The organism is Streptomyces corallincola, assembly GCF_019104725.1.
GTDB classification, from domain to species: Bacteria; Actinomycetota; Actinomycetes; order Streptomycetales; family Streptomycetaceae; genus Streptomyces; species Streptomyces corallincola.
Window position 1 is genome coordinate 1 of record NZ_JAHRXF010000002.1, and the last position, 114923, is coordinate 114923.

Below are 114923 nucleotides of genomic sequence, written 5' to 3' on the forward strand. Positions count from 1 at the left end.
CCCCCCCTCCCCCCCCCCCCCCCCGCCCCCCCGCCCGCCCCCCCCCCCCCCCCCCCCCGCCACGACACTCCGCCCCCAGCCCCCCGCCCCCAGCACTTCGCACGGCCGCCGCGACGCCCCTCCCGCACCCCGAGCTACGCCCGCCCCCGCACCCCCTGCACCGCCAGCACCACCAGCCCCAGGGCCAGCCACACCGCGCCCACCACCTGGGCCGCGCCCGACGCCTCCGTGATGACCGCCACCGTGATCGCGGCGCCGACCACCGGCACCGCCACATGCCGCCACCAGACCGGTGGGCCGCCCAGGCGGCGCAGGGCGAAGTAGCCGACCACACTGGCGTGCAGGAGGGTGAAGGCGGTCAGGGCGCCGATGTTGACCACCGAGACCAGCTGGTCGAGGCCGTCGCCACGGGTCGCGGCCCACCAGGCGGCGGCCAGGGTGATCACCGCCGAGCAGAGCAGCGCGACACGCGGAACGCCGGAGTCCGTACGGGAGAGCGCGCGCGGCAGCCGACCCTCGCGGCTCATGGCGAACAGCAGCCGACCGGCCGCCGCCTGCCCGGCCAGCGCCGCGAACGCCGCGCCGACCGCCTTGCTCGCGGCCACCAGATCATGCAGCCAGGTCCCCACCGAGGCGTCCACCGCGTCGTAGAACGCCGACCCCTGGAGGGCGGGATCGGCGGCCAGCCGCGCCGAGGACGTCGGCTCCAGCAGCGCGACCAGATACGTCTGCGCGACGAACAGCACACCGGCCAGCAGCAGACACGCCAGCAGCCCGCGCGCCACCCGCGCCGACCCGCCGGTGACCTCCTCCGCGAAGGACGCGATGGCGTCGAACCCCAGGTACGACAGCACGGCCACCGACACCGCGCCCACCACCGCCGACACCGTGAACGCCTGGCTGCCGTCCCCGGTGAACGGTGTCAGCAGCCCCCGCTGGGCGCCGTCGCGCACCAGTACCACCAGCGCCGACACCACGAACACCAGCAGCACCGCGATCTCCAGCGCCAGCACCAGGAACCCCGCCCGCGCGGCGACACGTACGCCCCACACGTTCAGCGCGGTCGTGAGCAGCACCGCGAGCGCCGTCCACACCCAGCGTGACACCGAGGGGACCAGGGCGTTCATGGCGATACCGGAGAACAGATAGGCGACCGCCGGGATCAGCACGTAGTCCAGCGCCGCCATCCAGCCCGCCACGAACCCCGCGCCCCGGCCGAGGCCCGCGCGCGCGTACGCGAACACCGACCCGGCCTGCGGGACGACCCGCACCATCTGCGCGTAGCTGTACGCGGTGAAGCCCATCGCCACGGTGGCGACGACGTACACCAGCGCCACCGCGCCGTGCGATCGCGCGTCGAGTGTGCCGAAGACACCCACCGGGGCCATCGGCGCGATGAACAGCAGCCCGTAGACCACGACGTCCCTCAGGCCGATGCTGCGGCGCAGCCCCTGCCCGGTGTCGGTGGCGGGCGCGGTCGTACCGGTCTCGGACATGAGATCCAGTTTTCCCCGCGACGGGCGGGACACGCGATCTCAGACCCCCCGAACGCGGCCTTACGATGGGTTCCATGACCGCTTCGACTGGCCGCCGTGTCCTGCTCGCCGCCCCCCGTGGCTACTGCGCCGGTGTGGACCGCGCCGTGATCGCCGTCGAGAAGGCCCTCGAACAGTACGGCGCCCCGATCTACGTCCGGCACGAGATCGTCCACAACAAGTACGTGGTGCAGACCCTGGAGAAGAAGGGCGCGATCTTCGTCGAACGCACCGAGGAGGTGCCGGAGGGGAACATCGTGATGTTCTCCGCGCACGGCGTCGCCCCGGTCGTCCACGAGGAGGCCGCGCGCGGGCGGCTCGCCACCATCGACGCCACCTGCCCCCTGGTCACCAAGGTCCACAAGGAAGCCGTCCGCTACGCCAACGACGACTACGACATCCTGCTGATCGGCCACGAGGGCCACGAGGAGGTCATCGGCACCTCCGGCGAGGCCCCCGAGCACATCCAGCTCGTGGACGGCCCCGAGGACGTCGCCAAGATCGAGGTCCGCGACCCGGAGAAGGTCGTCTGGCTCTCCCAGACCACGCTCTCCGTGGACGAGACGATGGAGACCGTGGACGCCCTGAAGACCAAGTTCCCCGGCCTGATCTCCCCGCCCAGCGACGACATCTGCTACGCCACGCAGAACCGTCAGCTCGCCGTGAAGCAGATGGGCGCCGAGGCGGAACTGGTGATCGTCGTCGGCTCCCGCAACTCCTCCAACTCCAAGCGCCTGGTCGAGGTCGCCAAGCTGGCCGGTTCCCGCGCGGCGTACCTGGTGGACTTCGCCGCCGAGATCGACGAGTCCTGGCTCGACGGTGTCACCACGGTCGGCGTCACCTCCGGAGCCTCCGTGCCCGAGGTGCTGGTCGAGGAGGTCCTGGAGTGGCTCTCCGTGCGCGGCTACGGCGACGTGGAACTCGTCAAGGCCGCCGAGGAGTCCATCATCTTCTCCCTCCCCAAGGAACTGCGCCGCGACCTGCGCGACGAGGCGGCGGCCCTGATGGCGGCACGCGGCGGGTCGGGCGCGGGGGAGTAGGGCGCGCGGCGGGCGCGGCGGCGGAGTGGCTTCGGCCGCGAAGCGGCTGCGGTGGCCGAGTGGCCGCGGTGGTGGAGTGGGTACGGCGGCGGAGCGCGTACGGCGGCGGAGCGGGGTGCGGCGGCGGAGTGGGGTAGTGCGGCGGAGCGTGCGCCGGGTGTGCTGGTCGTACTGGCTGATCCGGGGGTCTGCCGGGGGTGCGCGTGGGGGGTGCGCCGTAGCGGGTATCCGGGGGACGGCGCCGTAGTGGGGCGGGTTACTCCGTCGTAACGTGGTGTCATGCAGATCTTCGGCGTGGACATCGGCGGGTCAGGGATCAAGGGTGCCCCTGTGGACCTGGAGAAGGGCGACCTGGCCCAAGAGCGCTTCAAGGTGCTCACCCCGCACCCGGCGACCCCGGACGGCGTGGCCGAGGGGGTCAGGGAGGTCGTCGAGCACTTCGGCTGGACCGGCCCGGTCGGCCTCACCTTCCCCGGAGTGGTCACCGGCGGCGCCACGATCCGTACGGCGGCCAATGTGGACAAGAGCTGGATCGACACCGACGCCCGCGTCCTCTTCGGCGGTCGCCTCGGCGGTCTTCCGGTGACCGTCGTCAACGACGCGGACGCGGCGGGTGTCGCGGAGATGCGGTTCGGCGCGGGCAAGGACCGGCGCGGCACGGTCATCCTGCTCACCTTCGGCACCGGCATCGGCAGCGCCCTCTTCGTGGACGGCACCCTCGTCCCCAACACCGAGCTGGGCCACCTGGAGCTGGACGGCCACGACGCGGAGAAGCGCGCCTCCAGCAAGGCCAAGGAGGACAAGGATCTGACCTGGGACCACTGGGCCCGACGCGTCCAGAAGTACCTGGCCCACGTCGAGATGCTGTTCTCCCCCGACCTCTTCGTCATCGGCGGCGGAGTCAGCCGCAAGGCCGACAAGTTCCTGCACTTCATCGAGGGCATCAAGGCGGAGATCGTCCCCGCCGAGCTGCAGAACAACGCGGGGATCGTGGGGGCGGCGATGCACGCGGCGGAGGGGGAGCGGGCGTAGGGGTGGCCGGGGGGAAAGCCCCCGGCACACGACGAACGACGATCGCGGCACCGGTGGGCGGCACCGGCACCGGCACCCGCTGCGCGGCGGGGGCGGCTGGGGCGGCTGGGGGTCAGGCGCGGCGCCGCCGGGTGGCCCGTACGAGCAGCACGCGCCGTACGAGCACGATCACCCCGGCGACGAGCGTCCCGCCGTACAGCCACCCGGCCTGGGTGGCGAGGCCGGTGACGAGGCCCATCAGCCGCCCGAGGACCCCGCCGCTGCCGTCGGCGACGGGCAGCAGACCGACGGCGAAGGCGATGGGGACCACCACCGGCGCGGTGAGGAGGTCGCCGCCGCGCACCCAGAGCGCGGTCAGCACGCACACCGGCAGGAAGAGGACGCCGTAGAGGGTGAGGGAGCCGCCGAACAGCAGGTGGTCCAGGTAGCCGAGCAGGAACATGAGGGCGGCGCAGAAGAGTCCGCCGCCGAGCGCGGTGAGCCGCAGACCCGCCGCGGGACCGGAGGTGGCCGGACGACCGTCACGGGCGGGATGGGACTCCGCGTCAGCGCCCGGTGCGCGCCGGTTGTCGCCCACGGGCCGACGTGCCTGCGGCGGCAGCGGAGCGAGAGGCGCGCCACGTCGCCTGCCGTCGTTGGGGGGTCGCGTTCTGTGCTGCTCCATTGGACCAACTTAGGTCTGTTTATGTGTCGAATCGCCCGTCTGACACGCCGGTGCGGGCAGCTCGCCCGGAGGTTCGACGCTCCCGCCGGGGGGTCTTCGGGGACGCCGTAGACTGGTGGATCGGCCGGTGCCCCTGGCCCCTGGCAGCCTCTGGCCCTCCTCATCTACGGGAAGTCGCAACGTGTCGCTCACGATCGGAATCGTCGGCCTGCCCAATGTCGGCAAATCGACCCTGTTCAACGCCCTGACCAAGAACGACGTGCTCGCGGCCAACTACCCGTTCGCCACGATCGAGCCGAACGTCGGCGTGGTCGGCGTCCCCGACGGCAGGCTGGCGAAGCTGGCGTCGGTGTTCAAGTCGGAGCGGATCATTCCGGCCACGGTCGATTTCGTGGACATCGCGGGTATCGTGCGCGGCGCCTCCGAGGGCGAGGGCCTGGGCAACAAGTTCCTGGCGAACATCCGGGAGTCGGACGCCATCTGCCAGGTGATCCGTGCCTTCCAGGACGAGAACGTCGTGCACGTGGACGGCAAGGTCTCGCCGAAGGACGACATCGAGACGATCAACACCGAGCTGATCCTGGCCGATCTGCAGACCATCGAGAAGGTGCTGCCGAGGCTCCAGAAGGAGTCCCGGATCAAGAAGGACATCGCCCCCAAGGTGAAGGCGGTCGAGGAGGCGAAGGAGATCCTGGAGCGGGGCGACACCCTGTCCTCCCAGGGCATCCTCCAGGGCACCGAGCGCAGCGAACTCCTGCACGACCTGCACCTCCTCACCACCAAGCCGTTCCTCTACGTCTTCAACGTGGACGAGGACGAGCTGACCGACGAGGACTTCAAGAACCAGCAGCGCGCGCTGGTCGCCCCGGCCGAGGCGATCTTCCTCAACGCCAAGCTGGAGGCCGACCTCGCCGAGCTGGACGAGGAGGACGCCCTCGAACTCCTCGAATCTGTCGGCGCCGAGGAGCCCGGCCTCGCCACCCTCGCCCGCGTCGGCTTCAACACCCTCGGCCTCCAGACCTACCTCACCGCCGGTCCCAAGGAATCCCGAGCCTGGACCATCAAGAAGGGCGCCACCGCCCCCGAAGCCGCCGGAGTCATCCACACCGACTTCCAGAAGGGCTTCATCAAGGCGGAGGTCATCTCCTTCCCCGACCTCATGGAAACGGGCTCGGTCCCCGAGGCCCGAGCCAAGGGCAAGGCCCGCATGGAGGGCAAGGAGTACGTGATGCAGGACGGGGATGTGGTGGAGTTCAGGTTCAATGTGTAGCGGGTGACGTGACACCGCGTCGCTGATCTGGCAAACGTGCAGCTCGGATGGGGTCCGACTCTTCAGAGTCGGGCCCTATATTCTTTCCTGTGCTGGGATAACTGATCCCTCGTCACCTGTGGTCATCCCTGGTCATCCGTACCGTGCTGGGATCGTGCTGGGCTGAGGTGGGGGTGCCCGTGCTGGGATTTGTGTGAGCGGGGCGCTGACCGAGCTGTGATGGTAGTGCGGACGTGGCGCTTTTCCTACTCGTTTGACACAATCGAGGGCATGGCTGAGGCGACGTACAGCATCGGGGAAGGGCCAGCGACCCGGGTCAGCTTGTCGCTGCCGGAGGGGACTGCGGAGGCGATCCGGGCTCGGGTGGGTAAGCGGGAGTTCTCCGCGTTCATTACCGAGGCGGTCGAGCGTGAGCTGCGCGGGCAGGTCCTAGACGAGTACCTGGCGGACTACGAGAACCGCAAGGGGCCGGTCTCCGAGCCGGCTCGTCAGCGGGCGCGGCAGGTCTTCGACGAGGTGTTCGCCGAGGAGGCCGAATGGCCCGCCGCAGGCTGAGTCACGAGGGGACGCTGGTCCTCGACAGCGAGGGATTCTCGAAGCTGCTCGCCGACGACGAGCAGGTGGTGGCCCTGATCGCTGAGGCGCGCTCGCGGGGCATGGAGGTCGTGATCAGTGCGCTCACCATTATCGAAGCCGTCCACGCCCGTACGAATAAGTCCCGGCTGAACTGGGTGCTTTCCGGGCTGCGGGTCGTATCGGTCGGTGACGAGGAGGCGAGGGCTGCCTCGAAGTTGCTGATGAACGCCGGTTTGCATGGGCACAAGTACGCGATCGATGCGGCGGTCGCCGAGGCCGCGCTGCGACAGCATCGCCCTGTGGTCATGCTGACTTCCGACATTGACGACATGGCCAAGCTGTGCGGCGAGCGGGTCCGGCTCGTTGCGGTGTGATTCCCCTTGGTCCGGCTCAGTAGGAACGGGGTCCGTAGGGGCTCCAGCGACCGAGGAATGGCTTGAGGCCGTCGTCGCTGGATTTCGGCGGCGTGGGCAGTTTCGGCGCTGAGGCCGATTCAGTGGGGTTGGAAGTGTGCATCCGCGAACGCGAGCCACGCCTCGACCTCAGTCTGCTCCTGCCCGGGCGGAAGGGATTCGGCATGGACGCCTACCGCTGCGACGTATTCAGTCAGGCGGCTGGCCTGGTACCCGGTGTCTGCCTGTTCTCCGAGGTGTTTGACGCGGTAGGCGTGGGCGTAAGCAGCGTGGGCTCGCAGGTAGGGGTGCGCTCAAGATGAAGCGGATTGGGCCAGGCTCCGGGGACGCTGCACGTGGTGAGCGGGCCCGGGTGGCTATGCAGCCGTGTCCAGCATGGTCTTCTGGGTCGGCTCGATGCCGATGCCGATGACCTCCACGGTCACTCCGCGCGCGGCGAGGGCCTTCGCGGTCTGGGCCAGAGTGACGGCGGAGAACGGGAAGAGCGAGTCCGGGGTGAGGTCGGCGCCGTCCTTCAGGAGGATCGTGAAGACGATGCGGCGTGGGGTGAAGTTGCCGGGGATGCTGCGGCTTGCGTCGCTGTTGACGTGTACGGAGCGCGCGAACTCCGCGCGGACGTCGGCGCTCTCGAAGAGGAGTTCGACGGAGACACGCGCCTGGTTGTACAGGTGGCTCAGCGGGCCCGAGGCGTGGGCGGGCTTCACGAAGACGAGCGTGTCATCGTCGGTGAACAGGTCGCAGATCTCTACCTTGTTGCTCGTCCGAAAGGGGTTGCGCACGTTCTTCTTGTCCATGCAGACCCAGCCCGGACGGGCCTTGGCGGCGAGCTCGTTGTAGTCGCCCTCGTCCATGGGACGCATCACGGGGATGCCCTTCTTGTTGAGCTTCTCGACGAGCGGCCAGCGAGGGAGATCGACGGAGGACGAGTTGGTGAACAGCGGGGCTACGGTCTCGTTGACGTCGCGCAGGTAGCCGGCCCCCAGCTCGTACCATTCGCCGTCGAGCAGGCAGAACGTACGGGAGTCGAGGGAGAAGGTCGCCTCGATCCACTTCACGGCGGATTCCGTGGACAACGCTTCCAGGGAGCTGACACGCGGGGCGAGCGGGGTCCGCGCGGTGAGCTTGTCGCGGAACAGTTCGACGGTGCCCTGTCGGAGTGCCTTGACGCGTTCGCCCGCCTTGATCACGCGGGCGCGCTCCAAGACGTAGTCGAGGCTGAACTCGTCCCTGAGGAGGGGTGAGCAGGGTCCGATCTTGATGGCGCATGCGGTGGACCGGGACAGGTCGGTGCTCTGGGAGAAGGGGACGGCAGTGAGGATCCTGCCGTCCACGGGACGGCCGAGGGTGGCGTCCAGTTCAGTGTCGAGGAGGGAGCGGTCCTTGACCGCGGTGATGTGCTCGACAAAGGCGAGGTCGGGGTGGGGAGCGACATGTTCGCAGATCGATGCGATGGCGCGGATGTCCTTGATCAGCGTGGTGGGGGTGCTGCCCAACTTGATACGGAGACCGATGCCGCCCTCTGCGGTTATCGGGCGCGAGCGCTGTGCTGCTCTGAGAGGTTCAGTGCGATGGCGCGAGCCTGATGCGGCGCTCGTAGAAGTTCCGCAGACTTCAGGCATGTGCGGGCGCTTCCGGGTAGCGTTGGCGATCTTCGGTCTTCTTGTACTTTGTCGCGCATCCCGTGCTGGGATGGTGCTGGGATGAGCCCGCATTTCCGCAGACCGCAGCCTTGTGGTGGAGTTTCGATTCAACGTCTGATCGTCTCCGAGTCGCGGGCCAGGCGGCTTCGTCAAACGTGCGGTTCAGAAGGGGCCGGCTCCTGGGGGAGCCGGCCCCTTTGGTGTCATCGTGCCGGTTGTCGTGAACGGGGGCTGATCGGTGGACGGTTGGAGCAGTGGCTCGGAGGCGGGCGCGCTGGGGATTCCGGGCGGTGGCGAACACCTCGCGGCCGTCGGCAGGGGCTGCCCGCGTTGAGAACTCGTCCGCCTTCTTCGAGGGCTGCCGGGCCGGTCCCGGTCAACTCGTCGTTAGTGGTCCCGGTGTGGGGTGGGTTGGGTGATCGTTTGGAGGGTTGGCGGCTTCTATAGCGGGGAGAAAGTGCCTGCGTAAAGCCCCCGGTGGGCGCATGTCATCACATCGAGTGATTCTCTGGCCTTTGCTTGCATTGGACAACCTACGGTTGCCAGGCTGTAGCTGTCTGTACAAGCTGATGGGAGCGGCCAGTGACGTTCGGTGAGCAGCCGGCCTACCTGCGGGTTGCGGGTGATCTCCGCAAGAAGATCGTTGACGGCTCGCTACCGCCCCACACCCGCCTCCCCTCGCAGGCCCGTATCCGCGAGGAGTACGGCGTCTCGGACACCGTCGCGCTGGAGGCCCGCAAGGTGCTGATGGCGGAGGGGCTGGTGGAGGGGCGCTCCGGTTCGGGGACGTACGTCCGTGAGCAGCCGGTGCCCCGGCGGCTGGCCCGCTCGGGGTACCGGCCGTCCGGCGGGGCCACGCCGTTCCGGCAGGAGCAGTCCGACGTCTCCGCGCGCGGCACCTGGGAGTCCAGCAGCGAGCAGGACAAGGCGTGCGGCTCCGTCGCCGAGCGGCTCGACGTCCAGCCCGGCGACCGGGTCATGCGTACCCGCTACCTCTTCCGCGAGGCGGGCGAGCCCATGATGCTCTCCACCTCCTGGGAACCCCTCGCCGTCACCGGCCGCACCCCCGTCATGCTCCCCGAGGAGGGCCCGCTCGGCGGCATGGGCGTCGTCGAGCGCATGCGCGCCATCGACGTCATCGTGGACAACGTGGTCGAGGAGGTCGGCGCCCGCCCCGGCCTCGCCGAGGAACTGGTCGTCCTCGGCGGTGTCCCCGGCCATGTCGTCATCGTCATCCAGCGCACGTACTACGCCTCCGGGCGCCCCGTGGAGACCGCCGACGTCGTCATCCCCGCCGACCGGTACCGGGTCGCCTATCACCTGCCGGTCAGGTAGCCCCCTCCGCGCGATAGCCGGCCCCGCTGCCCCTCCACTCCAGGAGTGGTCCCGCCCCCCACCTCCGGAACGACCCCGCCGCACTCCTTCAGAAACAGCCCCGCCCCCCCCACATCCCTCGTGCCCCTCCCGCGCTGCCCCCGCCCCCGGCGTACGCCCGCTGCCCGGCCGCCGTATTCCGGCCGTCTTCGCTGGTGGCCCGGCGGGGGATTTCCGCTGCCCGTGTCCGCCCGTACCGGCGCGGGAGACGGCGCGTCGGGCGTCGTGCGCCCCCTGCGTTCTGGCTGGTTGCGTACCTCTTTGTGAAAAGCCGTGTTCGCAGCGTGAAGGTAGGGCGTACGCTCGGGCATATGCGGATTGAGGTTTCCTCAAGCGGGGCTCGGCGGGGGCCCGGGACGAGAAGCGGGTGGGGAGAGTGCGGGAGGGGACGGTGGGGACGGTGAGCGGTGAGAGCACGGCGGCCCGGCCCTGGAGCGTCATACGGCAGGACGACAACGGCAACCGCTATCACGTGGGTCGGTACGCGACCCGCTCCGAGGCGGAGAAGGTCGTGAGCAGTCTCGACGGCAGTGGGCACCGGCAGATCTACTGGGTGGAACAGGTCGGCCAGAACCCCGACGGCACCCGGAACTGACGGGTCGGCAGCGGCGCGGCCACCCCCGGCGGGTGGTCCGCCGCTGCCCTGCCCTGCCCTGTCGTGGGGCACCTAGACTCGCCGTATGACCGAACGGATCGTGGTGGTGGGCGCCGCCCTGCTCGACGGCGGCCGACTGCTCGCCGCGCGGCGCAGCGCGCCCCCGGAACTGGCCGGGCGCTGGGAACTCCCCGGCGGCAAGGTCGAGGACGGCGAGTCCCCCGAGCGTGCCCTGGAGCGCGAACTCCGCGAGGAACTGGGCATCGACGCCGAGACGGCCGTACGCGTGCCGGGGGAGTGGCCGCTGCGCGACCCCTACGTCCTGCATGTCTGGACGGCCCGGCTGCGCCCCGGCTCCGCCGCGCCCCGCACCCTTCAGGACCACGACGAGCTGCGCTGGCTCACCCCCGGACAACTCTGGGACGTGCCCTGGCTGGACCAGGACGTCCCGGCCGTCCGCGAGGTCGCCGCCCTCCTCGGCACCCCCGCGAGCTGACGCCCGGCCCGGCGCGCCCACGGCCCCGATCCGCCCCGCCCCGACTCCCCGATTCCCCCCGCCCCACCCCCGTTTCCCCCGGCTCGCACGGCGCGGTCGGCCCCGCCCCGTGTACGCCGTTCGTGCCACAGTGCGCCAAACCGTGCGGTACTGGCACGGGAATCCAGGGTATGTCCCCATTAACCCCATGAAATCGGACATGGGTGTGGGGTCACCGGCCTGGGAAGTGATCGGCGTGATCGACACCGAAGGCGACTGCGTCGAGTGGAGTTTTCCGGCCGAGCCGGGCGCAGTCCGGACCGCGCGCGGCGCCGTGCGGGTACAACTGCGCGGCTGGCAGCTCGACGCGCTCGCCGACATCGCCGCGCTGCTGGTCAGCGAGCTGGTGACCAACTCCCTGCGGCACGCCAGCGGTCCCATCGGGGTCCGGCTGCTGCGGCCCGGCGGCACCGGCGCCACCCTCCGCGTCGAGGTCTCCGACCCGCTCCCCGACCCGCCCCGCGCCCGCGTCGCCCACCCCGAGGACGAGAACGGGCGCGGCATCCAGCTCCTCGCCGGTTCCGCCAGCCGCTGGGGCACGCTGCCCGCCGAGAGCGGCAAGACGGTGTGGTTCGAACTGGCGTTGCCCGGATGAGGCAGCCCACCCACACCCACTGAGGCGCCCGGCCCCTACGGTGCGGAGGGCGGGCGCGCGCCGAAGTCCTCCGCCACCCCAGGCCCCCGCCCCCAAGCCCTGCCCAAAGCCCCGGCCCCCAAGCAGCCCCGCCGCGCCCCCAAGCCCCCGCCCGCCCCCAAGCCCGCACCCGTGCCGCCCCAACACCCCGCCAACCCCCGGCCCGCACACGCACCGCCCCCACCGCGCCCGCGTGAGGAGAGTGTGCGGTTCCCGCGTGCCCGTGTGCGCCGGTGCGACGGTTTCTGTGTTCCCCGCGCGCGTCGGGCGCCCCGAGTGCGCCCCGCGCGAGGGTGATCTGACAGGGTCTCCGCAGGCAGGGGATTCGGGGGCGTGTTCCCTGGTTAGAAGACTGGCAGTGTGTGTCGCGGCCCGGCCGGGATCGAGCCTGGACCGAGCTGTGATCGTGAACACCGTGTCGTGCGGCGCCGTAGTGCTGGATACTGCGGGCAGCCGCCCCCGGTGACCGGTACCGGACGCGGTGAGCTGGAGGGGACGGTTCGCGTGAGCGAGATACCAGCGAAGGCCACGGAGTCCGAGGACCCGTCGGACGGCGCGGGTGACCAGGCCGTGGCGGCTGCCGCGGCACCCGGTGACGCCCTGTGGCAGAGCAGCCCGCCCGGCTCGATCTACGACTACATCAAGGCGGCGTCCTTCTCCATCGGCGCCGACGGCCTGGTCGAGCAGTGGAGCCTGCGCGCCGAGCAACTCCTCGGCATCCCCGCCGGACGCGCCCTCGGCATGGACCCCATCGAGGCGTTCATCGACCCCGACCTGCACGCGCAGGGCCAGCGCAAGATGGCCGAGATCCTCGACGGCCGGGAGTGGACCGGTGTCGTCCCCTTCCGCTCGCCCGACGGCCCGGACGGCACGCGCGGCGAGGAGGGGCTCGCCGAGGTCTACGTCATGCCGACCCGCACCGCCGACGGCGAACGCGCCGCGGTCTGCATCGTCGTGGACGTGCGCACGCTGCGCAGCATCGAGACCGATCTCGCCGCCTCGCAGGCGATATTCGGCCAATCCCCGTTCGGTTTCCTGCTGATGGACTCCGCGCTGAGGGTCCGCCGGGTCAACGCCCGCTTCGCCTCCGTCTTCGGCGGCACCCCGGACGACCACCGGGGCCGGGGCGTCCACGACTATCTGCCGCGCGCCGAGGCCGATCGCCTCTCGGCCACGCTGCGCCGGGTGCTGAAGACCGGTGAGTCCATCACCGACATGCACGTCACCGGGTTCGTGCCCGGCGCCCAGGACCGGCGGCACTGGTCCATCAACCTCTACCGTGTGCACAGCGGCAGCGGCCGGCCCATTGGCGTCGCCTGGCTCGGCACCGACATCACCGCCCGCCGCGCCGCCGCCCGCGAGGCCGCCGCCGCCCGCCGCAACCTCGCCCTGCTCAACGAGGCCGGAGCCCGCATCGGCAACTCCCTCGACCTGGAGACCACCGCCCGCGAACTCCTCGACGTCGTCGTCCCCGGCTTCTGCGACCTCGCCACCGTCGATCTCTACCAGGCGCTCCTCGCCGGGGACGAGACCCCGCCCGGCCTGGCCGACGGCAGCGCCGGACTCCGCCGGGTCGCCTTCGCCAGCGCCGTCTCCGACGCGCCGTTCAGCGGCACCGGCCCGCCCGTCGCGGTCGGCGCCGTCCACCACTTCCCGTTCAACTCGCCCGGCGCCGGAGCACTGCGCACCGCGCGCCCGCGCCATGTGCCCGCCGAGGACGGCGGTCTGGTGCAGTCCACGCTGGTCGTGCCGATGGTGGCGCACGACACCGTCGTCGGACTCGCCCAGTTCGCCCGGACCAAGGGCAGCGAACCGTTCGGGGACCGCGACCGGGACCTCGCCGTCGAACTCGCGGCCCGCGCCGCCGTCTGCATCGACAACGCCCGCCTCTACCGGCGCGAGCACGAACGCGCCCTGATACTGCAACGGTCCCTGCTCCCGCCCGGCGACCCCGAGGCGTCCGGCCTCGACATCGCCTGCCGCTACCTCCCCGGAAACGCGGCCACCGAAGTCGGCGGCGACTGGTTCGACGTCATCGAACTCCCCGGCCACCGCACCGCGTTGGTCGTCGGCGACGTCATGGGACGTGGACTGCGGGCCGCCGTGGCGATGGGCGAACTCCGCACCGCCGTACGCACCCTGGCGCTGCTCGACCTCGAACCCGCCGAAGTGCTCTCCGCGTTGGACGAGATCGCGCGGGGACTCGGCACCCCCGGCGGGGTCCAGCAGGCCACCCGCACCGCCCGCCAGCCCCGTGACGCCGACCTCTCCGAGGTCTACCTCGCCACCTGCGTGTACGCCGTCTACGACTCGGTCACCCGCCGGTGCACCTTCGCCAACGCCGGTCATCTCCCGCCGGTGCTGGTCGAGCCCGGCGAGTCCGCGCTGATGCTCGACGTGCCGCCCGGCATGCCGCTCGGGGTCGGCGGCGAGCCGTTCGAGGAGGTCGAGGTCGAACTCCCCGAGGGCGCGCTGCTCGCCCTCTACACCGACGGCCTCGTCGAATCCCGCGACCACCCCCTCGACGAGGGCCTCCAGGCGCTCGTCGGTGCCCTCGCCGACCCCGCCCAGCCGCTGGAGGACGTCTGCGACCACGTCCTCAGCACCCTCGACACCCACCACGGCGAGGACGACATCGCCCTGCTCATGGCCCGGGTGCAGGGGCTGCCCGCCGACTCCGTCGGGGACTGGACGCTGCCCCGCGAACCCCGCAGCGTCGGCCGGGCCCGCGAGTACGCCCGCACCCGGCTGCTCGCCTGGGACCTCGAACCCCTGGTGGACACCACCGAGTTGCTCGTCAGCGAACTCGTCACCAACGCGCTGCGCTACGGCGAGGGCGAGATACGGCTCCGGCTCCTGCTGGACCGCACCCTGGTCTGCGAGGTCTGGGACGCCGGACTGGTCCAGCCCCGGCGCCGCCGCGCCCGCGACACCGACGAGGGCGGACGCGGGCTCCAACTCGTCGGGCTGCTCAGCGCGGCCTGGGGCTCACGCCGCACCCCGCGCGGGAAGACGGTCTGGTTCGAACTGCCCCTGCCCGGCGGGGAGACGGGACTGACCGACCCGGCCGAGGCGCTGCTCAGCCTCTTCTGAGACCGGGTCCCCGCGTCCGCCGACCGGCCCCGCTCAGCGGGCGCGGCGGCGGGCGCGGGTCTCCGGGCCGCCGAAGCAGGCCGGGGGACCGGCGTCCGGCTCCTCGGCGAGCAGCACACCGCCCAGCACCGCGCCCGCCAGACCGCCCGCCGCGCGCTGGTGTGCCGCGGTGTCCGGGGCGCTGTGCGCCAGTACGTCCCGCTCGGCCAGCTCGCGCGCCTCACCGGCCAGCGTGTCCGCGTCCACGAAATTCTCCGAATCCAGGGCGCGTTGGGCTGCCGACAGCCGGGCCCGCGCCCGCGCCCCGGTCACTCCCCGGTGCACGCCCACGAAGTCGTCGGCCGCCGCGACCGCCGTACCCGCCACCAGCCGCGCCGCCGCCCGCAGCGCGCCCGGCAGCCCCGTCTCCAGGTCCTCCACCGCCCGTACGATCCACCGCAGCGCGTCCAGCGGGTCGTACGGACCCGAGGTCAGTCCGGTGCGTACGGCGGCCAGTGCCGCGTCGGCGCGGGCCAGGCGGGCGGCCAGGTCGGCGGAGGCGACGGCGGCGGGGGCGCGGCCCGCGCGGACGCCGCCGAGGTGGCTCTCGGCGGCGGTCAGGGCCGGTGGTACAAGGGCGGCGGCCTCCCGGAGCGCGGCGGCCAAGCGCTCCACGGCCCCGATCAGCACCTCCGCCTGTACGACGGCACCCTCCGCCGCGCGGAGTTGGCGGGCCGCGTCGTACGGCTCGCCCCGATCCGCCCGCTGATGCGACTCGTTGAGGCGGGCGGTGGCGAACACCAGTCTGTCCTTGGCCTGTTCGACGTACCCCGCGATGCCGGTGACGGCCGAGGGGGTGTGGAGTCGGCGCAGTTCCGCGGTGGTGGCCGAGGCGGCGGCCGTGCGGGGGGTCAGGGCCCGGAAACGGGACTCCGCGCGGGCGAGGGGGCGGGCCGGGGCCTCCTCCAGTGCGCGCAGGCGGTCCAGGGGGTCCGCCCGGGCGTCCAGCAGACGGCCCGCTTCCGCGCAGCGGCCCAGAACGCCGGTCTGCGCGTGGCGGCGGGTGTTCGTGTCCGTCGCCCCGGACTCCTCGTAGCGGCGCCAGATGGCCGCCGCCGCGGAGAACTCCGTATGGGCCCGGCGGAGGGCGTCCGTGAAGGGGGCCAGGGTGTCCGGGGCCAACTGGGTTGCAGCGAAAGAGAGTTCTTCTTCGCTGGTGCGTATGCAGTCGTCCGTCCGGACCAGCGCGGCTCTCGTCTGGCGTTCGCTCTCCAGGGGGGTCGGGGTGGGTGGGGCCGGGGAGACGAGGGCGGGGGTGGTGCGGGTGCCTGCCCTGCGAGTGCGGCGGCGGTGGGTGTACGCGGCGAAGCCGAGGGCGGTGGCGGCGACCAGGAGGGGGAGGAGGTCCGCCGTCCGGTCCGGTTCGGGCGCGGTGGTGGTCGTGTGGTGCGGGTGGGGGGTGGAGATGGCCGGAGCGGGGGGCGGGGGAGTCAGGAGGGGGAGGGTCAGCCAGGTGAGGCCCATGACGGCGCCGGTCGCGGCGTGGGCCGTGCGTACGCGTATGTCTTTCCGGCGGGCTCGGGGCTTCACATTTGGGAGGGTATGGGGAGGTGTGGGTTGCCGCGAGCGGTCCCCTGCCGGTCGAGTGCGGGTCCGTTGCGACCGTTCGCTCGGTTCCCCGCGCCGCCAACCTCCGCGCCCGGCCCTGCTTGATCGGCGCCCCGCGCTGCCCTGCTCGCGCGGTTCCCCGCGCGCCCGGAACCCGTACCCCCCGGTGGCGGATCGTTCCGCCGCACGGGTGGGGTTTGGGGCGGGACGCGTCGTGTCTGACACGTGGGGCGGGATGGGTCCTCTTCAGTGGGCGGATAGATCTGATCAGCTCCATATACCGCCAAAAGTGATCTTGTCGCCCGCGGCTACCCGGAGGTACCAGAGATGTCCCACGACGGCGTCGGCCTGCGCGCTGTGATGCGCTCGGTCGCCTTCCTCACCGCTGGCGTTCTCGCGGTGCCCCTTCTCAGCGGCTGCGGCGCGGACGAGAAGCCCAGCCGCCCGCTGGCCGCGCAGGACATCGACCTGGTGAGCCGGGACAAGGTCGCCGAGGGCGGCACACTGAAGTGGGCGGTGGACGCCGTACCGGAGACGCTGAACGTCTACCAGGCGGACGCCGACGAGGGCACCACCCGGGTCGCGCAGGCCGTACTGCCGTCGATGTTCCGGCTCGACACGAACGGCCGCCCGGTGGCGAACCCCGCCTACCTGGAGTCCGCGAAGGTCATCGGCACCGAACCGCGCCAGGTCGTGCTGTACAAGCTGAACCAGCAGGCCGTCTGGAGCGACGGACGCGAGATCGGCGCCGCCGACTTCGTCGCCCAGTGGCGGGCCCTGTCCGGCAAGGACAGCGCGTACTGGACCGCCCGCAACGCCGGGTACGACCGCATCGAGAAGATCGAGCGGGGCGCGAACGACCTGGAGGTGCGGGTCACGTTCTCGCGGCCGTACGCCGACTGGAAGTCGCTGTTCTCCCCGCTGTACCCGAAGGACGTCATGGGCACCCCGGACGCCTTCAACGACGGCGCCCGCCGCAAGCTGGCCGTCACCGCCGGGCCGTTCAAGCTGGACAAGGTGGACACGGCCGCCAAGGACGTCGTCCTCACCCGCAACCCGCGCTGGTGGGGCGAGCCCGCCAAGCTGAGCGAGATCGTGCTGCACTCGGTGGGCCGCGACAAGCGGGCCGCCGCCCTCGCGGACGGCACCGTGGACCTCGCGGACATCGACCCCGCCGAGGCCGAGCGGATCAGGCTCGCGGCCACCGGCGACAGCGGCACCCCGTTCCAGGGGTCCGGCAAGACCTCGGTGAAGAAGCTGCGCGCCTGGGCGCTGGAGCACGGCTTCCCGGAGAAGAAGGTGAAGGTCGGCGAGAAGAAGCTGAACCGGGCCGTCACCCAGTACCTCGACCAGCAGGAGAAGCTCCAGGGCTTCGAGGTCCGCAAGTCGCTGGAGCCCGCGTACACCCAGCTCGCCCTGAACGGTTCCGACGGGGTGCTCGCGGACGAGCGGGTCCGCCGGGCCGTGGCCCGCGCGCTGGACCGCGAGGAGCTGGCCAAGCTCGTCCTCACCCCGCTCGGCCTGCCCGCCGTACCGGTCGGCAGCCACCTCGCGCTCTCCGGGCAGGACGCGTACACCGACAACAGCGGGGCCCTCGGCGCGCAGGACACCAAGGAGGCGCAGGCGCTGCTGACCGACGCCGGGTGGGTGGCCGGGGGGCCGGTGAAGGAGCAGAAGAAGGGCGAGAAGGCCGCCGGGCCGGAGCACGGCAAGGACGGTGACGAGGACGCGTCCGACGGCGGCAAGGAAGGCGAGTACATCGTCGGCGAGGACGACAAGAACGGCCACGACCACGCGCCCGGCGACGAGGGCGGCAAGCACCTCGCGCAGGACGGCGGCCGACAGTACTCCGGCGGCGCCCCCGGCGCGTACGCCCCGAAGGGCACCGCCGCCCCGGCGGGCGCGGTCGCGGGGCCGCTCGCCAAGAACGGCAAGGCGCTGGCGCTGCGCTTCGTGCTCCCCTCCGGGCCGGGCTCCGAGACGCTGAACACGGTCGCCCTGCGGATCTCCGCGATGCTGGAGAAGGTCGGCATCTCCACCACGGTCACCAAGGTGTCCGACGCCAGCTACTTCAAGGACCACATCGCCTCCGGCGACTTCGACCTCGCGCTGTACTCCTGGCCGGGGTCCGCCTTCCCCGCCACCGACGCCCGGCCGATCTACGCCAAGCCGGTCGCCGCCGCCGACGGTTCCGTCAACGTCGAGCAGAACTTCACCCGCGTCGGCACCGACCAGGTCGATCAGCTCTTCGACCAGGCCGGGACCACGCTGGACGAGGGCGCGGCCCGCGAGCTGATCCGCAAGGCCGACTCCCGTATCTGGGCCACCGCCGGTTCCATCCCGCTCTACCAGCGTCCCCAGCTGGTCGGCACGCGGAAGAACCTGGTCAACGCGGGTGCCTTCGGGTTCCAGACGCCCGTCTTCGAGGACATGGGCTTCTTGCGCAAGGGCGCGAGCGTCGCCCCGAGCCCGTCGAAGAGCTGACCGCCGGACGGCCGGGAGGACCCCGGCCGTCCGCCGCCGCCCGTGGCCCCGGGGAGGCTCGTCCCCCCGGGGCCACGTAACATGGGGTGAGGCCGTGGCATGTCAAGCCCGGCAGGGCCCCCGCGTCACATCGGACGTACGCGATTGGCCTTCCTCAACACCGGGAGTACGCCGCACTATGGCCACGCGCCACGACATCCGAAACGTCGCCATCGTCGCCCACGTCGATCACGGCAAGACCACCATCGTTGACGGCATGCTGAAGCAGGCCGGGGCGTTCGCCGCCCACCAGCTCGACTCCGTCGATGACCGGGTGATGGACTCCAACGACCTGGAGCGTGAGAAGGGCATCACGATCCTCGCCAAGAACACGGCGGTCAAGTACCACCCGAAGGACGGCGGGGACCCGATCACGATCAACATCATCGACACCCCCGGCCACGCCGACTTCGGCGGTGAGGTCGAGCGCGGTCTGTCGATGGTGGACGGCGTCGTCCTGCTCGTGGACGCCTCCGAGGGACCGCTGCCGCAGACCCGCTTCGTGCTCCGCAAGGCGCTCCAGCAGCGGCTGCCCGTCATCCTCTGCATCAACAAGACGGACCGCCCCGACTCCCGGATCGACGAGGTCGTCAACGAGACGTACGACCTCTTCCTCGACCTGGACGCGGACGAGGAGCAGATCGAGTTCCCGATCGTCTACGCCTGCGGCCGGGACGGCGTCGCCTCGCTGACCAAGCCCGCCGACGGCACGGTCCCGACGGACTCCACCAGCCTGGAGCCGTTCTTCTCCACGATCCTGGAGCACATCCCGGCCCCCGTCTACGACGAGGCCGCCCCGCTCCAGGCGCACGTCACCAACCTGGACGCCGACAACTTCCTCGGCCGTATCGCGCTGCTCCGTGTCGAGCAGGGCGAGCTGCGCAAGGGCCAGACGGTCGCCTGGATCAAGCGCGACGGCTCGATCGCCAACGTGCGCATCACCGAGCTGATGATGACCGAGGCGCTGACCCGCAAGCCCGCCGAGAAGGCCGGTCCGGGTGACATCTGCGCGGTCGCCGGTATCCCGGAGATCATGATCGGCGAGACGCTGGCCGACCCGGAGAACCCGGTCGCGCTGCCGCTGATCACGGTGGACGAGCCCGCGATCTCGATGGTCATCGGCACCAACACCTCCCCGCTGGTCGGCCGGGGTGCCACCGGCAAGGGCGCGGACGCCAAGGCCGTCGTCAAGGACCGCAAGGTGACCGCCCGTCAGGTCAAGGACCGCCTCGACCGCGAGCTGGTCGGCAACGTCTCGCTGCGCGTCCTGGACACCGAGCGTCCCGACGCCTGGGAGGTGCAGGGCCGCGGTGAGCTGGCGCTGGCCATCCTGGTCGAGCAGATGCGCCGCGAGGGCTTCGAGCTGACCATCGGCAAGCCGCAGGTCGTCACCCGTGAGGTGGACGGCAAGGTGCACGAGCCCGTCGAGCGCATGACGATCGACGTGCCCGAGGAGCACATGGGCGCCGTCACCCAGCTCATGGGCGTCCGCAAGGGCCGCATGGACAACATGTCCAACCACGGCTCCGGCTGGGTGCGCATGGAGTTCGTGGTGCCCTCGCGCGGTCTCATCGGCTTCCGTACCGAGTTCCTGACGCAGACCCGCGGCACCGGCATCGGCCACTCCATCCACGAGGGCCACGAGCCGTGGTTCGGCACGCTCCAGACCCGTAACAACGGCTCCCTGGTCGCCGACCGCTCCGGCGCCGTCACCGCGTTCGCCATGACGAACCTCCAGGAGCGCGGCGTGCTGTTCACCGACCCCGGCACCGAGGTGTACGAGGGCATGATCGTCGGCGAGAACTCCCGCTCCGACGACATGGACGTCAACATCACCAAGGAGAAGAAGCTCACCAACATGCGCTCCTCCTCCGCCGACTCCTTCGAGGCGATCGTCCCGCCGCGCAAGCTGTCGCTGGAGCAGTCCCTGGAGTTCTGCCGCGACGACGAGTGCGTCGAGGTGACCCCGGAGGCCGTCCGCATCCGCAAGGTGAACCTGGACGGCCGCGAGCGCGCCCGTGCGGCCAGCCGGGCGAAGAACGGCTGACACGGCCTGCCGTGGCCTGACGGCAGCGGGCCGGGCACTCCCTGACGGAGTGCCCGGCCCGTTCGCTGCCCCGCGTCCGTGACACCCGGAGTCCCGTATGTCCCCGCCGTGAGCGGAGGTTTCCGCTCGGGGACCGAGGGATGACCCTACGATGCGCCGCCGGACCCCCATGCCGGCGTGGCCGCCACTACTGTGCCGTTCGACCCGTGCCCGTCCGTCCCGACGGGGCGGCGGTGCCCGGCGGGCATGGCGAAGCGCCCCCGTATGGCAGGCACTGTAATCGCAAGTGGTTAATCAAACTCCCGTGTCCGGAATACGGACGGCTCACGCCGATAGATGTGTAACAAGTCCGTTTCGGAGGGATCTTTCTGCAAACCCTTTGTCCGGATTTCGGGACATCTGCGCGACAGGTGTGATCGAACCGAGACCTATGGGGTGTGGTTCCACGCTTCGCTCATGGCAGATAGTTAGGCGCGTAGAGCTCGGACGAACGGGTCATCCGCCGGCGGATGGTTCCCGACTCACGAGCGCGGGGGCACTCGACTCTTTCCGGCACCGGTGACGGTGCCATGTCCTGTGCTCCTCCATGCGGTGAACCATTGGACTCATGAGGAGGAACCCATGCGCGGTGCGAAGAGCGCCAAGTGGGTCGCGATAGCCGGGGTTGTGGCGCTGGCAGCTACCGCCTGTGGTGGGAACAGCTCGTCGGGCAATGACGGCAAGGCGAAGGCCGTTGACCCCAGCGGGGTCTTCAGCTACCAGAGCAACGAGCCCCAGCACCCGATCCAGCCGGCCAACGTGATGGAGACCGGTGGTGGCCGTATCACCGACGCCCTCTTCAGTGGTCTGGCCGACTACAACCCCAAGTCGGGCAAGCTCGAGAACCTGGTCGCCCAGTCCATCGAGCAGAACGGTCCCAGCGACTACACGATCAAGGTGAAGAAGGGCTGGACGTTCCACAACGGCGAGCCGGTCACCGCGCACTCCTTCGTCGATGCCTGGAACTGGGGCGCCGACACCAAGAACGCGCAGCAGAACGCGTCCTGGTTCTCCGACATCCAGGGCTACAGCGACGTTCACCCGGACAAGGGTTCGCCCAAGACCGACAAGATGTCCGGTCTCACGACCCCGGACGACTACACCATCAAGGTGAAGCTCGCCAACCCGGCGCCGTACTGGACCTACAAGCTGGGTTACAGCGCGTTCTACCCGCTGCCCAAGGCCTTCTACTCCGACCCGAAGAAGTACGGTCAGGAGCCCGTCGGCAACGGCCCGTACGAGTTCGTGAAGTGGAACCACAACAAGGACTTCCTCACGAAGACGTACGCCAAGTACGCGGGGCCGAAGCCGAAGAACGGCGGCATCGACTTCAAGTTCTACACGACGTCCGAGGCGGCCTACCAGGACGCGGTCTCGAACAACCTGGACGTGCTCGACCAGGTCGCTCCGACCGACATGGCCAAGTACCACCAGGACCTCGGCAAGCGCGCGGTGGACGCCCCGCAGAACGCGATCCAGACCATCGCGGTCGCCGAGTACGCCCCGGCCATCAAGAACGTGAAGGACCACGCGAAGTTCATCGAGGGCCTCTCGATGGCCATCGACCGTGCCACCATCACCAAGACGGTGCTCGCCGGTTCCCGTACCCCGGCCACCGGCTTCGTGCCGCCGGCCGTGGACGGTTACAAGGCCAACGCCTGTGGCGAAGCCTGCTCGTACAACCCGGCCAAGGCCAAGCAGCTCGTGCAGGAGGCCGACGGCGCCAACGCGTCGATCTCGATCCTCTACAACGCCGACGGTGGCCACAAGGAATGGGTGACGGCCGTCTGCGCCAACATCACCCAGAACACCGGCGTCAAGTGCGACGGGGACGCGAAGGCCGACTTCAAGACGGCCCTCGATGTCCGTACCAAGAAGAAGGTCCAGAGCCTCTACCGCTCCGGCTGGGTGCAGGACTACCCGCTGAACGCCAACTTCCTGAAGGACCTGTACGGTTCCACGGCGGCGGGCAACGAGGGCGGCTACTCCAACAAGGACTTCGACAAGCTCGCTGCCAAGGCTGACAAGGCGGCCACGCTGGAAGAGTCGGTGAAGCTGTACCAGGAGGCCGAGGCCGCCCTGTACAAGGACATGCCGGCGATCCCGCTCTGGTACTACAAGACGAACGCGGGTTACTCCGAGAACGTCACGAACGTCAGCTACGACACCTTCGGCAAGCCGGTCTTCACCGACGTCGAGGTCTACAAGAAGTAACAGGCCGCAACGGTCGTTTCACCGAGGCGCCCGCGGGAGACCCGCGGGCGCCCACCGTTCAAGAACCCGCTGGCCGGACCGACCACCCCCCACGCAGGAAGCGCGGCAGGGCCGGCCATCGCAGCGGCTGAAAATGGAGGCTCGATGGGGCGCTACGTCGCGCGGCGACTGCTCCAGATGATCCCGGTGTTCATCGGGACCACTCTGCTCATCTTTCTGATGGTGTATTCCCTGCCCGGAGACCCTGTCCGGGCGCTGTGGGGCGACCGCCCCGTCGATCCCGTGGCCCTGAACCAGCTCCGGCACGAGTACTGGTTCGACCGGCCTGTGCTGCTGCAGTACTGGCACTACATCAGCAACGTCTTCACGGGGAACTTCGGGACGAGCTTCGTGACGGGACGCAAGGTCACGGACGTGATCGGCGAATCCTTCCCCGTCACCCTCCGGCTCGCGCTGGTCGCCTTCGCCATCGAGATCGTGATCGGTCTGGCTCTGGGCCTCCTCTCCGGCCTCAACCGCGGCAAGATCGCGGACAAGTTCGTGCTGGGGCTCACGCTCCTGCTGATCTCCGTCCCGGTCTTCGTCCTCGGCTACATCTTCCAGACGGTCTTCGGCAACCAGCTCGGCTGGGTGACGCCGACCGTCCAGGACTCCAACGACATCAGTCAGCTGATCCTGCCGGGCGTCGTACTCGGATCGCTGTCCTTCGCGTACGTGGCGCGTCTCAGCCGCACCTCCATCGCCGAGAACATGCGCGCCGACTACATCCGCACCGCTGTGGCGAAGGGCCTGCCGCGTCGCCGTGTCATCGGGGTCCACCTGCTGCGCAACTCGCTGATCCCCGTGGTCACCTTCCTCGGCACCGACCTGGGCGCGCTCATGGGCGGCGCCATCGTCACCGAGGGCATCTTCAACGTGCATGGCATCGGCAACGAGCTCTACCGGTCGATCAACCAGTCCGACAACGCGACGGTGGTCGGCATCGTGACCGTGCTCGTGATCATCTATCTGGTCACCAGCCTCGTCGTCGATCTCCTGTACGCCGCCCTGGACCCGAGGATCCGCTATGTCTGAGGCACTCACCACTGAAACCGCGCTGGAGGACAAAGTCGCCACCGAGGCGGCCCCCAACCCCTCCCAGGACAGGCCCCGCAGCCTCTGGTCCGACGCCTGGCGCGACCTGAGGCGCAACCCCGTCTTCGTGGTGTCGGGCCTCCTCATCCTGCTGTTGCTGGTGATCGCGGCCGTCCCCAGCCTGTTCACCTCCGTGGACCCGAAGTTCGCCGACCTGGCGCACCACTACCTGAAGCCGCCCAACTACAGCCACATAGGCCAGGCCGACTGGTTCGGCTATGACGGCCAAGGCCGCAGCGTCTACTCGCGCGTCCTCTACGGCGCTCGTGCGTCGATCATCGTCGGCGTGTGCACCACGTTCGGTGTGGCCGTGCTCGGTGCCCTGGTCGGCATGTTCGCCGGCTACTACGGCGGCTGGCTCGACTCGCTTCTCTCCCGTCTCACCGACGTGTTCTTCGGTGTGCCACTGCTTCTCGGCGCGATCGTCATCCTGAACGCCTTCACCCACCGCACCGTGTGGTCCGTGGTCGTGGCGATGGTGCTCCTGGGCTGGACGCAGATCGCCCGCGTGATGCGCGGCTCAGTGATCACCGTCAAGCAGCAGGACTTCGTCCAGGCGGCCCGCGCCCTCGGCGCCGGCACCGGGCGCATCCTGTTCCGGCACATCCTGCCGAACGCCGTCGCCCCGGTGATCGTCGTCTCCACCATCGCTCTCGGCGGCTACATCGCCACCGAGGCGACGCTCTCCTACCTCGGTATCGGTCTTCCGCCGAGTGCCGTGTCCTGGGGCAATGACATCTCGTCCGGCCAGACGGTCATCCGTACCGCGCCGCACGTGCTGTTCTTCCCCAGTGCCATGCTGAGCATCACCGTGCTCGCTTTCATCATGCTCGGCGACGCGGTTCGCGACGCCCTCGACCCGAAGCTGCGCTGAGGGAGGCGTACGTGACGATCATCGAAGACACCAGTCCCGCTCCCGCGGGCGCCGACTCCTTCTCGGGGCCGTTGCTCGATGTGCGTGACCTGCACGTGGAGTTCCGTACGCGCGATGGCGTCGTGCGGGCTGTGAACGGCGTGAACTACGACGTCAGCGCCGGTGAGACGCTCGCCGTGCTCGGTGAGTCCGGGTCCGGCAAGTCCGTGACCGCGCAGGCGATCATGGGCATCCTGGACATGCCCCCGGCGGTCATCCCGCAGGGCGAGATCCGGTTCCGGGGCCAGGACATGCTGAAGATGTCCGCCGACGAGCGCCGCCGTATCCGCGGTAGCCGTATCGCCATGATCTTCCAGGACGCGCTCAGCTCGCTGAACCCGGTGCTCTCCGTGGGCTACCAGCTCGGCGAGATGTTCCGGGTCCACAAGGGCATGTCGAAGAAGGAGGCCAAGGCCAAGTCCATCGAGCTGATGGACCGGGTGAAGATCCCGGCGGCCGCGGCCCGCGTCAACGACTACCCGCACCAGTTCTCCGGCGGTATGCGCCAGCGCATCATGATCGCGATGGCGCTCGCCCTGGAGCCGGACCTGATCATCGCCGACGAGCCGACCACGGCGCTCGACGTCACGGTGCAGGCCCAGGTCATGGATCTGCTCGCGGAGTTGCAGCGCGAGTACAACATGGGTCTCATCCTGATCACCCATGACCTCGGTGTCGTCGCCGACGTCGCGGACAAGATCGCCGTGATGTACGCGGGCCGGATCGTGGAGCAGGCCCCCGTGCACGAGCTGTACAAGCGGCCCGCGCACCCGTACACGCGTGGTCTGCTGGACTCGATCCCCCGCCTGGACCAGAAGGGCCAGGAGCTGTACGCGATCAAGGGTCTGCCGCCCAACCTGCTGCGCATCCCGACCGGTTGCGCGTTCAACCCGCGCTGTCCCAAGGCGCAGGACATCTGCACCCAGCAGGTCCCCGACCTGCTGTCGGTCACCGAGCGCGACGGCGGCGAACTGCCCGGCCGTTCCTCGGCGTGCCACTTCTGGAAGGAGACGCTTCATGGCTGAGCTCAGCAAGAACGACGAGCCGCAGGTCGCCACCCCGAACGTCTCCGATGTGGAGATCGTGGACGCCCACAGCGACGAGGAGGCCGTACGGGCCATCGAGGCGCCGGTGGAGCGCGGTGAGCCGATCCTTCAGGTCCGCGGCCTGAAGAAGCACTTCCCGCTCACCCAGGGCATCCTGTTCAAGAAGCAGATCGGCGCGGTCAAGGCCGTGGACGGCATCTCCTTCGACCTGTACCAGGGCGAGACCCTGGGCATCGTGGGCGAGTCCGGCTGCGGCAAGTCCACCGTCGCCAAGCTGCTGATGAACCTGGAGCGGGCGACCGCCGGAGAGATCTTCTACAAGGGTCAGGACATCACCAAGCTGTCCGGGCGGGCCCTGAAGGCGGTCCGCCGGAACATCCAGATGGTGTTCCAGGACCCGTACACCTCGCTGAACCCGCGTATGACGGTCGGTGACATCATCGGGGAGCCCTTCGACATCCACTCGGAGGTGGCGCCCAAGGGCGACCGCCGCCGCAGGGTGCAGGAGCTGCTCGACGTCGTCGGTCTGAACCCGGAGTACATCAACCGGTATCCGCACCAGTTCTCCGGCGGCCAGCGTCAGCGCATCGGCATCGCGCGCGGCCTCGCGCTCAACCCCGAGATCATCATCTGCGACGAGCCGGTCTCCGCGCTCGACGTGTCGGTCCAGGCGCAGGTCATCAACCTGATGGAGCGTCTGCAGAACGAGTTCAACCTGTCGTACCTGTTCATCGCGCACGACCTCTCGATCGTCCGGCACATCTCGGACCGGGTCGGCGTGATGTACCTCGGTGCGATGGCCGAGATCGGCACGGACGAGCAGATCTACGACCACCCGACGCACCCCTACACCCAGGCGCTGCTGTCGGCGGTCCCCGTCCCGGACCCGGAGGCCCGCGAGCACCGCGACCGCATCATCCTCACCGGTGACGTGCCCTCCCCGGCCAACCCGCCCTCGGGCTGCCGCTTCCGCACCCGGTGCTGGAAGGCGCAGGACAAGTGCGCCCAGGAGATCCCGCTGCTGGCCGTTCCCGAGCGGTTCAAGGGCGAGGACACCCCGGCCGCGCACGAGTCGGCCTGCCACTTCGCGGAGGAGAGGGACGTCGTTCACGCGGCGTGACCCTCCGAGGTGACACGGAAGGGGCCCGGTACCTGATCCCAGGTGCCGGGCCCCTTTCACGCCTCCGTACGCCCGCGCCTCAGGACGGCACGCGTGTGCCCGCCCAGTGGCACGCCACCTGGGCCGCGGTGCCGCCGTCCAGCCGGGCCGGGTCATCCGTGCGGCAGCGGTCGGCGACGCCCGCGTCCTCGGCCACGCCGCTCGCCAGCACCGGGCAGCGCAGCCGGAACCGGCAGCCGGACGGGATGCGGGACGGGTCCGGGGGCTCGCCGGCCAGCACCACCGGCTCACCGGGTGCGTCGGGCAGCACCGACAGCAGGGCCCGGGTGTAGGGGTGCCGGGGCGAGGTGAGGATCTCCTCCACCGGACCGGTCTCCACGATCCGCCCGAGGTACATCACCGCGACGCGGTCGGCGATGTTCCAGGCCAGCCCCAGGTCGTGTGTCACGACCAGGCAGGCGAGCCCCAGTTCGGTGCGCAGCCGGAGCAGGAGCGCCAGGATCTCGCCGCGCACCGAGGCGTCCAGCGAGGCCACCGGCTCGTCCGCGACGAGGAGTTCGGGTTCCAGGACGAGTGCCCCGGCGATCACCACACGCTGGCGCTGCCCGCCGGACAGTTCGTGCGGATAGCGCAGGAAGAACCGCTCCGGTGGGCGCAGACCCGCGCGGGACAGCGCACCGGCGACCGCGGCGCGTTCGTCACCGGCGTACCCGTGGATGCGCAGCCCCTCCGCCACCGCGTCGTACACGGTGTGCCGGGGGTTGAGGGACCCACTGGGGTCCTGGAGGACGAGCTGGGCGCGGCGGCGGTAGGCCCTGAGCGCCTTCGAGGAGTAGTCCAGGGGCTCGCCGTCGAACAGGACGCGGCCCCGGGTGGGGCGGACCAGACCGAGCAGGGAGCGCGCCAGGGTGGTCTTGCCGCAGCCCGACTCGCCGACCAGGGCGACGATCTCGCCGGGCCGGACATCGAGTTCGACGCCGTCCACGGCCCGTGCGACGGGCGCGCCGCGCCGGCCGGGGAACGTGACGTGCAGATCCTCCGCGCCGAGCAGCGGTCCTGGTGTCGTCGTCATGCCGTGCTCCTCGTCTCCGCGCTGCCGGCCGTCGGGCCGGGCAGCGGCGCGGGCACGTGCAGGCAGGCTGCCCGCCGTCCCGGTACGACCTCGCGCAGGGCCTGGTCCTCGGTGGCGCAGGCGTCCACGGCGACCGGGCAGCGCGGCTGGAAGGCGCAGCCCGGGGGCAGCGCGAAGGGGTCGGGCGGGTCGCCGGGCAGCCCGCGCGGCGCGAACCGGGACGCGGGGTCCCCGATGTGCGGGAACGCCAGCGACAGCGCTTCGGCGTAGGGATGGCGGGCGTCCTCGTGGACGGTGCGGGCCGGGCCCTCCTCGACCACGCGGCCCGCGTACATCACCGCGAGCCGGTCGCAGGTGTCGGCGAGTACGCCCAGGTCGTGGCTGATCATCAGGAGCGCCACGTTCTGTTCGCCGACGAGCCGTTCGATCAGGCGCAGGATCTGGGCCTGGATCATCACGTCCAGGGCGGTGGTCGGTTCGTCCGCCACGACGAGCTGCGGGTCGCAGGCCAGCGCCATAGCGATCATCACGCGCTGCCGCTGCCCTCCGGAGAGCTCGTGCGGGTACGCCGCCGCCCGCGCGGCGGGCAGTCCGACCTGCTCCAGCAGTTCGGCGGCGCGGCGGCGGGCGGCGCCCGGGGTGGCGCGGCCGTGCAGCAGGACGGGTTCCGCGATCTGCTCACCGACCCGGTGCACCGGGTTGAGCGAGTGCATGGCGCCCTGGAAGACGATGGAGGCGCCCGCCCAGCGCACGGCCCGCACCCGGCCCCAGCGCATGGTCAGCACGTCCTCGCCGTCGAGCAGGATCTCGCCGCCCACCTTCGTGCCGGGCGGAAGCAGCCGCAGCAGCGCGAGGGCGAGGGTGGACTTGCCGCAGCCGGACTCACCGGCGATGCCCAGCTTCTGCCCGGCCGCCACCGACAGGTCCACGCCCCGTACGGCCTGTGCGCCGCCCGGATAGGTGACGGTCAGGTTCCGGATGTCGAGGAGGTTCAACGGTTCGCTCCCAGCCGGGGGTTGAGCACGGACTCGACAGCCCGCCCGCACAGGGTGAAAGCCAGGGCGACCAGCGCGATGGCGATGCCCGGTGGCAGCAGGTACCACCAGTCGCCCGCGCTGACGGCGCCCGCCTCCCGTGCGTCCTGGAGCAGCCCGCCCCAGGAGACGACCGTCGGGTCACCGAGGCCGAGGAAGGCGAGGGTGGCCTCGGACAGGATCGAGGAGGAGACCATCAGGGTGGTCTGCGCCAGCACCAGCGGCATGACGTTGGGCAGCACGTGCCGGGTCATCACGTGCCAGTGGCCGCCGCCCAGCGCGGTGGCCCGCTCGATGTAGGGGCGGGACTCCACGGCCAGTGTCTGGGCCCGCACCAGCCGGGCGGTGGTGGGCCAGGAGGTGACGCCGATGGCGAGGACGACCGTGCCCAGCGAGCGGGACATCACGGTGGCCAGCGCGATGGCGAGGACCAGCGTCGGCATGACGAGGAACCAGTCGGTCACCCGCATCACCACGGTCGCGTACGTCCCCTTGAAGTGTCCGGCGGTGATGCCGACGACGGCGCCGATGGCGACCGAGAGCACCGCGGCGAGCAGGCCGACCAGCAGGGAGACCCGGGAGCCCCAGACCAGGAGCCCCAGCAGGTCGCGGCCGAACCGGTCGGTGCCGAGCGGGAAGTGGCCGCTCGGCGCCTCCAGCGGGGCGCCCGGGGCGTCGGTCACCCCGGACACGCCGGAGCCGGCGGTCAGCGGCGCGGTCAGCGCGAGGAGGGCGAAGAGGACCAGCGCGGCCAGTCCGACGAGACCGGCGCGGTGCGTGCGGTACTGCTGCCAGAACCGGGCCGCCGAGCGGCGGCGGCGCTGCCGGGCCAGGGCGCGGGGTCCGGGACCCGGGCCGGTTCCGGGGGCGAGGGCTTCAGCGCTCATCGGCCCACCCGGGGGTCGAGCAGCGGATAGACCAGATCGGCCAGTGTGTTCATGATGATCACCGCAGAGGCGAAGAAGAGGAACAGGCCTTGTACGAGCGGCAGGTCGGGGACGCTCAGCGCCTGGTAGAAGAGGCCGCCGAGACCGGGCCAGGAGAACACCGTCTCCACCAGGATCACACCGGCCACCGTGCGGCCGAGGTTGACGAAGACCAGGGTGACGGTCGGCAGCAGCGCGTTGGGTACCGCGTGCCTGCGGCGGACCTGATCGTCCCGCATGCCCTTGGCACGGGCGGTGACGAGGTAGTCGCTGCCCATCTCGTCCAGCAGCGCGGAGCGGGTGACCAGCAGGGTCTGCCCGTACTCCACGGCGACGAGGGTGATCACCGGCAGCACCAGATGGTGGGCGACGTCCAGTACATGCGCGAAACCGCCGCCCTCGCCGGACTCCATGCCACCGGTGGGGAAGAGGCCGGGGATCGGGCCGAGGCCGACCGCGAACACGATGATGAGCAGCAGGCCGAGCCAGAAGGACGGCAGCGAGTACAGGGTCAGCGCCAGGCCGGTGTTGACCCGGTCGCCGAGCCTGCCGTGCCGCCAGGCCGAGCGGGTGCCCAGGTACATGCCGAGCGCGGTGTAGAGGACGAACGCGGTGCCGGTCAGCAGCAGGGTGTTGGGCAGTGCCTCGGTGATCTTGTCCAGCACCGGGACGTGGAACTGGTACGAGGTTCCCAGGTCGCCGGTGAGTGCCTTGCCGCAGTAGTCGGTGAACTGCTGCCACAGTGGCAGGTCGAGGCCGAACTCCCGGCGGTATGCGGCGAGTTGCTGGGCGGAGACCTGGCGGCCTCCGGTCATGGTCTTGACCGGGTCGCCCGGGATCAGACGGAACAGGAAGAAGCCGGTGACCAGGACCGCGAACAGCGAGACCAGGGCGCCGCCGAGCTTGCCGGCGCCGTAGCGGAGGTAGCCGGTCCAGGTGCCCGGGCCACGGCGGCGGGCCTCGGGGCCGGTGAGCGGCCCCGGGACCTCCGCCTCGGGCATGGCGGTGTCAGCGGACAAGACGGACCGCCTTCGGGTGCGTGGGACGGAGCGGCATGGGCTACTCGCGGTCGTCGGCCGTGGCGCCGCGGCGCCGGGCGATCAGGAGTCCCGCACCGGCGGCCACCACCACGGCGGCGGCGATGCCGATGACGAGGCCGGTGGAGGAGGAGCCGCCGGAGGAGGGGCCGGACGCGGTGGGCACCGCCGACCACCAGCTCCAGTAGCCGTCCTGGCCGTAGATGTTGCCGGCCGCCTTCGGCATGGTCTCGATGGACTTGATCTGGTCCGTGCGGTACGCCTCGACCGCGTTCGGGTACGCCATGACATTCATGTACCCGAGGTCGTACAGCCGCGACTCGGTCTGCTTGACGAGATCGGCCCGACGGGTGGGGTCGTACTCCGCCAGCTGCTTCGCGTAGAGGTCGTCGTACGTCTTGTCGCAGATGAAGTTGTCGGTGGCGCCGGTGTCCTTGGGGGTGGCGGGGAGTGCGCCGCAGGTGTGGATGGAGAGGACGAAGTCGGGGTCGGGGTTGACCGACCAGCCGTCGAAGGCGAGGTCGTACTTCCCGGCGAGCCAGGGGTCGGTGACGTTGTCCAGGCAGTCCAGCGTCATGCCGATGCCGAGCTTGCCCCACCACTCCTTGAGGTACTGCCCGACCGCCTTGTCGTTGGGGTCGGTGGCGTGGCACAGCACGCGGTAGTTCAGCGGCTTGCCGTCCTTGCCGACGCGCCTGCCGTCACTGTTCTTCTTGTACCCCGCCTGGTCGAGCAGCTGTCCGGCCTTCGTGGGGTCGTAGCCGAGCGCCTGGCTGCCGTCCGGCTTCCAGAAGTACGTGGAGAAGCGCGGCGGGATGTAGCCCTGGCCCTCGACGGCGTGGCCCTGGAAGACCTTGTCCACGATGGCCTTCCGGTCCACCGCGAGGAACAGCGCGTGCCGGACCCGCTCGTCCAGCAGGGAGGGGGCGCCGTCGCCGAACTTCTGCCCGTTCTTCGCGCGGGCGCCGGGGTTGGTGGCGATGGCGTAGAAGCGGCGGCCCGGTGCGTCGTTCACCCGGATGTTCTTGTCACCCTTGAGGGAGGCGGCCTGGGCGGGGGTGAGCGAGGGGGAGCCGGCGACGAACGAGACCTCGCCCTTGCGCAGTGCGGCGACGGCCGCGTCCTGGTCCTTGTAGTACTTGAAGACCAGCTGGTCGAACTTGGGGGCGCCGCGCCAGAAGCTCTTGTTGGCCTTGAGCCGCACATAGCTGTCGGGCTTGTAGTCGGTGAGAGTGAAGGGGCCGTCGCCGACGACCGGGAAGGTGCTGTTGTTGTTGAACTTGGAGAAGTCCTTGACGTTCTTCCAGATGTGCTCGGGCACGATCGGCACGTCCAGGGCCGTCATCGTGGCCTGAGGCTTCTTCAGCTTGATGACGAGCCGGGTGGGGGAGGGCGCCGAGACCTCGCGGAAGTTACTGACGAAGCTGCCGTTGGCGGTGGCCGCGCCCTGGTCGGTCATCATCTTGTCGAAGGTCCAGGCCGCGTCGTTCGCGGTGACCTTCTGCCCGTCGGACCACGTGGCGTCCGAGCGGATCGTGTAAGTCCAGGTCAGCTTGTCGGCGGAGGGCTTCCAGGAGGTGGCGAGACCGGGCACCGGGTGCGCGTCGCCGGGGTCGTAGTCCGTCAGGTACTCGTAGGTGAGCCGCAGGATGCTGGTGCTGACCAGGCGGACGGCGAGGAAGGGGCTGAGCGAGTCCACGCTCTGCGCCACGGCGACCGTGAGGGTCCTGCCCGCGGGGGCCGCCTCGGCGCGGGCCGGTGCCGGGCCGAGCGGACCGGCGAGCCCCGCGCCGAGCGCCAGCACCGCCGCGGCGGAGGCGAGACGTCGGATCGGGGACGAGGGGCCGGGCGTGCGCAACGCCTCCGTGCCGTCGTGCTCTTGGGTGCTCATCACTCGTGCCCTCACGTCATCGCTCGCACGGCAACCGCCTGCCGGACTGCCTGTCGGACTGCCCGGGGAGGGCCGGAAGTATGCGGGCCGGCCGGGTTGATGAGCCTGTCTATCAGCGCTGATCTGCACGCGTCAACGACTCCGATAGGGGGCTTGGCCTGCGGAAACGCCGTTTCTGACGGTCCGCACAGGGACATTGGTCCAGTCCGGTGAAGCCTCGCAGGTGAGAGGCTGACGCCGCGTCGAGGGGGCTGCCGACCCGGCCGCCCTCGGCGCGCGTCCCCGTCCGCACCGGCCGCCGGGCATCCCGGCCGACCGGAGGGGTGCGGCTGAACGGGTGGGCGGGGAGCGGCTGGTGGGCGCCCTGGATGTGCGGATTGTGCGTTATATGTCAATACTCGGCTGCAAGGTGCGTCGTGGTCACGGCGTACGGCACGCTCAGGAGGAGGCAGCGCATGCGTGGAATCACGTGCGCCCGTTGGGTCGCCGTAGCGGCGGCCGTGGTGCTCGGGGCGACCGGCTGCGGGGGCGGGGGGAACGGCGGCGGGGGCGGCGGCGGTGCCGTGCTGACCGCTTCCTGGGGCGATCCGCAGAACCCGCTGGAGCCTGCCAACACCAATGAGGTGCAGGGCGGCAAAGTGCTCGACATGATCTTCCGGGGGCTGAAGAAGTACAACCCGAAGACCGCCGCCGCCGAGAACATGCTCGCGCAGAGCATCGACAGCGACGACTCGCAGAACTTCACGATCAAGGTCAAGAGCGGCTGGACCTTCTCCAACGGGGAGAAGATCACCGCCGCGTCCTTCGTGGACGCCTGGAACTACGGCGCGAGCCTGAAGAACAACCAGAAGAACGCGTACTTCTTCGGGTACATCGACGGCTACGACAAGGTGCACCCCGACAGCGGGGCGCAGACCGCGGAGACGCTGTCCGGGCTGAAGGTCGTGGACGACCTGACCTTCACCGTGCGGCTGAACCAGAAGTTCTCCGGTTTCCCCGACACCCTCGGCTACGCGGCCTTCGCCCCGCTGCCCCGCTCCTTCTTCACCGACCACGCCGCCTGGCTGAAGAAGCCGGTCGGCAACGGGCCGTACACCATCGAGTCGTACACGCGCGGCGCGCAGATGTACCTCAAGAAGTGGGACGGCTACCCCGGTGCCGACAAGGCGCGCAACGGCGGGGTGACGCTCACCGTCTACACCGACAACAACACCGCGTACACCGACCTGCTGGCCGGCAACCTCGACCTCGTGGACGACATCCCCGCCGCCCAGCTCAAGAACGTCAAGAGCGACCTGGGGAACCGTTACATCAACACGCCCGCCGGGATCATCCAGACCATCGCGTTCCCCTTCTACGACAAGGCGTGGAACCAGCCCGGCTCGGAGAAGGTCCGCACGGGTCTGTCGAAGGCGATCAACCGCAAGCAGATCACCGAGACGATCTTCCTCGGCACCCGCACCCCCGCCACCGACTGGACCTCGCCCGTCCTCGGCACCGCGGGCGGCTACAAGGCCGGGCTGTGCGGCACGGCCTGCGACTACGACCCCGCGCAGGCGAAGAAGCTGATCGAGGAGGGCGGTGGCATCCCCGGCGGCCAGGTGAAGATCACGTACAACGCGGACACCGGCTCGCACAAGGAGTGGGTGGACGCCGTCTGCAACTCCATCAACAACGCCCTCGACAACGACAAGGCGTGCGTCGGCAACCCCGTCGGCACCTTCGCCGACTTCCGCAACCAGATCGGCCAGGAGAAGCTGACCGGCCCCTTCCGCGCGGGCTGGCAGATGGACTACCCGCTCATCCAGGACTTCCTCCAGCCGCTCTACTACACGGGCGCGTCCTCCAACGACGGCAAGTGGTCCAACAAGGAGTTCGACACCCTGGTCAACCGGGCCAACGCCGAGGGCGACCCGGCCAAGGCCAACGCCCTCTTCCAGCAGGCCGAGGGCGTACTGCGCGACAACATGGCGGCCATCCCGCTCTGGTACCAGAACGGCAGCGCCGGGTACTCCCAGCGGCTGTCCGACGTCGAGCTGAACCCGTTCAGCGTGCCCGTCTACAACGAGATCAAGGTCAGTGGCTGATGGGCCGGTACATCGTCCGGCGTCTGCTCCAGATGATCCCCGTGTTCATCGGGGCCACCCTGCTGATCTTCCTCATGGTCAACGTCATGGGCGACCCCGTCGCCGGGCTCTGCGGCGACCGCGCCTGCGACCCGGCGACCGCCGCCCAGCTCAAGCGCGAGTTCGGCCTCGACATGCCGGTCTGGCAGCAGTACGTCACCTACATGGGCAACCTGTTCACCGGTGACTTCGGCACCGCGTTCAACGGGGAGCCCGTCATCGACCTGATGGCCTCGGCGTTCCCGGTCACCATCCGGCTGACCGTCGTCGCCATCCTCTTCGAGATCGTCGTCGGCATCACGCTCGGCGTGCTCACCGGCACCCGGCGCGGCAAGCCCGTGGACACCGTGGTGCTGGTGCTCACCCTGATCGTCATCTCGGTGCCCGTGTTCGTCACCGGTCTGGTGCTGCAACTGCTCTTCGGGGTCGAGTGGCACTGGGTCGAGCCGTCGGTCTCCGCCGAGGCGAACTTCGGGGAGCTGATCCTGCCCGGCCTGGTCCTCGCCTCCGTCTCACTGGCGTACGTCACCCGGCTCACCCGGACCTCCATCGCGGAGAACCGCCGCTCCGACTACGTCCGCACCGCAGTCGCCAAGGGCCTGCCCCGGCGCCGGGTCGTCACCCGGCACCTGCTGCGCAACTCCCTGATCCCCGTCGTCACCTTCATCGGCACCGACATCGGCGCGCTGATGGGCGGCGCCATCGTCACCGAGCGGATCTTCAACATCCACGGCGTCGGCTACCAGCTCTACCAGGGCATCGTGCGGCAGAACACCCAGACCGTGGTCGGCTTCGTGACCGTCCTCGTGCTGGTCTTCCTGGTCGCCAACCTCATCGTCGATCTTCTCTACGCCGTACTCGACCCGAGGATCCGCTATGCCTGAGCAGCCCTACGAGCCCGACCGCGTGATCGCCGGTACCGGCGCGGGCGGCGCGATGGACCTCGCGGCCGGTGAGGCGGAGACCCTGGAGAAGACACCCGGCGGACCGCTCGGCACCGGCCCGCAGGGCAAGCCGCGCTCGCTGTGGTCCGACGCCTGGCGGGACCTCCGGCGCAACCCCGTCTTCATCGTCTCCGCGCTGGTCATCCTCTTCCTGGTCTTCATCTCCCTGTGGCCCTCGGCCATCGCCTCCGGCTCCCCGCTCGCGTGCGACCTCGCCAAGTCCCAGGACGGCGCGGGCCCCGGTGCCCCCTTCGGCTACGACGGACAGGGCTGCAACGTCTACACCCGGACCGTGTACGGCGCCCGCACCTCCGTCACCGTCGGCGTCCTCGCCACCCTCGGGGTCTCGATCCTCGGCTCGGTGCTCGGCGGACTCGCCGGGTTCTTCGGCGGCCTCGGGGACTCGCTGCTGTCCCGGCTCACCGACATCTTCTTCGCCATCCCGGTGGTGCTGGGCGGTCTGGTGCTGCTCTCCGTGGTCACCAGCAACACCGTCTGGCCGGTCATCGGGTTCATGGTGCTGCTCGGCTGGCCGCAGATCTCCCGCATCGCGCGCGGTTCCGTCATCACCGCCCGGCAGAACGACTACGTCCAGGCCGCCCGCGCCCTCGGCGCCTCCAACTCCCGGATGCTGCTGCGGCACATCGCGCCCAACGCCGTCGCGCCCGTCATCGTCGTGGCGACCATCGCGCTCGGCACCTACATCGCGCTGGAGGCGACCCTGTCCTACCTCGGCGTCGGCCTGAAACCCCCGAGCGTCTCCTGGGGCATCGACATCTCCGCCGCCTCCCCGTACATCCGCAACGCCCCGCACGCCCTGCTGTGGCCCTCCGGAGCGCTCGCCGTCACGGTCCTGGCGTTCATCATGCTCGGCGACGCGGTGCGCGACGCCCTCGACCCGAAGCTGAGGTGACCGCGCCCATGCTGCTCGACGTACGCGACCTGCACGTGGAGTTCCGCACCCGGGACGGTGTCGCCCGCGCCGTCAACGGGGTGTCGTACTCCGTGGACGCGGGGGAGACCCTCGCCGTGCTGGGCGAGTCCGGGTCCGGCAAGTCGGTGACCGCGCAGGCGGTGATGGGCATCCTGGACTCCCCGCCCGGCCGGATCACCGGCGGGGAGATCCTCTTCCAGGGGCAGGACCTGCTGACCCTGAAGGAGGAGGAGCGCCGCAAGGTGCGGGGCGCGCGGATGGCGATGATCTTCCAGGACGCGCTGTCCGCCCTCAACCCCGTGCTCTCGGTGGGCGACCAGCTCGGCGAGATGTTCGAGGTGCACCGGGGCATGTCCCGCAAGGACGCCCGCGCCAGGGCGGTCGAGCTGATGGACCGGGTGCGCATCCCCGGCGCCGCCCAGCGGGTGCGGGACTACCCCCACCAGTTCTCCGGCGGTATGCGCCAGCGCATCATGATCGCGATGGCGCTGGCCCTGGAGCCCGCGCTGATCATCGCGGACGAGCCCACCACCGCCCTCGACGTCACCGTGCAGGCCCAGGTCATGGACCTGCTCGCGGAGTTGCAGCGCGAGTACCGGATGGGCCTCATCCTCATCACCCACGACCTCGGTGTGGTCGCGGACGTGGCCGACCGGATCGCCGTGATGTACGCGGGCCGCATCGTCGAGACCGCCCCCGTGCACGACATCTACAAGGCTCCCGCCCACCCCTACACCCGCGGCCTGCTCGACTCCATCCCGCGCCTGGACCAGAAGGGCCAGGAGCTGTACGCCATCAAGGGCCTGCCGCCCAACCTGATGCACATCCCGGCCGGCTGCGCCTTCCACCCCCGCTGCCCGATGGCCCGCGACGAGTGCCGTACCGACGAACCCCCGCTGCACGAGGTCTCGGCCGAGCGCGGCAGCGCCTGCCACTTCTGGAGGGAGTGCCTCGATGAGCGCACCCGCTGAACCCGTTCTGGAGGTGGACGGCCTCGTCAAGCACTACCCGCTGACGCGGGGCGTCCTCTTCAAGAAGCAGATCGGCGCCGTGAAGGCGGTGGACGGCGTGGACTTCACCCTCGGCCGGGGCGAGACCCTCGGCATCGTGGGCGAGTCCGGCTGCGGCAAGTCCACCGTCGCCAAGCTGCTCTGCAACCTGGAGCGCCCCACGGCCGGTGCGATCCGCTACAAGGGCGAGGACATCACCAAGCTGTCCGGCCGTGCCCTGAAGGCCGTCCGCCGCAACATCCAGATGGTCTTCCAGGACCCGTACACCTCGCTGAACCCGCGCATGACGGTCGGGGACATCATCGGGGAGCCGTACGAGATCCACCCCGAGGCCGCGCCCAAGGGCGACCGGCGCCGCCGGGTGCAGGAGCTGCTGGACGTCGTGGGGCTCAACCCGGAGTACGTCAACCGCTATCCGCACCAGTTCTCCGGCGGGCAGCGCCAGCGCATCGGCATCGCGCGGGGGCTCGCGCTGCGCCCCGAGGTGATCGTCGCCGACGAACCCGTCTCCGCGCTGGACGTGTCGGTGCAGGCCCAGGTGATCAACCTGCTGGACCGGCTCCAGAGCGAGTTCGAGCTGTCGTACGTGTTCATCGCGCACGACCTGTCCATCGTGCGGCACATCTCCGACCGGGTCGGGGTGATGTACCTCGGGCGGATCGTGGAGATCGGCCGGGACGCCGAGATCTACGACCACCCCACGCACCCCTACACCCAGGCGCTGCTGTCGGCGGTGCCGGTCCCGGACCCGGAGGCGCGTGAGCACCGGGAGCGGATCATCCTCAGCGGGGACGTGCCCTCGCCCACCGACATCCCCTCCGGGTGCCGGTTCCGCACCCGGTGCTGGAAGGCACGGGAGCGGTGCGCGCTGGAGGTGCCGCAGCTGGCGGTCCCGGCGGAGTTCCGGCTCGCCACCGGCCCGGCCGCGCACGACTCGGCGTGTCTGTTCGCGGAGGAGAAGCAGGTGGTCCCGGTGGACGGCGCCGGGCCCGAGGCTCCCTGACGCGGGTCCCGCCGGGGCGGGTGTGACGGCAACGGGCCGGGACGACATGACGCGTCCCGGCCCGTTCACGGCACCCGCACGGCCGTACGCCGTCCAGGGTGGCGGGCGTACATCTCACCGTCGCTTCCGCGGAGTTGCCCCCGTGTTAACGAGCGGCGGTGCCCGGCCCGGACCCGGTCGGGCCCAGCGAGCGGCGCAGGAAGTCGAGCTGGAAGAGGAGCAGGTTCTCCGCGACCTCCTCCTGCGGGGTCATGTGGGTCACCCCGGACAGCGGCAGCACCTCGTGCGGGCGGCCCGCGGCCAGCAGCGCCGAGGACAGCCGCAGGGAGTGCGCGACCACCACGTTGTCGTCCGCGAGGCCGTGGACGATCATCATCGGGCGGTGCGGCTCCGCCGGGTCCACCAGACCGGCGTCGTCCACCAGGGAGTTGCGCCGGTACACCTCGGGCGCCTCGTCCGGGTGCCCGAGATAGCGCTCCTGGTAATGGGTGTCGTAGAGGCGCAGGTCGGTCACCGGGGCGCCGACGACCGCCGCGTGGAAGACGTCCGGGCGGCGCAGCACGGCCAGCGCGGCGAGGTAGCCGCCGAAGGACCAGCCGCGGATCGCGACCCGGCCGAGGTCGAGCGGGAAGTCGGCGGCGAGCGCGTGCAGCGCGTCCACCTGGTCGGTGAGGACCACCTCCGCGAGGTCGTCGCGGACGGCCTTCTCCCAGGCGGGGGAGCGGCCCGGGGTGCCCCGGCCGTCCGCGACGACCACGGCGAATCCCTGGTCCGCGAACCACTGCGAGGTCAGATGGGCGTGGTGGGCGGCGACCACACGCTGGCCGTGCGGGCCGCCGTAGGGGTCGAGCAGCACCGGCAGCGGGGTCGTTCCGTCGTAGTCCCGTGGCATGAGCACGGCGCACGGAATCCTGCGTGCGCCCCCCTCGGTCAAGGTCACGCGGGGTGCGAAGCCGGGCACTTCGGCATATGACGGAACCTCGGCTGTCTGTTTTCCGTCCCGCAGGACCTGGACACGGGTGCCCGGAGTGTCCAGCGTCGCCGACAGCAGGACGGTCACCCCGCCGCCGCGCACCGCCGTGTGCACGCCGGGTTCTCCGGAGACGCGGGCCACGCCGAGTTCGTTCACCCGGTACACATGGATCTCGCCGGTCTCCGGGTGCTCCGCCTCCGCACCCGCCGACGCCGTCACCAGCACGTCGTCGGCCGTGACGTCGAGTACCGAACGGATGTGCAACTGGCCGCCGGTGAGCGGGCGTTCACCCACCGCGAGCACCCGTGCGCCGCCCTCGTCCGCGATCCGGACCAGCTGTCCCGAGGGGCTCCAGCACGGCACCCCACCGAAAAGATCAAGCCAAATCGGATCTTCCTCCGCGTGCACCATCCGGGTGGCCCCCGACTCCGGGTCCACCGCCAGATACACCTGGCCGCGCTGGTCCCGGCCCTGCACCAGCAGCAGCGGCGCGCCCGAGGACGACCAGTGCACCCGCGCCAGATATGGGTGCCGCGCCCGGTCCCACACGACCTCCGTGCGCCCCCCGTCCAGGCCCAGCACGAACAGCCGCACCTCCGCGTTCGCGGTGCCCGCCGCCGGGTATCCGACCCGGTTGGGCTCCCGGCCGGGGTGCGCCGGGTCCGCGATCCACCAGCGCCGCACGGGGGAGTCGTCCACCCGTGCCACCAGCAGCCGGTCCGACTCCGGGGACCACCAGAAACCCCGGGTCCGCTGCATCTCCTCGGCGGCGACGAACTCCGCCAGGCCGTACGTCACGGTGCCCTCCGGCGCCGCCGGAGCCTCGGGCCCGGCCAGCTCGCGGTCGGTGCCCTCCGCGACGTCCACGACCCTGAGCGCGCCCCGCGCGACGTACGCCACGTGCCGTCCGTCGGGCGCCGGGCGCGGGTCGATCACCGGGCCGGACACCGCGAGTCCGCGTACCGTCCCGGCCGCCAGGTCCGCCGTGAACAGGCGCCCGGACAGGGCGAACGCGGCCGTGGCGCAGGCCGCGTCGGTCGCGTACCCGACGATCCCGGCGCCGCCCTCGCGGCTGCGTTCCCGGCGCGCCCGCTCCTCCGGTGACAGCTCCTCACCGGCCCCGCCGAGCAGCGCGCGGGCGTCCGCGACCAGGCGTTCGGAGCCGTCGGCGGGGTCCAGCGTCCACAGCGAGCCCGCCGGGTCGCTCCCGGAGGAGGACCGCAGGAACACCACCCGCGCCCCGTCCGGGGCGACGGTGAAGGCGCGCGGGGCGCCACGGGTGAAGCGCTGGGTGCGGGCGTGCTTGCGCGGGAAGGAGTCCGCCGGTCCGGCGGACTCCTCGGGCTCGGTCGTCGTCGCGGGCTCGGCGTTCTCTGCCTGGGGCGTCATACCCCGACCATATTGGCCATGCGCCCCCTTGTGCGGCCGTGCGCCGAGCGATGCGCGAGCACGGATAGTTATGATCACTGTCGCTGTGTGGGTATGAACCCGCTGGCGCCCGCTTGGAACTGCCGCCCGGTCCCGGCCGGGTCACAACCCCCACAGTCCGACCCCCCGCGTCCCTGGGATCTTTGGAGGTGAACCGCCGTGGCACTCTCGATTTCGGCGGTGGTGCTGCTGGCGATCGTCGTCTTCTTGCTGATCAAGAAGTCGGGTCTGAAGGGGGGCCACGCGGCGATCTGCATGCTGCTGGGCTTCTATCTGGCCTCCTCGACCGTGGCCCCGACGATCAGCCAGTTCACGTCCAACGTCGCGAGCATGATCGGCAACCTCAAGTTCTGACCGGCCCCGCGGACTCGTAGGGTGGGCCCATGACGGAACTGCCCGACCGGCGTCTGCTCCTGGTGCACGCGCACCCGGACGACGAGTCGATCAACAACGGCGCGAGCATGGCCAGGTACGCGGCCGAGGGCGTGCACGTGACCCTGGTCACCTGCACGCTCGGTGAGCGCGGCGAGGTCATCCCGCCCGGTCTGCGGCACCTCACCGGCGCCGCGCTCGGCGCGCACCGGCGGGAGGAACTGGCGGCGGCGACGCGGGAGCTGGGCGTCACCGATGTCCGGCTGCTCGGCGGGCCCGGCCGCTACGGCGACTCCGGGATGATGGACACCGCGGACAACGACGACCCCGGCTGCTTCTGGCGGGCCGACCTCGACGAGGCCGCGGGCGCCCTCGCCGCCGTCGTCCTCGACGTACGCCCCCAGGTCCTCGTCACCTACGACGACCACGGCGGCTACGGACACCCCGACCACATCCAGGCCCACCGCGTCGCCATGCGCGCCGTCGAACTCGCGGACGCGCGCGGGCACCGGATCGAGAAGGTCTACTGGAACCGCATGCCCCGCTCGGTCGCGGAGGCCGCCTTCGCCCGGCTGCGCGAGGAGCTGCCCGGCCTGCCGTTCGCCCGGAGCGCCGAGGTGGCCGACGTACCCGGAGTGGTGCCGGACGAGCGGATCACCACCGTCGTGGACGGCAGCGCCTTCGCGGGCGCGAAGGCCGCCGCGATGCGTGCCCACGCCACCCAGATCGAGGTGGCCGGACCGTACTTCGCCCTCTCCAACGATCTCGCCCAGCCGCTGTTCACCAGCGAGCACTACGAACTCGTCCGCGGGCGCGCGCTGCCGGGCGAGACCGACCTGTTCGCGGGTGTGACCGGCACGGCAGCCGCCGGGGCCGCCTCCGGTACCGCCGGTGACACCGCCGCCGAGGAGGGCGCATGAGCACCACCGGTTCCGGGCTCGCCCAGCCGCTCGGCCGCCCCACCCCCGGCCGCGCCGCCGCCCACGTCGGCCTGTTCCTGCTCGGCGGGGTCGTCGCGCTCGCCGGGACCCTGGTCCAGGGCGCCTGGTTCCCCGGCGGGCTGCTGCTCGCCCTCGCCGGTGCCGCCGGGCTGTTCCTCGCCGGGGCGTACGCGCTCGGCGGCCGGGCCGGTGCGGTCGCGCCGGTCGCCGGATGGATCGTCACCGTGGTGCTGCTGACCACCAGTCGGCCCGAGGGAGACTTCCTGTTCGGCGCGGGCGCGGGCTCGTACGCCTTCCTGCTGGGCGGCATGGCCGTGGCTGTGATCTGCGCCACCCTCGGTCCGGGGCGGCGGTCACCGGCTCGGGGTGCCTGACAGGTCGCCCGACTTGGGAAGTGACGTACCACTTCGCCGTACCGCACGCGTGGGAGTCCCGTGTGGGTTTCCCAGATGGTCAGGGATACCGGCCGGACGCGGCCAGTATGGTGGTGCGCGCCGCCGAGCTTGCCCGCTGAGGACGTGACGGGCGGCGGAGCCAATCGGGAGAACCTGCCTTGAGTCGTGAAACTGACACTCCGTCCTCCGGGCCCAACGGGACCGGCGGACCCGCGTATCCCTCCGGGACACCGCCGTACGGCACCCCGCTGGCCTCCGGTGCCGGAGCGGGCACCGGGCGTCCGGACGGGCCGCCCGAGGAGCGCAAGACCGAGACCACGCTGACGACCCGCGTGCGGATCAACATCCCCGGGTCCCGGCCCATCCCGCCCGTCGTGGTGCGCACCACCGTCGCGGACGGCGAGGGCGCCGCCGACGACGCCCCCGCCGAGCAGCGGCAGGCGCCGGACGCCCCGGCCGCGCCCGCCCCCGAGCCGGTCCCGGCCGAGCCCGCGGCACCGGCCGGGGAGAAGACCAGCGACTGGTTCGCCCCGCGCAAGCCCCAGTCCGCCAAGGGCGGTCCGGGCGGCGGCGGCACCAACGGCGCCGGAATTCCCACCGCTCCGGCGGCGGGCGCCGCTCCCGCCGGTGCGCACGGCACCAACGGCGCGGGACTGCCCGGCGGCTCCACCGGTGCCCCCGCACCCGGCTCCCGCCCCGGCGGTGTGGTCGGCTCCATGAGCGCGCCCGGCGCACCCCGCCCCAACGGCAACGGCAACGGCACCGGCACCGGTGCCGCCCAGGGTCTGCCCGGCGCCACCGGCGGCAAGGTCGCCCCCGGCCACGGCGGCGGCACCGGCTCCTTCGACGTCACCGAGGCGCTCACCGCGGGCTCCCGCCCCAACGCGCCCGGCGGCGCCGACGTGACCCGCGACGATCTGCCGTACTTCTCCGACACCGGCAGCCACGACCTCCGCTCCGGCAACGGCGCGGGCCGTCCCGGCGGCCCCGGCTCTCCGGGCGGCGCCGGTGGCCCCGCCGGACGCGGTCCGCAGCACCCGGCCGGACCGACCACAGGCCCGGTCACCGGCGACGGCCCCTACGTTCCGCCGGTCCCGCGCGATCCGGGCATGGAGCCCGGCGAGCGCTTCGACGCCCCCGGCGGCTACGGCGACCCGCACCTGCCCGGCGCCCCGACCGCCCCCGGCGCACGCGCGGCGGGCGGTGCGCTCAGCGACGACACCGCGATCCTCACCCCGCAGACACCGGTCCCGGTGCCCGGCGGCCCCCGTGCCGACCACGTCTCCGGACACACCGTCACCACCGGCATCCCGGTCGTCCCCGGCGGCCCGTTCGCGCCCGGCGCCGGGAACCCGGCCGCACCGGCGGCACCCCGGCCCGCACCGGCGGCGCAGGCGTCCGCGCCCGCCAAGCCGAAGAAGAAGGGCCGCAGCAAGCTGGTCCTGCTCACGGCGCTCGTGGTCGTCGCGGCGGGCGGCACCTACGCGGCCGGGCTGCTGATGAACCACACCGACGTCCCCAGGGGCACCACCGTGCTCGGCCTGGACATCGGCGGCGGCACCCGCGACGACGCCGTCAAGAAGCTCGACCAGGCTTTCGGCGGGCGGGTCAACAAGCCGCTGAAGCTGGACGTGGGGGGGAAAACGATCTCCCTCACCCCGGAGAACGCGGGTCTCCAGTTCGACTACCAGGCCACCGTCGCCAAGGCCGCCACCAGCGACTACAACCCGGTCTCCGTGGTCGGTTCGCTGTTCGGGCAGAAGCGGGTGATCGAGCCCGTCATGCCGGTGGACGAGGAGAAGCTCCAGGCCGCGCTCCAGCAGGCGGGCGGCGGCTCCGGCTCGGTCACCGAGGGCGGCATCACCTTCGCCGGGGGCAAGGCCGTACCCGTCTACGGCAAGGCGGGCAAGGCGGTGGACGCCGGGCAGGCCACCCCGGCGATCGAGCGGGCGTACCGCTCGCTGGTCGAGACGGAGACCGCCGCGCCGGTCACCGTGCCGACCACGATGAAGCAGCCGAGTGTGTCGGACACCGAGGTGAACCGGGAGCTGAAGGAGTTCGCGCAGCCCGCGATGTCCGGCCTGGTCACCGTGCGCACCGACGCCGCGCACAGCATCCCGTTCGGCCCGGTGTCGCTGCCGAAGATCCTCCGCTTCAAGGCGGTGGACGGGAAGCTGGTGGACTACTTCGACCTGAAGGCTCTTCAGACCGCCTACGGCAGCACCTTCGAGGGCGTCGAGGTCCAGGGCGCGAGCGGCAAACGGGACATCCTCCCGCAGGACGTGGCCGCCGCGCTGCGCAAGGCCCTGCTCGGCAGGACGGCCGCCCAGCGGGTCGGCGTCATCGATGTCAACCCGACCTGAGCGGCACCCCCGGTCCGTACGTCACGGGTGCCGCATGACATCCGTCATGCGGCACTCCGGACGCACGGCACTGTCCCCGCGGGATGCGGGCGGGCCAGCATGGGGGTATGACAACGACAGCTTCGGTGGTCGCGTTCGACCAGGTGAGCAAGGCGTTCGGCGACGTCCGCGCGGTGGACGGACTGAGCCTGACCCTGCATCCGGGGGAGACCGTGGCCCTCCTCGGCCCCAACGGGGCCGGCAAGTCCACGACGCTCGACCTGCTCCTCGGGCTCAAGCAGCCCGACACCGGCACGGTCCGCGTCCTCGGCACCACCCCGCGCGAGGCGATCGTCGCGGGCCGGGTGGGTGCCATGCTCCAGACCGGCGGCCTGATGGACGAGGTCACCGTCGCCGAACTGGTCGCGCTGGCCTGCTCGTTGCACCCGAAGCCGTACAAGGCGTCGGACGTGCTGGCCCGCGCGGGCATCGCGCAGATCGCGGACCGCAAGGTCAACAAGCTCTCCGGCGGACAGGCCCAGCGGGTCCGCTTCGCGCTCGCCACCGCAGGTGACAGCGACCTGATCGTGCTGGACGAACCCACCACCGGCATGGACGTCACCACCCGGCAGGCGTTCTGGGCCACCATGCGCGAACAGGCCGACCAGGGCCGTACGGTCCTCTTCGCCACCCACTACCTCGAAGAGGCCGACGCCATCGCCGACCGGGTGCTCGTCCTGCACCGGGGCCGCCTCCTCGCCGACGGCACCGCCGCCGAGATCAAGGCGCGGGCGGGCGCCCGCCGGGTCTCCTTCGACCTGGACGGCACCCCCGACGAGTCCGCGCTCGGCGCGCTGCCCTTCCTCACCTCGCTCGACGTCTCCGGGCAGACCGTGCGCCTCCAGTCCGCCGACGCCGACGCCACCGTCCACGCGCTCTACGGCATCGGCCTCTACCCCCGCAACCTCGAAGTCACCGGGCTCGGTCTGGAGCAGGCCTTCGTCGCCATCACCACCGCCGAGGAGGCGAAGCAGAAGTGAACGGCCTCATCAAGCTCGAACTCGCCCGCGCCCTGCGCAACCGCAAGTTCCTGTTCTTCTCGGTGATCTACCCCTCGGCGCTGTTCCTGCTGATCGCGGGCAACGCCGACTCCACGGCGAAGCTCCCCGGCACCGGGCTCACCCTGCCGACGTACATGATGGTGTCGATGGCGTCCTTCGGCGCGCTGACCGCCGTGCTCATGGGCAACAGCGAGCGCATCGCCAAGGAGCGGGAGAGCGGCTGGGTACGGCAGCTGAGGCTCACCACGCTGCCGGGGCGCGGGTACGTCCTCGCCAAGACCGCCAGTGCCGCCGTGGTCAGCCTGCCGTCCATCGTCGTGGTGTTCGTCGTCGCCGCGCTGGTGAAGGACGTGCGCATGGAGAGCTGGCAGTGGCTGGCGCTCACCGGGGCGATCTGGGCGGGCAGCCTGGTGTTCGCCGCCCTCGGGGTGGCCATCGGCTATCTTGCGAGCGGGGACGCGGTCCGGCCGATCACGATGATCACGTACTTCGGTCTGTCCATGCTCGGCGGGCTGTGGATGCCGACGACGACCTTCCCCGGCTGGCTCCAGTCCATCGCCAAGTGGATGCCGACCCACGCCTACGCCGGGCTGGGACGGGCGATCGAGCAGAGCCAGGCTCCGCACATGGGGGACATCGCCAACCTCGCCGTCTTCTTCGTCCTGTTCGCGGGCGGCGCCGCCTGGCTCTACCGGAAGGACACGCTGAAGGCGTGAGCACCATGACGGAGCGCAGCGACCGTCCCGGCGGACCGGGGGACGTGCCCATCGGGCGGCCCCCCACCAACCGCCGGGAACTGTCGGCCAAACTGCTGTGGATCGGCGCCTATCTGGTCTTCCTCGGCTGGCCGCTGGAGGACCTCGTCTCGGGGCGCCACTCGGCCGCCGCGACCGCGCTGGGCGCCGCCGGACTGGCCGCCTTCGTCGTCGCCTACCTCTCGCTGGTCTTCCGCAACGTGGGCCGTCCGTTCTCCGCGCGGACCGTCGGCACCCTCCTCGGCACGATCGCCGTCCTCGCCTGTGTGCTCGCCCACAGCCTCGGCGGCTCCTGGCTCGGCCTGTTCGTCTACGTCTCGGTGGCGTGCGGCGCCACCCTGCCGCGGCGCGGCGCGTACGTGGCCATCCCGGTCAACGCCGCCCTGATGTACCTGGTGGGCCGGCACTCCGACGAGGCCGAGGCGCGGAACCTGCTGCTGATCACCGTGCTCGTCGGGTTCGGCATGATCGGTGTACGGCAACTGGTGCGCACCACCGTGGAGTTGCGCAAGGCACGGGCCACCGTCGCGCAGCTCGCCGCCAACGAGGAGCGGCTGCGGCTCGCCCGCGACCTGCACGACTTGCTCGGGCACTCGCTCTCCCTGATCACGCTCAAGAGCGAACTGGCCGGGCGGATGCTGCCCGGCCGCCCCGAGGAGGCCGCCCAGCAGGTCGCCGACATCGAACAGGTCAGCAGGCAGGCCCTGGTGGACGTGCGGGCCGCCGTCACCGGCTACCGCAGGGCCCGGCTCGCCGCCGAACTCGCGGGCGCCCACATGGCGTTGACGGCCGCCGGGGTCGCCGCCCAAGTGCCCGCCGAACCCGACCTCACCGGCGTCCCCGAGGAGGTTGAGGCCGCCCTCGCCTGGTCGCTGCGCGAAGGCGTCACCAACGTCGTACGGCACAGCGGCGCCGCCCGCTGCGTCGTCTCCGTCACCCACCGGCAGACCCTGGACGGTCCCGTACTGGAACTCGCCGTCGAGGACGACGGCACCGGCGGCCCCGCCAGGACCGTCCCCGGCAACGGACTCGCCGGGCTCACCGAGCGGCTGGAGGCGGCGGGCGGCTCCCTGGAGGCGGGCCGGACCCGGCGCGGGTTCCGGCTGCTGGCCAGGGTCCCGGCGGCCGGTGCGCCGGACGTAGGATCCGGGGCATGACGCCACCGATCAGGGTCCTGCTCGCGGAGGACCAGTCGATGGTCCGGGAGGCGCTGGCCGCGCTGCTCGGTCTGGAGGACGACATCGAGGTCGTCGCGCAGGTCGCGCGTGGCGACGAGGTGCTCGCGGCGGTCGCCGCCCACCGGGTGGACGTCGCCCTCCTCGACATCGAGATGCCCGGCTGCACCGGCATCGAGGCCGCCGCCCGCGTGCACCGCGCCCACCCCGGCGTGAAACTCGTCGTCCTCACCACCTTCGGCCGCCCCGGCTATCTCCGCAGCGCGATGGAGGCGGGCGCCGATGCCTTCCTGGTCAAGGACGCCCCCGCCGCCCAACTCGCCGCCGCCGTCCGCACGGTCCTCTCCGGCGAACGCGTCATCGATCCCACCCTCGCCGCCGCCGCCCTCGCCGAAGGCGCCAACCCCCTCACGGACCGCGAACGCGAGGTCCTCCGCGCCGCGGCCGACGGCGCCACCAACGCGGAACTGTCCTCCGCCCTCCACCTCTCCCAGGGCACCGTCCGCAACTACCTCTCCACGGCGATCCAGAAACTGGCGGTCCGCAACAGGGCCGAAGCGGTACGCACAGCGCGGGAAAAGGGCTGGCTGTAGCTCCCCAGGGGCACTGGTGACGAGACGGCGTCGCCGCGGGCCGGGCGAAGCAATTACGCGCTGCTCGCTGGGAGGCACCGCCGCGCCCACCCGTGCCGCCCCAGCGGCACGCCTGCCCGCAGCCAGGGGGCCCGCGCGATCGGCCACCGCGGCGGCGAGCGGGCGGACTCAGTTCAGGCGGGCCCGGGCCCAGCGGGCGGCTTCGCGGACCTTGCCGGCGGCACCCTCGTCCACGACCTCGATCAAGTGCGCGTAGGTCTCCAGCTCATCCGCACCCTCGGTGAACGCACCCCGCTGGACGAGGAGTTGACCGCGCTCGTAGCGCAACCGGGCGGGATGGGCGGGCAGCAGAAGACTGAGGTCCACGGCCCGGAGGGCGATGTCGGAGCGCTCGGGCCGGGCAGCGGCCCAGGAACGGATGTTGTTGAGCACCCGCTGCACGACATCCAGCGGAGCGGCGGGCTCCAGCATGGTGTCCTCCAGCGGAGCCCCGGTCGCCCCGGTCACCAGAACCTCCGCGTCGGCCCCGCTCAGCACCCGCCCCCCGTCGAACGGATCGGCCAGCACCCGCTCACCCGGCGCCCCGAACCCGACCACGAAATGACCGGGCAGCGCGACCCCGTACACCGGCGCCCCGGCCCGCCGGGCGACCTCCAGCCAGACCACGGACAGCAGGATCGGCAGCCCCCGCCCGCGCCGCAGCACCTCGTGCAGCAGCGAGGATTCGAGCCGCTGGTAATCACCCGGCACCCCGTGGAACCCGCACCGCTCCCCGAGCAGCGCCCGCACCGCCTCCGCCCAGGCACGCGGCCCGCCGGGCCGGTACGGCAGCATCCCCGCCAGCCGGTCCAGCTCCATCTGCGCCGCGTCGATCCCGTCCTCGTCCAGCGCCCCGTCCGTCTCCGCGCCGATCAGCAGGCACAGCGCGGAGAGGTCCGGCCGCTCCTCGCGCGCCTCCTCCCCGAACCGCCGCCGCACCTCGCCCGAACGCTGCGGCGGGGGCGGGTACGGCGGGGGGAGACGGCGGTACATGTCTGGCTCATGCCCTTCCACAGCGATCCCTACGACGATCCGACCCCCCGTATCTCCCCGAACCCCACCCCACCCCGCACACCCCGAGGGCCCCGCACCCCCCGCGCGTCCCGCTACCCCTCCGGCGCCCGGTAGTGGTGGTAGGCGTGATGCGCCGACATCCCCAGCCCCGCGTACAGCGCCCGCGCCCCCTCGTTGTCCCGTTCCACCTGGAGCCAGGCCGCCGAGGCGCCCTCCTCCAGTGCCCGCCCGGCCAGCGCGGCGACGATCCGGGTGGCCAGCCCCGTACGGCGCGCCGCGGGGTCGGTCTCCACCGCCGCGAACCCCGCCCAGCGGCCGTCCACCACGCACCGCCCGATCGCGGCGGGCGGCGCCCCCTCGGCGCCCGGCACGGACGCGAACCACACGGACGGCCCACCGCCCAGCACCCGGAGCGCGACCCCGCCCGCGCCCTTGCGCCGGTAGCGCGCGAGCCACGCCTCGTCCGCCGTGCGGGACAGGGCGACCCCGGCGCCCTCGTCCCGGTCCGCGAGCGGCGCCAGCGCGCCCGTCCACAGCTCGGCGCTGACCTCCCGGACCCAGCCGCGCGCCTCCAGCTCCGCGCACAGCAGCTCGTCCGTGCCCTCGGCACCGGTCGCGGCCTGCACGTACGCGGGCAGCCCCCGTACGCCGTACCACCGCCGTACGGCGGTCAGCGTGTCGTCGAGGGGAAGCCCGGAGCCGCCCGCCGGGAGGGCGCTGTTGGCGCGGCGGGTGAAGCCCCGGCGGGCGCCGCCGGGCAGCTCCTCGGCGGCGGCGCGCAGCACCCACCCGCCCAGCGGCTCGCTCTCCACCGGCGGCCAGGCCCGCGCGGCGATCCGCGCCAGCTCGCGGTACGAGGCGGCGGGCCCCCGGCGCCGCGCCGGAGCGGCCGGGACCACTTTCCCGGCGACCAGCAGCGCGCGCGGAATCCGGACACTCCGCCCGTCCCGCTGTGTGATCATGACCACGTCGTCGTCCCATGATGTGAGAACACCCACCGTGTCGGTGAACTTCTCCACCGCCGCGCCAGGTTCGCCCAAGCGTCGTACGGAGACCCTTTTGCCCACGTCAGCAGCGGTGATGCGGACGACGAGACGCCCTTGCGCCGAGAATTCCACGGGTCGGTACACCCCTCCTGTTCGGATCGTGCCCCGGAACGGAGATACTAGGGGCGGGCATCACGACGCCGCGCTTCCGCGCGTCAGGCGGCGGAGCCCGAGGAGGCCCGCGGCGCCCTACCGAGGAGGAACGACAGCGTGACCTACGTCATCGCGCAGCCTTGTGTCGATGTGAAGGACAAGGCCTGCATCGAGGAGTGCCCTGTCGATTGCATCTACGAGGGCCAGCGGTCCTTGTACATCCACCCCGACGAATGCGTGGACTGTGGCGCCTGCGAACCGGTCTGCCCGGTCGAGGCGATCTTCTACGAGGACGACACCCCGGAGGAGTGGAAGGACTACTACAAGGCGAACGTCGAGTTCTTCGACGACCTGGGCTCCCCGGGCGGCGCCAGCAAGCTGGGCCTGATCGAGCGTGACCACGCCTTCATCGCCGCGCTGCCCCCGCAGGGCGAGTGACCCGGCGGGCAGGCAGTCCGAGTTGAGCACCGCCTCGGTCCCGTACGGCACGATCGCCCCGATCGCCGCCGTGCGGGACCGAGGCGTTTCGCCGTCACCAGGAAAGTGAGCACCACCCCGTGTCCGCAGTCACCGATCTCCTCCCCGCCTTCCCGTGGGACCGGCTGGAGCCGTTCAAGAAGACGGCCGCCGCGCACCCGGACGGCATCGTCGATCTGTCCGTCGGCACCCCGGTCGATCCGGTGCCCGAGCTGATCCAGAAGGCCCTGGTGGACGCGGCCGACTCGCCCGGCTACCCGACGGTCTGGGGCACGCCCGCGCTGCGCGACGCGATCACCGGCTGGCTGGAGCGCCGCCTCGGCGCGCGCGGCGTCACCCACCGGCACGTGCTGCCGGTCGTCGGCTCCAAGGAACTCGTCGCCTGGCTGCCGACCCAGCTGGGCCTCGGCCCCGGCGACCGCGTCGCGTACCCGCGCCTGGCCTACCCGACCTACGAGGTCGGCGCCCGTCTCGCCCGCGCCTCCCACGAGGTCTACGACGACCCGCGCGACCTGGACCCGGCAGGGCTGAAGCTGCTCTGGCTCAACTCCCCGTCCAACCCGACCGGCCGGGTGCTCTCCACGGACGAGCTGACCGGCATCGTCGCCTGGGCCCGCGAGCACGGCGTCCTGCTCGTCGCGGACGAGTGCTACCTCGAACTGGGCTGGGAGGCCGACCCGGTCTCGGTGCTGCACCCGGACGTCAACGGCGGTTCGTACGACGGCATCGTGGCCGTGCACTCGCTGTCCAAGCGGTCCAACCTGGCCGGTTACCGGGCCGCGTTCATCGCGGGCGACCCGGCGGTGCTGGGCCCGCTGCTGGAGATCCGCAAGCACGGGGGCCTGATGACCTCCGCGCCGACCCAGGCCGCGGTGGTGGCCGCCCTCGGCGACGACGAGCACGTCCGCGTGCAGCGCGAGCGCTACGCCGCCCGCCGTGAACTGCTGCGCGGCGCGCTGCTGGGGAGCGGCTTCCGCATCGAGCACAGCGAGGCCAGCCTCTATCTGTGGGCGACGCGCGAGGAGTCCTGCTGGGACACCGTGGCGCACCTGGCCGAGCGCGGCGTCCTGGTCGCCCCCGGCGACTTCTACGGCCCGGCGGGCGACCGGTTCGTCCGGGTGGCCCTGACGGCGACCGACGAGCGGATCGCGGCGGCGGTGGCCCGGCTGTCCGGCTGAGACCGCCACGGGGACGGACGAAGGGGCCGGTCCGGGGAAGCGCGAAGCGCTCCCGGACCGGCCCCTTCGGTGTGCCGCGGGGCTCAGCCGAGCGGCAGGGCCGGGAGCGACGAGGTGGGCAGCCCGCCCTTGGTGAGCGAGTCCGTCGGCAGTCCGCCCTTGGTCGCGGTGGACGCGGTGTCCCCGAGGACGCCGCCCGCGCTCCCGGCCGCGTCGCCCGCCGCCTTCTGCGCCACCGGGGCGGCCTTCTTCACGGCACCGCCACCGGTCTTGCCCGCGGCGGGCACCGCCTGCTTCACGGCCTTGCCGCCCGCGTCGCCGACCGTGCCGGTGGTGTGCCGGGCGGCGCTGTCCGCGGTGTTGCCCACCTGCGCGCCGTCCAGGGCGGTCAGGCCGCCCAGGTTCGGCGTCGCGGCGGGCAGGGTGGCCGCGCCGGCAGAGCCGGCCGCACCGACCCCGGCAGCCGCTCCCGCTGCGACGAGCAGCGCGGCACGGGCGATCCGGCGGGTCAGGGGGAGGGACATGATGCTCCATTCGACGGGAGTGAACGGTGGTGCTGTCCGCGGTCGGACGCCGTGACTACCGCTCGAAGCCCGCGAAGGTTGCGGAGGCCAAAGGTAAAGAATGCATAACGCATCGCATTATCAGTTGTGGATAAAAACGGGCAAACACCGTCGCCCGATGGGCTCGCGGAACCCTTACGGCCCTTGATTCCCAAGGGAATCGGAACACCCGCCCCCGCTCCCGCCCCGGCGCCGCCCCCGCCCGGCCCGGCAACCCGGCCGGGGGAGCGTCCGCACTACTGTCCGGTGACGATCCGGACCGCGCCCATGAGCCGCTCGGCGCCGTCCCCGCTCCCGCCGCCCGCCGTGGTGCCCGAGGGGTCCCCGGAGGGGTCCGCCCCGGTGGACGGGAAGGCGGGCGGGGTGGGCGCCTTGGCGTCCGGGGTGCCGTCCGGGTCCGCGCCGGTGGCGCCCGGCGCGTCGGAGCCGCCGGAGTCACCCGTGCCGCCCGAACCGTCGGAGCCGTCCGATGCCGACGCCGGTGCCGTGTGCCAGCCGGAGCCGCCCGCCGTCCACTCCCGGCCCCCGTAGGCGACCCGGTCGATGTGCAGGGCCGAGGAGTTGGCCACCGCCCAGTGCGCGAGCTGCCAGCCGCGCTCGCGCTCGTCCTGCCCCGCCGCGTCCGTCGCCGAGCCGTCCGGCACCGGCACGGTCACCGTCCGGCCGCGCGCCGTCGAGGTCACGCTCGGCTCCGGGGACGGCGACGGCACCCGTGTGCCGCCCACCTCCGCGCCGGTCTCCTTCAGCGCGTCCCGCCCGAAGTCCCGTACCAGCGCGGCCCGTACGGCGTCCGGACCGCTCGCCCCGGCCGTCCGCGCGGGGCGCCCGTCGCAGCTCAGGGTGGCCGCCGCCTGGCCGGTCAGGGCCGCCGCGAGCAGCTTCGCGTCGCCCTCGTGCTTGGCGTACGCCTCCGGGTAGCCGCTGCGCTGCACCCGCTGCGCGGCCACCGTCAGCGGCAGCTCCTTGTAGTCCGGCACGCGGGCGAGGTGGGCGTAGAAGATCCCAGCCGCGTACGCCGGGTCCATGATCTGCCGCTCCGTGCCCCAGCCCTGCGAGGGGCGCTGCTGGAACAGGCCCAGCGAATCCCGGTCGCCGTGGTCGAGGTTGCGCAGCCCGGACTCCTGGAGCGCGGTGGCCAGCGCGATCGTCACCGCCCGCTCCGGCATGCCCCGGCCGGTGCCCACGGCGGTGATCGTCGCCGCGTTCACCGCCTGCTCGGGCGTGAAGTCGTACGAGGTGCCGTCACCGTCGTTGGACACCACCACGCAGCCGCGCCCCGGCCCTCCGGTGACGTACTGCGCCACGAGGTACGCGGCGACCGCCGCCAGGACCAACAACGCGGCGCCGAGGCGCGCGAGACGGCGGCGCCGGGGGCGCGAGGGGGACGGCTCTGACACGCGTACAAGGTACTGGAGGCCGCCCGGCGCCTCACGGCGGGTGCGCCGGGCGCGGACGGCACGGCGCGCGAGGGGAGTTTGACGACGGGCCCTAGGCTCGGCCGTATGCCCGAGACCTCGCTCGACCTCAGCCTGGACGCCGCCGCGCTCACCGCGCGGCTCGTTGACCTCCCCTCCGAGAGCGGCACCGAGAAGCCCCTCGCCGACGCGATCGAGGCCGGTCTGCGCACCCTGCCGCACCTGACGGTCGAGCGGCTCGGCAACAACGTCCTCGCCCGCACCGACCTCGGCCGCGCCGAACGCGTCGTGCTGGCCGGGCACATCGACACCGTGCCGATCGCGGACAACGTGCCGTCCCGGCTCGACGAGGACGGTGTGCTCTGGGGCTGCGGCACCTGCGACATGAAGTCCGGCGTCGCCGTGCAGCTGCGCATCGCGGCCACCGTCCCCGCCCCCAACCGCGATCTCACCTTCGTCTTCTACGACAACGAGGAGGTCGCCGCCGAGCTGAACGGCCTCAAGCACGTGGCCGAGCAGCGGCCCGAGTGGCTGCGCGGCGACTTCGCGGTCCTGCTGGAGCCGTCCGACGGCGAGGTCGAGGGCGGCTGCCAGGGCACCCTGCGGGTCCTGTTGAGGACGAAGGGCGAGCGCGCCCACTCCGCGCGCGGCTGGATGGGCTCCAACGCCGTGCACGCCGCCGCGCCGATCCTCGCCCGGCTCGCCGCGTACGAGCCGCGCGAACCGGTCATCGACGGGCTCCGGTACCGCGAGGGCCTCAACGCGGTCCGGATCTCCGGCGGGGTCGCGGGCAACGTCATCCCCGACGAGTGCGTGGTCACCGTCAACTTCCGCTACGCGCCCGACCGCAGCGGCGACGAGGCCGTCGCGCACGTCCGCGAGGTGTTCGCGGACTGCGGTGTCGAGGAGTTCGTCATCGACGACCACAGCCCCGGCGCGCTGCCCGGCCTCTCCCACCCGGCCGCCGTCGCGTTCATCGAGGCCGTCGGCGGCACCCCGCGGCCCAAGTACGGCTGGACCGACGTCTCCCGCTTCTCCGCGCTCGGTGTCCCCGCGGTCAACTACGGCCCCGGCAACCCGCATCTGGCACACAAGCGGGACGAGCGGGTGGAGGTGGCGAAGATCCTCGCGGGCGAGGAGCGGCTGCGCCGCTGGCTGACCGCGTAAGCGGGGGACGGTACGACGCGTGCCGCTCCGGTGCGGTCCTCTCCGGTCCGGGACATGCCTGGGCCGGACACGCCCGCGTCCCCCGTCCTTGACCCGCGTGGATCTACGCTGAGGCTGTACCACCGCCGAACGGAGGGAGCGCACATGGCTACCGGAAACCCCGTGGGGAAGAAGCAGCCGCCGGACGAGCAGCGGCTCGGGCCGGTCCTCCGCCGACGCGGGCAGGTCACCGCCAGCACCACCGACCAGCGTCTGCTGGACGAGCGGGCGCCCTCCGACTGGGTCCACACCGACCCCTGGCGCGTCCTGCGCATCCAGTCCGAGTTCATCGAGGGCTTCGGCACGCTCGCCGAACTCCCGCCCGCCATCAGCGTGTTCGGCTCCGCCCGGACCCCGGTGGACTCTCCCGAGTACGACGCGGGGGTCCGGCTCGGCGGCGCGCTCGTGGACGCCGGATGGGCCGTCATCACCGGGGGCGGGCCGGGCGCGATGGAAGCGGCCAACAAGGGCGCCTCCCAGGCGGGCGGCGTCTCCGTCGGGCTCGGCATCGAGCTCCCCTTCGAGCAGGGGCTGAACCCCTACGTCGATATCGGGCTGAACTTCCGCTACTTCTTCGTCCGCAAGATGATGTTCGTGAAGTACGCGCAGGGATTCGTCGTCCTGCCCGGTGGACTCGGCACCCTCGACGAGCTGTTCGAGGCGCTGACCCTCGTCCAGACCCAGAAGGTCACCCGCTTCCCGATCGTCCTCTTCGGCAGCTCCTACTGGGGCGGCCTCCTCGACTGGCTCCGCGACACCCTCGTCTCCCAGGGCAAGGCGTCCGAGAAGGACCTGCTGCTCTTCCACGTCACGGACGACGTGGAAGAGGCGGTGGCCCTGGTGTCCAAGGAGGCGGCTCGCTGAGGCGGTGCCTGCCGGGTGCGGGTGGGCCGGTCGCAGGGTTCCCCGCGCCCCCCCGGGAGGCGGGCCGCGCCGCCGTCCCGTCAGGCCAGGCCCCGCCGGGCCACCGCGGGGTCCCGGTGGCCCGCGATGGAACCGACCATGTCCAGGATCTGCCGGGTCTCGGCGACCTCGTGGACGCGGTAGACCCGGGCGCCGAGCCAGGCGGAGACGGCGGTGGTGGCGAGGGTGCCGAGGAGACGTTCCTTCACGGGGCGGTCCAGGGTCTCGCCCACGAAGTCCTTGTTGGACAGGGACACCAGCACCGGCCAGCCGGTGGCGACCAGTTCGTCCAGGCGGCGGGTGGCCTCAAGACTGTGGCGGGTGTTCTTGTTGAAGTCGTGACCGGGGTCGATGAGCACGGACTCGCGGGGAACACCGAGTTCGACGGCACGCTCGGCGAGCCCGACGGTGACCTTCAGGATGTCGGCGACCACGTCCTCGTAGACCACCCGGTGCGGACGGGTACGCGGCTCCGCGCCGCCCGCGTGGGTGCAGACGAGCCCGGCGCGGTAGCGGGCGGCGACCTCGGCGAGGCCGGGATCGACGCCGCCCCAGGCGTCGTTGAGGAGGTCGGCGCCCGCGTCGCAGACGGCTTCGCCGACGGCGGCCCGCCAGGTGTCCACGCTGATCACGACGTCCGGGAACCGCCGCCGCACCTCCGCGACGAACCCGGCCGTGCGCCGGATCTCCTCCTCGGCGGTGACCTCCTCGCCGGGCCCGGCCTTGACCCCGCCGATGTCCACGATCGCGGCGCCCTCGGCCACCGCCCGCTCCACCCGCGCGAGGGCGGGCTCGTCGAGGAACGTGGCCCCCTGGTCGTAGAAGGAGTCCGGGGTCCGGTTCACGATCGCCATGATCACCGGCTCGTGCGGCCCGAATTCCCGCCTGCCCAGCCTGAGCATCCCCTGAGACCTCATCTCCGTGCACCGCCGCGCGCCAGCCGCCCCGACGGACGCCTGCGACCCTAGCCGCAGCCCGCGCATGGCACGATCGGGGTCTGACAGTGTGGCGTCCGGCAGCGGCCGGTACATCGAGCGTGGGGACTTCTGGCGATGGTTGTGTTCCTGTTCCTGGTCGTCGCCCTCGTGGTGGTGGTCGCCGGGGTGACACTCGCGGTGGTCGGCGGCGGGGAGAACGCCCCGCTGCCCGACGCGGCCCCGGAACGCCTCCAGGACCCGCTGCCCGAGGACCGCCCGGTGCGCAGGGCGGACGTGGAGAGCCTGCGCTTCCCGGTCGCCCCGCGCGGCTACCGGATGGCCGACGTGGACGACGCCCTCGGCCGCATCGGCGCCGAACTCGCGGAACGGGACGCCCGGATCGCGGACCTGGAGTCCGCCCTCGCCGGTGCCCGTGCCGCCGCGCACGCCCGGCAGGAGCAGCGGCCGGGCGGACCGGGACCGGAGGACCTGCGATGAGCGGGGGAGCGGCCGTCGGCCCGGACGGGCTGCCGCGCTGCCCGTGGGCGCTGTCCACCGAGGACTACGTCGCCTACCACGACGAGGAGTGGGGCCGCCCGGTCCACGGCGACGACGCGCTGTTCGAACGGCTCTCCCTGGAGGCGTTCCAGTCCGGCCTGTCGTGGATCACGATCCTGCGCCGCCGCCCCGGCTTCCGCGCCGCGTTCGCGGACTTCCGCATCGACGAGGTCGCCGTGTTCACCGACGCCGACCGGGAACGGCTGCTGGCCGACGCCGGGATCATCCGCAACCGCGCCAAGATCGACGCGACCCTCGCCAACGCCCGCGTCCTCACCGGCTGGGCGGAGGGCGAACTGGACGCGCTGATCTGGTCCCACGCGCCCGACCCGGCGGCCCGCCCGGCACCGGCCACGCTCGCGGACGTCCCGGCGGTCACCCCGGAGTCCACCGCGCTCGCCAGGGCACTGAAGAAGCGCGGCATCCGATTCGTCGGCCCCACCACGGCGTACGCCCTGATGCAGGCGTGCGGACTGGTGGACGACCACCTCGCGGACTGCGCGAGCCGCGCCGCCCGCTGACCGTCCCTCGTCCGGCGCCGGGGCGGCTCAGCGGCCCCGGTACTCCGGCTTCCGCTTGTTGACGAACGCGTCCACCGCGATCGTGTGGTCCTCGGAGGCGCCCGCGCGGGTCTGGAGCTCGTCCTCCTTCTCCAGCGTCTCGTCGAGCGAGTGCGACAGCCCGTAGACCATCGCCTCCTTGATCGCCGCGTACGCCACCGTCGGCCCCTCGGCCAGCGCGCGCGCCGTCCGCTCGGCCTCCGCGCGCAGGTCCGCCGCCGGGACCACACGGGTGGCGATGCCCAGCTCCAGCGCCTCGCGGGCGCCGATGTTGCGCGGGAACAGCAGCAGGTCGGCGGCGCGGCCGGGGCCGACGACGCGCGGCAGCGTCCAGGAGATGCCCGAGTCGGCGGTGAGCGCGACGCCCGCGAACGCCGTGTTGAACGCGGCGGTGTCCGCCACCAGCCGGTAGTCCGCCGCCAGCGCGAAGCCGAGGCCCGCGCCCGCCGCGACCCCGTTCACCGCCGCGACCACCGGCTTGGGCGCCCCGGCCAGCGCCCGTGTGATCGGGTTGTAGTGCCGCCGCACCGTGCTCATGACCTGCCCGGACCCGGTCTCCCGGTCCTCGGCCAGCAGCCCGATGTGCTCCTTGAGGTCCTGCCCCACGCAGAACGCCCGCTCCCCGGCCGCGGTCAGCAGGATCGCCCGTACGGCGGTGTCCGTCGCGGCGGATTCGGCGGCCTCGCGCAGTGCCTCCTTGGCCGCGACGTTCAGCGCGTTCATCGCCTCGGGGCGGTTGAGCGTGATCGTCGCGAGTCCGTGGTCCACCTCGTACAGCACGGTGTCGGCCATGAACGCATCCTCCCGGTGTGTGCCCTGCCCACCGCTCGGTGGCGGCCTCTGCGAAGCACAGCATGACCGAGATCGCGGCGCCGGAACCGGGCCGTGTGTGTGACCTGCGTCAAACAAAAGACGCGGGAAGGTACCGGGTGGTCCCCCCGAGGTCGGCGGAGTATCGCAGCCACATCCCCGAATTGGGTGGTTTTGCTCGCGCGCGTTGCCCAAGCGATGCCGATTGATGTTGGTCATCGGGTGCGGCCATGCGGGATAATGGCCGGGAAGCAATGTGTTCGATGCCGGTCGCGTGTGTCCGCTGCCCGGACCACGGGCGTCCCTCGCGGGGCCCCGGCAGACGATGAACCTGGTTTCCAGGAAGGGGTACGAGCATGGCGGCCATGAAGCCGCGGACGGGCGATGGCCCGCTCGAGGTGACCAAGGAGGGGCGGGGCATCGTCATGCGCGTTCCGCTCGAAGGCGGCGGTCGGCTCGTCGTCGAGCTGACCCCTGACGAGGCCGAGGCGCTCGGCGAGGCCCTCAAGAAGGTCGTCGTCTGACGCACCGCGACGGACGCGCCCGAAGGCACCGGAGATCTCCGGAGAATGTGGGCCCAAAGCCGCAGCCCCGGCACCGTACGCGGTGCCGGGGCTGCGGCTTGTCCGGGACCGGGGCATGCCCTACGCCCGTCCGCGTGTCCCCGTCATCTGTTCGCCACGCACAGCAGCCCGTCCCCGACCGGCAGCAGCGAGGCCACCATTTCCGAGTCCTCCGTGCTCTCCCGCACGGCGCGCAGCAGCTCGCGCAGCCGCAGCACCTCGGTCGGCTGCGGACCCGAGTCCACCGTGCGACCGCCCGCGAAGACGCCCTCGAAGACCACCAGCCCGCCCGGCCGCAGCAGGCGCAACGATTCGGCGAAGTAGGCCGGGTACTCCAGCCGGTCGCCGTCGCAGAACACCAGGTCGTAGCCCGCGTCCGCGAGCCGGGGGAGTACGTCCAGGGCGTGGCCGGGGATGAAACGGGCCCGGTTGCTGGCGAAGCCGCAGGCGCGGAACGCCTGCCGGGCGAACTGCTGGTGCTCGGGCTCCGGGTCCACCGTGGTCAGGACGCCGTCCGGGCGCATCCCGCGCAGGAGGTGCAGGCCCGACACACCGCAGCCGGTGCCGATCTCCGCGACCGCCTTCGCGTCCACCGAGGCGGCCAGCAGCCGCAGCGCGGCACCCGTGCCGGGCGACACCGAGCGCAGCCCTGCCTCGCGGGCCCGGTCGCGGGCCCAGCGCAGCGCTTCGTCCTCGGCGACAAAGGCGTCGGCGAACGCCCAGCTCGTCGGCCCGTTGGCGGTAATGACCCTCTCCTGTCCCCGTGGTTGCCTCGGCGTGACTGTATCCGTTGGCCTCGGGAACTCGCAGATGGGACCGGGCGTTGTAAGGGCGTGAGCCGGTGCACCCGGACGGGACGGGGGACGAGAGGTGCGAGAGGTGGACGAGGTAGGCGAGCGGACACCGCCGCCGCCCGACGGGGCGCGAGGTTCCTTCTTTAACTCAGGCAAAACCGCTTATCCGGAGCTAACGGGCGACGTGGCTATGGTGGGGTCTCCACTGGACATCACCAGAGCCGACAGGGGAGGTGCGGCCACGTCCGAGGACCGGGGCGGAGTGCTGCGGCGCTTCCTCGGGGCGGGCAGGCCGAAATCCGTGACCGACACCGCTGCTCACGCCAGCCACACCGCCGGCTCCGATCCCGGCGAGACCCAGACCGCGACCTTCACCACCGACGCGGACGGGCAGGCGTGGACTCCGCCCAGCTGGGAGGAGATCGTCAGCACGCACAGCGGTCGGGTCTACCGCCTGGCCTACCGGCTCACGGGCAACCAGCACGACGCGGAGGACCTGACGCAAGAGGTCTTCGTGCGCGTCTTCCGCTCGCTGTCCACGTACTCCCCGGGCACCTTCGAGGGCTGGCTGCACCGGATCACCACCAACCTGTTCCTGGACATGGTCCGCCGCAAGCAGCGCATCCGCTTCGACGCGCTCGGCGAGGACGCGGCCGAGCGGCTGCCCAGCCGCGAGCCCAACCCCCAGCAGGTCTTCAACGACGCCCACTTCGACGCCGACGTGCAGCAGGCCCTGGACACCCTCGCGCCCGAGTTCCGCGCCGCCGTCGTCCTGTGCGACATCGAAGGACTGTCGTACGAGGAGATCGCCGCGACCCTCGGCGTGAAGCTCGGCACGGTCCGCTCCCGCATCCACCGCGGGCGCTCCCAGCTCCGCAAGGCGCTCGCGCACCGGTCCCCGGAGGCGCGCAAGGCCGAGCGGCGCTCGTTCATGGGGCGTGTCCCCGCGCTGGGAGGAGGGGGCGCGACGGCGTGAGCGGCACACATCCCAAACCCCTGCACACCCGCTTCGCGGAACAGCACCTGGGCGACCGGCTCTCCGCCCTGGTGGACGGCGAGCTGGGCCACGAGACCCGCGAGCGCGTCCTCGCCCACCTGGCCACCTGCGCCCGGTGCAAGGCCGAGGCCGATGCCCAGCGGCGGCTGAAGAACGTGTTCGCCGAAGCGGCCCCGCCGCCGCCCTCCGCGAGCCTGCTCGCCCGCCTCCAGGGTCTGCCCGGCGGAGACGGCGACTCCCCGCTGTCCGGTCCCGGCCTGCCCGGCCGCGGCGGCGAGCCCGGCGTCTTCGACCTGCGCGGCGGCGACCGCTTCGCGTTCGGCTACGCCCCGGTCGGGCACACCCCGGCCGAGGAGCGCGGTTTCCGTATCCACCCGGTCGGCCGTCCCGAGGCCGAGCGCGGCTCCTCGCGCGGACTCAGGTTCGCCGTGGCCGCCGCCGGAGCGGTCTCCCTGGCCGCCGTCGCCCTCGGTGGGGTGACCACCGCGCTGCCGGGCGACAGCAGCGCCGAGGCCCGGACCGGCGCGGGCAGCGGCAGCGTCCTCCCGGCCCGCTCGGCGGGCGCGGTCCCGGCCACCCCCGAGACCCAGCGCCGCCGCACCCTCGCCGCCCAGCCCGCCCGGTCCGACGGCACCCCGGCCGCCGCGACCTCCCGCTCGGCCCCGCTGCTCCCCGGTATGCCGGCCCAGTCCACGGGCCCCGTCCGGGAGGCGGTCAACGAGACCACCACCCCCCTCATGGCGGGCGTGGCCGCCGTCTCCCCCCTGATACGCCCCCCGGGCCCGGTCACTCCCTACCCCCTCTCCGCTTGGACCGCCGCCCCACCGACCCCCACGAACACCCCCACCCCCACTCCGGCCACCACCCCCACCCCGACGCCCCGCGGTCACGAGTCCCGCTGAGCGGAACGGGGCGGACCGAGCGGGGCGCGGACGCGCTCCTGGGGGACCCTTCGCCCGGATCGGGTCGAAGTCTCCCCTCGGGGCAGTACCGGTACGGGCGGGGCGGCGGGTACCGTGGAGCGACCGAGGGCATCCCGAGGAGTGACTGGTGTTCAATGACATAGGGCCGCTGGAGCTGCTGACGCTCGTCGTCCTTGCGGTGATCGTCTTCGGACCGGACAAGCTGCCGAAGTTCATCCAGGACGTCACCCGGATGATCCGCAAGGTCCGGGAGTTCTCCGACAGCGCCAAGCAGGACATCCGCAGCGAACTGGGCCCGGAGTTCAAGGACTTCGAGTTCGAGGACCTCAACCCCAAGACCTTCCTGCGTAAGCAGTTGGACAACGACGAGTTCGGCCTGCGGGACATCCGCAGCGGCTTCGACCTGAAGAAGGAGATGGCCGACGTCACCGACTCGGTCAACGGGCGGGACATCACGTCCGCCGCCTCCGCCGCCTCGGTCGTGCCCTCCGCCAACGGGTCCGGCCGGATCGACATGACCAAGAAGCCCGAGCAGCCCGGCAAGGACGACCACCCGCCGTTCGACGCCGACGCCACCTGAGCCGTCCGGTCGCCCGAGCCGTCCGAGTCGGCTGAGTCCTACGCGTCTTACGACCCGTCGGATTCCACTGACCCGGCGTCACCACCCCGCCCCTCCGTCGGACGTGACGCGTTTCATGGCGTTCCGACCCCCTCCGACCCCCCCGGTACGACGCCAACGGAGCGTCAGCGGGGGCCACGCGCCGCCCGGTTTCCCGGCCGTCCCCGGCGGTGTGGATATGCTGCCGAGTCGTTGTGCGGACCGGAGGAGTACGCCCGAAGGGGGGCGGGCGGCCCCGGTCCGACGAGATCGAGGAGGCGTCCGGCACATGGAGACGACGAGTCGGGTGGGTGCGAACACGGCCGCGGCGGGCGGGCAGCGCCCCGGCGCCCGCCGTGCGATCGACGGCTACCTTCAGGCGCCCTTCCCGTGGTACGGCCTCGACGAGGCGTTCACGGGGCCGCGCTGGCTGATGCAGGTCGCCGCGGCGGCGGACGGCACGGTGGAGCACGGATCGACCGGGCACGGTGACGAGCCCTCGGTGCGCAACGAGCACACGGCCGCCGCTGCCGCCGACGAGCCCCGCGAGAAGTTCGCGGTGGTGGTCACCGTCGCCGCCAACCCGTCCCGCAGGAGCGCCGACGGCACCGGGCTGCTGGAGGCCACCTCGGTCTCCTCCGCCGCCTGGCTCGCCGGGGTCGGCCTGCTGTCCTTCACGTGGCCCGGCCAGATGGACCACAGCCTGCGCGACGACTGGCTGGACCAGCAGACCGAGACCGCCTGGGAGCTGGCCGACGACCTCGACGGCGAGGAGTGGTCCTCCCTCTCCCTCCCCGTGGACGGTGTGCCCATGCCCTTCCACTACCGCGAGTCCGAGTTCGGCTGGGTCCTCGCCGGTACCACCGGGCAGGGCGTCCACCTCGGCGCGTACGGCCGGGGCATGAGCGCGTACGGTCTCGCCTTCGCGGTCGTCAAGGACATCGCCGCGTACGCCTGAGCCGCGCGGGAGCACGGGAAAGGGGGCGCCCCGCGGGGCGCCCCCTTTCCCGTGGCGGGAAGGCCCGCCGACCTGCTCAGAACTTGTTCTTCGGGGTGATCCCCAGGGACAGCCCCGACAGTCCGCGCGCCCGGCCGCCCAGCTTGCCCGCGATGGCGCGCAGGGCCGAGCCCGCCGGGGAGTCGGGGTCGGTGAGGACGACCGGACGGCCGTCGTCGCCGCCCTCCCGCAGCCGCACGTCGATCGGGATGCTGCCCAGCACCGGCACCGTGGCGCCGGTGGTGCGGGTGAGTCCGTCCGCGACGGCCTGGCCGCCGCCGGTGCCGAACACGTCGAGCATCTCGCCGCAGTGCGGGCAGGGCAGCCCGGACATGTTCTCCACCACGCCGACGATCTTCTGGTGCGTCTGCACCGCGATGGACCCGGCCCGCTCCGCGACCTCGGCGGCGGCCTGCTGAGGTGTCGTCACCACCAGGATCTCCGCGTTCGGCACCAGCTGCGCCACCGAGATGGCGATGTCACCGGTGCCCGGCGGCAGGTCCAGCAGCAGCACGTCCAGGTCACCCCAGTACACGTCCGCAAGGAACTGCTGGAGCGCGCGGTGCAGCATCGGCCCGCGCCACACCACCGGCGCGTTGCCCGGCGTGAACATGCCGATGGAGATGACCTTCACGCCGTTCGCGGACGGCGGCATGATCATGTTCTCGACCTGGGTGGGACGGCCGTCCGCGCCCAGCATCCGGGGCACCGAGTGGCCGTAGATGTCGGCGTCCACGACCCCGACCTTCAGTCCGTCGGCGGCCATCGCCGCCGCCAGGTTCACCGTCACCGAGGACTTGCCGACGCCGCCCTTGCCGGAGGCGACCGCGTACACCCGGGTCAGGCTGCCCGGCTTGGCGAACGGCACCTCGCGCTCGGCCTGCCCGCCGCGCAGCGCCTCCGCCAGCTCCCGGCGCTGCTGGTCGCTCATCACGTCCAGCGCCACGTCCACCCGCGTGACCCCTTCGAGGCGGGAGACCGCCTCGGTCACCCGCGAGATGATCGTCTCGCGCATCGGGCAGCCGGAGACGGTCAGGTACACGGTCACCGCGACCGCCCCGTCCGCGCCGATCTCCACCGACTTGACCATTCCCAGTTCGGTGATGGGCCGGTTGATCTCGGGGTCGTTCACCGTGGACAGCGCTTCGCGCACCGCGTCTTCCGTAGCCATACGTCGATGGTACGGCGGAGCGGACCCCCGCCGGGAGGCGCCTCAGCGGTCGTCGGTGTCCCGGTCGGCCGGGAGATCCACCTGGTGGGTGCGGAACGCCGAGTGGCTGCCGGGCCCGGCATGGCCGTCGGCACGGCGGCGCTCCTCCAGCTCCTTCACCAGATCCTGGAGTTCGGAGCGGATCCAGTCGCGCGTGGCGACCTCCCCGAGCCCCATCCGCAGCGCGGCCACCTCACGGGTCAGGTACTCGGTGTCCGCGATGGACCGCTCGTTCTGCTTGCGGTCCTGCTCCAGGTTGACCCGGTCCCGGTCGTCCTGCCGGTTCTGCGCGAGCAGGATCAGCGGCGCCGCGTAGGACGCCTGGAGGGACAGCATCAGCGTCAGGAAGATGAACGGGTACTGGTCGAAGCGGAGATGCGCGGGCGCGGCGATGTTCCACACCACCCAGACGATGATGACGACCGTCATCCAGACGATGAACCGCCCGGTGCCCAGGAAGCGGGCGATCCGCTCCGACAGCCGTCCGAACGCCTCCGGGTCGTACTCCGGCAGGAAGCGGTGGCGCGGTGCGCGCGGCTGGTCCAGCCGGGCCGCGCGGGGGCGCGGCGCGGCGGTGGCACCGGCCGGGCTCCGGTCGCGGGCGGGGTCGCGGTCAGCCGCCATGACGTGCCGTCTCCTCTCCCTCACCGAGTTCCTCGTCGAGGTGGAACTCCGTCTCCCGCCAGTCGTCGGGCAGCATGTGGTCCAGTACGTCGTCCACGGTGACCGCGCCGAGCAGCGACCCGGACTCGTCCACCACGGGCGCCGCGACCATGTCGTAGGTGGCGAAGAACCCGGCGATCACCGGCAGCGTGGCGTCCGGGTCCAGCGGGCGCAGGTCGTCGTCCACCAGCGAGCCGACCAGGGTGTACGGCGGGTCGCGCAGCAGCCGCTGGAAGTGCACGGTGCCCAGGTACTTGCCGGTCGGGGTCTCGTCGGGCGGGCGGCAGACGTAGACCTGCGCGGCGAGCGCGGGGGAGAGGTCCTGGTTGCGGACGCGGGCGAGCGCGTCGGCGACCGTCGCGTCCGCGCGCAGCACGATCGGCTCGGTCGTCATCAGCCCGCCCGCGGTGTGCTCCTCGTACGACATCAGACGGCGCACGTCGGCGGCCTCGGAGGGCTGCATCAGGCTGAGCAGCCGCTCCTTGTCGCCCTCGGGCAGCTCGGAGAGCAGGTCGGCCGCGTCGTCGGGGTCCATCGCCTCCAGTACGTCGGCGGCGCGCTCCTCCTTGAGCTTGCCGAGGATCTCGATCTGGTCGTCCTCGGGCAGCTCCTCCAGTACGTCCGCGAGCCGGTCGTCGTCCAGGGCGGCGGCGACCTCCGCGCGCCGCTTGGCGGAGAGGTGGTGCAGCACGTTGGCGAGGTCGGCGGGGCGGAGCTGTTCGAAGGTGGCGAGCAGGTTCTCGGCGCCCTGGCCGTGCTCCTCCAGGGAGAACCCGGTGACCCCGGACCACTCCACGGTCAGCGTCTCGCCCTTCGCCCGCCGGAACGCCCCGGCCCGGCGGCCCTTGCGGACGAAGACCTTGTCGATCTCCCACTCCCGCCGCGCGGGCAGCTGCTGCACGGCCAGGTCCAGGACGGTGACCTCCTCGCCGGTCTCGGCGAGCGTCACCCGCCGGTCCAGCAGCTCCCCGAAGACCAGCCGCTCGGTGGGCCGTTGCTCGAACCGGCGGACGTTGAGCACGCCGGTCGTGATGACCTGGCCGGAATCGACGCCGGTGACGCGGGTCATCGGCAGGAAGATACGGCGGCGGGTGGCGAGTTCGACGACCAGGCCGAGGACGCGCGGCGGACGGCGGCCGACCCGGAGCATGGCGACCAGATCGCGCAGCCGTCCCACCTGATCGCCCGCCGGGTCGAAGACCGGGACCCCGGCGAGGTGCGAGACGAAGATGCGCGGGGCGCCGCCTGCCATGAGTGTGCTTCCTTTGCTCGCCGTGCCGGGGGACCGCTGTCTCTCTGCCTGCCCGCTCGCGTGCGCTTCAGGCTAGCCCGTACCGATCGGATACGCCCTGGTGGGGCGGTCCGGACGGACCGGCTCGGTGGCGCCGCTCCCGCCCCGGTACGCTGCGGTGCGCCGTACCGGACCGTCAGAGAGGCAGCGCCACCCGTGACTCCGATTCCCCAGGGCCGGACCCGCCGGGCCGTGTTCGCCGCGGCGGTGTGCGCGCTGGCCGTGACGGTCGCGCCGGTGCTGACAGGCTGTGGCGACGAGGACCCGGACGCGGGAACCAACGGCGTGGGGAAGCTGGCCCCGGCGAAGATCCAGGCCCGTACGCTCGCCGCCGCCGACGCGGCCGGAGCGGTCCGGCTGGCCGGGACGGTGGTCACCAGCGGGCGTACGTACCGGCTGGACATGCGCCTCAAGAGCGGCGGCGGCACCGGCTCGGTCACCTCGGGGGGCTCGACGTTCGGCCTGCTCAGGACCGGCGAGGAGCTGTATCTCAAGGCCGACCGCGCCTTCTGGAGCCACGGCGGCGACTCGGCGGCGGCCGGGAAGCTCGACGGCAAGTACGTGAGGGTGCCGAGCAGCGACCCCGCGTACAAGAAGTTCAGCGGGTTCACGGACAAGGACGTCCTCCTCGACGGACTGCTGACGCTGCACGGCTCGCTGGCCACCGCCGGACGCCACGAGGAGGCGGGCACCCGCACGGTCCGGGTCACCGGCGACGGGGGCGCGGGCGGCACCCTGGACGTCTCCCTGAAGGGCACGCCGTACCCGCTGCGCCTGGAGCGCGGCGGCGGCGCGGGCACCCTGCGCTTCTCCGACTGGGGACGGGACTTCTCCGTGGAGCGGCCGAAGCGGTCCGAGACCGTGGACTACGGCAGGCAGCTCCCGGCCTCCTGACCGGCGCCCCGCCGCGCGGGTCAGCCCTTCTTCCGCCGCTTCCGTCCGGCCAGCAGCCTCGGCAGCGCGGCCGGGGCCGGGCGCCGGGTGGTCGCCGGGGTGGGCAGCGGACGGGCGGCGAGGTCCCCGGTGGGGGCGGGCAGCGGGCTCCCGGCGGGGGCGAGCCGCAGCACCCGGCACTCCCGTGCCCAGCGCTCCGGCATCCGCTCGGCGTCCGGCGCGTTCAGCCGCTTGCCGCGCAGCTCGGCCACCGCCGCCTCCCAGGCCCCGGACCCCGGTGCCGCCTCGGACACCGACGCGGGCCAGCTCACCAGCCGGCCGCCCTTGTCCTTGCCGCGCACGGTCACCTCGGCGGTGGAGCCGTCGGCGAGCCCGGTCAGCGGCTGCTCGCCCGGCCCGTCCCCGACCACCCACACCGCGCCCTCGTGCCACACGTGCCACAGCGGACGGGCCGCGTCCGCCCCGGAACCCCGCACCCAGACCAGGCCGGACTTCTTGGCGGCCTCCTCGATCAGGGCCCGCTCCAGCAGCTCGCTCGTCATACCGCCCAGCCTATCGACGCGGCCCATACACGCGTCCTGTCCAGGCGGCCGGGCTCAGAGCCAGCCGTTCCGCTTCAGCGTGCGGTGGATGGCGAGACAGAGCAGGGCGGTGACCCCCATGATCACCGGGTATCCGTACCGCCAGTGCGTCTCCGGCATGTAGGTGAAGTTCATGCCGTACACCCCGCACACCATCGTCGGCACGGCGATGATCGCGGCCCAGGCGGTGATCTTGCGCATGTCCTCGTTCTGCGCGACCGACGCCTGCGCCAGGTTGGCCTGGAGGATCGAGTTCAGCAGTTCGTCGAAGCCCAGCACCTGCTCCTGGACGCGGGCGAGGTGGTCGGCGACGTCCCGGAAGTACTTCTGGATGTCGGGGTCCACCAGCCGCATCGGCCGCTCGCTCAGCAGCTGCATGGGCCGCAGCAGCGGGGCCACCGCGCGCTTGAACTCCAGTACCTCGCGCTTGAGCTGGTAGATCCGCGCCGAGTCCACACCGCGCGAGACCCCGCCGCGCCGACCGGGGGAGAAGACCTCGGTCTCCACCTCGTCGATGTCGTCCTGCACGGCGTCCGCGACCGCGATGTAGCCGTCCACCACATGGTCCGCGATGGCGTGCAGCACCGCCGAGGGGCCCTTGGCGAGCAGTTCGGGGTCGTCCTGGAGGCGGTGGCGCAGTGCGCGCAGCGAGCCCTGGCCGCCGTGCCGGACGGTGATGAAGAAGTCCCGGCCGGTGAAGCACATGACCTCGCCCGCCTCGACGACCTCGCTGGTCGCGGTGAGCCGGTCGTGCTCGACGTAGTGGATGGTCTTGAACACGGTGAACAGGGAGTCGTCGTAGCGCTCCAGCTTCGGCCGCTGGTGTGCCTGCACGGCGTCCTCGACGGCCAGCGGGTGCAGCCCGAACTCCCGCGCGATACCGGCGAACTCCTCCTCGGTCGGCTCGTGCAGGCCGATCCAGACGAAGCCGCCGTCCCGGCGCACCTGGCGCATCGCCTCGTGCGGGGTGAGCGGCCGGTCGCAGGGCACCCGCGCGCCGTCCCGGTAGACCGCGCAGTCCACCACGGCGGACGGGGAACCGGGGGCACGCGTGGCGTCGTACGGCGTACTGGTGAGGGTCTTCTCCTTGCGCGGCGAGACGCGGGAGGCGGGACGGACCACGGCGCGCAGGTCGCGGATCATCGACATGGGCAGGCTCCTTCGCGGGCGGGCGGCGAGCCCACGCGGGGAACGGGTGGAACTACCCGGAATGAGGACGTCCTGCGGCGGTTTCCCCGGCGGGCGGGGAAATGAGGTTTGGCTCGTCCACAAAGCGGGGAGCACCGCACCGTCACGGTGGCGGCTTCGCTGCCGATGCATAACTGATGCAGGTCAGACAGATCAGGCAAAGCGAGACGAAGTGCTCTTCTGGACCGCGAAGCGGGAATGAGGCGACAGAGGCCGGATTCAGATCAGCGGCGGGAAGAGCGAGTGGTACTGCACGGCCGACTTCGATCCATGACAGCCCCACCTCCTCCGGCCGGTCCCTCGTAAGGGAGTCTCAGCGTCGGGACCCGTAGCGACGCTGTGACGCGCGCTGCCCGAACCATCGGCAGCGTAGCAGTCGGCTTCTCTGTCAAGGCGCCGCTTTGCCCGCCACTGACGAGTTCTATGCTCGCCGCATGGCTGATGTCCTTCCCCTCACCGAGGCCCGGCTGACCACCGCGCTGGGCGCGCCGGACGCGCGCGCCGCCGTCACCTTCCTCGGCACGGACCGCATCGAGGTGCTCCGGTTCCGCGAGGGGGACCTCGTCCGGTACGCCACGCTCGGCATGTCCGCGCACCCCATGAGCGACCCCACCGCGCTGGTCGCGGACCCCGTCGCCGGTCCCCGCGCCGAACTGGTCCTCACGGTGCGCGCGGGCGTCGCCGACACCGACCGGGTGCTCAGGCCGCTCGCCGTGCTGGCCGCGTCCCCGCAGGTCGAGGGGGTGGTCGTGGCGCCCGGCGCGTCCCTGGACACCGGTGGCCCGCTGTGGCCCGGCGCCCCCTTCACCTCGGTGCTGGTCGGCGAGCCCGGCGGCCTGGTCGAGGACCTGGAACTGGACGCCCCGCTGGAGGCCGTACGGTTCCTGCCGCTGCTGCCGATGACGCCGAACGAGGCCGCCTGGAAGCGGGTGCACGGCGCGCGGGCGCTGCACGAGCAGTGGCTCGCACACGGCACCGATCTACGCGACCCGGCCCGCCGCTCCGCCCCCCTGGACACCCCGGCGGCGTGAGCAAGCTCACCAAGACATCGCGCGGTCAAGGGAGTTGACGCCCGGCCGGGGACCGGCCACCCGACCGCGCGGCCGGGGGCGCCGACGCGGGGCGCGGCCGGGCGGGTGATCGTCCTTGACGCGGGCCGGTCCGGGGAGGACCGTGGGGCTCTATGAGGGGCGAACCCAGTTGCCCGAAGTGTGGTGGCCGGGTCCGGGCTCCCGGACTCTTCGCCGACGCCTGGCAGTGCGACGCGCACGGGGCGGTCCACCCCATGCAGCCCGTGATACCGCCGAGCGTCGATGCGCTGGGCGCCGTGGTGCACCGCACCCGCGTCCCCGTCTGGATGCCGTGGCCGCTCCCCGTCGGCTGGCTGTTCACCGGCGTGGCCGGTGCGGGTGACGACCGGAGCGGCGGCCGGGCCAGCGCCGTCGCCTGCTCGGGCCCCGGCCCGCTCGGCGGCGCCGGGGAGATGATCCTCGTCGCGGAGGAGCTGGGCGTCGGACTCGGCGCACGCTACGCGGGCATCGACGGCCCCGACCCCGGCGCCCTGCTGGACATGGAGAAGCCCCCGGAGGCGAAGGTGCTCGCCGCCGGTCGTCCCACCCCGCTCTGGCACGTCCACCGGGCACCCGGCGACCGCGCGGTCTTCGCGGGCGAGGCGCTCGGCATGTGGCTGTGGGCGGTGATGTGGCCCGAGCAGGCGGGGCTGCTGATGTACGACGAGCTGGTGCTGACCGATCTGCGCGACGCGGGCGCCGAACTCGACCTCGTCCCCTGCGGCGCGCTGTCCCCCCGGCTGCTGGGGCCGTGAACCGGGGCGCCCGCAGTGCGGTGGCGCCGTGGGAGAGCCGGGGGCAAGGGGCGGCGGTGTAGGGGGCGCAGGGCGGGTGGGGGGCTGACCGGAGCACGGAGACGCGAAGGCTATCCTTGGGTGTCCCCTTCCGTCCCGTTCCCGTCCGGAGTCGCCGTGCGCATCGACCTGCACTGCCACTCCACGGCGTCCGACGGCACGGACACCCCGGCCGAGCTGGTGCGCGGCGCGGCCGCCGCCGGGCTGGACGTCGTCGCCCTCACCGACCACGACACCACCCGCGGGTACGCCGAGGCCACGGCCGCGCTGCCGGGCGGGCTGACCCTGGTCACCGGTGCCGAGCTGTCCTGCCGGGTGGACGGTGTCCCGATGCATCTGCTCGCCTATCTCTTCGATCCCGAGGAGCCCGCACTGCTCGCCGAGCGCGAGCTGGTCCGGGACGACCGGGTGCCGCGCGCCCGCGCGATGGTGGCGAAGCTGAACGGCCTCGGGGTGCCCGTCACCTGGGAGCAGGTGGACCGGATCGCCGCCGGGGGTTCGGTGGGCCGACCGCACGTGGCGACCGCCCTGGTGGAGCTGGGTGTGGTGGAGACGGTGAGCGACGCGTTCACCCCGGACTGGCTCGCCGACGGCGGGCGGGCCCACGCGCCCAAGCACGAGACCGATCCGTTCGAGGCGATCCGGCTGGTCAGGGGCGCGGGCGGGGTCACCGTCCTCGCCCACCCGGCCGCCGCCAAGCGGGGCCGCACGGTCCCGGAGGAGACCGTCGCCGCGCTCGCCTCGGCCGGACTCGACGGCATCGAGGTCGAGCACACCGACCACGACCCCGCCGCCCGCGCCCGGCTGCGCTCGCTCGCCGCCGACCTCGGGCTGCTGGTCACCGGGTCCTCCGACTACCACGGCAGCCGCAAGACCGTCGCGCTCGGCGAGAACACGACCGACCCCGAGGTGTACGGGGAGATCGTGCGGCGGGCCACCGGCGCGTTCCCGGTCCCCGGAGCCGGCGGAGCCTGACCCCTTCCCATACCTCCGGGCGCTTCTCCCGCTCCGGGGTCACCCTGGCCCGACATCGACCGGAATACCTGATTCCGGATCAAGCGGCCCCGGCCCCGGACGCGGACCCGAATCTCCCGACCCGCCACCGGACCACCGGGTCCACCCGGTCACGCCGGTCCTCCCGGCCCCCGTGGCCGCCCCCGGCGCGGGCACCGACCGCGCCGTCTCCCCCGTTCACCCTCTTACGCAAGGCCCGTACCACCCCATGTTCGACCTCGCCGTGTTCGGCTCCCTGTTCCTGACCCTGTTCGTCATCATGGACCCGCCGGGGATCACCCCGATCTTCCTGGCGCTGACCGCGGGACGCCCCGCGAAGGTCCAGCGCCGGATGGCCCTCCAGGCCGTCTGTGTCGCCGGTGGCGTGATCGCCACGTTCGGCGTGCTGGGCCACCAGATCCTCGACTACCTGCACGTCTCGGTGCCCGCGCTGATGATCTCCGGCGGGCTGCTGCTCCTGCTGATCGCGCTGGACCTGCTCACCGGCAAGACCGACGAGCCCAAGCAGACCAAGGACGTCAACGTCGCCCTCGTGCCGCTCGGCATGCCGCTGCTCGCCGGGCCGGGAGCCATCGTGTCGGTGATCCTCGCCGTGCAGAAGGCGGGGAGTGTCGCCACGCAGGTCTCGGTGTGGTCCGCGATCCTGGCCATCCACGTCGTGCTGTGGCTGGTGATGCGCTACTCGCTGCTGATCATCCGCGTGATCAAGGACGGCGGTGTCGTCCTGGTGACCCGGCTCGCGGGCATGATGCTCTCCGCGATCGCCGTGCAGCAGATCATCAACGGGGTCACTCAGGTGATCCGGGGGAGCTGAGAGCGTTGGCTCGGCTCCCCCGGAAGACGTGAGTTACGAGGCCGGGGTGTCGGCCGGGCGGATCCACAGGCGCTGCCCGATGGCGGCGGCCTGCTGCACGATCCGGTTGACGGAGGCGGCGTCCACGACGGTGCTGTCCACGGGCGTGCCGTTGACCTCGTCGAGTCGCATGATCTCGAAGCGCATGGGCTTCTCCCTTCGTCTGGTCATCCTCCTGCGGAGAACTACTGGGTTTCTGTGTCCGTACTGAGTCAACGGGAACCGCCCGAAGAACATTCCCTACGCTAAGGAAATTTTTCGAACGACTAATTACTGACCGGTAAGCGGTGTGTTACGGGACCCAGCGGGACCGGTTGTGTTCGCAGCGTGACCGACAGGACAATGGGAAGCGATGAACGACGACCTGGCGGCCCTCGCCGCCCGCATCGACCACGCCAACGAGCTGCTGCGGCGCATGCTCGCGGAGGTGGCCAAGACGCCGTCCACCCACGCGATCTTCGTGGACGCGGGCTACCTCTACGCCGCCGCCGGACGGCTGGTCGCCGGGACCGAGGACCGCCGCGCCTTCGACCTCGACACCGAGGGCCTCATCGACGCGCTGATCGACAAGGCCCGCACGATCTTCGCCGACAGCCGACTGCTGCGCGTCTACTGGTACGACGGCGCCCGGCGCCGCATCCACACCGCCGAGCAGCAGAGCATCGCGGAACTGCCCGACGTCAAGGTCCGGCTCGGCAACCTCAACGCCAACAACCAGCAGAAGGGCGTGGACTCCCTCATCCGCACCGACCTGGAGTCCCTCGCCCGGCACCGCGCCATCAGCGACGCGGCCCTGCTCGGCGGTGACGAGGACCTCGTCTCGGCGGTGGAGGCCGCGCAGGGGTACGGCGCGCGGGTGCACCTGTGGGGCATCGAGGCGCCCGAGGGACGCAACCAGGCCGAGCCGCTGCTCTGGGAGGTGGACAGCCAGCGCACCCTGGACCTCGACTTCTTCAAGCCGTACGTCTCCCGGCGCACCGCCGCCGTCCACGAGGCCGCGCCCGGTGTCCGGCCCACCCGCGACGACGTACGGTTCGTCGGCGCCCGGATCGCCGCGAAGTGGCTGGCCGAGCGGGGCCGTGAACCGATGGGCGAGCTGCTGCCCGGCCACCCGTACCTGCCGGGCTCGGTGGACCAGGATCTGCTGGTCGAGGCGGAAGGGCTGCTGGCGTACTCCCTGCGCGGCCAGGCGGATCTGCGGCGTGTGCTGCGGGACGGGTTCTGGGAGCACATCCAGACGCAGTTCTGACCGGCCGTGGCTCCCGCGGGGTCCTGCGCCTCCTACGACTCCTGCGGCCGGGCGGGATGCGCGGGGTGGGCGTCCCAGAAGTCCGCCAGGGCGCGGGCCGTCTCCGCCGGGCGGTCGGTGTTGGGGGAGTGCTCCGCCCCCGCGATCACGGTCCGCCGCGCGCCCAGCCGCTCCGCCATCGCGTCCAGCAGCTCCACCGGCCACACGTCGTCCCGCGCCCCGGACAGCACGTGGTACGGCAGTCCCCGCGCCGCGAGTTCCGCGACCCGGTCCGGCTCGGTGCACAACTGGCGTCCGGTGACGACGAGTTGGGCCGGGCTGGTGGCGATCCAGCGGCGGCGCAGGTCCGCCCGGTCGGCCAGGCCGCCGTCCAGCCCGACCGCCCCGGAGTCCCCGCCCCGCTCCATCGCCCGCATCGCGGCCCACACCTCGGCCGGGGTCAGCACCGCGAGCGCGTCCCGCAGCAGCTTCACCCGCTCCCGCTGCGGCGCCGAGATCTCCGCCGGGCCCGAGGACATCAGCGTGAGCGTGGCGAACGGGGTGGCGTCCATGAGCAGCGCGGCACGGGCCACGAGACCGCCCAGCGAGTGGCCCAGCAGATGCACGGGTGCGCCGACGGCCGCCGCCTGCGCGAGCACGTCACGTGCCAACTCGTCCTGCGCGTAAGGGGTTTCGTCGTCCGTCGGACCCGCCGACTCGAACTGCCCCCGCCCGTCCACGGCGACCGTACGGTATCCGCGCGCGGCCAGCGGGGCGTGCAGCGGGTTGAAGTCCTCCTTGCTCCCGGTGTAGCCCGGCAGCAGCAGGACGACCCCGCGCGCCGCCACGCCCTCCGCCACGGCGCCGTCCACCACCGCGAACTCCCCGCGCGCGGTCCGCAGCGCGTGGGCGCGGGCACCGGGGGGCGGGACGAAGGTGTCGGGTCGGCTCATGGGGAGAGGCTAACCGGCCGCCGGGGCGCGGGGGTTGCGGGGTGCGGGTCCGTACCGGCCGGGGTCCGGGCGGCTCTCCGGGACCGTGCCGCGGTACCGGAGAAACGCCGGTTGCCCGGACCCCCTTGCCGGGGGGCCGGGCAACCTGGCGGTGACGCGGGGGTCAGGCTTCGGTGGCTTCCGGGGCCGCCGCGGCCTTGCGGGTGCGGCGGCGGGGCTTGGTCTCCGCCTCCGGTGCCTCGGTGGCCTGGGCGGGGATCTCCGCCACGACCGCCTTCACGGCCGCCTTGCGGGTCCGGCGCGGCTTGGCCTCCGCCACCACTGCGGCGTCCGCCGTCTCCACGACGGGCTCCGCCTTCTTCCGGGTGCGGCGCGGCTTCACCTCGGCCTCGGCGCCCTCGACGGCCACCGGCTCGGCGGCGACGGCCTTGCGCGTGCGGCGCGGCTTGGCCTCCGTACCCTCGGCGGTCTCGACGGCGGCGACGGCCGCCTTGCGGGTGCGGCGGGGCTTGGCCTCCGCCACCACGGCTTCGGCGACCTCCGCCGTCTCCGCGACGGGCTCCGCCTTCTTCCGGGTCCGGCGCGGCTTGGTCTCCACCGGCTCCGCGGTGTCGGCCACGGCCTCCGCCGTCGCCACGACGGGCTCCGCCTTCTTGCGGGTGCGGCGCGGCTTAACCTCCGTGGCCTCCGTACCCTCCGCCGTCTCGACGGCGGTCACGGCGGCGGCGGCCTTGCGGGTGCGGCGCGGCTTGGTCGCGGCCGGAGCCTCGGCCGCCACCTCCACCGGAGCCTCGGCCGCCACGGGCTCGGCCACCGGGGCGGCGGCCTCCACGGTCGGCGCCGCCTGCTCCGCCGCCGGGCGGCGGGTGCGGCGACGGCGCGGCTGCTGGGGCTCGGTGGCCTCCACCGTCTCCACGGCCTCGACCGCGGCCTCGGCGGGTGCGGCGGCGACGGCGGCCTCGGTCACCGGCGCGCCCTGCGCCGCACCACGGGTGCGGCGACGGCGGCGCGGGGTGCGCGGACCGGCCGTCTCCTCGACGGGACCGGCGGCGGGCGCCGACGCGGCCGGGGCGACGGCGTCCAGCTGGGCTCCGCCGCGCGTACGGCGGCGGTTGCGCGGGGTGCGGGTCCGCTCGCGCTCGGCCGGAGCCGAAGCCGGGGCCGGGGTCTCGCGGTCGGGGCGTCCGCCCCGCCCGCCGCGACCGCCGCGCGCACCGCGCCCGCCGGTCTCGCCCAGGTCCTCCAGCTCCTCCGCCGCGAGGCCCGCGCGGGTCCGCTCCGAGCGGGGCAGGACGCCCTTGGTGCCCTCGGGGATGCCGAGGTCGGAGAAGAGGTGCGGGGAGGTGGAGTACGTCTCCACCGGGTCGTTGAAGTCCAGCTCCAGCGCCTTGTTGATCAGCTGCCAGCGCGGGATGTCGTCCCAGTCCACGAAGGTGACGGCGGTACCCTTCGCGCCCGCGCGGCCGGTGCGGCCCACGCGGTGCAGATACGTCTTCTCGTCCTCGGGGGACTGGTAGTTGATGACGTGCGTGACACCGCCGACGTCGATGCCGCGCGCGGCCACGTCGGTGCAGACCAGCACGTCCACCTTGCCGTTGCGGAAGGCGCGCAGCGCCTGCTCGCGGGCGCCCTGCCCGAGGTCGCCGTGGACCGCGCCGGAGGCGAACCCGCGCCGCTGGAGCTGCTCGGCGATGTCGGCGGCCGTGCGCTTGGTACGGCAGAAGATCATCGCCAGCCCGCGCCCGTCGGCCTGGAGGATGCGGGCGATCATCTCCGGCTTGTCCATCGAGTGGCCCCGGTAGACGAACTGCTTGATGTTGGCGACTGTCGCGCCCTCGTCGTCCGGCGAGGTGGCGCGGATGTGGGTGGGGCGGGACATGTAGCGGCGGGCGAGACCGATGACCGCGCCCGGCATGGTCGCCGAGAACAGCATGGTCTGGCGGGACGCCGGGAGCATGTCCACGATCTTCTCGACGTCGGGCAGGAAGCCCAGGTCGAGCATCTCGTCGGCCTCGTCCAGCACCAGGCACTTGACCTTCGAGAGGTCGAGCTTCTTCTGGCCCGCGAGGTCGAGCAGTCGGCCGGGGGTGCCGACCACGACATCGACGCCCTTGCGCAGCGCCTCGACCTGGGGTTCGTAGGCCCGGCCGCCGTAGATGGCGAGGACCCGTACGTTGCGGACCTTGCCCGCGGTGAGCAGGTCGTTGGTGACCTGGGTGCACAGCTCGCGGGTGGGGACCACCACGAGGGCCTGGGGTGCCTCGGTGAGCGCGGCGGGCTCGGCGCGGCCGGCCTCCACGTCGGCGGGGACGGTCACGCGCTCCAGGAGCGGCAGGCCGAAACCGAGCGTCTTGCCGGTGCCGGTCTTCGCCTGGCCGATGACGTCCGTGCCGGAGAGGGCGACGGGGAGGGTCATCTCCTGGATGGGAAAGGGGTTGACGATGCCGACTGCCTCAAGGGCTTCGGCGGTCTCGGGGAAAATACCGAGGTCTCGGAACGTCGTAGTCAGGGCCATGCCTCTTCTGTGTACGCGGTGCGAGGCGAGCGCGGGGTCCGGGTCTGACCGTGCCGGGGACGTCGGCCGCCGCGGGCGTACCACGGTGGTAGGCCGTGAGCCACGGGACCACTGCCGACGCTCTAGCGCTCGTACCGCTGAGGGTGTCCCTCCGGTCGTCGTACGGGAGAGCCGTACGGGCGGGGAGGGCTGTCGGTTCGGAGCCGATCGGGCCACCGACCGGGCATCCTCCATGCGTGCGGCCCGATCGGACACGTCGAACATCCTCGACGCACTCGGCAGGGCGCATTACCACCATACCCCGGATCGGCGCACATGCGTCGGCCCGTCCCGCCACGTAGTGGTCGTCACACTGCTCCGCCGTCGGCCCGGAGGGGACTCCCGGCCGACTATTGTGCGGCCATGACTAGCTCTGACAAGGCCCAGAACGCGCAGAACGAGGGTGCCCGCACCGGGGTGGCCGCCGGGGACTGGGCGAGCGCCGCCGCCGACCCGCAGTACCGCGCCGCCGTCGTGGACCTGCTCGGCGCGCTGGCGTACGGCGAGCTGGCGGCGTTCGAGCGGCTCGCGGAGGACGCCAAGCTGGCACCGACCCTCGCGGACAAGGCGGAGCTGGCCAAGATGGCGTCGGCGGAGTTCGGCCACTTCGAGCGGCTGCGCGACCGGCTCACCGAGATCGGTGAGGAGCCGACGGCCGCGATGGAGCCGTTCGTGGCCGCCTTGGACGGCTTCCACCGGCAGACCGCGCCGTCGGACTGGCTGGAGGGCCTGGTCAAGGCGTACGTCGGCGACTCGATCGCCAGCGACTTCTACCGGGAGGTCGCCGCCCGCCTGGACACCGACAGCCGGGAGCTGGTCCTCGCGGTGCTGGACGACACCGGGCACGCGGAGTTCGCGGTCGAGAAGGTGCGGGCCGCGATCGACGCCGACCCGCGGCTCGGCGGGCGGCTCGCGCTGTGGGCGCGGCGGCTGATGGGCGAGGCGCTGTCGCAGTCGCAGCGGGTCGTCGCGGACCGCGACGCGCTGTCCACGATGCTGGTCGGCGGGGTCGCGGACGGCTTCGACCTCGCGGAGGTCGGCCGGATGTTCACCCGGATCACCGAGGCGCACACCAAGCGGATGTCGGCGCTGGGCCTGGCCGCCTGACGGAGCCTCACGGACGGACGGCGGCCGGGAGCGCGGTGCACGCGCCCCCGGCCGCCGGGGTGGTACGGGGTCCGGTCACAGGTGTCCGGTCACGCGGGGTGCGCCGAGCGGCGGCGCACGGCGCGGACGGCCGGACGGAGCAGCAGGGAGAGGGAGGCGGCCGACACGGCCGCCGCGCCCAGCAGGCTCAGCGCCCCGCTGCCCGGACCGAGCGCGCTGTGCGTGACGAAGTCCCCGAAGAGGGCTCCCGCCACCCCGGTGGACAGGACCAGGGGCCGGGCGGGCAGTCTGCGTCCGAGACGGCGGGCCGACGCCCAGGCGAGAACCAGTCCGAGCAGAGCGGATCCGATGACTTCCAGGATCATGTCGGGGGGTCCTCCCACAGCCTGTCAGGTGGTTCGCGGTCGTAGCCCGTCCTACCCGTGACCTGCGGATTGCAATCATCGGCTGGGAAGGGGCCATGAGCCGTCCGGGTGGCTCCCCCACGCGTCCCGGACACCAAGTCGGAGAACGCGGAGGGGCCCGGCGGCCGTGTTTCCCACGGCTGCCGGGCCCCTCTTCGCGGGTGCGTCCTAGAGGGCGCCGAAGCCCACCTTGCGGACGGTCGGCTCACCGATCTCCACATAGGCCAGGCGGTCCGCCGGGACCAGGATCTTGCGGCCCTTCTCGTCCTGGAGGCTCAGCAGCGCCGACTTCCCGGCCAGCGCCTCCGCCACGACGCGCTCGACCTCCTCGACGCTCTGACCGCTCTCCAGAACGATCTCGCGGGGCGCGTGCTGCACGCCGATCTTGACCTCCACGGCTATGTCCCTCCGACGGTCGGTGAAGTGCGCGAACCTCCGCGCCGTACGCTGCACACATTAGCCCGGCAAGGGGACGATCACGGCGCCCGCCGGGAATGCCGACAGCGAACACGCGGTGCGTGCGGGGCGGCCGTCAGTGGTGTTCGGTGCCGTGCAGCGGGAATCCGGCGATGCCGCGCCAGGCGAGCCCGGCCAGCAGCTGCACCGCCTGGTCGCGGGGGACGCTGCGGTCGCTGTGCAGCCAGGCACGGGCCACCACCTGCGCGAGACCGCCGAGCCCGGAGGCCAGCAGCATCGACTCGGCGCCGGACAGGCCGGTGTCCTCCGCGATGACCTCGCAGATCGCCTCGGCGCAGTCGTTGGTGACCTTGTCCACCCGCTCGCGCACGGCCGGTTCGTTGGTCAGGTCCGACTCGAAGACCAGCCGGAAGGCGCCGCCGTCGTCCTCGACGTACGCGAAGTAGGCGTCCATCGTGGCGCGGACGCGCTGCTTGTTGTCCGTGGTGGACGCGAGCGCCGCGCGCACGGACTGGATCAGCGACTCGCAGTGCTGGTCGAGCAGCGCGAGGTAGAGGTCCAGCTTGCCGGGGAAGTGCTGGTACAGCACCGGCTTGCTGACTCCCGCGCGCTCCGCGATGTCGTCCATCGCGGCCGAGTGGTAGCCCTGCGCGACGAACACCTCCTGGGCGGCGCCCAGGAGTTGGTTCCGTCGGGCTCGGCGCGGCAGGCGGGTGCCGCGCGGGCGGGCCGCCTCAGTCTGCTCGATGGCGCTCACGCCGCCTCCCAATGTCGTCCACGTGCGGTGGTCGGCCGCGCGGCCATCGTACTTTTCGGTAACCGTGCTGTGCGCGGTGCGAGCGCAGAATTTCACGGACCGGACGGCGGCGGAAGCCGCGCGGGACCCCCGCCGGGCCCCGAAGAGGCGGCGCGGGGACAGCGCGGGGACGGCGGCGGGCGTCGCGCGGGGCGCGCGGCGGGGGCCGGGCTCAGCGGTAGTCGTCCTCGTCCAGCGTCACCGTACGGGCCTGCTCCACGAGGTCGCCCTCGCTGCCCCGGTCCGGATCCGCGCCGGTCAGCGGCTCGTCGCCGCGCGGGGCCAGATCGGTGTGCTGCTCGGCCGTGTCGTCCGCGGGGGCCTCGACGGCGAGGTCCGGCGCGTCGGCGCCGCCCGGATTGCCGAGGGCGTCCTCGACGGCGTCCGGCTCGGTGGGGTCCTGGATCATGACGGGCTCCCTTCCCGCGACGGAGTCCCGAGGGCGGCCCCGGTAGACGGGCGGGGCCACGAGTCCTCCTCCCGAGCGTAGGACCTGTTAGGCCCTTTCCGCCTGCTCGGCCCTTCCCGCCTGCCCGGCGGCGATGGCCGGACGGGCGGCCCGTGCTGTGACGGCCCCCACAGCGGGCGGGGCGTGATCGTCTCGTAACATTGGCGCATGTCTTCGACCGAATCGCCGTCCGTGGCCGCAGCGAGCGTCCTGCCGCGGGTGGCTCCCGTCCGGGTCGGCGAGGGCGAGCACCTGCGGTCGGTGAGCCTGCCGGGCAGCACCCTGACGGTCCGTTCGCGCCCCCCGGTCCGTTCCGGTCTGCCGCCCGCGCTGTACGTCCACGGGCTCGGCGGCTCCTCGCAGAACTGGTCCTCCCTGATGCGCGAGCTGGAGGACGTGGTGGACGGCGAGGCGCTGGACCTGCCCGGCTTCGGCGACTCCCCGCCCCCGGACGACGGCGACTACTCCGTCACCGGGCACGCCCGCGCGGTCATCCGGTACCTGGACGCCTCCGGGCGCGGTCCGGTCCACCTCGTCGCCAATTCGCTCGGCGGCGCCGTCTCCACCCGGGTCGCCGCCGTCCGCCCCGACCTGGTGCGCACCCTCACCCTCGTCTCGCCCGCGCTGCCCGAACTCCGGGTGCAGCGGACCGCGCTGCCCACCGGGCTGCTCGGGGTGCCGGGGGTGGCGGCGCTGCTCGCCAGGTTCACCCGTGAGTGGACGGCCGAGCAGCGCGTCCGGGGGGTGATGGGCCTCTGCTACGGCGATCCCGGCCGCGTCTCCCCGGAGGCGTTCGGCCTGGCGGTGGAGGAACTGGAGCGGCGGCTCAGGCTGCCGTACTTCTGGGACGCGATGGCACGCTCCGCGCGCGGGGTGGTGGACGCCTACACGCTCGGCGGGCAGCACGGGCTCTGGCGGCAGGCCGAGCGGGTGCTCGCGCCGACGCTGCTGATCTACGGCGGCCGGGACCAGCTCGTGTCGTACCGCATGGCCCGCCGGGCGGCCCGCGCCTTCCGGGACTCGCGGCTGCTCAGCCTGCCGGACGCGGGGCATGTGGCGATGATGGAGTACCCCGGCATCGTGGCCGGTGCGGTGCGTGAACTCCTCGCGGACGCGGGCGAGTTCAGCGGTTCGGACGCTTTCCGGGGGGCCGGGGGAGGCGCACGTGCCGGTGCGGGCGGTACGGTCGGGGGCGACGACGGTGAGGCCACGGGTTCGGGGAGCTGAGGGCACAGGTGGGACGCCACAGCCGCCGCGGACCGGCGCCGAAGGCGGAGTCCGCGGAACGCGGCGCGGAGCAGCAGAGGGAGGCGTCCGCACCGGGCGCCGCCTCCGGGACCCGGCCGCCACTACTGCCGGGACAGCGGCGCGCACCGGCATCCGGTTCCGGTTCCGGCGGCACCGGGGCGCGGGTGCGGGGTGGACACCCCGAGCAGCGTGAACCTGGCGGCGGCTGGGGCGAGTTGGGTGCCGCATCGGGGGTGCGCGAGATCGCGCCGCCCCGGCCCCGGGGCCCCCGCGAGCAGCGGCCCGGCCGTCGCTCCGAGGGCGGACCGCGCCCGGAGTATCTGGAGGCGTTCGGCGACGCGGCCGACGTCCTCACGCCCCGCTCCTCCGGGGGCGCGGGCGTCGGGACGCCCGCCCGCGCCGGGGGCGGTGACCGGCTGCCTCCCGATGTGGCCGGTGCTTCCGGTGCCGGTGCCGGGCCCGCGCCGCGTTCCGGTGGCAAGGGGCGTGCCTTCACCGGTGTGGCCGCTGCGGCCGTCACCACCGTGCTGGCGATCGTGGTGGCCGGGCAGGTCGCGGACGGCGACCAGGGCGGGCAGGCCGTGGCGCGGTCGGCCGCCGACGGGGTGGACGGCGGCGCGACCGGCGGACCGACGGCGCCCTCGGTGGTGCCGAGCGCGGCACCGCTGACGTACACGCAGAAGATGAGCCGGACGTATCCGCTGAGCGCCGAGCTCAAGGGGTCCGGGAAGTTCGACGCCGTGCCCGGCCTGGACAAGGCGCCGGGCCGGGGACATCTCTACCGCTACCGGGTGGATGTCGAGCGCGGACTCGGCCTGGACGGGGCGCTGTTCGCGGAGGCCGTGCAGCAGACGCTCAACGACGACCGGAGCTGGGCGCACGACGGGGCGAAGACCTTCGAGCGGATCTCCACCGGCCGGCCCGACTTCGTGATCACCCTGGCCAGCCCCGGCACGACCGCCGAGTGGTGTGCCAAGTCCGGCCTGGACACCACCGAGGACAACGTCTCCTGCGACTCCGCGTCCACCGAGCGCGTGATGATCAACGCCTACCGGTGGGCGCAGGGCAGCACGACATACGGGGACAAAATCTATCCATACCGGCAAATGCTGATCAATCACGAAGTCGGGCACCGGCTCGGACACAACCATGTGAGCTGTCAGAAGGACGGCCAGCTCGCCCCGGTGATGCAGCAGCAGACGAAGTTCCTCGACCACGACGGAATCCACTGCCTGCCCAATCCCTGGCCGTATCCCAGGAGTTGACCGGGACCGCTCGGGTCACATTGACATGAGTCATATGTTCGTTCATATTTCTCGGCATGTGGTCCCGTCCCGCCGAATCGAACAGCGCCGCCATCGAGCTGGCGCTCATCGGCGTTACCGCGCTCTGCGTGGCCGACATCCTCTGACACCCTCCCCGCCGCCTCGGCGTTCGGTGTCGTGACCGCATTTCCCTCCCGCGCCGGTGACCCCGTCCCGCGCTTCTCGACGACCTGACGCCGAGGCATCCGTGTGTCCTCAGATGTCTCATCCCTCGTCCCACCGTCTCACTCTTCGAGATTTTCTCGATCGGTTTCCCGAGAGGTCGTCAATCCGATGCGTCAACCGTCCCTCACAACGCGCCGCGTGGCAGCGGCAACCGTCGGCCTGGTCGTGGCTGCGGGCGCCGCCGCCTGCGGTCCGAAGGACAGCGATGCCAAGGCCTCCGGAGGCGACGCCGCGCCGCACCGGGGCGGCACCCTCACGGTCCTGAACGCCAATCCCCAGTCCGACTTCGACCCGGCGCGGCTCTACACCTCCGGCGGCGGCAACGTGCCCTCGCTGGTGTTCCGCACGCTGACCACCCGCAACCGCGCGAACGGCGCGGCCGGTGCCAAGGTCGTCCCCGACCTCGCCACCGACACCGGGCGCCCCAGCAAGGACGCCACCGTGTGGACGTACACCCTGAAGAAGGGGCTGAAGTTCGAGGACGGCACCCCGATCACCAGCGCGGACATCAAGTACGGCATCGAGCGGTCGTTCGCGCCCGAGCTGTCCGGCGGCGCCCCCTACCTGCGGGACTGGCTGACCGGCGCGGCCGACTACCAGGGGCCGTACAAGGACAAGAAGGGGCTGTCGGCGATCGGGACGCCCGACGCGCGGACCCTCGTGTTCCACCTGAACAAGCCCGAGGGCGAGTTCCCCTACCTGGCCACGCAGACGCAGTTCGCGCCCGTGCCGAAGGCCAAGGACGACGGCACCAAGTACGAGGAGCACCCGGTCTCCTCGGGCCCGTACAAGGTGGTCAGCAACCAGAACGACGGCGAGCGGATCATCCTCGCCCGCAACCCCCACTGGTCGGCGGCCACCGACACGCAGCGCAAGGCGTACCCGGACAGGATCGACGTCCGCTCGGGCCTCGACTCCTCGGTGATCAACCAGCGGCTCTCCGCGTCCCAAGGGGCGGACGCCGCGTCCGTCACCACGGACACCAACCTCGGCCCGGCCGAACTCGCCCGCGTCACCGGTGACAAGAACCTCGCCTCCCGCGTCGGCACCGGCCACTTCGGCTACACCGACTACATCGCCTTCAACCCGAAGGTGAAGCCGTTCGACAACCCGAAGGTCCGCGAGGCCATCGCCTACGCCGTGGACCGCTCCTCGGTCGTCAACGCGGCCGGTGGCTCCGCGCTCGCCGAGCCCGCCACCACCTTCCTGCCCGACCAGAAGTCCTTCGGCCACACGCCGTACGACCCGTTCCCGGCGGGCACGTCGGGCGATCCGGCGAAGGCGAAGGCGCTGCTGGCGCGGGCCGGTTACAAGAACGGGCTCACCGTCACGCTGACCCACTCCAACAGCAAGGACTTCGAGACCAGCCCCGAGATCGCCACCGCGATCCAGGACGCGCTGAAGAAGGCCGGTATCACCGTCAGGCTCCAGGGCCTGGAGTCCAACGACTACTCGGACACGACGCAGAGCGTGAAGTCCGAGCCCGGCTTCTTCCTCGCCCACTGGGGTGCCGACTGGCCGTCCGGCGGCCCGTTCCTCGCCCCGATCTTCGACGGCCGCCAGATCGTCAAGGACGGCGCGAACTTCAACTCCGCGCAGCTGAACGACCCGTCCGTCAACGACGAGATCGACGCCATCAACAAGCTGACCGACCTCAAGGCCGCCGCCGCCCGCTGGGGCGCGCTGGACAAGAAGATCGGCGAGCAGGCGCTCACCGTCCCGCTGTTCCACCCGGTCTACAAGCGGCTGTACGGCAAGGACATACGCAACGTCGTCATCAGCGACTGGACCGGCGTCCTCGACATCTCCCAGGTCGCGGTGAAGTGACCCCGTGAGCGAGGCAATCCTCGCCGCCGAGGTCCCCGGCACGGACACCACCGTGCCGGGGACCTCGGGGGCCCGTCAGTTCTGGCGGCGGCTGCGCACCCAGCGCGCCGCCCTGGTCGCCGCGGCCGTCGTCGCGCTGCTCGTCCTGGTCGCGCTCGCCGCGCCGCTGCTCACCGCGCTGGAGGGCCAGGACCCCACCACCTACCACCCCTCGCTGATCGACTCCGCGCGCGGCGGGGTACCGATCGGCACCCTCGGCGGGATCAGCGGCGAGCACTGGCTCGGCGTCGAACCGCAGACCGGCCGTGACCTGTTCGCCCGGCTCGTTTACGGCGCCCGCGTCTCGCTCGGCGTCGCGCTCGCCGCCACCGTCATCCAGGTCGCCCTCGGGGTCACGGTCGGCGTGGCCGCCGCCCTCGGCAACCGGTGGGTGGACCAGATCCTCAGCCGGGTCACCGAGATCATCGTCGCCCTGCCGCTGATGATCATGGCGCTCGCACTGCTGGCGATCGTCCCGCCGGGCTTCCCCCGCCCGGTCCTGGTCAGCCTGGTCATCGGCCTGGTCGCCTGGGGCGGCATCGCCAAGATCACCCGCGCCCACGCGCTCGGCCTGAAGAACCTCGACTACGTCTCGGCGGCCCGGCTCAGCGGCTGGAGCGGGTTCCACATCGCCCGCCGCGAACTCCTGCCCGGCCTCGCCGCGCCCGTGATCACCTACGCGGCGCTCGCGGCCCCCGTCAACATCGCCATCGAGGCCGCGCTGTCCTTCCTCGGCGTCGGCATCAAACCGCCCACGCCCTCCTGGGGACAGATGCTCAGCTCCGCCGACGTCTGGTACCAGGCCGCGCCGCAGTACCTGCTGCTGCCGTCCGGTGCCCTGTTCGTCACCGTCCTCGCCCTCACCCTCCTCGGGGACGGCGTCCGCACCGCCCTCGACCCGCGCGCCGCATCCCGGCTCCGGGTGGGCACGGGACGCAGGGCGGAACGCGCCGCGGACCGGGCCGACGGCGCCTCCGGCGACCGTACCGCGGCTTCCGGGGCCCGCACCGGCGCGTCCGGCGACCGCGAGGAGGCCGGAGCATGAGCGGCTTCGGCGGATTCCTGCTGCGCAGGACCCTGGGCACGGTCGTCACCCTGCTCGCCATCTCGGTCCTGGTCTACGTCGTCTTCTACGCCACCCCCGGCAACGTCGCCCAGATCAGCTGCGGCCCGCGCTGCTCACCCGCCCAGGTGCACCAGGTGGCCGAGCAACTGCGCCTCGGCGACCCGCTGTACCTGCGCTACTGGCACTTCCTCGAAGGCATCGTCGCCGGTCAGGACCTGTCCACCGGCACCTCGGTCGCGCACTGCTCCGCACCCTGCCTCGGGGTGTCGTACCAGGACGACCAGCAGGTCACGGGCATCATCCTCACCAAGCTCCCGGTCAGCCTCTCGCTGGTGGCCGGTGCGATGGTCCTGTGGCTCGTCATCGGCGTCGGCACCGGCGTGCTCTCCGCCTGGCGGCGCGGCCGGTTCACCGAGCGCGTGCTGACCGGGCTGACCCTGGCGGGCTGGGCGACCCCGGTGTTCGTCCTCGGACTCGTCCTGATGATCGTCGTCTGCGGGCAGCTCCAGCTGCTGCCGTTCCCGCAGTACGTCGGCTTCGGTGAGGACCCCGAGCAGTGGGCGTGGAACCTGCTGCTGCCCTGGCTGTCGTTCGCGCTGGTCGAGGCGGCGCCGTTCGCCCGGCTGACCCGCGCCGCGATGCTGGAGACCCTCGCGGAGGACCACATCCGCACCTTCCGCGCCTACGGGGTGAGCGAGCGGACCATCGTCGTACGGCACGCCCTGCGCGGGGCGCTCGCGCCGGTCATCGCGCTGAACGCCAACAACGTCGGCTCGGCCATCGGCGGCGCGGTCCTCATGGAGTCGCTGTTCGGGCTGCCCGGCATCGGACAGGAACTGGTGCACGCGGTCAAGGTCGTCGATCTGCCCGTGGTCACCGGCATGGTCCTGGTCATCGGCTTCTTCGTGGTCATCGCCAACGCCCTCGCGGACGTGCTGTTCGCGGTGGCCGACCGACGGGTGGTACTCGCATGAGCCTCGTGGACGTCAGCGGTCTGACCGTCGAGTTCGGTGCCCTGCGCGCCGTGGACGGGCTCTCCTTCACCCTGGAGAAGGGCGCCGCCCTCGCCCTCGTCGGCGAGTCCGGCTCCGGCAAGTCCACCGTCGCGGGCGCGCTGCTCGGGCTGCACCGGGGCACCGGCGCACGGGTCGGCGGCACGGTCCGGGTGGCCGGTACCGACGTCGGCGCCGCCTCCGAACAGGAACTGCGGCGGCTGCGCGGTGCCGGGGCGGCGATGGTCTTCCAGGACCCGCTGTCCTCCCTCGACCCGTACTACGCGGTCGGGGACCAGATCGCGGAGGTGCTGCGGGTGCACGGCCGGATCTCCCGGCGCGCCGCCCGCGCCCGCGCCGTCGAGGTGCTGGACCGGGTCGGCATCCCGGACGCCGCCCGGCGTGCCCGGTCCCGCCCGCACGAGTTCAGCGGCGGCATGCGGCAGCGCGCCCTCATCGCCATGTCGCTCGCCTGCTCGCCCGACCTGCTCATCGCGGACGAGCCCACCACCGCGCTCGACGTCACCGTCCAGGCCCAGATCCTCGACCTGCTGCACACCCTGCGCGAGGAGACCGGCATGGGCCTCCTCCTCGTCACCCACGACGTGGGCGTGGCCGCCGAGAGCGTGGACGAGGTGCTGGTCATGCGGCACGGACGGCAGGTCGAGCACGGCCCGGTCGCGGACGTGCTCGGCAGACCCGCGCACGCCTACACCCGCGCCCTGCTCGACGCCGTCCCGCGGCTGGACGCCCGCCGGGACACCTCGGTCGCGGGCGACGAGGTCGTCCTGGAGGCGACCGGACTGCGCCGCCGGTTCGGGCGCGGCAGGCGGGCGTTCGACGCCGTGGACGACATCTCGCTGACCGTCCGCCGGGGCGAGACCCTCGGAGTGGTCGGGGAGAGCGGCAGCGGCAAGACCACCCTCGGCCGGATGCTGGTCGGACTGCTGGAGCCGACCTCGGGCACCGTCCGCCACGACGGGCGGACCCGCACCGGGACCGACCCGAGCGTGCAGATGGTGTTCCAGGACCCGGTCTCCTCCCTCAACCCCCGCCGCAGCGTGGGCGAATCGGTCGCGGACCCGCTCCGGGCGCGCGGCGAGAAGGACGAGCGGGCGGTCCGCGAGCGGGTGACCGGGCTGCTGGAACGCGTCGGCCTGGAAGCCGCCCACTACGACCGCTACCCGCACGAGTTCAGCGGGGGCCAGCGCCAGCGCGTCGGCATCGCCCGCGCGCTCGCCGCCGAACCCCGTGTCATCGTCTGCGACGAGCCGGTCTCCGCGCTCGACGTCACCACCCAGGCCCAGGTCATCGACCTGCTCGGGGAACTCCAGCGGGAACTGGGCCTCGCCCTGGTCTTCATCGCCCACGACCTCGCCGTGGTCCGCCAGGTCAGCGACCGGGTGCTGGTCATGCGGCGGGGACGCGCGGTGGAGTCCGGGCCCGCCGACCGGATCTACGAGCAGCCGCAGGACCCGTACACCCGCCAACTCCTCGCCGCCGTACCGGCGTTGGACCCGGCCCTGGCCGCCGAACGGCGGGCGGCGCGGCGGGAACCCGCAGTGGCGTGAGGGTCCGGGAACGGATCACCGAGGCCCGGGAGCGGGGAGTCACGCACGCCGTGGCTCCCCCATCCATGCCGCTGACCCTCTAGGGCCTGTCTTCACACTCTCCTCTGCCCCGCGACGCCCGGCACGCCCTCTCGCCGCACCGGCCGCGATCCCGAGTACGCCCAGTACGAGGGATCACGGCCGGCACGCCGAGAGCACGCACCGGACGCCGCGGGGCCGTCCTCCGGACGACGAGGAGAGTGTGAAGACAGGCCCTAGCGCGTCGAAACGCGCGCCGCGCGGGAAAGTTACGCCCGTTCACCCCTTCCGGTGGCGCGACGGACAACCGTCCGTCGCGCCACCGGCTTGTCCGCATACGTTCGTCCCGCTGCGAGCCGCCGACCAACGGCGGCCCCATTCACGGGAGATCGGGGGTGCACAGGTGCGCGTGGGGATGCTTACGGAGGGTGGTTACCCGTATGTGGGCGGTGACGCCGGACCGTGGTGCGACCGGCTCGTGCGCGGGCTCGCACCACACGAGTTCGACCTCTACGCGCTCAGCCGCAGCCGCCATCAGGAAGAGGCGGGGCGCCTTCCGCTCCCCGCCCATGTCCGCCGGGTGCGCACCGCGCCGCTGTGGACGGCCGAGGGCGACGGGGTCGTGTACGGACGGCGCGCGCGCCGTCGCTTCACCGAGCACTACGGCGAACTGGTGGCCGTCGTCTGCGCCGACGCGGGCGCCGAGGCGGGCGCCGGGCGTCCCGAGGACTTCGCCGCCCTTCTGGCGGACCGTTTCGCCAACGCCCTCCACGGGCTCGCGGACCTCGCCCGTGACGAGGGCGGACTGGTCGGCGCGCTCCGCTCCGACACCGCGCTGCGCCTCCTGGAGCGGGCCTGCCGGGCGCCGGGGGCGCTGCGGGCGGCGCGCGAGGCACGCGTCCCCGATCTGCTGACGGTCACCGCGCACCTCGAAGGCGCCCTGCGCCCCCTCTCCCTCGACTGGTACGGCGACGACGACCTCGGCAGCGCCGATCTCTGCCACGCCACGGCGGGCGGCCCGGCCGCGCTGCCCGGCCTGCTCGCCCGGCACTTCGCGGACGTACCGCTCCTCGTCACCGAGTACGGCGTCCCGCTGCGCTCGCACTACCTCGCGCTCGGCCCCGGCACCGCGGCCCCCTCGGTCCGCGCCCTGCTCGCCGCGTTCCACGGGCGCCTCGCCGCCGAGGTCTACCGGCGCGCCGCCCTCCTCACGCCCGGCAACGCGCACGCCCGCCGCTGGCAGGAGCGGTGCGGTGCCGAACGCGCCCGCATCCGCACCGTGCACCCCGGCATGGACGCCGCCCGGTTCGCGGAGGCGGGGGAGGGGCCCGACCGGTCCGACCCCGACACACTGGTCTGGGTCGGCCGGGTGGAGCCCGCCAAGGACCTCGTCTCGCTGCTGCACGCCTTCGCGGAGGTACGGCGCGAGGTGCCCGCCGCCCGGCTGCGGATCGTCGGCGGCGCGGACGGTCCCGACGGCGCCGCCTATCTCGGGCACTGCCGCGCGCTGGCCGCCCAGTTGTTCCCCGACGAGGCCGACGGGGTGCACTCGGTCGGGGACAACCCCGTCTCCTTCGAGGAGATCGGCGGTCCCGAGGCGCCCACGGCCGCCGACGTGTACGCCTCAGGCGCGCTCGTCGTGCTCTCCAGCGTGGTCGAGGGCTTCCCGGTCACGCTGGCCGAGGCGATGTTCTGCGCACGGGCCACCGTCTCCACCGACGCCGGTGCGGTGGTCGAGGTCATCGGCGGCACCGGGCTCGTGGTGCCGCCGCGCAATCCCCGCGCGCTCGCGGAGGCGTGCGTGGCGCTGCTGCGCGACCCCGAGCGCCGTGCGCGCCTCGGTGCCGCCGCGCGCGCCCGCGCCCTCGAACTCTTCACCGTCGAGCAGAACATCACGGCGTTTCACGGCCTCTACCTGGAGGTCGTCTCCCGCAGCCCCGTCCGCCGGGTCCTCCTCGACGACTCCGGCGAACCCCTCCCCTTCGCCGCCCCCGCCGAGGCGCACGTCCCCGTCCGCTGGCACGGCCCGACCGCACGCGTCCTCACCCGGCGCGCGCCGGGCTGGGCGGCCGGAGGACCGGTCAGCGCGACGGGCGTCGCGGCGAGCGCGGCCGGTGTGCCGGAGGGGGCGCGATGAGGGGGGCGGGGGAGCCGGGTGGGAGTGCTCCGGGTGCGGAGCGGGACGTCGCCGGTGCCGAAGGTGCTCTACCGGTCGGCGGGGTACGGGGTGAGGTACCGGTGCTCGGCCTCGCGTCGCTCGACGGCGCGCGGGGTGCCGCTTCCGACTCGGGCCGGGTGGACCCCGTACGGCCCGCCGGTGCGCGGGGCGACGGCCCGCCCGCGCCGGACGCCGAGCCGCTCACCGGTGCCCGCACCGGCCCGCCCGCCGCGCCCGGTGACGTACCGCCCACCCGCTCCGCGCCCGGCGCGCGTGCCGACGGGTCCGCTCCGGCGCACTCGGCGCCCCCCGCACGCCCCCCGGCGGACCCCGGCACCGACACCCCGGCCCGCCCCCGGAGACCCGCACCCCGCCGGGGTGCCGCCGACCCCGTGAAGGCGTTGCTGCACCGGCACCGGGAGCTGTGCGAACGGGCGGTGGACCCGTTGGAGATCGCGGCGGGGCTGGAGGCGCACGGGGTCACCGACCGGACCGCGGCGCGGTTCCGGCACCGGGACGTGTTCTCGCTGGCCGAGGAGTTGTACGCGCGGGTGCCCCGGGACGGCGCGGCGCCCGCCGGGTTCGGACCGGCGCCCGCGCCCCGCGTGCGCGCCGGGCGCGTGCTGCTCGCCGCGCTGCCCGGTGCGGTGGGCGCCGCCGCCGTGGCCGGGCTGCGGCTCACCGAGGGCCGCCCGCGCGCGCTGGTCGCGCTCGCCGCCGTCCTCGCGCTGGGGCTCGCCGTCCGCGCGGTGCTGCGGCACGGTCCGCTCGCCGCCGCGCCCGGCGGCGCCCCGTGGCGCACCGCGTCCGCCACGCGGGTGTGGACGGTCTGGCTGCTCGGGTACGCCCTGCTCGGCGACGGGTTCGTCCGCGTCGTCACCGGGGGCGGGCCCGACGCCCTGCCCACCGGCGCGCCGGACGCGCCCTGGGCCACCGCGACCGCGCCCGTGCTCGCCCTCGCGCTGTCCTGCGTCCCCGCCGCCCTCGCCGCGCACCTGCTGGCCGCCGGTGCCCGGCGCAGGCTCGCGGGGAGCCGGGGGCTCGGGGACTTCACGTCCGCCGCACGCCCGCTGCTGCTCGGTACGGTCGCGGTGTACGTCGCCGCCCTCGCCGGTCTGCTCGCGCTCTGCGGTGCCGTACTGGGGGAGTCCCCCGCCTACCCGCAGGCGCTCACGCTCGGCACGTCGCTGCTGCTCGGCCGGCTGCTGGTGACCCACGGCCATCGGTACGCCCCCGCCGTCGTGCTCGGGGTGATGGCGGGCGGCGAGGTGCTGGCGCCCGCGCTGCTGCTTGCCGGGCGGCTGCCCGGTTGCGCGTTCCTGGCCGCGCCCGTGGAGGCGCTGACCAGCGCGTGGGGGGCGGGGGCGGTGCCGGTTCTCGCCTGTGCGGGGGGCGCCGTCGCTCTCCTCGCGCACGCTCTGCGGACCCTGACCCGCGCGTCGGCGTACGCACGCGGCGGGGCGGACGGATGACGCCCGTGCGTACCTCTTCCTCCGCCCCCGCCGCCCCTCACCGTCCCGTCCCCGGGGGGCTCCGCCCCCTCGCCTCCCGCCCCGGCCCTTCGGGCCCCGTCCTCGAACGCCGGACGGGCCGGACGCGGCGGGGCGGGGCGGATGGGGACGTACTCAACCCCTCGAAGGACTCGAAGGAGAAGCACAGATGACCACCTCCCGACACGGGGCGTCCGCGGCGCACACACCGGGAGCCGCGCGATGAGGGTTCTGCTGATCGGAGCCAACGGGTATCTCGGCCGCTTCGTCGCCGACCGGCTGCTCGCCGACCCGGCGGTCCAGCTCACCGCGCTCGGCCGCGGCGACGACGCCGACGTCCGCTTCGACCTGGCCACCGGCAGCCCGGGCGCGCTCACCCGCTTCCTGGACGCGGTGCACCCCGGCGTCGTGGTGAACTGCGCGGGCGCCACCCGCGGCGGCGCCCGTGACCTCGTACGGCACAACACCGTGGCCGTGGCCACCGTCTGCGAGGCGCTGCGGCGCAGCGGGTGCGGGGCGCGGCTGGTGCAGCTGGGCTGCGGCTCGGAGTACGGGCCGAGCCAGCCGGGCTCGTCCACCGCCGAGGACGCCGTACCGCGCCCCGGCGGGCCGTACGGCGTGAGCAAGCTCGCCGCGACCGAGCTGGTGCTCGGCTCCGGGCTGGACGCGGTGGTGCTGCGGGTGTTCTCCCCGGCCGGGCCCGGCACCCCGGCGGGCTCCCCGCTGGGGCGGCTCGCGGAGGCGATGCGCCGGGCGATGCAGGCGGGGGACGGCGAGCTGAAGCTCGGCGGCCTCGGTGTCCAGCGGGACTTCGTGGACGTACGGGACGTGGCGCGCGCGGTGCACGCGGCCTCGCTCTCCGCCGCGCAGGGCGTCATCAACATCGGCTCCGGACGCGCGGTCCGGCTGCGGGACGCCGCCGGGGTGCTCGCGCGGGTCGCGGGGTACGGCGGCTCGCTGCACGAACTCGACGCCCCGCCCGGCCCGCTGCGCGCCACCATCGGGCACCCCCGCTCCGACCCCGACCACGCGGCCCCGGTGGCGTACCCCTACCCGGACGGCTGCGGCAGCTGGCAGCAGGCGGACGTGCGGACCGCGCGCGACCGGCTCGGCTGGCGGCCCCGGATCAACCTGGAGGAGTCGCTCGCGGACATCTGGATGGAGGCGGCATGCCGCATCTGACCGGCACCGCGAGCACCGGTACCGGACTGCGCACCGGCCTCGGCGTCCCCGGCTACGCCCATCCGCTGGTCGCCCCGGCCCAGTGGGAGCGGCTCGCCCGGCCCGGCACCCCGCTGGACTGGGTCGTGCTGAACGTGGCGAACGGGCCCGGCACCCGGCCCGACCCACACTGCCTGGAGGCGGCCGGGCGGCTGCGCAACGCGGGGGTGCGGGTGCTCGGGCACCTCGACCTGGCGTACGGCGCCCGGTCGTTCGGGGACCTGCTCACCGACGCGCACCGGCACCTCGACTGGTACCGCGCGGACGGCTTCTTCCTGGACCGGTGCCCGTCCGGCCGCGAGGGTCTGCCCGGGGTGCGGCGCGCGGCGGGCACCCTGCGCCGGATCAGCGACGACCCGCACCTCGTGTTCGGGCACGGCACCCATCCGCATCCGGCGTACGCGGAGCACGCCGACCAGCTGGTGACGTTCGCCGGATCGTGGATCGACTACCGCTTCTCGCAGGTCGCGGAGTGGACGGCGGACTATCCGCCGGACCGGTTCTGCCACTTCGTGCACGGGATGCCGCGCGGGCATCTGGAGGAGGCGCTGCGCATCGCCCGCTGGCAGGGGGCGGCGACGATCTACTTCACCGACCGCACCGACGGCGGCGGCCGGGACACCCGCGGGGCGCCCGGCGACCCCTGGGAGGCCATGCCCGGCTACTGGGACGACATCGTCTCGCGGCTCGGGACGGGTGTCTCGGAATGACGGGGCGCGTGGCAGTGTTACGAGGAGAACCACTGTTGTGATCGACCGATCAACGGAGCCCCCGTGTCGTTGCCACCCCTGGTCGAGCCCGCTGCCGAGCTCACCGTAGACGAGGTCCGCCGGTACTCCCGCCACCTGATCATCCCGGACGTCGGGATGGACGGGCAGAAGCGGCTGAAGAACGCCAAGGTGCTCTGTGTCGGCGCCGGCGGCCTCGGTTCTCCGGCGCTGATGTACCTGGCCGCCGCGGGCGTGGGCACCCTGGGCATCGTGGAGTTCGACGAGGTGGACGAGTCGAACCTCCAGCGCCAGATCATCCACGGCCAGGCGGACATCGGCCGCTCCAAGGCGGAGTCCGCCCGCGACTCCGTCAAGGGCATCAACCCGTACGTGGACGTCGTCCTGCACGAGGAGCGGCTGGAAGCCGACAACGTGATGGACATCTTCGCCCCGTACGACCTGATCGTGGACGGCACCGACAACTTCGCCACCCGGTATCTGGTCAACGACGCGTGCGTGCTGCTGGACAAGCCGTACGTCTGGGGTTCCATCTACCGCTTCGACGGCCAGGCGTCCGTGTTCTGGTCCGAGCACGGCCCCTGCTACCGCTGCCTCTACCCGGAGCCCCCGCCCCCCGGCATGGTCCCCTCCTGCGCCGAGGGCGGTGTGCTGGGCGTGCTCTGCGCGTCCGTCGGCTCCATCCAGGTCAACGAGGCCATCAAGCTCATCGCCGGTATCGGTGAGCCGCTGGTCGGCCGCCTGATGATCTACGACGCCCTGGAGATGCAGTACCGCCAGGTCAAGGTCCGCAAGGACCCCGACTGCGCGGTCTGCGGGGAGAACCCCACGGTCACCGAGCTGATCGACTACGAGGCGTTCTGCGGCGTCGTCTCCGAGGAGGCCCAGGCGGCGGCGGCCGACTCCACGATCACGCCCAAGCAGCTCAAGGCGTGGATCGACGAGAACGAGAACATCGAGATCATCGACGTCCGCGAGCCGAACGAGTACGAGATCGTCTCCATCCCCGGCGCCAGGCTGATCCCGAAGAACGAGTTCCTGATGGGCACCGCCCTCGAAGGGCTCCCGCACGACAAGAAGATCGTCCTCCACTGCAAGACCGGCGTCCGCAGCGCCGAGGTCCTCGCGGTCCTCAAGTCCGCGGGCTTCGCCGACGCCGTCCACGTCGGCGGCGGCGTCATCGGCTGGGTCAACCAGATCGAACCCGACAAGCCGGTGTACTGACCGGCCGCGCGTGTGCCGGGAGGGCCGGGACTTCCTGAGTCCCGGCCCTCCCGGCGTGTCCGGCGGGTCAGGAGCAGACCGTGTCCGCCTTCGGGACGGTGCCGTCCAGGAGGTAGGCGTTGACGGCGGACTGGACGCACTTGTTCTTGCTGTCGTAGGCGCCGTGCCCCTGGCCCTTGTAGGTGAGTTCCACGCCCACGCCCGTGCCGAGGGCGTTCACCATCTTGCGGGCGCCCTCGTAGGGGGTGGCGGGGTCGCCGGTGTTGCCGACGACGAGGATCGGGGCGGAGCCGGGGGCGCTGACGTCGGGGTGGTCGGCGGCGCCGGGGACGGCCCAGTCGGTGCAGCTGACCATGCCCCAGGCGAGGTAGTCGCCGAAGAGGGGCGAGGCGGCGCGGAACTCGGGCAGCTTCTCGCGGACCTGGTCGGCGGTGTAACGGGGCTTCTCGTCGGCGCAGTTGATGGCGACGTTGGCGGCGGTGATGTTGCTGTACTTCCCGTTCTCGCCGCGTCCGTTCATCGCGTCGGACAGCAGCATCAGGATGCGCCCGTCACCGTCGTAGGCGGTCTCCAGGCCCTCGGTGAGGTACTCCCAGAAGTCCTTGGAGTACAGCGACTGCGCGATGCCGTTGGTCGCGGCGGTCGCGGTGAGCTGCCGGGGCGGCAGGCCGGGGATGGGCTTCTTGGCCAGGTCGCGCTGGAGCTGGGCGATACGGTCCTTGACCTCCTCCGGGGTGTCCCCCAGGGGGCAGTCGGTGGTCTTGGAGGTGCAGTCCGCCGCGAAGTTGTCGAGGGCGAGCTGGAAGCCCCTGGCCTGGCCGAGGGCGCTCTGCTCCGGGTCCTGGGTGGGGTCCACGACCGCGTCGAACACCGCCCGGCCGACGTGCGTCGGAAACAGGTGGGCGTACACACCGCCCAGTTCGGTGCCGTACGAGATGCCGAAGTAGTGCAGCTTGTCGTCGCCGAGGACCTGGCGCATCAGGTCCATGTCGCGGGCCGCGTCGGTGGTGCGGACGTGGGGGAGGATCCGCTTCGAGTTCTTCTCGCAGGCCGCGTTGAACCGCCGGGTGCGGTCCACCAGCCGGGACTGCTCCGTCCGGTCGTCGGGCATGGCGTTCTGCTGGAAGTACACGTCGAGCTGCGCGTCGCTCTCGCACTCCACCGGGTCGCTGCGGCCGACCCCGCGCGGGTCGAAGCTGACCAGGTCGTAGCGGGTGTTCAGGGTGGCGTAGTCGCCGCCGAACGCGGGCAGGGTGGTGACGCCGCTGCCGCCGGGGCCGCCGAAGTTGAAGATGAGCGAGCCCAGCCGGCCGCCCTGGCCGCCGCTCGCCTTCGCCCGGATCAGCGCGATGCCGATGGTGTCGCCGGTGGGCTTCGCCCAGTCCAGCGGCGCCCGCATGGTCGCGCACTCCCAGGTGGTGCCGTCCGGCAGCGGCGACGGGGAACTGCCGCCGCCCTCCGCCCCGGAGGGGGCCGGGCACGCCTTCCAGTCGAGTCGCTGCGCCGTCGGGTCGTCGCCGCTGTCGCTCTTGGCTTCGTCGCCGCATCCGGCCAGCAGAGCGGCCAGCAGTACGGCGCTGGAGGTCAGGGCGGCGGCGCGCAGCCGGGAAGGTGTGGGCATGCTTCCCATCCTGCGGGCGCGCACGCCGGGGCGCGCGGGGCGCGGTCCGTACGAGGTACGCGCCCCGCACCGGGCTCGGCGGCAGCCCGTACGGCCGCTACAACGCGCCCTTGCGGGACAGGTGGTTGAAGGCCAGCCATCCCGGCAGCACCGGCAGCCACAGGGTGAGCAGCCGGAACAGCAGGACGGCGGGCGCGGCCACCTCCTTGGGCAGCCCGACCGCGATCAGACCCAGCGTCAGGCTCGCCTCGACCGCGCCCACCCCGCCCGGTGTCGGGGCGGCCGAACCGAGCGCGTTGCCCGCGAGGAAGACCACCGCGACACTGGCGATGCTCAGCGAGGTGGACTCGTCGCCGAACGCGCGGATCGAGGCGTCCAGGCACATCACGAAGCACGCGGTGAGCAGCAGCATGCCGCCGATGCCGGTGACCAGCTTCTGCGGACGCTGGAGCACGTCCAGCATGCGCGGCACCACCCCGGCGAACAGCGACCGCACCCGCGTGACGACGAACTTCCGCAGGAACGGCACCGACGTCACCACCAGCACCAGCACCGCCACCGTCAGCAGACCGGCGATGACCGTACGGGACGGCGACAGCGAGGGCGTCTTCTCGGTGCCCGTCAGATAGCCGAACGACAGCAGCATCAGGATGTGACAGCCCAGCCCGAACAGCTGCGAGGCGCCCACACTCGCCACCGCCAGCCCCGGCCGCACCCCCTGCCGTTGCAGGAACCGCGTGTTCAGCGCCACCCCGCCGACCGCCGCCGGGGCGACGATCTTCACGAACGACCCGGCGACCTGCGCCGCCACCGTCCGCACGAACGGCACCCGCTCCGGTACGAACCCGAGCAGCGCCATCGCGGCGGCCACGTAGCTCAGCGCGGAGAACAGCACCGCGCCGACCATCCAGCCCCACTGCGCCTGCGCGATCAGCGGGCCGAGCCGGATGTGGGTGAGCTGGGTCAGCAGGAAGTACCCGCCGATCGCACCGGCGATGAAGCTCATGAGGGTGCGCGGACGCACGCGTTCCAGCCGGGCGGGCTCCACCGGGGCCTGCGGCCTGATGCGCAGCACCTCGTGCCGGATCAGGGTGAGCAGATCCTCCTCGCGGGCCTCCTCCAGCGCCACGTCCACGGCCCGCTTCTCGGCCCGCTGCTCCGCCCGCACGGCCTTCTTGTCGGGCTTCCCGGCCGTGTCCTCGCCGCCCTCCGCGAGCCGGTCCTGCTTGGCCTGCCGGTGCGCCTCCAGGACGTTCTCCCGCTCGCGCTCGGCGCGCTCGCGGGCGAGGCGGCGCAGCGTGGCGCGGGTGGCGCGGGTCAGCGCGATCGGCTGGAGCATCGGCAGGCAGCCCGCGACCGTGTCCGGGCCGAGCACCCCGACCGCCGAGGCGACGGCCCGCTCCGCGCCGACCCGCAGGCCGAGCGTGGTGACCAGCTGGGCGACGTCCATGCGCAGCAGCAGATCACCGGCCGCGATCTCACCGCCCCGCAGCTCCGCGAGGATCACCGTGCCGGAACGATCCACCAGGAGGGCGTCCCCGGCGAGCCTGCGGTGCGCGATCCGGCGCGACTGGAGCGCCCGCACCTGCTGCCAGGTCCGGTGCAGCAGTTCGTCGGTGATCTCCTCGTCCGGCAGCGCGTCCAGGGTGCGCCCGCCGGTGTGCTCGTAGACCAGCATGACCGCGTCCGGGCCCAGCTCGGAGGTGGCGATCAGCTTGGGCGCGTTCGCCCCGGCCGCGATGGCCGCGTACGCCAGCAGCGCCTCCTGCTCCAGCGCCTGGCGCAGCGACTGGAGACTGGAGCGGGTGGCGAAGCTGCGCAGGGTGAGGTTCCTCCAGGCCCGGTAGAAGAAGCCCTGCGCCTGCTGTTCCCGGTCCACGACCGTGACGTCCAGCGGCGGGCCGTCCTCCAGGGTGACGAAGTACCGCCGTCCCCGGTCGCCGTTCTCACTGCTCTCCGGCATCTCCTCGCGCGCGGCGGACACCGGGTGGAAACCGACGTGCCGCAGCCCGGCCATCAGGGTCTGCCCGGTGGGCCGTACGTTCGGGGAGCCGACCGCGTACAGCGTGCCGTAGGCGACGGTCCAGCCGATCAGCACGGTCAGGATGATCGAGAACGGCGTCGTGTAGCCGGTGACCAGCATGGAGAACGCGTCCAGCAGCAGCACGATCCACAGCACCGACCGCCAGCGCGGTCTGCGGGACATGCCGACGGCCGTCATGTACGCGATCACCGGGGCGAGATAGCCGTGCACCGGGTCGGTCAGCGCGTGGATGTCGCTGGGGGAGGGCTGGGTCAGCGCCTCCTGGATGGAGCCGGGGGCCGCGCGGGCCACCCACAGGTCGGTGGCGAGGGTCACGCCGTGCGCGAGGACGGCCGCGAGGACGCCGTCCGCGATCCGCAGCCCGTCCCGTTTGATCAGCCGCTCGATGGCGAACGCGACCGGGACCAGCAGAATGGCGATGCTGGACGCCAGCCCCGCGAACTTGATCAGCAGGTCGGGGGCCTGCCCGGTGCCCTTGTTGATGTCCTGTTCGAGCCCGGAGGTCGTGCCGTGCGCGAACGCGGCGATCGCCAGCAGCACCGCCACGGCCAGCACGCCGACCAGGAGCCGCATGAGGTCCGAGGGGCGGTGCACGCGGGCGGGCAGCAGGGGCTCGTCGCCTTCGACGGCCTCCGGGTGGGAGCCCTCTCCGGTCTCGGCGTGGGAGCCCTCCGGGGCCTCCGGGGCCTCGGGGCGCGGGGTGCCGGTGGCGGCGGGTCCGTTCACGTCCTGACCGTCGCCGTCGCCGTCCGGCGCGGGGCGTGCGGCAGCGTCAGGGGTGCCCTCCGCGTCGTCGGGGTGCACACCCTGCTGGTTCATGGTCTCTTCTTGGTCTCGTATCACCGGTCACCGCCCGCACGATGGTGGCATGCCCCACCGACACTCGCGGGCATCAGGGTGCCGCAGTGCGGGCGGACAGTCTGCCCGAAGCGCCGTCCGAGGGCGAGAGGGACGGGTCCGGGCATCCGCGCCCAGGGTCGGCCGAGTGGGGCAGGATGGGGCGAATGAGCGAGCAGAACCCGGCGCCGGGCGGCCCGCGCACCCCCGCCGACGCGCTGCCGGAGTACGCCGAACGCGTCCTCGACACGGCCGAGCGGATTCCACCCGGCCGCGTCATGACCTACGGCGACGTGGCCGAATGGCTCCAGGAGGGCGGTCCGCGCCAGGTCGGCCGGGTGATGGCCCTCTACGGCGGTGCCGTGCCGTGGTGGCGTGTCGTCCGCTCCGACGGCGCGCTGCTGCCGGGCCACGAACTCGACGCCCTCGGCCACTACCGCGACGAGGGCACCCCGCTGCGCCAGGCTGCCCGCGGCGCCGAGGGGCATCTGCCGCGCCTCGACATGCGCCGGGCACGGTGGGACGGGGCCGGGGACGGGTCCGGGGACGCGGGCGTGGAGGGGCGTGGTGGCGGGGGCGGTCACGGCTGACGGCTTCCGCCCGCACCGGCTGTACCGGCCGTACTGCCCACGGGCGCGTCCGCACCGGCCGGGCGACCCCTTGCGCCGTACGGGTGACATCGGGGACGTCCGGGGCATGACGTACGTTCGTACGAACGACAGCGTCCGCACGCGCACCACCACCCGCACGACCACCAGGACCGGCGAAACCACGTGAGCTCCTCCCCGTCCACCAGGCGACCGCCGCACCCCCAGCAGGTGCGGCGGGGGACGCACGGTGCCTACCGGCTGGTCCGCACCCCGCCCGAGACGGCGGCTCCCCCCCGGTTGGACGCCGCGCAGCGCTCCGTGGTTGACCACCGCACCGGCCCGCTCCTCGTCCTCGCCGGACCCGGCACCGGCAAGACCACCACCCTGGTCGAGTCCGTCGCCGAGCGCGTCGGCCGGGGCACCGACCCCGAACGCGTCCTGGTCCTCACCTTCAGCCGCAAGGCCGCCGTCGAACTCCGCGACCGCATGGCCCTGCGCATGGGCGCCGCCCGCGCCCCGCGCGCGACCACCTTCCACTCGTACTGCTACGCCCTGCTCCGCGCCCATCAGGACAGCGGTCTCCACGCCGAGCCGCTGCGGCTGCTCTCCGGACCCGAGCAGGACGTCACCGTGCGCGAACTGCTCGCGGGCCAGCCCGAGCTGGAGCGCGCCGGGCTGCGGCACGTGCGCTGGCCGGACGAACTGCGCGCCTGTCTCACCACACGCGGGTTCGCGGACGAGGTCCGCGCCGTCCTCGCCCGCAGCCGCGAACTGGGGCTCGCGCCCGACGCCCTGGACGCCTTCGCGCGCAGCACCGGCCGCCCCGACTGGCGGGCCGCCGCCGCCTTCCTCGCGGAGTATCTGGACGTCCTCGACCTCCAGGGCGTCATCGACTACGCCGAACTCGTGCACCGCGCGGTCCTGCTCGCCCGCCGCCCCGAGGTCGCCCTCCGGCTCGCCGGGCAGTACGACGCGGTGTACGTGGACGAGTACCAGGACACCGATCCCGCGCAGGTACGGCTGCTGCGGGCGCTCGCGGGGGCAGGGCGGACCCTGGTCGCGTTCGGTGACCCCGACCAGTCGATCTACACGTTCCGGGGCGCCGACGTGAACGGCATCCTCGACTTCCCCGACGCCTTCCCGCGCGCCGACGGCCGCCCGGCACCGGTCGAGGTGCTGCGCACCGCCCGCCGGTCCGGCGCCGGGCTGCTCGCCGCCACCCGGCTGATCAGCCTGCGGATGCCGCTCACCCGGCTGCCCGCCGAGAAGGTCCGCGCCCACCGGGAACCCGCTCCCGCGCGCGAGGGCGGCCGGGCCGAGGTCCTCACCTTTCCGACGTCCGGCGCCGAACTCGACAACGTCGCGGACATCCTCCGCCGTGCCCACCTGGAGGACGGCGTCCCCTGGAGCGGCATGGCCGTCCTCGTCCGCGCCGGTTCCCGCATCCCCGTACTCCGCCGCGCCCTCACCGCGGCGGGCGTCCCCGTGGACGTGGACGGCGACGAGGCCGCCCTCCGCCACGAGCCCGCGGTCGCCCCCCTGCTGACCGCACTGCGGGTGGTCGCGGAGGGGGCGGACTCGGCGGGGGGCACGGCGCCGGAGGGAGCCGAGGCCGCGGAGGGTGCGGAGGCCGCGGAGGGTGCCGTCGCCGAGGGCGGTGCCCTGGCCGAGGAGGGGGCCGGACCCGCGTACCCGTCCTGGCTCGACCCCGAGACCGCGCTGACGCTGCTCACCTCCCCGCTCGCCGGGATGGACGCCGCCGATCTGCGGCGGCTGGGCCGGGCGCTGCGGGAGGAGGAGCGGGCCGGGGGCAACGCGCTGCCGCCGCCGTCGGACGAACTGCTCGCGCGGGCGCTCGCGGAACCCGAGCGCCTGGTGGTGCACGAGGCGTACGCCAAGGGCGCGCACCGCCTCGGCACGCTGCTGCGGGACGGCCGCGCGCGGCTGGCGGCCGGGGGCACGGCCGAGGAGGCGCTGTGGGAGCTGTGGCACCGCACGACCTGGCCCGACCGGCTCGAACGCGCCGCCCGGCGCGGCGGCGCGGCCGGGCGCAACGCCGACCGTGACCTGGACGCCGTGTGCGCGCTGTTCGCCACCGCCGCGCGCGCCGAGCAGCGCACCGGCGGCCGGGGCGCCCTGAACTTCCTGGCGGAAATCGACGCCGAGGACATCGCCGCCGACACCCTCACCCGCCGCGCGGTACGCCCCGACGCCGTACGCCTGATGACCGCGCACCGCGCCAAGGGGCTGGAGTGGCGGGTGGTCGTCGTCGCGGGGGTACAGGAGGGCGCCTGGCCCGACCTGCGGCGGCGCGGCTCGCTTCTGGAGGCGGACCGCATCGGCCGCGACGGACTGGCCGCGCCCCTCACACCGGGCGCGCTGCTCGCGGAGGAGCGGCGCCTGTTCTACGTGGCCGCCACGCGCGCGCGGGACCGGCTCGTCGTCACGGCGGTCAAGGCGCCCGCCGAGGACGGCGACCAGCCGTCCCGCTTCCTGACCGAGCTGGGCGTCGAGCCGAAGGACGTCACGCACCGCCCCCGGCGGCCGCTGTCGGTGGCCGCGCTGGTGGCGGAACTGCGCGCGACCACGGTCGATCCGCGCGTCTCCGCCCCGCTGCGCGACGCCGCCGCCCAGCGGCTCGCCCGGCTGGCCGCGCTCACCGACGAGGACGGCCGCCCGCTGGTGCCGACCGCGCACCCCGAGCGCTGGTGGGGCATGTTCGAGCCGACCGAGAGCAAGGTGCCGCTGCGCAGCCGGGACGAACCCGTGGTGCTCTCCGGCAGCGCGCTGGACCAGCTCGCCAACACCTGCGCCCTCCAGTGGTTCCTGGGCCGCGAGGTCAAGGCCGACGCCCCCGCGACGGCCGCCCAGGGCTTCGGCAACGTCGTCCACGTCCTGGCCGACGAGGTCGCCTCCGGGCGTACGGCCGCCGATCTGGACGTACTGATGGAACGGCTGGACTCGGTGTGGAACGCCCTGGCCTTCGACGCGCCCTGGAAGTCCGTCCAGGAGAAGGAGAACGCCCGCGCCGCCCTGGAGCGCTTCCTCAACTGGCACGTCCTGGACCGCGCCGGGCGCACCACGGTCGCCAGTGAGCAGGACTTCGACGTCACCCTGGAGGCGGGCGACTTCCAGGTCCGCGTGCGGGGCCAGATGGACCGCGTCGAGACCGACGCCGACGGCCGCGCCTATGTCGTGGACTTCAAGACCGGCAAGGGCGCGCCCACCGCCGCCGAGGTCGCCCGCCATCCCCAGCTCGCCGTGTACCAGCTCGCGGTGCGCGAGGGCGCCGTGGACGACGCCCTCGACGGTGTACGCCCCGCACCCGGCGGCGCCGAACTCGTCCACCTCCGCCAGGGCGCACCCGCACGCTCCGGCGGTGACACCCTGCCCCGCACCCAGACCCAGCAGCCCCTGGAGGGCGAGTGGGTCTCCGACCTCCTCGCCACCGCGGCCGGAAAGGTCCTCGACGAACGCTTCACCCCCACCACCGGCCAGCACTGCGCCCACTGCGCCTTCCGGACCTCGTGCAGCGCGCGGCCGGAGGGCGGGCAGATCATCGAGTAGCGGGTGACCTGCGGCACCCCGCCCCGCACCGGGACCGCGATTGTCCGCGCCCCCGATTACCCTCAACCCTCATGCCGCACCGCCTGACCGACCCCGAGCAGCTCAAAGAACTGCTCGGCATCCCCTTCACCCCGGAGCAGACGGCCTGCATCACCGCGCCGCCCGCCCCGCAGGTGATCGTCGCGGGGGCGGGGTCGGGCAAGACCACGGTGATGGCGGCCAGGGTGGTGTGGCTGGTCGGCACCGGTCAGGTGGCCCCCGAGCAGGTGCTCGGGCTGACGTTCACCAACAAGGCGGCGGGCGAACTCGCGGAACGCGTCCGCAAGGCACTGGTCAAGGCGGGCGTGACCGACCCGGACCCCCTGCCCCCGGCCGGGCGGCACCCGCACGGCGACGACACCCGAGACCCCCACGCCCCGTACCCTCACGTCCCGCACCCCCGCGACCCCGACGACCCGCCCGGCGAGCCGGTGATCTCGACGTACCACTCCTTCGCGGGACGCCTGCTCACCGACCACGGTCTCCGGATCGGCCTGGAGCCCGCGACCAGGCTGCTCGCGGACGCCACCCGCTACCAGCTGGCCGCGCGGGTGCTGCGCGAGGCGCCGGGGACGTACCCGACGCTGACCCGCCCGTTCGCGGACCTCGTCGGTGATCTGCTGTCGCTCGACTCGGAGCTGGCCGAGCACCTGGTGGACCCGGACCGGCTGCGGGCCTGGGACGCGGAGCTGCTGGACACCCTGGAGGGCGCCAGGCTCAGCAACGCCGACCTGCGCAAGGTCCCGGAGACGGCCGCCGCCCGCCGTGACCTGACCACCCTGGTCGAGCGGTACCGGAGCGCCAAGCGCGCCCGCGACCTGCTGGACTTCGGGGACCAGATCGCGCTGTCCGCCCGGCTGGCCGCCCTGCCCGAGGTGGGGCGGCTGCTGCGGGAGGAGTTCCGGGTGGTGCTGCTGGACGAGTACCAGGACACCTCGGTCGCGCAGCGGGTCATGCTGTCCGGGCTGTTCGGCGGCGGCACCGGGCACCCGGTGACGGCCGTGGGCGACCCCTGCCAGGCGATCTACGGCTGGCGCGGCGCCTCGGTCGCCAACCTGGACGACTTCCCCGACCACTTCCGCCGCGCCGACGGCGGCCCCGCCGCCCGGCACGCGCTCAGCGAGAACCGCCGCAGCGGCGGACGCCTCCTCGACCTCGCCAACGGCCTCGCCGCCCCGCTGCGGGCGATGCACGCGGGCGTCGAGGCGCTGCGCCCCGCGCCCGGCGCCGAACGCGACGGCATCGTGCGCTGCGCGCTGCTGGAGACGCACGCCGAGGAGATCGACTGGCTCGCCGGTTCGGTCGCGCATCTGGTGCGCACCGGGACGGCACCGGGCGAGATCGCCGTGCTGTGCCGTACGGCCACGGACTTCGCCCGCGTCCAGGGCGCCCTGGTGGCGCGGGACGTGCCCGTGGAGGTCGTCGGGCTGTCCGGGCTGCTGCACCTGCCCGAGATCGCGGACCTCGTCGCGGTCTGCGAGGTGCTCCAGGACCCCGGTGCCAACGCGGCCCTGGTACGGCTGCTGACCGGCCCGCGCTGGCGGATCGGCCCGCGCGACCTGGCGCTGCTCGGCCGCCGGGCGCGGCTGCTGGTCGCGCACGCGGGCGGGGGCGCCGACGACCCCGACCGGCGGCTCGCCGAGGCGGTCGAGGGGGTCGATCCGGCCGAGGTGATATCGCTGGCCGACGCCCTGGACACCTTCCTGGACACCCCGGCCGCCGGTCCGTCCGACGGGCTGCCGTTCTCCCCGGAGGCGCGGGTGCGCTTCGCCCGCCTCGCCACCGAGCTGCGCGACCTGCGCCGCTCCCTGTCCGACCCGCTGATGGACGTCCTGCACCGGGTGCTGGCCGTCACCGGCCTCGAAGTGGAGCTGTCCGCGTCCCCGCACGCGCTCGCCGCCCGCCGCCGCGAGACCCTGTCCAACTTCCTGGACGTGGCCGCGTCCTTCGCGGCCGGGGACAACGAGGCCACCCTGCTCGCCTTCCTCGGCTTCCTGCGCACCGCCGCGCAGTACGAGAAGGGGCTCGACAACGCCCTGCCCGGCGGCGAGAACACCGTCAAGGTGCTCACCGCGCACCGCTCCAAGGGGCTGGAGTGGGACGTGGTCGTCGTGCCCGGCCTGGTCAACGGCACCTTCCCCAGCGACCGGGGGCGCGAGAAGTGGACCGCGCAACCCCAGGTGCTCCCACACGCCCTGCGCGGCGACACGGACACCCTCCCGGACCTCGACGGCTGGGACGCCAAGGGCATGAAGGCGTTCCAGGAGGCCATGCGCGACCACCAGCACACCGAGGAACTCCGCCTCGGCTACGTCACCTTCACCCGCCCCCGTTCCCTGCTGCTCGGCTCCGGCCACTGGTGGGGCCCCAGCCAGAAGAAGCGGCGCGGTCCGTCCGGCTTCCTCACCGCCCTGCACGACCACTGCGCCGCCGGGTACGGCGAGATCGAGGTCTGGGCCGAGGAGCCCGCCGAGGACGCCGGGAATCCCGCCCTGGACGCGGCCGACGCCGAGCAGGTGTGGCCGCTGCCCCTGGACGCCGTCGCCCTCCGGCACCGGCGCGAGGCGGCGGCCGTCGTCAACCGCCACCTCGACGCCGCCGCCTCCCAGCCCGCCGTCTCCGGCCGACCCGCCCCCGAGGACCCGGACTGGCCGAGCGAGCCCCCGGAGGAGGAGCTGTACGACCCGTACGACCCGTACGGGCAGGGGGACGACCCGTACGGGGACCCGGACCCCCTCGGGGACGAGCCGCCGTACGAGGACCCGTTCGCGGAGTCACCTGATTCACCTGATTCACCTGAGTCACTGGTGTCCCCGGAGCACCCGGTGTCACCTGAGTCCCCGGAGCCCCCGGACGAGGCCCGGACCCCTCGCCCCGCCGTCCCGCACCAGGCCGGGCCGGCCGTGCACGATCAGCTCACCCCGGAGGAGACCCGTACCGTCGCCTCCTGGGACCGGGACCTCGACGCGCTCGCCGGTGAGCTGCTGCGCGCCCGGCAGGCCGTCACCGACGTACCGCTGCCGCCCGCGCTGAGCGCCACGCAGCTCATGCGGCTGGCGGCCGACCCGGACGGGCTCGCGCGCGAACTCGCGCGCCCCATGCCCGAACCCCCGCGCCCCGCCGCGCGCCGGGGCACCCGCTTCCACGCCTGGGTCGAATCGCGGTACGAGGAACTCCCCCTGCCCCTGCTGGACCCCGACGACCTGCCCGGCGGCGATGCCGAGATCGCGGACGAGGCGGATCTCGCGGCGCTCAAGGACGCCTTCGAGCGCACCGAGTACGCCCGGCGCACGCCGTACCGCGTGGAGGCGCCGTTCCAGTTCACCCTGGCCGGACGGGTCGTACGCGGCCGGATCGACGCCGTGTACCGCCACGAGGGACCCGACGGCGTCCGCTACGAGATCATCGACTGGAAGACCGCCCGCGAACGCACCGCGGACCCGCTCCAGCTCGCCATCTACCGGCTCGCCTGGGCCGAGCAGCGGGGGGTGCCGCCCGAGTCGGTCACGGCGGGCTTCCTGTACGTGCGTACCGGAGAGGTCGTCCGCCCCGGGAACCTCCCCGGCCGGGCGGCCCTCGAACGGCTGCTGACCGGCGCCCCCGAACCGGAACCCGCACCCGGACCCGACCCCGCCGACCGGCCGGGCCGGTCCCGCCCGGTGTGACGAACGGCCCGCCGAGGACGGTCATGCGGGCGGATAGGCTCGTGCGTATGAGCCAGACCCCGGACAGCGCCGTCCGCGCGTACATCGAGCAGCACCGCGCCGCCTTCCTCGACGACCTCACCGCCTGGCTGCGCATCCCCTCGGTGTCGGCCCAGCCCGCGCACGCGGACGACGTGCGGCGCAGCGCCGACTGGCTCGCGGAGAGCCTGCGCCGCACCGGCTTCCCGGTGGTCGAGGTCTGGCCCACGCCCGGCGCGCCCGCCGTGTACGCGGAGTGGCCCTCCGGCGACCCCGGGGCGCCGACCGTCCTCGTCTACGGCCACCACGACGTGCAGCCCGCCGCCCGCGAGGACGGCTGGGACAGCGAGCCGTTCGAGCCGGAGATCCGCGACGGGCGGCTGTACGCGCGCGGCGCCGCCGACGACAAGGGCCAGGTGTTCTTCCACACCCTCGGCGTCCGCGCCCACCTCGCCGCCACCGGCCGCGGCGCCCCCGCCGTGAACCTGAAGCTGCTGGTCGAGGGCGAGGAGGAGTCCGGCTCGCCGCACTTCCGCGCCCTCGTCGAGGAGCGGGCCGCGCGGCTCGCCGCCGACGCCGTGATCGTCTCCGACACCGGCATGTGGTCGGCGGACACCCCGACCGTCTGCACCGGCATGCGCGGCCTCGCGGAGTGCGAGATCCGGCTGTACGGCCCCGACCAGGACATCCACTCCGGCTCGTTCGGCGGCGCCGTGCCCAACCCCGCCACCGCGCTGGCCCGGCTGGTCGCCGCCCTGCACGACGAACACGCCCGCGTCGCCGTACCCGGCTTCTACGACGGGGTCGTGGAGCTGACCGACGAGGAACGCGCCCTCTTCGCTGAACTCCCCTTCGACGAGGCGGGCTGGCTGCGTACCGCCCACTCGCACGGCGCGCACGGCGAGGCCGGGCACACCACCCTGGAGCGGATCTGGGCCCGCCCGACCGCCGAGGTCAACGGCATCGGCGGCGGCTACCAGGGTCCCGGCAGCAAGACGATCGTCCCGTCCTCCGCGACCGTGAAACTCTCGTTCCGCCTGGTCGCGGGCCAGGACCCCGACCACATCGAGAAGGCCGTCCGCGCCTGGACCGCCGGTCAGATCCCGCCCGGCGTCCGGTACGGGATCGAGTTCCGCCCCGCCACCCGGCCCTGCCTCACCCCGCTCGACCACCCCGCCCTGAAGTCGGTGGCCCGCGCGATGGGCCGCGCCTTCGGACAGCCCGTCCGCTACACCCGCGAGGGCGGCTCGGGTCCCGCCGCCGACCTCCAGGACGTGCTGGGCGCCCCCGTGCTGTTCCTGGGCATCTCGGTGCCCTCGGACGGCTGGCACGCCCCGAACGAGAAGGTCGAGCTGGACCTGCTGCTCAAGGGCGTCGAGACCTGCGCCCACCTGTGGACCGACCTCGCCGAGACCTGGCGCCCGGCCACCTGACCGGCGGCGCCGTACGGTCCGTACCGCGCGCGGGGCACACTGGAAGCACTGCCCGCCCCGCCCGCACCCCGGCCACGGACGGCGTCCCCACCCGCACGCCCACCGCACCGACCGCCGAAACCGACCGTTCCTCTGGGGGAGTTGGAAGTACCCGTGACCACCTGGACCGACCACAGCGCCGACCGACCCATCTCGCTGACCGCCCCCGGCGGCATCGACCGCGCCGCCCACCACCGGCTGGACGAGGCCTGGCTCGCGGCGGCGTGGAGCCACCCCACCACCCGCAGCTTCGTGGTTTCCGGCGGCCAGGTCCTCATCGACGAGACGGCCGACGGCCGGACCGAACTCGTGATGACCCCGTCCTTCGAGGCGCCGCTCACCGAGGCCCACCGCTACTTCCTCGGCATCGACGAGGACGGCGTCAGCTACTTCGCCCTCCAGAAGGACGCCCTGCCCGGCCGGATCGACCAGTCCGCGCGCCCCGCCGGACTGCGCGAGGCCGGGATGCTGCTCTCCCCGCGCGACGTGGGCCTGATGGTGCACGCCGTCGGGCTGGAGAACTGGCAGCGCACCCACCGCTTCTGCTCCCGCTGCGGCGAGCGCACGGTGATCGCCGCCGCCGGGCACATCCGGCGCTGCCCGGCCTGCGGCGCCGAGCACTACCCGCGCACCGACCCGGCGGTGATCATGGCCGTCACCGACGAGGAGGACCGCATCCTGCTCGGCCGCCAGGTGCACTGGCCCGAGGGGCGCTTCTCCACGCTGGCCGGGTTCGTGGAGCCCGGTGAGGCCGTCGAGCAGTCGGTACGCCGCGAGGTCTTCGAGGAGGCGGGCATCACGGTCGGCCCCGTGGAGTACGTGGCGAGCCAGCCGTGGCCGTTCCCGTCCAGCCTGATGCTCGGCTTCATGGCCCGCGCCACCTCCACCGAGATCGAGGTGGACGGCGACGAGATCCACGAGGCCCGCTGGTTCTCCCGCGAGGACCTGCGCGCCGCCTTCGAGTCCGGCGAGGTCCTGCCCCCGTACGGCATCTCCATCGCCGCCCGGCTGATCGAGATGTGGTACGGCAAACCGCTGCCGGTGCGGAACTTCGTCTGAGGCGTACGGAGGGGTCCCGGGGCGCCGCGGGAGGTTCCGGGGCGCCCCGGAGAACACGTCGGCCTCCGTCCCGGGGGGACCGGGCGGAGGCCGAGGGGGCGCCGAAGCGGCGCGGCGCAGGTGCTCAGACGCCGAGCGCGTGCTTCACCTGGGCGAGGCTCGGGTTGGTCATGACCACCTCGTCGCCGCCGGTGCCGGGCAGTACGCGGACCGTGGGGACGGTCTGGTTGCCGCCGTTGGCCTTCTCGACGAACGCGGCCGACTCCGGGTCGTGCTCGATGTTGATCTCCGTGAAGGCGATGCCCTCGCGGTCCAGCTGGCTCTTGAGCCGCCGGCAGTAACCGCACCACGTCGTGCTGTACATCGTCACAGTGCCCTGCATGTCTGTCGCGCTCCTCGGAACCGGCTCGGAAGGGGGTGGGACCGGAAGCCCGGCCGGTGGCCGGACCGCCCAGCGGCCACAACGCCACCGGCGCCCCGGACATTCCCACCGGGGGTATGCGGCGGCCCATGTGACCCGTACCGCATCGGTACGACAATAGGCCCCCGCCTGTGGACAACCGGCGCGGCCGTCACGGGCGACCTGGCAGCATGGCGGGGTGACAGCAGCAACGCACTCCCCCCTCTTCCCGCGCGTCCCGGACTCGGCCGACGCGGTGCTCGACGGGCTCGACCCCGAGCAGCGCGAGGTGGCCACCGCCCTGCGCGGCCCGGTGTGCGTGCTGGCCGGAGCGGGCACCGGCAAGACCCGCGCCATCACCCACCGCATCGCCTACGGCGTCCGCGCGGGCGTGCTCCAGCCCTCCAGCGTGCTCGCCGTCACCTTCACCAACCGGGCCGCCGGTGAGATGCGCGGACGGCTCCGCCAGCTCGGCGCGCAGGGCGTGCAGGCCCGTACGTTCCACTCGGCCGCACTGCGCCAGCTCCAGTTCTTCTGGCCGAAGGCCGTCGGCGGCTCGCTGCCCCGGCTGGTGGACCGCAAGATCCAGCTCGTCGCGGAGGCCGCCACCGGCTGCGGGCTGCGGCTGGATCGGGGCGAGCTGCGGGACGCCACCGCCGAGATCGAGTGGTGCAAGGTCACCCAGACCGTGCCCGCCGACTATCCGTACGCGGCTGCGAAGGCGGGCCGCGAGACCCCGCGCGACCCGGCCGAGATCGCGCACCTCTACACGGCCTACGAGGACCTGAAACGCGACCGCGCCGTCATCGACTTCGAGGACGTGCTGCTGCTCACCGTCGCCGTCCTCCAGGACCGCCAGGACATCGCCGACCAGGTACGCGCCCAGTACCAGCACTTCGTGGTGGACGAGTACCAGGACGTCAGCCCGCTCCAGCAGCGGCTGCTGGAGCTGTGGCTGGGGGACCGGGACAGCCTCTGCGTCGTCGGGGACGCCAGCCAGACGATCTACTCGTTCACGGGCGCAACCCCGGACCACCTCCTCGACTTCCGGCACCGCCACCCCGGCGCCACCGTCGTCAAGCTGGTCCGCGACTACCGCTCCACCCCCGAGGTGGTCCGGCTCGCCAACGGACTGCTCGCCCGTGCCAGCGGCCGGGCCGCCGACCACCGCCTCGAACTGGTCTCCCAGCGTCCGGCGGGCCCCGACCCCGTCCACACCGCCTACACCGACGAGCCCGCCGAGGCCGAGGGCGCCGCCCGCCGCATCCGCGAGCTGATCGACGCCGGGGTGCCCGCCGCAGAGATCGCCGTGCTGTTCCGCACCAACTCCCAGTCCGAGACGTACGAACAGGCCCTCTCCGACGCGGGCGTCCCCTACCAGCTCCGGGGCGCGGAGCGCTTCTTCGACCGGCCCGAGGTGCGCAAGGCGGGGGTCGCGCTGCGCGGCGCCGCCCGCTTCGGCGGCAACGACTCCCTGCTGGACGACGTGATCGACCTGCCCTCCCAGGTGCGGGCCGTGCTCTCCGGCGAGGGCTGGACCCCGCAGCCCCCGGCGGGCTCCGGCGCGGTCCGGGAACGCTGGGAGTCCCTGGCCGCCCTGGTCAACCTCGCCCGCGACTTCGCCGCCGCCCACCCCGGTGCCACCCTGGCCGACCTCGTGGCCGAGCTGGACGAGCGGGCGAACGCCCAGCACGCGCCGACCGTCCAGGGCGTCACCCTCGCCTCGCTGCACGCGGCCAAGGGGCTGGAGTGGGACGCGGTGTTCCTCGTCGGTGTCGCCGAGGGCATGATCCCGATCAGCTACGCCAAAACTGACGAGCAGATCGAGGAGGAACGCCGACTGCTCTACGTCGGTGTCACCCGCGCGAGGGAACGGCTCCACCTCTCCTGGGCGCTGTCCCGCAGCCCCGGCGGGCGCCCCGGCCGCCGCCCCAGCCGCTTCCTGGACGGCCTGCGCCCCGGCTCCTCCGCCGCCACCGGCCGCACCGGCGGCGCGGCGGCCGGTGGCGTCGAACGGGGCACCCTCACCGCCCCCGCTGCCCCGCCGCGCCGCGTCCAGCGCACCCCCGCGCGCTGCCGGGTCTGCGGGCGCAGCCTCACCGACGCGGGCGAGATGAAGCTGATGCGCTGCGCCGACTGCCCCTCCGACATGGACGAGGGGCTGTACGAGCGGCTGCGCGCCTGGCGTGCCGTGCAGGCCCGGCGCAGCGGCCAGCCGGACTTCTGCGTCTTCACCGACCGCACCCTCATGGCCATCGCCGAGGCCCGGCCCGACGACCCCGCCGGACTCTCCCGCATCCCCGGTGTCCGCAGCCGCAAGCTCCAGCGCTACGGAGCCGATGTTTTGGCCATCTGTGCAGGTCAAGACGTTGCGGAGGAGGGTGCGG

The 114923-nt window shown here is 72.7% G+C and carries 97 protein-coding genes and 1 pseudogene (1 of these 98 running past the window's edge); 66 read left to right on the forward strand and 32 right to left on the reverse strand.

The window, feature by feature from the left end:
• Positions 1 to 134: 134 nt before the first annotated feature.
• Positions 135 to 1496 carry an APC family permease gene (locus KUM39_RS01555; RefSeq protein WP_217783499.1) on the reverse strand — a complete coding sequence of 454 codons (1362 nt, stop codon included), beginning with the start codon at positions 1494 to 1496 and terminating at the stop codon, positions 135 to 137.
• Positions 1497 to 1561: 65 nt separating this feature from the next.
• On the opposite strand from KUM39_RS01555, the gene KUM39_RS01560 reads away from it, so the two are divergent.
• Complete coding sequence (locus KUM39_RS01560; protein WP_217783500.1) at positions 1562 to 2575, forward strand: 4-hydroxy-3-methylbut-2-enyl diphosphate reductase; 1014 nt, start codon at positions 1562 to 1564, stop codon at positions 2573 to 2575.
• A 279-nt stretch (positions 2576 to 2854) separates the two neighbouring features.
• Positions 2855 to 3607 carry a polyphosphate--glucose phosphotransferase gene (gene ppgK / locus KUM39_RS01565; protein ID WP_217783501.1) on the forward strand — a complete coding sequence of 251 codons (753 nt, stop codon included), beginning with the start codon at positions 2855 to 2857 and terminating at the stop codon, positions 3605 to 3607.
• A gap of 112 nt (positions 3608 to 3719) precedes the next feature.
• Here the strand turns inward: ppgK and KUM39_RS01570 are convergent, their stop codons facing one another.
• A complete protein-coding gene (locus tag KUM39_RS01570; protein ID WP_217783502.1) occupies positions 3720 to 4271 on the reverse strand; it encodes a DUF6542 domain-containing protein in 552 nt (183 codons plus the stop codon).
• Positions 4272 to 4452: 181 nt separating this feature from the next.
• Between KUM39_RS01570 and ychF the strand changes: the two genes are divergently transcribed.
• The 3 genes from ychF to KUM39_RS01585 all read left to right on the forward strand — a co-directional run bounded on the left by ychF (position 4453) and on the right by KUM39_RS01585 (position 6491).
• Positions 4453 to 5541 carry a redox-regulated ATPase YchF gene (gene ychF, locus KUM39_RS01575; RefSeq protein WP_217783503.1) on the forward strand — a complete coding sequence of 363 codons (1089 nt, stop codon included), beginning with the start codon at positions 4453 to 4455 and terminating at the stop codon, positions 5539 to 5541.
• 270 nt (positions 5542 to 5811) lie between these two features.
• Positions 5812 to 6096, forward strand: a complete 285-nt coding sequence (locus KUM39_RS01580; RefSeq protein ID WP_217783504.1) for a hypothetical protein — start codon at positions 5812 to 5814, stop codon at positions 6094 to 6096.
• Positions 6078 to 6491 carry a hypothetical protein gene (locus KUM39_RS01585; RefSeq protein ID WP_018530184.1) on the forward strand — a complete coding sequence of 138 codons (414 nt, stop codon included), beginning with the start codon at positions 6078 to 6080 and terminating at the stop codon, positions 6489 to 6491. The genes KUM39_RS01580 and KUM39_RS01585 overlap by 19 nt, the downstream gene beginning before the upstream one ends.
• A 395-nt stretch (positions 6492 to 6886) precedes the next feature.
• Here KUM39_RS01585 and KUM39_RS01590 read toward each other — a convergent pair whose 3' ends face one another.
• Positions 6887 to 8323, reverse strand: coding sequence for a DUF6119 family protein (locus KUM39_RS01590; protein WP_372455689.1), 1437 nt, complete (start codon positions 8321 to 8323; stop codon positions 6887 to 6889).
• 429 nt (positions 8324 to 8752) lie between these two features.
• On the opposite strand from KUM39_RS01590, the gene KUM39_RS01595 reads away from it, so the two are divergent.
• The 5 genes from KUM39_RS01595 to KUM39_RS01615 all read left to right on the forward strand — a co-directional run bounded on the left by KUM39_RS01595 (position 8753) and on the right by KUM39_RS01615 (position 14401).
• A complete protein-coding gene (locus tag KUM39_RS01595; protein WP_217783505.1) occupies positions 8753 to 9505 on the forward strand; it encodes a GntR family transcriptional regulator in 753 nt (250 codons plus the stop codon).
• A 430-nt stretch (positions 9506 to 9935) separates the two neighbouring features.
• Positions 9936 to 10139 (forward strand): SPOR domain-containing protein, encoded by a 204-nt coding sequence (locus KUM39_RS01600; protein WP_217783506.1) that lies wholly within the window; start codon positions 9936 to 9938, stop codon positions 10137 to 10139.
• A gap of 85 nt (positions 10140 to 10224) precedes the next feature.
• Positions 10225 to 10635, forward strand: a complete 411-nt coding sequence (locus KUM39_RS01605) for a (deoxy)nucleoside triphosphate pyrophosphohydrolase (protein WP_217783507.1) — start codon at positions 10225 to 10227, stop codon at positions 10633 to 10635.
• Between the two features lie 187 nt (positions 10636 to 10822).
• Positions 10823 to 11269: an ATP-binding protein gene (locus KUM39_RS01610; protein WP_217783508.1), complete on the forward strand. Its 447-nt coding sequence runs from the start codon at positions 10823 to 10825 to the stop codon at positions 11267 to 11269.
• A gap of 543 nt (positions 11270 to 11812) precedes the next feature.
• Positions 11813 to 14401, forward strand: a complete 2589-nt coding sequence (locus KUM39_RS01615; protein WP_217783509.1) for a SpoIIE family protein phosphatase — start codon at positions 11813 to 11815, stop codon at positions 14399 to 14401.
• A 33-nt stretch (positions 14402 to 14434) separates the two neighbouring features.
• Here the strand turns inward: KUM39_RS01615 and KUM39_RS01620 are convergent, their stop codons facing one another.
• Positions 14435 to 15970, reverse strand: a complete 1536-nt coding sequence (locus KUM39_RS01620; protein WP_217783510.1) for a hypothetical protein — start codon at positions 15968 to 15970, stop codon at positions 14435 to 14437.
• Between the two features lie 345 nt (positions 15971 to 16315).
• Between KUM39_RS01620 and KUM39_RS01625 the strand changes: the two genes are divergently transcribed.
• From KUM39_RS01625 to KUM39_RS01655, 7 genes are all read left to right on the forward strand, one after another.
• Entirely contained in the window at positions 16316 to 18472 is a 2157-nt protein-coding gene (locus KUM39_RS01625) for an ABC transporter family substrate-binding protein (RefSeq protein WP_217783511.1), read from the forward strand.
• A 178-nt stretch (positions 18473 to 18650) separates the two neighbouring features.
• Complete coding sequence (gene typA, locus KUM39_RS01630; RefSeq protein WP_217783512.1) at positions 18651 to 20558, forward strand: translational GTPase TypA; 1908 nt, start codon at positions 18651 to 18653, stop codon at positions 20556 to 20558.
• 621 nt (positions 20559 to 21179) lie between these two features.
• Entirely contained in the window at positions 21180 to 22811 is a 1632-nt protein-coding gene (locus KUM39_RS01635) for a peptide ABC transporter substrate-binding protein (RefSeq protein WP_217783513.1), read from the forward strand.
• A 144-nt stretch (positions 22812 to 22955) separates the two neighbouring features.
• Positions 22956 to 23885, forward strand: a complete 930-nt coding sequence (locus KUM39_RS01640) for an ABC transporter permease (RefSeq protein ID WP_217783514.1) — start codon at positions 22956 to 22958, stop codon at positions 23883 to 23885.
• Positions 23878 to 24819, forward strand: coding sequence for an ABC transporter permease (locus KUM39_RS01645; RefSeq protein WP_217783515.1), 942 nt, complete (start codon positions 23878 to 23880; stop codon positions 24817 to 24819). Before KUM39_RS01640 ends, KUM39_RS01645 begins: the two co-directional genes overlap by 8 nt.
• Before the next feature lie 11 nt (positions 24820 to 24830).
• Entirely contained in the window at positions 24831 to 25883 is a 1053-nt protein-coding gene (locus tag KUM39_RS01650) for an ABC transporter ATP-binding protein (protein ID WP_217783516.1), read from the forward strand.
• Complete coding sequence (locus KUM39_RS01655) at positions 25876 to 27024, forward strand: ABC transporter ATP-binding protein (RefSeq protein WP_217783517.1); 1149 nt, start codon at positions 25876 to 25878, stop codon at positions 27022 to 27024. The genes KUM39_RS01650 and KUM39_RS01655 overlap by 8 nt, the downstream gene beginning before the upstream one ends.
• A gap of 79 nt (positions 27025 to 27103) precedes the next feature.
• On the opposite strand, the gene KUM39_RS01660 is transcribed toward KUM39_RS01655, so the two are convergent.
• From KUM39_RS01660 to KUM39_RS01680, 5 genes are read right to left on the reverse strand one after another with little or no spacing between them, the layout of a single operon-like run.
• Entirely contained in the window at positions 27104 to 28096 is a 993-nt protein-coding gene (locus tag KUM39_RS01660; RefSeq protein WP_217783518.1) for an ABC transporter ATP-binding protein, read from the reverse strand.
• Entirely contained in the window at positions 28093 to 29091 is a 999-nt protein-coding gene (locus tag KUM39_RS01665) for an ABC transporter ATP-binding protein (protein WP_217783519.1), read from the reverse strand. Before KUM39_RS01665 ends, KUM39_RS01660 begins: the two co-directional genes overlap by 4 nt.
• Complete coding sequence (locus KUM39_RS01670; RefSeq protein WP_217783520.1) at positions 29088 to 30017, reverse strand: ABC transporter permease; 930 nt, start codon at positions 30015 to 30017, stop codon at positions 29088 to 29090. Before KUM39_RS01670 ends, KUM39_RS01665 begins: the two co-directional genes overlap by 4 nt.
• Positions 30014 to 31057 carry an ABC transporter permease gene (locus KUM39_RS01675; RefSeq protein ID WP_372455704.1) on the reverse strand — a complete coding sequence of 348 codons (1044 nt, stop codon included), beginning with the start codon at positions 31055 to 31057 and terminating at the stop codon, positions 30014 to 30016. Before KUM39_RS01675 ends, KUM39_RS01670 begins: the two co-directional genes overlap by 4 nt.
• A 58-nt stretch (positions 31058 to 31115) precedes the next feature.
• Positions 31116 to 32984 carry an ABC transporter substrate-binding protein gene (locus tag KUM39_RS01680; protein WP_217783522.1) on the reverse strand — a complete coding sequence of 623 codons (1869 nt, stop codon included), beginning with the start codon at positions 32982 to 32984 and terminating at the stop codon, positions 31116 to 31118.
• A gap of 455 nt (positions 32985 to 33439) precedes the next feature.
• Here KUM39_RS01680 and KUM39_RS01685 point away from each other — a divergent pair, with 455 nt between their 5' ends.
• The 5 genes from KUM39_RS01685 to KUM39_RS01705 are packed head-to-tail and all read left to right on the forward strand — an operon-like array spanning position 33440 to position 39001.
• A complete protein-coding gene (locus tag KUM39_RS01685) occupies positions 33440 to 35071 on the forward strand; it encodes a peptide ABC transporter substrate-binding protein (RefSeq protein ID WP_217783523.1) in 1632 nt (543 codons plus the stop codon).
• Positions 35071 to 35994 (forward strand): ABC transporter permease, encoded by a 924-nt coding sequence (locus tag KUM39_RS01690; protein WP_217783524.1) that lies wholly within the window; start codon positions 35071 to 35073, stop codon positions 35992 to 35994. The genes KUM39_RS01685 and KUM39_RS01690 overlap by 1 nt, the downstream gene beginning before the upstream one ends.
• Positions 35987 to 36967, forward strand: a complete 981-nt coding sequence (locus KUM39_RS01695) for an ABC transporter permease (protein WP_217783525.1) — start codon at positions 35987 to 35989, stop codon at positions 36965 to 36967. The genes KUM39_RS01690 and KUM39_RS01695 overlap by 8 nt, the downstream gene beginning before the upstream one ends.
• An 8-nt stretch (positions 36968 to 36975) precedes the next feature.
• Positions 36976 to 37959: an ABC transporter ATP-binding protein gene (locus tag KUM39_RS01700; RefSeq protein ID WP_217783526.1), complete on the forward strand. Its 984-nt coding sequence runs from the start codon at positions 36976 to 36978 to the stop codon at positions 37957 to 37959.
• Positions 37943 to 39001: an ABC transporter ATP-binding protein gene (locus KUM39_RS01705; protein ID WP_217783527.1), complete on the forward strand. Its 1059-nt coding sequence runs from the start codon at positions 37943 to 37945 to the stop codon at positions 38999 to 39001. Before KUM39_RS01700 ends, KUM39_RS01705 begins: the two co-directional genes overlap by 17 nt.
• A gap of 145 nt (positions 39002 to 39146) precedes the next feature.
• Here the strand turns inward: KUM39_RS01705 and KUM39_RS01710 are convergent, their stop codons facing one another.
• A complete protein-coding gene (locus KUM39_RS01710; protein WP_217783528.1) occupies positions 39147 to 41363 on the reverse strand; it encodes a S9 family peptidase in 2217 nt (738 codons plus the stop codon).
• Between the two features lie 198 nt (positions 41364 to 41561).
• On the opposite strand from KUM39_RS01710, the gene KUM39_RS01715 reads away from it, so the two are divergent.
• The 8 genes from KUM39_RS01715 (at position 41562) to KUM39_RS01750 (ending at position 49036) form a co-directional block, all read left to right on the forward strand.
• Positions 41562 to 41756: a hypothetical protein gene (locus KUM39_RS01715; protein WP_217783529.1), complete on the forward strand. Its 195-nt coding sequence runs from the start codon at positions 41562 to 41564 to the stop codon at positions 41754 to 41756.
• A gap of 29 nt (positions 41757 to 41785) precedes the next feature.
• Positions 41786 to 42694: an N-acetyl-1-D-myo-inositol-2-amino-2-deoxy-alpha-D-glucopyranoside deacetylase gene (gene mshB, locus KUM39_RS01720; RefSeq protein ID WP_217783530.1), complete on the forward strand. Its 909-nt coding sequence runs from the start codon at positions 41786 to 41788 to the stop codon at positions 42692 to 42694.
• On the forward strand, positions 42691 to 43089 hold the full coding sequence (locus KUM39_RS01725; protein ID WP_217783531.1) for a DUF6113 family protein: 399 nt from the start codon (positions 42691 to 42693) through the stop codon (positions 43087 to 43089). Before mshB ends, KUM39_RS01725 begins: the two co-directional genes overlap by 4 nt.
• 179 nt (positions 43090 to 43268) lie before the next feature.
• Positions 43269 to 45473 carry a peptidoglycan binding domain-containing protein gene (locus KUM39_RS01730; protein ID WP_217783532.1) on the forward strand — a complete coding sequence of 735 codons (2205 nt, stop codon included), beginning with the start codon at positions 43269 to 43271 and terminating at the stop codon, positions 45471 to 45473.
• Positions 45474 to 45580: 107 nt separating this feature from the next.
• Positions 45581 to 46492, forward strand: coding sequence for an ABC transporter ATP-binding protein (locus KUM39_RS01735; protein ID WP_217783533.1), 912 nt, complete (start codon positions 45581 to 45583; stop codon positions 46490 to 46492).
• Positions 46489 to 47229, forward strand: a complete 741-nt coding sequence (locus KUM39_RS01740) for an ABC transporter permease (RefSeq protein WP_217783534.1) — start codon at positions 46489 to 46491, stop codon at positions 47227 to 47229. The genes KUM39_RS01735 and KUM39_RS01740 overlap by 4 nt, the downstream gene beginning before the upstream one ends.
• A complete protein-coding gene (locus KUM39_RS01745) occupies positions 47226 to 48425 on the forward strand; it encodes a sensor histidine kinase (RefSeq protein WP_372455690.1) in 1200 nt (399 codons plus the stop codon). Before KUM39_RS01740 ends, KUM39_RS01745 begins: the two co-directional genes overlap by 4 nt.
• Positions 48422 to 49036 carry a response regulator transcription factor gene (locus tag KUM39_RS01750; RefSeq protein WP_217783535.1) on the forward strand — a complete coding sequence of 205 codons (615 nt, stop codon included), beginning with the start codon at positions 48422 to 48424 and terminating at the stop codon, positions 49034 to 49036. The genes KUM39_RS01745 and KUM39_RS01750 overlap by 4 nt, the downstream gene beginning before the upstream one ends.
• Before the next feature lie 168 nt (positions 49037 to 49204).
• Here the strand turns inward: KUM39_RS01750 and KUM39_RS01755 are convergent, their stop codons facing one another.
• Positions 49205 to 50068 (reverse strand): transglutaminase family protein, encoded by an 864-nt coding sequence (locus tag KUM39_RS01755; protein ID WP_217783536.1) that lies wholly within the window; start codon positions 50066 to 50068, stop codon positions 49205 to 49207.
• A gap of 113 nt (positions 50069 to 50181) precedes the next feature.
• A complete protein-coding gene (locus KUM39_RS01760; protein ID WP_217783537.1) occupies positions 50182 to 51207 on the reverse strand; it encodes a GNAT family N-acetyltransferase in 1026 nt (341 codons plus the stop codon).
• Positions 51208 to 51345: 138 nt separating this feature from the next.
• Here KUM39_RS01760 and fdxA point away from each other — a divergent pair, with 138 nt between their 5' ends.
• Both fdxA and KUM39_RS01770 read left to right on the forward strand, forming a co-directional pair.
• Positions 51346 to 51666: a ferredoxin gene (fdxA, locus tag KUM39_RS01765; RefSeq protein WP_217783538.1), complete on the forward strand. Its 321-nt coding sequence runs from the start codon at positions 51346 to 51348 to the stop codon at positions 51664 to 51666.
• Positions 51667 to 51785: 119 nt separating this feature from the next.
• On the forward strand, positions 51786 to 52883 hold the full coding sequence (locus tag KUM39_RS01770) for a bifunctional succinyldiaminopimelate transaminase/glutamate-prephenate aminotransferase (protein WP_217783539.1): 1098 nt from the start codon (positions 51786 to 51788) through the stop codon (positions 52881 to 52883).
• Between the two features lie 83 nt (positions 52884 to 52966).
• On the opposite strand, the gene KUM39_RS01775 is transcribed toward KUM39_RS01770, so the two are convergent.
• Together KUM39_RS01775 and KUM39_RS01780 are read right to left on the reverse strand one after the other, a co-directional pair.
• Positions 52967 to 53407 carry an ATP-binding protein gene (locus KUM39_RS01775; protein WP_217783540.1) on the reverse strand — a complete coding sequence of 147 codons (441 nt, stop codon included), beginning with the start codon at positions 53405 to 53407 and terminating at the stop codon, positions 52967 to 52969.
• 488 nt (positions 53408 to 53895) lie between these two features.
• Positions 53896 to 54843 (reverse strand): annotated as a pseudogene (locus tag KUM39_RS01780) (VldE C-terminal domain-containing protein); the annotation flags it as partial.
• Between the two features lie 105 nt (positions 54844 to 54948).
• Here KUM39_RS01780 and dapE point away from each other — a divergent pair.
• The gene (gene dapE, locus KUM39_RS01785; protein WP_217783541.1) at positions 54949 to 56028 is read left to right on the forward strand and encodes a succinyl-diaminopimelate desuccinylase; all 1080 of its coding nucleotides are present in this window, start codon (positions 54949 to 54951) and stop codon (positions 56026 to 56028) included.
• A gap of 144 nt (positions 56029 to 56172) precedes the next feature.
• Complete coding sequence (locus KUM39_RS01790; RefSeq protein WP_217783542.1) at positions 56173 to 56931, forward strand: LOG family protein; 759 nt, start codon at positions 56173 to 56175, stop codon at positions 56929 to 56931.
• A gap of 80 nt (positions 56932 to 57011) precedes the next feature.
• Here the strand turns inward: KUM39_RS01790 and folP are convergent, their stop codons facing one another.
• Positions 57012 to 57872 (reverse strand): dihydropteroate synthase, encoded by an 861-nt coding sequence (gene folP, locus KUM39_RS01795; protein WP_217783758.1) that lies wholly within the window; start codon positions 57870 to 57872, stop codon positions 57012 to 57014.
• A gap of 150 nt (positions 57873 to 58022) precedes the next feature.
• On the opposite strand from folP, the gene KUM39_RS01800 reads away from it, so the two are divergent.
• On the forward strand, positions 58023 to 58385 hold the full coding sequence (locus KUM39_RS01800; protein ID WP_217783543.1) for a DivIVA domain-containing protein: 363 nt from the start codon (positions 58023 to 58025) through the stop codon (positions 58383 to 58385).
• Complete coding sequence (locus KUM39_RS01805) at positions 58382 to 58966, forward strand: DNA-3-methyladenine glycosylase I (protein WP_217783544.1); 585 nt, start codon at positions 58382 to 58384, stop codon at positions 58964 to 58966. The genes KUM39_RS01800 and KUM39_RS01805 overlap by 4 nt, the downstream gene beginning before the upstream one ends.
• Before the next feature lie 27 nt (positions 58967 to 58993).
• Here KUM39_RS01805 and chcB read toward each other — a convergent pair whose 3' ends face one another.
• Positions 58994 to 59797, reverse strand: coding sequence for a 2-cyclohexenylcarbonyl CoA isomerase (gene chcB / locus KUM39_RS01810; RefSeq protein ID WP_217783545.1), 804 nt, complete (start codon positions 59795 to 59797; stop codon positions 58994 to 58996).
• Between the two features lie 374 nt (positions 59798 to 60171).
• On the opposite strand from chcB, the gene KUM39_RS01815 reads away from it, so the two are divergent.
• A complete protein-coding gene (locus KUM39_RS01815; RefSeq protein WP_217783546.1) occupies positions 60172 to 60339 on the forward strand; it encodes a DUF3117 domain-containing protein in 168 nt (55 codons plus the stop codon).
• Between the two features lie 143 nt (positions 60340 to 60482).
• Here KUM39_RS01815 and KUM39_RS01820 read toward each other — a convergent pair whose 3' ends face one another.
• The gene (locus KUM39_RS01820; RefSeq protein ID WP_308288022.1) at positions 60483 to 61190 is read right to left on the reverse strand and encodes an O-methyltransferase; all 708 of its coding nucleotides are present in this window, start codon (positions 61188 to 61190) and stop codon (positions 60483 to 60485) included.
• 244 nt (positions 61191 to 61434) lie between these two features.
• Here KUM39_RS01820 and sigE point away from each other — a divergent pair, with 244 nt between their 5' ends.
• The 4 genes from sigE (at position 61435) to KUM39_RS01840 (ending at position 64648) form a co-directional block, all read left to right on the forward strand.
• Positions 61435 to 62148, forward strand: a complete 714-nt coding sequence (gene sigE / locus KUM39_RS01825; RefSeq protein ID WP_217783760.1) for an RNA polymerase sigma factor SigE — start codon at positions 61435 to 61437, stop codon at positions 62146 to 62148.
• On the forward strand, positions 62145 to 63071 hold the full coding sequence (locus KUM39_RS01830; protein ID WP_217783547.1) for a zf-HC2 domain-containing protein: 927 nt from the start codon (positions 62145 to 62147) through the stop codon (positions 63069 to 63071). Before sigE ends, KUM39_RS01830 begins: the two co-directional genes overlap by 4 nt.
• Before the next feature lie 148 nt (positions 63072 to 63219).
• Entirely contained in the window at positions 63220 to 63672 is a 453-nt protein-coding gene (locus tag KUM39_RS01835) for a sec-independent translocase (RefSeq protein ID WP_217783548.1), read from the forward strand.
• A gap of 307 nt (positions 63673 to 63979) precedes the next feature.
• Complete coding sequence (locus KUM39_RS01840) at positions 63980 to 64648, forward strand: hypothetical protein (RefSeq protein ID WP_217783549.1); 669 nt, start codon at positions 63980 to 63982, stop codon at positions 64646 to 64648.
• Between the two features lie 76 nt (positions 64649 to 64724).
• Here KUM39_RS01840 and KUM39_RS01845 read toward each other — a convergent pair whose 3' ends face one another.
• Genes KUM39_RS01845 through KUM39_RS01855 form a run of 3 tightly spaced genes read right to left on the reverse strand, consistent with a single transcriptional unit; the run spans position 64725 to position 67812 of the window.
• A complete protein-coding gene (locus tag KUM39_RS01845) occupies positions 64725 to 65858 on the reverse strand; it encodes an Mrp/NBP35 family ATP-binding protein (protein ID WP_217783550.1) in 1134 nt (377 codons plus the stop codon).
• 42 nt (positions 65859 to 65900) lie between these two features.
• Complete coding sequence (locus KUM39_RS01850) at positions 65901 to 66521, reverse strand: DUF1003 domain-containing protein (protein ID WP_217783551.1); 621 nt, start codon at positions 66519 to 66521, stop codon at positions 65901 to 65903.
• Positions 66511 to 67812 carry a magnesium transporter MgtE N-terminal domain-containing protein gene (locus KUM39_RS01855; protein WP_217783552.1) on the reverse strand — a complete coding sequence of 434 codons (1302 nt, stop codon included), beginning with the start codon at positions 67810 to 67812 and terminating at the stop codon, positions 66511 to 66513. The genes KUM39_RS01850 and KUM39_RS01855 overlap by 11 nt, the downstream gene beginning before the upstream one ends.
• Before the next feature lie 195 nt (positions 67813 to 68007).
• On the opposite strand from KUM39_RS01855, the gene KUM39_RS01860 reads away from it, so the two are divergent.
• Entirely contained in the window at positions 68008 to 68745 is a 738-nt protein-coding gene (locus tag KUM39_RS01860; protein ID WP_217783553.1) for a hypothetical protein, read from the forward strand.
• A 20-nt stretch (positions 68746 to 68765) separates the two neighbouring features.
• Here KUM39_RS01860 and KUM39_RS01865 read toward each other — a convergent pair whose 3' ends face one another.
• On the reverse strand, positions 68766 to 69287 hold the full coding sequence (locus KUM39_RS01865; RefSeq protein ID WP_217783554.1) for a hypothetical protein: 522 nt from the start codon (positions 69285 to 69287) through the stop codon (positions 68766 to 68768).
• 54 nt (positions 69288 to 69341) lie between these two features.
• Positions 69342 to 70475, reverse strand: coding sequence for a magnesium and cobalt transport protein CorA (locus KUM39_RS01870; protein ID WP_217783555.1), 1134 nt, complete (start codon positions 70473 to 70475; stop codon positions 69342 to 69344).
• A 473-nt stretch (positions 70476 to 70948) separates the two neighbouring features.
• Here KUM39_RS01870 and KUM39_RS01875 point away from each other — a divergent pair, with 473 nt between their 5' ends.
• The 4 genes from KUM39_RS01875 (at position 70949) to KUM39_RS01890 (ending at position 74206) form a co-directional block, all read left to right on the forward strand.
• Positions 70949 to 71545 carry a suppressor of fused domain protein gene (locus KUM39_RS01875; protein WP_217783556.1) on the forward strand — a complete coding sequence of 199 codons (597 nt, stop codon included), beginning with the start codon at positions 70949 to 70951 and terminating at the stop codon, positions 71543 to 71545.
• A gap of 152 nt (positions 71546 to 71697) precedes the next feature.
• Positions 71698 to 72339, forward strand: coding sequence for a DUF6758 family protein (locus KUM39_RS01880; protein ID WP_217783557.1), 642 nt, complete (start codon positions 71698 to 71700; stop codon positions 72337 to 72339).
• 156 nt (positions 72340 to 72495) lie between these two features.
• Positions 72496 to 73353, forward strand: a complete 858-nt coding sequence (locus KUM39_RS01885; protein WP_217783761.1) for a PHP domain-containing protein — start codon at positions 72496 to 72498, stop codon at positions 73351 to 73353.
• A gap of 247 nt (positions 73354 to 73600) precedes the next feature.
• Positions 73601 to 74206, forward strand: a complete 606-nt coding sequence (locus tag KUM39_RS01890) for a MarC family protein (protein WP_217783558.1) — start codon at positions 73601 to 73603, stop codon at positions 74204 to 74206.
• 33 nt (positions 74207 to 74239) lie between these two features.
• Here the strand turns inward: KUM39_RS01890 and KUM39_RS01895 are convergent, their stop codons facing one another.
• Positions 74240 to 74392, reverse strand: coding sequence for a DUF8834 family protein (locus KUM39_RS01895; protein WP_217783559.1), 153 nt, complete (start codon positions 74390 to 74392; stop codon positions 74240 to 74242).
• A 205-nt stretch (positions 74393 to 74597) separates the two neighbouring features.
• Here KUM39_RS01895 and KUM39_RS01900 point away from each other — a divergent pair, with 205 nt between their 5' ends.
• Positions 74598 to 75494 carry an NYN domain-containing protein gene (locus KUM39_RS01900; RefSeq protein WP_217783560.1) on the forward strand — a complete coding sequence of 299 codons (897 nt, stop codon included), beginning with the start codon at positions 74598 to 74600 and terminating at the stop codon, positions 75492 to 75494.
• Between the two features lie 32 nt (positions 75495 to 75526).
• Here KUM39_RS01900 and KUM39_RS01905 read toward each other — a convergent pair whose 3' ends face one another.
• The gene (locus KUM39_RS01905) at positions 75527 to 76426 is read right to left on the reverse strand and encodes an alpha/beta fold hydrolase (protein WP_217783561.1); all 900 of its coding nucleotides are present in this window, start codon (positions 76424 to 76426) and stop codon (positions 75527 to 75529) included.
• A gap of 163 nt (positions 76427 to 76589) precedes the next feature.
• The gene (locus tag KUM39_RS01910) at positions 76590 to 78941 is read right to left on the reverse strand and encodes a DEAD/DEAH box helicase (protein ID WP_217783562.1); all 2352 of its coding nucleotides are present in this window, start codon (positions 78939 to 78941) and stop codon (positions 76590 to 76592) included.
• A gap of 402 nt (positions 78942 to 79343) precedes the next feature.
• Between KUM39_RS01910 and KUM39_RS01915 the strand changes: the two genes are divergently transcribed.
• The gene (locus tag KUM39_RS01915) at positions 79344 to 80087 is read left to right on the forward strand and encodes a ferritin-like fold-containing protein (protein ID WP_217783563.1); all 744 of its coding nucleotides are present in this window, start codon (positions 79344 to 79346) and stop codon (positions 80085 to 80087) included.
• A gap of 89 nt (positions 80088 to 80176) precedes the next feature.
• Here KUM39_RS01915 and KUM39_RS01920 read toward each other — a convergent pair whose 3' ends face one another.
• The 4 genes from KUM39_RS01920 to KUM39_RS01935 all read right to left on the reverse strand — a co-directional run bounded on the left by KUM39_RS01920 (position 80177) and on the right by KUM39_RS01935 (position 82113).
• Positions 80177 to 80452 (reverse strand): hypothetical protein, encoded by a 276-nt coding sequence (locus tag KUM39_RS01920; RefSeq protein ID WP_217783564.1) that lies wholly within the window; start codon positions 80450 to 80452, stop codon positions 80177 to 80179.
• A gap of 207 nt (positions 80453 to 80659) precedes the next feature.
• The gene (locus KUM39_RS01925; protein ID WP_217783565.1) at positions 80660 to 80887 is read right to left on the reverse strand and encodes a DUF3107 domain-containing protein; all 228 of its coding nucleotides are present in this window, start codon (positions 80885 to 80887) and stop codon (positions 80660 to 80662) included.
• 136 nt (positions 80888 to 81023) lie between these two features.
• A complete protein-coding gene (locus KUM39_RS01930; protein ID WP_217783566.1) occupies positions 81024 to 81665 on the reverse strand; it encodes a TetR/AcrR family transcriptional regulator in 642 nt (213 codons plus the stop codon).
• Between the two features lie 211 nt (positions 81666 to 81876).
• Positions 81877 to 82113: a hypothetical protein gene (locus KUM39_RS01935; RefSeq protein ID WP_217783567.1), complete on the reverse strand. Its 237-nt coding sequence runs from the start codon at positions 82111 to 82113 to the stop codon at positions 81877 to 81879.
• A gap of 207 nt (positions 82114 to 82320) precedes the next feature.
• Here KUM39_RS01935 and KUM39_RS01940 point away from each other — a divergent pair, with 207 nt between their 5' ends.
• From KUM39_RS01940 to moeZ, 12 genes are all read left to right on the forward strand, one after another.
• Positions 82321 to 83379 carry an alpha/beta fold hydrolase gene (locus tag KUM39_RS01940; RefSeq protein WP_217783568.1) on the forward strand — a complete coding sequence of 353 codons (1059 nt, stop codon included), beginning with the start codon at positions 82321 to 82323 and terminating at the stop codon, positions 83377 to 83379.
• 8 nt (positions 83380 to 83387) lie between these two features.
• A complete protein-coding gene (locus tag KUM39_RS01945) occupies positions 83388 to 84665 on the forward strand; it encodes a DUF3152 domain-containing protein (protein ID WP_217783569.1) in 1278 nt (425 codons plus the stop codon).
• Positions 84666 to 84721: 56 nt separating this feature from the next.
• Complete coding sequence (locus KUM39_RS28740) at positions 84722 to 84811, forward strand: Ms4533A family Cys-rich leader peptide (protein ID WP_372455691.1); 90 nt, start codon at positions 84722 to 84724, stop codon at positions 84809 to 84811.
• A 187-nt stretch (positions 84812 to 84998) separates the two neighbouring features.
• Positions 84999 to 86717, forward strand: a complete 1719-nt coding sequence (locus tag KUM39_RS01950) for an ABC transporter substrate-binding protein (protein ID WP_217783570.1) — start codon at positions 84999 to 85001, stop codon at positions 86715 to 86717.
• 4 nt (positions 86718 to 86721) lie between these two features.
• On the forward strand, positions 86722 to 87801 hold the full coding sequence (locus KUM39_RS01955) for an ABC transporter permease (protein WP_217783571.1): 1080 nt from the start codon (positions 86722 to 86724) through the stop codon (positions 87799 to 87801).
• Positions 87798 to 88796 carry an ABC transporter permease gene (locus KUM39_RS01960; protein WP_217783572.1) on the forward strand — a complete coding sequence of 333 codons (999 nt, stop codon included), beginning with the start codon at positions 87798 to 87800 and terminating at the stop codon, positions 88794 to 88796. The genes KUM39_RS01955 and KUM39_RS01960 overlap by 4 nt, the downstream gene beginning before the upstream one ends.
• Positions 88793 to 90385 (forward strand): dipeptide ABC transporter ATP-binding protein, encoded by a 1593-nt coding sequence (locus tag KUM39_RS01965; protein ID WP_217783573.1) that lies wholly within the window; start codon positions 88793 to 88795, stop codon positions 90383 to 90385. Before KUM39_RS01960 ends, KUM39_RS01965 begins: the two co-directional genes overlap by 4 nt.
• A gap of 433 nt (positions 90386 to 90818) precedes the next feature.
• Positions 90819 to 92540: a DUF3492 domain-containing protein gene (locus KUM39_RS01970; RefSeq protein ID WP_246619437.1), complete on the forward strand. Its 1722-nt coding sequence runs from the start codon at positions 90819 to 90821 to the stop codon at positions 92538 to 92540.
• Positions 92541 to 92641: 101 nt separating this feature from the next.
• Complete coding sequence (locus KUM39_RS01975) at positions 92642 to 94033, forward strand: hypothetical protein (RefSeq protein ID WP_308288017.1); 1392 nt, start codon at positions 92642 to 92644, stop codon at positions 94031 to 94033.
• 240 nt (positions 94034 to 94273) lie between these two features.
• Positions 94274 to 95233 carry an NAD-dependent epimerase/dehydratase family protein gene (locus tag KUM39_RS01980; RefSeq protein ID WP_217783575.1) on the forward strand — a complete coding sequence of 320 codons (960 nt, stop codon included), beginning with the start codon at positions 94274 to 94276 and terminating at the stop codon, positions 95231 to 95233.
• Entirely contained in the window at positions 95221 to 95982 is a 762-nt protein-coding gene (locus KUM39_RS01985) for a spherulation-specific family 4 protein (RefSeq protein WP_217783576.1), read from the forward strand. Before KUM39_RS01980 ends, KUM39_RS01985 begins: the two co-directional genes overlap by 13 nt.
• Before the next feature lie 63 nt (positions 95983 to 96045).
• On the forward strand, positions 96046 to 97224 hold the full coding sequence (gene moeZ, locus KUM39_RS01990) for an adenylyltransferase/sulfurtransferase MoeZ (protein ID WP_217783577.1): 1179 nt from the start codon (positions 96046 to 96048) through the stop codon (positions 97222 to 97224).
• Between the two features lie 67 nt (positions 97225 to 97291).
• Here moeZ and KUM39_RS01995 read toward each other — a convergent pair whose 3' ends face one another.
• Both KUM39_RS01995 and KUM39_RS02000 read right to left on the reverse strand, forming a co-directional pair.
• Positions 97292 to 98845 (reverse strand): alpha/beta hydrolase, encoded by a 1554-nt coding sequence (locus tag KUM39_RS01995; protein ID WP_217783578.1) that lies wholly within the window; start codon positions 98843 to 98845, stop codon positions 97292 to 97294.
• Between the two features lie 97 nt (positions 98846 to 98942).
• Complete coding sequence (locus tag KUM39_RS02000) at positions 98943 to 101708, reverse strand: lysylphosphatidylglycerol synthase transmembrane domain-containing protein (RefSeq protein WP_217783579.1); 2766 nt, start codon at positions 101706 to 101708, stop codon at positions 98943 to 98945.
• Positions 101709 to 101893: 185 nt separating this feature from the next.
• On the opposite strand from KUM39_RS02000, the gene KUM39_RS02005 reads away from it, so the two are divergent.
• From KUM39_RS02005 to nudC, 5 genes are all read left to right on the forward strand, one after another.
• Positions 101894 to 102316 carry an MGMT family protein gene (locus KUM39_RS02005; protein WP_246619439.1) on the forward strand — a complete coding sequence of 141 codons (423 nt, stop codon included), beginning with the start codon at positions 101894 to 101896 and terminating at the stop codon, positions 102314 to 102316.
• 183 nt (positions 102317 to 102499) lie between these two features.
• Positions 102500 to 105883 (forward strand): ATP-dependent helicase, encoded by a 3384-nt coding sequence (locus tag KUM39_RS02010; protein WP_217783581.1) that lies wholly within the window; start codon positions 102500 to 102502, stop codon positions 105881 to 105883.
• Between the two features lie 71 nt (positions 105884 to 105954).
• On the forward strand, positions 105955 to 109587 hold the full coding sequence (locus KUM39_RS02015) for an ATP-dependent helicase (protein ID WP_217783582.1): 3633 nt from the start codon (positions 105955 to 105957) through the stop codon (positions 109585 to 109587).
• A gap of 47 nt (positions 109588 to 109634) precedes the next feature.
• A complete protein-coding gene (locus KUM39_RS02020; protein WP_217783583.1) occupies positions 109635 to 111038 on the forward strand; it encodes a dipeptidase in 1404 nt (467 codons plus the stop codon).
• Positions 111039 to 111191: 153 nt separating this feature from the next.
• Positions 111192 to 112136, forward strand: coding sequence for an NAD(+) diphosphatase (nudC, locus tag KUM39_RS02025; protein WP_217783584.1), 945 nt, complete (start codon positions 111192 to 111194; stop codon positions 112134 to 112136).
• Positions 112137 to 112260: 124 nt separating this feature from the next.
• Here the strand turns inward: nudC and KUM39_RS02030 are convergent, their stop codons facing one another.
• Positions 112261 to 112518, reverse strand: a complete 258-nt coding sequence (locus tag KUM39_RS02030) for a mycoredoxin (RefSeq protein ID WP_217783585.1) — start codon at positions 112516 to 112518, stop codon at positions 112261 to 112263.
• A gap of 217 nt (positions 112519 to 112735) precedes the next feature.
• Between KUM39_RS02030 and KUM39_RS02035 the strand changes: the two genes are divergently transcribed.
• Positions 112736 to 114923, forward strand: partial view of an ATP-dependent DNA helicase UvrD2 gene (locus KUM39_RS02035; protein WP_217783586.1) — the 5' portion only. It continues 8 nt past the right edge of the window; 2188 of the gene's 2196 nt are visible here — the first part of the coding sequence; the start codon lies at positions 112736 to 112738; its stop codon lies off the right edge, out of view.

What these genes read in the sequence shown, in the direction of transcription:
- KUM39_RS01555 (WP_217783499.1), bottom strand. Translation starts at nt 1,496, where the DNA reads ATGTCCGAGACCGGTACGACCGCGCCCGCCACCGACACCGGGCAGGGG.
- KUM39_RS01560 (WP_217783500.1), top strand. Translation starts at nt 1,562, where the DNA reads ATGGGTTCCATGACCGCTTCGACTGGCCGCCGTGTCCTGCTCGCCGCC.
- ppgK (WP_217783501.1), top strand. Translation starts at nt 2,855, where the DNA reads ATGCAGATCTTCGGCGTGGACATCGGCGGGTCAGGGATCAAGGGTGCC.
- KUM39_RS01570 (WP_217783502.1), bottom strand. Translation starts at nt 4,271, where the DNA reads ATGGAGCAGCACAGAACGCGACCCCCCAACGACGGCAGGCGACGTGGC.
- KUM39_RS01580 (WP_217783504.1), top strand. Translation starts at nt 5,812, where the DNA reads ATGGCTGAGGCGACGTACAGCATCGGGGAAGGGCCAGCGACCCGGGTC.
- KUM39_RS01585 (WP_018530184.1), top strand. Translation starts at nt 6,078, where the DNA reads ATGGCCCGCCGCAGGCTGAGTCACGAGGGGACGCTGGTCCTCGACAGC.
- KUM39_RS01605 (WP_217783507.1), top strand. Translation starts at nt 10,225, where the DNA reads ATGACCGAACGGATCGTGGTGGTGGGCGCCGCCCTGCTCGACGGCGGC.
- KUM39_RS01610 (WP_217783508.1), top strand. Translation starts at nt 10,823, where the DNA reads ATGAAATCGGACATGGGTGTGGGGTCACCGGCCTGGGAAGTGATCGGC.
- KUM39_RS01625 (WP_217783511.1), top strand. Translation starts at nt 16,316, where the DNA reads ATGTCCCACGACGGCGTCGGCCTGCGCGCTGTGATGCGCTCGGTCGCC.
- typA (WP_217783512.1), top strand. Translation starts at nt 18,651, where the DNA reads ATGGCCACGCGCCACGACATCCGAAACGTCGCCATCGTCGCCCACGTC.
- KUM39_RS01635 (WP_217783513.1), top strand. Translation starts at nt 21,180, where the DNA reads ATGCGCGGTGCGAAGAGCGCCAAGTGGGTCGCGATAGCCGGGGTTGTG.
- KUM39_RS01640 (WP_217783514.1), top strand. Translation starts at nt 22,956, where the DNA reads ATGGGGCGCTACGTCGCGCGGCGACTGCTCCAGATGATCCCGGTGTTC.
- KUM39_RS01645 (WP_217783515.1), top strand. Translation starts at nt 23,878, where the DNA reads ATGTCTGAGGCACTCACCACTGAAACCGCGCTGGAGGACAAAGTCGCC.
- KUM39_RS01655 (WP_217783517.1), top strand. Translation starts at nt 25,876, where the DNA reads ATGGCTGAGCTCAGCAAGAACGACGAGCCGCAGGTCGCCACCCCGAAC.
- KUM39_RS01660 (WP_217783518.1), bottom strand. Translation starts at nt 28,096, where the DNA reads ATGACGACGACACCAGGACCGCTGCTCGGCGCGGAGGATCTGCACGTC.
- KUM39_RS01670 (WP_217783520.1), bottom strand. Translation starts at nt 30,017, where the DNA reads ATGAGCGCTGAAGCCCTCGCCCCCGGAACCGGCCCGGGTCCCGGACCC.
- KUM39_RS01675 (WP_372455704.1), bottom strand. Translation starts at nt 31,057, where the DNA reads ATGCCCGAGGCGGAGGTCCCGGGGCCGCTCACCGGCCCCGAGGCCCGC.
- KUM39_RS01680 (WP_217783522.1), bottom strand. Translation starts at nt 32,984, where the DNA reads ATGAGCACCCAAGAGCACGACGGCACGGAGGCGTTGCGCACGCCCGGC.
- KUM39_RS01685 (WP_217783523.1), top strand. Translation starts at nt 33,440, where the DNA reads ATGCGTGGAATCACGTGCGCCCGTTGGGTCGCCGTAGCGGCGGCCGTG.
- KUM39_RS01690 (WP_217783524.1), top strand. Translation starts at nt 35,071, where the DNA reads ATGGGCCGGTACATCGTCCGGCGTCTGCTCCAGATGATCCCCGTGTTC.
- KUM39_RS01695 (WP_217783525.1), top strand. Translation starts at nt 35,987, where the DNA reads ATGCCTGAGCAGCCCTACGAGCCCGACCGCGTGATCGCCGGTACCGGC.
- KUM39_RS01700 (WP_217783526.1), top strand. Translation starts at nt 36,976, where the DNA reads ATGCTGCTCGACGTACGCGACCTGCACGTGGAGTTCCGCACCCGGGAC.
- KUM39_RS01705 (WP_217783527.1), top strand. Translation starts at nt 37,943, where the DNA reads ATGAGCGCACCCGCTGAACCCGTTCTGGAGGTGGACGGCCTCGTCAAG.
- KUM39_RS01710 (WP_217783528.1), bottom strand. Translation starts at nt 41,363, where the DNA reads ATGACGCCCCAGGCAGAGAACGCCGAGCCCGCGACGACGACCGAGCCC.
- mshB (WP_217783530.1), top strand. Translation starts at nt 41,786, where the DNA reads ATGACGGAACTGCCCGACCGGCGTCTGCTCCTGGTGCACGCGCACCCG.
- KUM39_RS01725 (WP_217783531.1), top strand. Translation starts at nt 42,691, where the DNA reads ATGAGCACCACCGGTTCCGGGCTCGCCCAGCCGCTCGGCCGCCCCACC.
- KUM39_RS01735 (WP_217783533.1), top strand. Translation starts at nt 45,581, where the DNA reads ATGACAACGACAGCTTCGGTGGTCGCGTTCGACCAGGTGAGCAAGGCG.
- KUM39_RS01750 (WP_217783535.1), top strand. Translation starts at nt 48,422, where the DNA reads ATGACGCCACCGATCAGGGTCCTGCTCGCGGAGGACCAGTCGATGGTC.
- KUM39_RS01755 (WP_217783536.1), bottom strand. Translation starts at nt 50,068, where the DNA reads ATGTACCGCCGTCTCCCCCCGCCGTACCCGCCCCCGCCGCAGCGTTCG.
- KUM39_RS01775 (WP_217783540.1), bottom strand. Translation starts at nt 53,407, where the DNA reads ATGTCCCTCCCCCTGACCCGCCGGATCGCCCGTGCCGCGCTGCTCGTC.
- dapE (WP_217783541.1), top strand. Translation starts at nt 54,949, where the DNA reads ATGCCCGAGACCTCGCTCGACCTCAGCCTGGACGCCGCCGCGCTCACC.
- KUM39_RS01790 (WP_217783542.1), top strand. Translation starts at nt 56,173, where the DNA reads ATGGCTACCGGAAACCCCGTGGGGAAGAAGCAGCCGCCGGACGAGCAG.
- folP (WP_217783758.1), bottom strand. Translation starts at nt 57,872, where the DNA reads ATGCTCAGGCTGGGCAGGCGGGAATTCGGGCCGCACGAGCCGGTGATC.
- KUM39_RS01800 (WP_217783543.1), top strand. Translation starts at nt 58,023, where the DNA reads ATGGTTGTGTTCCTGTTCCTGGTCGTCGCCCTCGTGGTGGTGGTCGCC.
- KUM39_RS01805 (WP_217783544.1), top strand. Translation starts at nt 58,382, where the DNA reads ATGAGCGGGGGAGCGGCCGTCGGCCCGGACGGGCTGCCGCGCTGCCCG.
- chcB (WP_217783545.1), bottom strand. Translation starts at nt 59,797, where the DNA reads ATGGCCGACACCGTGCTGTACGAGGTGGACCACGGACTCGCGACGATC.
- KUM39_RS01815 (WP_217783546.1), top strand. Translation starts at nt 60,172, where the DNA reads ATGGCGGCCATGAAGCCGCGGACGGGCGATGGCCCGCTCGAGGTGACC.
- KUM39_RS01840 (WP_217783549.1), top strand. Translation starts at nt 63,980, where the DNA reads ATGGAGACGACGAGTCGGGTGGGTGCGAACACGGCCGCGGCGGGCGGG.
- KUM39_RS01845 (WP_217783550.1), bottom strand. Translation starts at nt 65,858, where the DNA reads ATGGCTACGGAAGACGCGGTGCGCGAAGCGCTGTCCACGGTGAACGAC.
- KUM39_RS01850 (WP_217783551.1), bottom strand. Translation starts at nt 66,521, where the DNA reads ATGGCGGCTGACCGCGACCCCGCCCGCGACCGGAGCCCGGCCGGTGCC.
- KUM39_RS01855 (WP_217783552.1), bottom strand. Translation starts at nt 67,812, where the DNA reads ATGGCAGGCGGCGCCCCGCGCATCTTCGTCTCGCACCTCGCCGGGGTC.
- KUM39_RS01865 (WP_217783554.1), bottom strand. Translation starts at nt 69,287, where the DNA reads ATGACGAGCGAGCTGCTGGAGCGGGCCCTGATCGAGGAGGCCGCCAAG.
- KUM39_RS01870 (WP_217783555.1), bottom strand. Translation starts at nt 70,475, where the DNA reads ATGTCGATGATCCGCGACCTGCGCGCCGTGGTCCGTCCCGCCTCCCGC.
- KUM39_RS01875 (WP_217783556.1), top strand. Translation starts at nt 70,949, where the DNA reads ATGGCTGATGTCCTTCCCCTCACCGAGGCCCGGCTGACCACCGCGCTG.
- KUM39_RS01880 (WP_217783557.1), top strand. Translation starts at nt 71,698, where the DNA reads ATGAGGGGCGAACCCAGTTGCCCGAAGTGTGGTGGCCGGGTCCGGGCT.
- KUM39_RS01890 (WP_217783558.1), top strand. Translation starts at nt 73,601, where the DNA reads ATGTTCGACCTCGCCGTGTTCGGCTCCCTGTTCCTGACCCTGTTCGTC.
- KUM39_RS01895 (WP_217783559.1), bottom strand. Translation starts at nt 74,392, where the DNA reads ATGCGCTTCGAGATCATGCGACTCGACGAGGTCAACGGCACGCCCGTG.
- KUM39_RS01900 (WP_217783560.1), top strand. Translation starts at nt 74,598, where the DNA reads ATGAACGACGACCTGGCGGCCCTCGCCGCCCGCATCGACCACGCCAAC.
- KUM39_RS01905 (WP_217783561.1), bottom strand. Translation starts at nt 76,426, where the DNA reads ATGAGCCGACCCGACACCTTCGTCCCGCCCCCCGGTGCCCGCGCCCAC.
- KUM39_RS01910 (WP_217783562.1), bottom strand. Translation starts at nt 78,941, where the DNA reads ATGGCCCTGACTACGACGTTCCGAGACCTCGGTATTTTCCCCGAGACC.
- KUM39_RS01915 (WP_217783563.1), top strand. Translation starts at nt 79,344, where the DNA reads ATGACTAGCTCTGACAAGGCCCAGAACGCGCAGAACGAGGGTGCCCGC.
- KUM39_RS01920 (WP_217783564.1), bottom strand. Translation starts at nt 80,452, where the DNA reads ATGATCCTGGAAGTCATCGGATCCGCTCTGCTCGGACTGGTTCTCGCC.
- KUM39_RS01935 (WP_217783567.1), bottom strand. Translation starts at nt 82,113, where the DNA reads ATGATCCAGGACCCCACCGAGCCGGACGCCGTCGAGGACGCCCTCGGC.
- KUM39_RS01940 (WP_217783568.1), top strand. Translation starts at nt 82,321, where the DNA reads ATGTCTTCGACCGAATCGCCGTCCGTGGCCGCAGCGAGCGTCCTGCCG.
- KUM39_RS28740 (WP_372455691.1), top strand. Translation starts at nt 84,722, where the DNA reads ATGTGGTCCCGTCCCGCCGAATCGAACAGCGCCGCCATCGAGCTGGCG.
- KUM39_RS01950 (WP_217783570.1), top strand. Translation starts at nt 84,999, where the DNA reads ATGCGTCAACCGTCCCTCACAACGCGCCGCGTGGCAGCGGCAACCGTC.
- KUM39_RS01960 (WP_217783572.1), top strand. Translation starts at nt 87,798, where the DNA reads ATGAGCGGCTTCGGCGGATTCCTGCTGCGCAGGACCCTGGGCACGGTC.
- KUM39_RS01965 (WP_217783573.1), top strand. Translation starts at nt 88,793, where the DNA reads ATGAGCCTCGTGGACGTCAGCGGTCTGACCGTCGAGTTCGGTGCCCTG.
- KUM39_RS01970 (WP_246619437.1), top strand. Translation starts at nt 90,819, where the DNA reads ATGCTTACGGAGGGTGGTTACCCGTATGTGGGCGGTGACGCCGGACCG.
- KUM39_RS01980 (WP_217783575.1), top strand. Translation starts at nt 94,274, where the DNA reads ATGAGGGTTCTGCTGATCGGAGCCAACGGGTATCTCGGCCGCTTCGTC.
- KUM39_RS01985 (WP_217783576.1), top strand. Translation starts at nt 95,221, where the DNA reads ATGCCGCATCTGACCGGCACCGCGAGCACCGGTACCGGACTGCGCACC.
- KUM39_RS01995 (WP_217783578.1), bottom strand. Translation starts at nt 98,845, where the DNA reads ATGCCCACACCTTCCCGGCTGCGCGCCGCCGCCCTGACCTCCAGCGCC.
- KUM39_RS02000 (WP_217783579.1), bottom strand. Translation starts at nt 101,708, where the DNA reads ATGAACCAGCAGGGTGTGCACCCCGACGACGCGGAGGGCACCCCTGAC.
- KUM39_RS02005 (WP_246619439.1), top strand. Translation starts at nt 101,894, where the DNA reads ATGAGCGAGCAGAACCCGGCGCCGGGCGGCCCGCGCACCCCCGCCGAC.
- KUM39_RS02015 (WP_217783582.1), top strand. Translation starts at nt 105,955, where the DNA reads ATGCCGCACCGCCTGACCGACCCCGAGCAGCTCAAAGAACTGCTCGGC.
- KUM39_RS02020 (WP_217783583.1), top strand. Translation starts at nt 109,635, where the DNA reads ATGAGCCAGACCCCGGACAGCGCCGTCCGCGCGTACATCGAGCAGCAC.
- KUM39_RS02030 (WP_217783585.1), bottom strand. Translation starts at nt 112,518, where the DNA reads ATGCAGGGCACTGTGACGATGTACAGCACGACGTGGTGCGGTTACTGC.